79 protein-coding genes and 3 pseudogenes are annotated in these 82,044 nt (G+C 62.6%); 35 read left to right on the forward strand and 47 right to left on the reverse strand.

The features are described 5' to 3' along the window. The coding region (locus tag J7E82_RS02405) for a class I SAM-dependent methyltransferase (protein WP_214859994.1) at window positions 1-711 on the forward strand (711 nt) is incomplete at its 5' end. 64 nt (window positions 712-775) lie between these two features. Then, window positions 776-985 (forward strand): hypothetical protein, encoded by a 210-nt coding sequence (locus J7E82_RS02410; RefSeq protein WP_214859995.1) that lies wholly within the window; start codon window positions 776-778, stop codon window positions 983-985. Here J7E82_RS02410 and J7E82_RS02415 read toward each other — a convergent pair. After that, a complete protein-coding gene (locus J7E82_RS02415; RefSeq protein ID WP_214860143.1) occupies window positions 982-1,839 on the reverse strand; it encodes an ATP-dependent DNA ligase in 858 nt (285 codons plus the stop codon). The genes J7E82_RS02410 and J7E82_RS02415 overlap by 4 nt on opposite strands. A 157-nt stretch (window positions 1,840-1,996) precedes the next feature. On the opposite strand from J7E82_RS02415, the gene J7E82_RS02420 reads away from it, so the two are divergent. The 4 genes from J7E82_RS02420 (at window position 1,997) to J7E82_RS02435 (ending at window position 7,551) form a co-directional block, all read left to right on the forward strand. After that, the gene (locus tag J7E82_RS02420) at window positions 1,997-3,106 is read left to right on the forward strand and encodes a site-specific integrase (protein ID WP_251041352.1); all 1,110 of its coding nucleotides are present in this window, start codon (window positions 1,997-1,999) and stop codon (window positions 3,104-3,106) included. Window positions 3,107-3,753: 647 nt separating this feature from the next. Continuing rightward, complete coding sequence (locus J7E82_RS02425) at window positions 3,754-5,550, forward strand: site-specific integrase (RefSeq protein WP_214859997.1); 1,797 nt, start codon at window positions 3,754-3,756, stop codon at window positions 5,548-5,550. Then, window positions 5,547-6,143, forward strand: a complete 597-nt coding sequence (locus J7E82_RS02430; protein ID WP_214859998.1) for a DUF6262 family protein — start codon at window positions 5,547-5,549, stop codon at window positions 6,141-6,143. The genes J7E82_RS02425 and J7E82_RS02430 overlap by 4 nt, the downstream gene beginning before the upstream one ends. Window positions 6,144-6,891: 748 nt before the next feature. Continuing rightward, window positions 6,892-7,551 carry a hypothetical protein gene (locus J7E82_RS02435; RefSeq protein WP_214860000.1) on the forward strand — a complete coding sequence of 220 codons (660 nt, stop codon included), beginning with the start codon at window positions 6,892-6,894 and terminating at the stop codon, window positions 7,549-7,551. A 462-nt stretch (window positions 7,552-8,013) separates the two neighbouring features. Here the strand turns inward: J7E82_RS02435 and J7E82_RS02440 are convergent, their stop codons facing one another. The 3 genes from J7E82_RS02440 to J7E82_RS02450 all read right to left on the reverse strand — a co-directional run bounded on the left by J7E82_RS02440 (window position 8,014) and on the right by J7E82_RS02450 (window position 10,313). Then, a complete protein-coding gene (locus J7E82_RS02440) occupies window positions 8,014-9,063 on the reverse strand; it encodes an aldo/keto reductase (protein WP_214860002.1) in 1,050 nt (349 codons plus the stop codon). 144 nt (window positions 9,064-9,207) lie between these two features. Further along, window positions 9,208-9,840 (reverse strand): hypothetical protein, encoded by a 633-nt coding sequence (locus J7E82_RS02445; RefSeq protein WP_214860005.1) that lies wholly within the window; start codon window positions 9,838-9,840, stop codon window positions 9,208-9,210. 194 nt (window positions 9,841-10,034) lie between these two features. Next, entirely contained in the window at window positions 10,035-10,313 is a 279-nt protein-coding gene (locus J7E82_RS02450; RefSeq protein ID WP_214860006.1) for a hypothetical protein, read from the reverse strand. 163 nt (window positions 10,314-10,476) lie between these two features. Between J7E82_RS02450 and J7E82_RS02455 the strand changes: the two genes are divergently transcribed. Next, entirely contained in the window at window positions 10,477-10,872 is a 396-nt protein-coding gene (locus J7E82_RS02455; protein ID WP_214860007.1) for a DUF1801 domain-containing protein, read from the forward strand. 96 nt (window positions 10,873-10,968) lie between these two features. Here J7E82_RS02455 and J7E82_RS02460 read toward each other — a convergent pair whose 3' ends face one another. The 5 genes from J7E82_RS02460 to J7E82_RS02480 all read right to left on the reverse strand — a co-directional run bounded on the left by J7E82_RS02460 (window position 10,969) and on the right by J7E82_RS02480 (window position 16,021). Next, window positions 10,969-11,688, reverse strand: a complete 720-nt coding sequence (locus J7E82_RS02460; RefSeq protein WP_214860009.1) for a DUF624 domain-containing protein — start codon at window positions 11,686-11,688, stop codon at window positions 10,969-10,971. Continuing rightward, the gene (locus J7E82_RS02465; protein WP_214860011.1) at window positions 11,685-12,626 is read right to left on the reverse strand and encodes a carbohydrate ABC transporter permease; all 942 of its coding nucleotides are present in this window, start codon (window positions 12,624-12,626) and stop codon (window positions 11,685-11,687) included. The genes J7E82_RS02460 and J7E82_RS02465 overlap by 4 nt, the downstream gene beginning before the upstream one ends. Continuing rightward, window positions 12,626-13,552 (reverse strand): carbohydrate ABC transporter permease, encoded by a 927-nt coding sequence (locus J7E82_RS02470; RefSeq protein ID WP_214860013.1) that lies wholly within the window; start codon window positions 13,550-13,552, stop codon window positions 12,626-12,628. The genes J7E82_RS02465 and J7E82_RS02470 overlap by 1 nt, the downstream gene beginning before the upstream one ends. Window positions 13,553-13,658: 106 nt before the next feature. Beyond that, the gene (locus J7E82_RS02475) at window positions 13,659-14,939 is read right to left on the reverse strand and encodes an ABC transporter substrate-binding protein (protein ID WP_214860015.1); all 1,281 of its coding nucleotides are present in this window, start codon (window positions 14,937-14,939) and stop codon (window positions 13,659-13,661) included. A gap of 68 nt (window positions 14,940-15,007) precedes the next feature. Then, window positions 15,008-16,021 carry a hydroxyacid dehydrogenase gene (locus tag J7E82_RS02480; RefSeq protein ID WP_214860017.1) on the reverse strand — a complete coding sequence of 338 codons (1,014 nt, stop codon included), beginning with the start codon at window positions 16,019-16,021 and terminating at the stop codon, window positions 15,008-15,010. Window positions 16,022-16,196: 175 nt separating this feature from the next. On the opposite strand from J7E82_RS02480, the gene J7E82_RS02485 reads away from it, so the two are divergent. Genes J7E82_RS02485 through J7E82_RS02495 form a run of 3 tightly spaced genes read left to right on the forward strand, consistent with a single transcriptional unit; the run spans window position 16,197 to window position 20,058 of the window. Further along, window positions 16,197-18,164: a heparinase II/III family protein gene (locus J7E82_RS02485; protein ID WP_251041349.1), complete on the forward strand. Its 1,968-nt coding sequence runs from the start codon at window positions 16,197-16,199 to the stop codon at window positions 18,162-18,164. Beyond that, window positions 18,161-19,345 (forward strand): substrate-binding domain-containing protein, encoded by a 1,185-nt coding sequence (locus J7E82_RS02490; protein ID WP_308113563.1) that lies wholly within the window; start codon window positions 18,161-18,163, stop codon window positions 19,343-19,345. Before J7E82_RS02485 ends, J7E82_RS02490 begins: the two co-directional genes overlap by 4 nt. Then, window positions 19,342-20,058: a ThuA domain-containing protein gene (locus tag J7E82_RS02495; RefSeq protein WP_214860018.1), complete on the forward strand. Its 717-nt coding sequence runs from the start codon at window positions 19,342-19,344 to the stop codon at window positions 20,056-20,058. Before J7E82_RS02490 ends, J7E82_RS02495 begins: the two co-directional genes overlap by 4 nt. Before the next feature lie 58 nt (window positions 20,059-20,116). Here the strand turns inward: J7E82_RS02495 and catC are convergent, their stop codons facing one another. From catC to J7E82_RS02515, 4 genes are all read right to left on the reverse strand, one after another. After that, window positions 20,117-20,401, reverse strand: coding sequence for a muconolactone Delta-isomerase (catC, locus tag J7E82_RS02500; RefSeq protein WP_214860019.1), 285 nt, complete (start codon window positions 20,399-20,401; stop codon window positions 20,117-20,119). Between the two features lie 36 nt (window positions 20,402-20,437). Then, window positions 20,438-21,295, reverse strand: a complete 858-nt coding sequence (catA, locus tag J7E82_RS02505; RefSeq protein WP_214860020.1) for a catechol 1,2-dioxygenase — start codon at window positions 21,293-21,295, stop codon at window positions 20,438-20,440. 69 nt (window positions 21,296-21,364) lie between these two features. Continuing rightward, window positions 21,365-22,474, reverse strand: coding sequence for a mandelate racemase/muconate lactonizing enzyme family protein (locus tag J7E82_RS02510; RefSeq protein WP_214860026.1), 1,110 nt, complete (start codon window positions 22,472-22,474; stop codon window positions 21,365-21,367). Continuing rightward, on the reverse strand, window positions 22,471-23,385 hold the full coding sequence (locus J7E82_RS02515) for a LysR substrate-binding domain-containing protein (RefSeq protein WP_214860027.1): 915 nt from the start codon (window positions 23,383-23,385) through the stop codon (window positions 22,471-22,473). Before J7E82_RS02515 ends, J7E82_RS02510 begins: the two co-directional genes overlap by 4 nt. 303 nt (window positions 23,386-23,688) lie before the next feature. Between J7E82_RS02515 and benA the strand changes: the two genes are divergently transcribed. The 6 genes from benA (at window position 23,689) to J7E82_RS02545 (ending at window position 31,888) form a co-directional block, all read left to right on the forward strand. Further along, a complete protein-coding gene (benA, locus tag J7E82_RS02520) occupies window positions 23,689-25,077 on the forward strand; it encodes a benzoate 1,2-dioxygenase large subunit (RefSeq protein WP_214860028.1) in 1,389 nt (462 codons plus the stop codon). Window positions 25,078-25,101: 24 nt separating this feature from the next. Continuing rightward, complete coding sequence (gene benB, locus J7E82_RS02525) at window positions 25,102-25,638, forward strand: benzoate 1,2-dioxygenase small subunit (protein WP_214860029.1); 537 nt, start codon at window positions 25,102-25,104, stop codon at window positions 25,636-25,638. Between the two features lie 30 nt (window positions 25,639-25,668). After that, window positions 25,669-26,715, forward strand: coding sequence for a benzoate 1,2-dioxygenase electron transfer component BenC (gene benC / locus J7E82_RS02530; RefSeq protein ID WP_214860030.1), 1,047 nt, complete (start codon window positions 25,669-25,671; stop codon window positions 26,713-26,715). Next, window positions 26,712-27,518: a 1,6-dihydroxycyclohexa-2,4-diene-1-carboxylate dehydrogenase gene (locus J7E82_RS02535; protein ID WP_214860031.1), complete on the forward strand. Its 807-nt coding sequence runs from the start codon at window positions 26,712-26,714 to the stop codon at window positions 27,516-27,518. Before benC ends, J7E82_RS02535 begins: the two co-directional genes overlap by 4 nt. Before the next feature lie 103 nt (window positions 27,519-27,621). Then, window positions 27,622-29,046 carry an aromatic acid/H+ symport family MFS transporter gene (locus J7E82_RS02540; RefSeq protein WP_214860032.1) on the forward strand — a complete coding sequence of 475 codons (1,425 nt, stop codon included), beginning with the start codon at window positions 27,622-27,624 and terminating at the stop codon, window positions 29,044-29,046. Then, entirely contained in the window at window positions 29,039-31,888 is a 2,850-nt protein-coding gene (locus tag J7E82_RS02545; protein ID WP_214860033.1) for a LuxR family transcriptional regulator, read from the forward strand. The genes J7E82_RS02540 and J7E82_RS02545 overlap by 8 nt, the downstream gene beginning before the upstream one ends. Here the strand turns inward: J7E82_RS02545 and J7E82_RS02550 are convergent. From J7E82_RS02550 to J7E82_RS02565, 4 genes are all read right to left on the reverse strand, one after another. Further along, a complete protein-coding gene (locus J7E82_RS02550; protein WP_214860035.1) occupies window positions 31,862-32,881 on the reverse strand; it encodes a carbohydrate kinase in 1,020 nt (339 codons plus the stop codon). The two genes, J7E82_RS02545 and J7E82_RS02550, sit on opposite strands and share 27 nt — an antisense overlap. 105 nt (window positions 32,882-32,986) lie before the next feature. Next, on the reverse strand, window positions 32,987-33,781 hold the full coding sequence (locus tag J7E82_RS02555) for an ATP-binding cassette domain-containing protein (RefSeq protein WP_214860037.1): 795 nt from the start codon (window positions 33,779-33,781) through the stop codon (window positions 32,987-32,989). Next, on the reverse strand, window positions 33,778-34,824 hold the full coding sequence (locus J7E82_RS02560) for an ABC transporter permease (protein WP_214860039.1): 1,047 nt from the start codon (window positions 34,822-34,824) through the stop codon (window positions 33,778-33,780). Before J7E82_RS02560 ends, J7E82_RS02555 begins: the two co-directional genes overlap by 4 nt. Before the next feature lie 24 nt (window positions 34,825-34,848). Further along, the gene (locus J7E82_RS02565) at window positions 34,849-35,964 is read right to left on the reverse strand and encodes a substrate-binding domain-containing protein (RefSeq protein ID WP_214860040.1); all 1,116 of its coding nucleotides are present in this window, start codon (window positions 35,962-35,964) and stop codon (window positions 34,849-34,851) included. A 164-nt stretch (window positions 35,965-36,128) separates the two neighbouring features. On the opposite strand from J7E82_RS02565, the gene J7E82_RS02570 reads away from it, so the two are divergent. Both J7E82_RS02570 and J7E82_RS02575 read left to right on the forward strand, forming a co-directional pair. Beyond that, complete coding sequence (locus J7E82_RS02570) at window positions 36,129-37,127, forward strand: LacI family DNA-binding transcriptional regulator (protein WP_214860156.1); 999 nt, start codon at window positions 36,129-36,131, stop codon at window positions 37,125-37,127. A 76-nt stretch (window positions 37,128-37,203) separates the two neighbouring features. Beyond that, on the forward strand, window positions 37,204-37,497 hold the full coding sequence (locus tag J7E82_RS02575) for a putative quinol monooxygenase (RefSeq protein ID WP_214860042.1): 294 nt from the start codon (window positions 37,204-37,206) through the stop codon (window positions 37,495-37,497). A 90-nt stretch (window positions 37,498-37,587) separates the two neighbouring features. On the opposite strand, the gene J7E82_RS02580 is transcribed toward J7E82_RS02575, so the two are convergent. Further along, window positions 37,588-40,317 (reverse strand): GH32 C-terminal domain-containing protein, encoded by a 2,730-nt coding sequence (locus tag J7E82_RS02580; RefSeq protein ID WP_214860044.1) that lies wholly within the window; start codon window positions 40,315-40,317, stop codon window positions 37,588-37,590. Window positions 40,318-40,546: 229 nt separating this feature from the next. On the opposite strand from J7E82_RS02580, the gene J7E82_RS02585 reads away from it, so the two are divergent. The 4 genes from J7E82_RS02585 to J7E82_RS02595 all read left to right on the forward strand — a co-directional run bounded on the left by J7E82_RS02585 (window position 40,547) and on the right by J7E82_RS02595 (window position 43,341). Further along, on the forward strand, window positions 40,547-40,882 hold the full coding sequence (locus J7E82_RS02585) for a hypothetical protein (protein ID WP_214860045.1): 336 nt from the start codon (window positions 40,547-40,549) through the stop codon (window positions 40,880-40,882). Window positions 40,883-40,985: 103 nt separating this feature from the next. Then, window positions 40,986-41,735, forward strand: a complete 750-nt coding sequence (locus tag J7E82_RS20465) for a hypothetical protein (protein WP_251041350.1) — start codon at window positions 40,986-40,988, stop codon at window positions 41,733-41,735. Continuing rightward, window positions 41,713-42,714 (forward strand): AbfB domain-containing protein, encoded by a 1,002-nt coding sequence (locus tag J7E82_RS02590; RefSeq protein WP_251041357.1) that lies wholly within the window; start codon window positions 41,713-41,715, stop codon window positions 42,712-42,714. Before J7E82_RS20465 ends, J7E82_RS02590 begins: the two co-directional genes overlap by 23 nt. Before the next feature lie 150 nt (window positions 42,715-42,864). Further along, complete coding sequence (locus tag J7E82_RS02595) at window positions 42,865-43,341, forward strand: NUDIX domain-containing protein (RefSeq protein ID WP_214860049.1); 477 nt, start codon at window positions 42,865-42,867, stop codon at window positions 43,339-43,341. Window positions 43,342-43,415: 74 nt separating this feature from the next. Here the strand turns inward: J7E82_RS02595 and J7E82_RS02600 are convergent, their stop codons facing one another. The 3 genes from J7E82_RS02600 to J7E82_RS02610 form a co-directional block, all read right to left on the reverse strand. After that, window positions 43,416-44,552 carry a Vms1/Ankzf1 family peptidyl-tRNA hydrolase gene (locus J7E82_RS02600; protein ID WP_214860051.1) on the reverse strand — a complete coding sequence of 379 codons (1,137 nt, stop codon included), beginning with the start codon at window positions 44,550-44,552 and terminating at the stop codon, window positions 43,416-43,418. 2 nt (window positions 44,553-44,554) lie between these two features. Then, window positions 44,555-44,758 (reverse strand): hypothetical protein, encoded by a 204-nt coding sequence (locus J7E82_RS02605; protein WP_214860053.1) that lies wholly within the window; start codon window positions 44,756-44,758, stop codon window positions 44,555-44,557. A gap of 109 nt (window positions 44,759-44,867) precedes the next feature. Then, a complete protein-coding gene (locus J7E82_RS02610) occupies window positions 44,868-45,887 on the reverse strand; it encodes a PHP domain-containing protein (protein ID WP_214860055.1) in 1,020 nt (339 codons plus the stop codon). 224 nt (window positions 45,888-46,111) lie between these two features. On the opposite strand from J7E82_RS02610, the gene malQ reads away from it, so the two are divergent. Together malQ and J7E82_RS02620 are read left to right on the forward strand one after the other, a co-directional pair. Beyond that, window positions 46,112-48,286 carry a 4-alpha-glucanotransferase gene (gene malQ / locus J7E82_RS02615; RefSeq protein WP_214860057.1) on the forward strand — a complete coding sequence of 725 codons (2,175 nt, stop codon included), beginning with the start codon at window positions 46,112-46,114 and terminating at the stop codon, window positions 48,284-48,286. Between the two features lie 161 nt (window positions 48,287-48,447). Further along, entirely contained in the window at window positions 48,448-48,771 is a 324-nt protein-coding gene (locus J7E82_RS02620) for a hypothetical protein (RefSeq protein WP_214860065.1), read from the forward strand. Between the two features lie 35 nt (window positions 48,772-48,806). On the opposite strand, the gene J7E82_RS02625 is transcribed toward J7E82_RS02620, so the two are convergent. The 7 genes from J7E82_RS02625 to arsB all read right to left on the reverse strand — a co-directional run bounded on the left by J7E82_RS02625 (window position 48,807) and on the right by arsB (window position 56,527). Beyond that, window positions 48,807-51,572 carry an alpha-amylase family glycosyl hydrolase gene (locus J7E82_RS02625; RefSeq protein WP_214860073.1) on the reverse strand — a complete coding sequence of 922 codons (2,766 nt, stop codon included), beginning with the start codon at window positions 51,570-51,572 and terminating at the stop codon, window positions 48,807-48,809. Window positions 51,573-51,683: 111 nt separating this feature from the next. Further along, window positions 51,684-52,739 carry a beta-propeller fold lactonase family protein gene (locus J7E82_RS02630; RefSeq protein ID WP_214860075.1) on the reverse strand — a complete coding sequence of 352 codons (1,056 nt, stop codon included), beginning with the start codon at window positions 52,737-52,739 and terminating at the stop codon, window positions 51,684-51,686. A gap of 3 nt (window positions 52,740-52,742) precedes the next feature. Next, complete coding sequence (locus J7E82_RS02635) at window positions 52,743-53,012, reverse strand: GlsB/YeaQ/YmgE family stress response membrane protein (RefSeq protein ID WP_214860077.1); 270 nt, start codon at window positions 53,010-53,012, stop codon at window positions 52,743-52,745. A gap of 123 nt (window positions 53,013-53,135) precedes the next feature. After that, the gene (locus tag J7E82_RS02640) at window positions 53,136-53,966 is read right to left on the reverse strand and encodes an aldo/keto reductase (RefSeq protein ID WP_214860079.1); all 831 of its coding nucleotides are present in this window, start codon (window positions 53,964-53,966) and stop codon (window positions 53,136-53,138) included. A 48-nt stretch (window positions 53,967-54,014) separates the two neighbouring features. Beyond that, window positions 54,015-54,992, reverse strand: a complete 978-nt coding sequence (gene trxB / locus J7E82_RS02645; RefSeq protein ID WP_214860084.1) for a thioredoxin-disulfide reductase — start codon at window positions 54,990-54,992, stop codon at window positions 54,015-54,017. Window positions 54,993-55,028: 36 nt separating this feature from the next. Beyond that, the gene (locus tag J7E82_RS02650; protein WP_214860085.1) at window positions 55,029-55,463 is read right to left on the reverse strand and encodes an arsenate reductase ArsC; all 435 of its coding nucleotides are present in this window, start codon (window positions 55,461-55,463) and stop codon (window positions 55,029-55,031) included. Then, window positions 55,460-56,527 (reverse strand): ACR3 family arsenite efflux transporter, encoded by a 1,068-nt coding sequence (gene arsB / locus J7E82_RS02655; RefSeq protein ID WP_285289686.1) that lies wholly within the window; start codon window positions 56,525-56,527, stop codon window positions 55,460-55,462. Before arsB ends, J7E82_RS02650 begins: the two co-directional genes overlap by 4 nt. 172 nt (window positions 56,528-56,699) lie before the next feature. On the opposite strand from arsB, the pseudogene J7E82_RS02660 reads away from it, so the two are divergent. Continuing rightward, window positions 56,700-57,059, forward strand: a pseudogene (locus tag J7E82_RS02660) (ArsR/SmtB family transcription factor); the annotation flags it as partial. 27 nt (window positions 57,060-57,086) lie between these two features. Here the strand turns inward: J7E82_RS02660 and J7E82_RS02665 are convergent. From J7E82_RS02665 to J7E82_RS02675, 3 genes are read right to left on the reverse strand one after another with little or no spacing between them, the layout of a single operon-like run. Beyond that, complete coding sequence (locus J7E82_RS02665) at window positions 57,087-58,091, reverse strand: SDR family oxidoreductase (RefSeq protein WP_308113568.1); 1,005 nt, start codon at window positions 58,089-58,091, stop codon at window positions 57,087-57,089. Beyond that, on the reverse strand, window positions 58,088-59,059 hold the full coding sequence (locus J7E82_RS02670) for an aldo/keto reductase (RefSeq protein ID WP_214860086.1): 972 nt from the start codon (window positions 59,057-59,059) through the stop codon (window positions 58,088-58,090). The genes J7E82_RS02665 and J7E82_RS02670 overlap by 4 nt, the downstream gene beginning before the upstream one ends. 51 nt (window positions 59,060-59,110) lie before the next feature. Next, entirely contained in the window at window positions 59,111-59,956 is an 846-nt protein-coding gene (locus J7E82_RS02675; RefSeq protein ID WP_214860087.1) for an aldo/keto reductase, read from the reverse strand. Between the two features lie 319 nt (window positions 59,957-60,275). Here J7E82_RS02675 and J7E82_RS02680 point away from each other — a divergent pair, with 319 nt between their 5' ends. Both J7E82_RS02680 and J7E82_RS02685 read left to right on the forward strand, forming a co-directional pair. Then, complete coding sequence (locus J7E82_RS02680; protein WP_214860089.1) at window positions 60,276-60,473, forward strand: hypothetical protein; 198 nt, start codon at window positions 60,276-60,278, stop codon at window positions 60,471-60,473. Next, complete coding sequence (locus J7E82_RS02685; protein ID WP_308113570.1) at window positions 60,470-60,712, forward strand: hypothetical protein; 243 nt, start codon at window positions 60,470-60,472, stop codon at window positions 60,710-60,712. The genes J7E82_RS02680 and J7E82_RS02685 overlap by 4 nt, the downstream gene beginning before the upstream one ends. A gap of 67 nt (window positions 60,713-60,779) precedes the next feature. Here the strand turns inward: J7E82_RS02685 and J7E82_RS02690 are convergent, their stop codons facing one another. Beyond that, the gene (locus tag J7E82_RS02690) at window positions 60,780-60,989 is read right to left on the reverse strand and encodes a dodecin (RefSeq protein ID WP_214860091.1); all 210 of its coding nucleotides are present in this window, start codon (window positions 60,987-60,989) and stop codon (window positions 60,780-60,782) included. A gap of 178 nt (window positions 60,990-61,167) precedes the next feature. Between J7E82_RS02690 and J7E82_RS02695 the strand changes: the two genes are divergently transcribed. Beyond that, entirely contained in the window at window positions 61,168-62,058 is an 891-nt protein-coding gene (locus J7E82_RS02695; RefSeq protein ID WP_214860093.1) for a universal stress protein, read from the forward strand. Here J7E82_RS02695 and J7E82_RS02700 read toward each other — a convergent pair. The 3 genes and pseudogenes from J7E82_RS02700 to J7E82_RS02705 form a co-directional block, all read right to left on the reverse strand. Next, a complete protein-coding gene (locus J7E82_RS02700; RefSeq protein ID WP_214860095.1) occupies window positions 62,042-63,736 on the reverse strand; it encodes a SulP family inorganic anion transporter in 1,695 nt (564 codons plus the stop codon). The two genes, J7E82_RS02695 and J7E82_RS02700, sit on opposite strands and share 17 nt — an antisense overlap. Before the next feature lie 39 nt (window positions 63,737-63,775). After that, window positions 63,776-64,093: a universal stress protein gene (locus tag J7E82_RS21275; RefSeq protein ID WP_374223578.1), complete on the reverse strand. Its 318-nt coding sequence runs from the start codon at window positions 64,091-64,093 to the stop codon at window positions 63,776-63,778. 2 nt (window positions 64,094-64,095) lie between these two features. Next, window positions 64,096-64,647, reverse strand: a pseudogene (locus tag J7E82_RS02705) (universal stress protein); the annotation flags it as partial. A 217-nt stretch (window positions 64,648-64,864) separates the two neighbouring features. On the opposite strand from J7E82_RS02705, the gene J7E82_RS02710 reads away from it, so the two are divergent. Further along, window positions 64,865-65,548: a response regulator transcription factor gene (locus J7E82_RS02710; protein WP_214860097.1), complete on the forward strand. Its 684-nt coding sequence runs from the start codon at window positions 64,865-64,867 to the stop codon at window positions 65,546-65,548. Window positions 65,549-65,558: 10 nt separating this feature from the next. On the opposite strand, the gene J7E82_RS02715 is transcribed toward J7E82_RS02710, so the two are convergent. The 4 genes and pseudogenes from J7E82_RS02715 to J7E82_RS02730 all read right to left on the reverse strand — a co-directional run. Next, complete coding sequence (locus J7E82_RS02715; RefSeq protein WP_308113574.1) at window positions 65,559-67,277, reverse strand: GAF domain-containing protein; 1,719 nt, start codon at window positions 67,275-67,277, stop codon at window positions 65,559-65,561. A gap of 13 nt (window positions 67,278-67,290) precedes the next feature. Next, complete coding sequence (locus J7E82_RS02720; protein WP_214860099.1) at window positions 67,291-67,992, reverse strand: FadR/GntR family transcriptional regulator; 702 nt, start codon at window positions 67,990-67,992, stop codon at window positions 67,291-67,293. A gap of 58 nt (window positions 67,993-68,050) precedes the next feature. Then, window positions 68,051-68,902, reverse strand: a complete 852-nt coding sequence (locus tag J7E82_RS02725) for an alpha/beta fold hydrolase (protein WP_214860101.1) — start codon at window positions 68,900-68,902, stop codon at window positions 68,051-68,053. 100 nt (window positions 68,903-69,002) lie between these two features. After that, window positions 69,003-69,248, reverse strand: a pseudogene (locus J7E82_RS02730) (hydroxyquinol 1,2-dioxygenase); the annotation flags it as partial. Between J7E82_RS02730 and J7E82_RS02735 the strand changes: the two are divergent. Further along, window positions 69,198-69,437, forward strand: coding sequence for an IclR family transcriptional regulator C-terminal domain-containing protein (locus tag J7E82_RS02735; RefSeq protein WP_214860103.1), 240 nt, complete (start codon window positions 69,198-69,200; stop codon window positions 69,435-69,437). The pseudogene J7E82_RS02730 and the gene J7E82_RS02735 sit on opposite strands and share 51 nt — an antisense overlap. Window positions 69,438-69,468: 31 nt before the next feature. Here J7E82_RS02735 and J7E82_RS02740 read toward each other — a convergent pair whose 3' ends face one another. The 5 genes from J7E82_RS02740 to J7E82_RS02760 form a co-directional block, all read right to left on the reverse strand. Then, window positions 69,469-70,320: an alpha/beta fold hydrolase gene (locus J7E82_RS02740; protein ID WP_214860105.1), complete on the reverse strand. Its 852-nt coding sequence runs from the start codon at window positions 70,318-70,320 to the stop codon at window positions 69,469-69,471. Between the two features lie 99 nt (window positions 70,321-70,419). Beyond that, window positions 70,420-71,985, reverse strand: coding sequence for a DUF3502 domain-containing protein (locus J7E82_RS21135; protein WP_214860107.1), 1,566 nt, complete (start codon window positions 71,983-71,985; stop codon window positions 70,420-70,422). A gap of 142 nt (window positions 71,986-72,127) precedes the next feature. After that, window positions 72,128-73,174, reverse strand: coding sequence for a carbohydrate ABC transporter permease (locus J7E82_RS21140; protein WP_214860109.1), 1,047 nt, complete (start codon window positions 73,172-73,174; stop codon window positions 72,128-72,130). Next, window positions 73,171-74,175, reverse strand: coding sequence for a sugar ABC transporter permease (locus J7E82_RS20480; protein ID WP_214860111.1), 1,005 nt, complete (start codon window positions 74,173-74,175; stop codon window positions 73,171-73,173). The genes J7E82_RS21140 and J7E82_RS20480 overlap by 4 nt, the downstream gene beginning before the upstream one ends. Window positions 74,176-75,052: 877 nt before the next feature. Further along, complete coding sequence (locus tag J7E82_RS02760) at window positions 75,053-75,394, reverse strand: hypothetical protein (protein WP_214860113.1); 342 nt, start codon at window positions 75,392-75,394, stop codon at window positions 75,053-75,055. A gap of 52 nt (window positions 75,395-75,446) precedes the next feature. On the opposite strand from J7E82_RS02760, the gene J7E82_RS02765 reads away from it, so the two are divergent. The 3 genes from J7E82_RS02765 (at window position 75,447) to J7E82_RS02775 (ending at window position 79,247) form a co-directional block, all read left to right on the forward strand. Next, window positions 75,447-77,351 carry a L,D-transpeptidase family protein gene (locus J7E82_RS02765; RefSeq protein WP_214860115.1) on the forward strand — a complete coding sequence of 635 codons (1,905 nt, stop codon included), beginning with the start codon at window positions 75,447-75,449 and terminating at the stop codon, window positions 77,349-77,351. Continuing rightward, a complete protein-coding gene (locus J7E82_RS02770) occupies window positions 77,335-77,940 on the forward strand; it encodes a hypothetical protein (protein ID WP_214860117.1) in 606 nt (201 codons plus the stop codon). The genes J7E82_RS02765 and J7E82_RS02770 overlap by 17 nt, the downstream gene beginning before the upstream one ends. 224 nt (window positions 77,941-78,164) lie before the next feature. After that, window positions 78,165-79,247, forward strand: a complete 1,083-nt coding sequence (locus tag J7E82_RS02775) for an RNA polymerase sigma factor (RefSeq protein ID WP_214860125.1) — start codon at window positions 78,165-78,167, stop codon at window positions 79,245-79,247. 9 nt (window positions 79,248-79,256) lie between these two features. Here the strand turns inward: J7E82_RS02775 and J7E82_RS02780 are convergent, their stop codons facing one another. Further along, complete coding sequence (locus J7E82_RS02780; protein WP_214860127.1) at window positions 79,257-79,643, reverse strand: nuclear transport factor 2 family protein; 387 nt, start codon at window positions 79,641-79,643, stop codon at window positions 79,257-79,259. 723 nt (window positions 79,644-80,366) lie between these two features. On the opposite strand from J7E82_RS02780, the gene J7E82_RS02785 reads away from it, so the two are divergent. Next, complete coding sequence (locus J7E82_RS02785) at window positions 80,367-80,663, forward strand: hypothetical protein (RefSeq protein ID WP_214860129.1); 297 nt, start codon at window positions 80,367-80,369, stop codon at window positions 80,661-80,663. A gap of 33 nt (window positions 80,664-80,696) precedes the next feature. On the opposite strand, the gene J7E82_RS21280 is transcribed toward J7E82_RS02785, so the two are convergent. Together J7E82_RS21280 and J7E82_RS20485 are read right to left on the reverse strand one after the other, a co-directional pair. Further along, window positions 80,697-80,810, reverse strand: coding sequence for a hypothetical protein (locus J7E82_RS21280; protein ID WP_374223579.1), 114 nt, complete (start codon window positions 80,808-80,810; stop codon window positions 80,697-80,699). Then, window positions 80,758-81,090, reverse strand: a complete 333-nt coding sequence (locus tag J7E82_RS20485; RefSeq protein ID WP_251041351.1) for a hypothetical protein — start codon at window positions 81,088-81,090, stop codon at window positions 80,758-80,760. The genes J7E82_RS21280 and J7E82_RS20485 overlap by 53 nt, the downstream gene beginning before the upstream one ends. A 9-nt stretch (window positions 81,091-81,099) precedes the next feature. Here J7E82_RS20485 and J7E82_RS21145 point away from each other — a divergent pair, with 9 nt between their 5' ends. Further along, window positions 81,100-81,468 carry a fibronectin type III-like domain-contianing protein gene (locus J7E82_RS21145; RefSeq protein WP_214860133.1) on the forward strand — a complete coding sequence of 123 codons (369 nt, stop codon included), beginning with the start codon at window positions 81,100-81,102 and terminating at the stop codon, window positions 81,466-81,468. The last annotated feature ends 576 nt before the right edge of the window (window positions 81,469-82,044 follow it).

An 82,044-nucleotide genomic window follows, 5' to 3' on the forward strand; every position in this document is an offset into this window, starting at 1 on the left:
TACGACCATATGACTCCACCCAGCCTGCCTGGCAAGGAGCTGGTAGATGTGGGCTGCGGTACCGGAACTCTCGCGGCCCGCGCTTCAGCCATGGGTGCACGAGTAACCGCGGTTGATCCGGATCCCGGGATGCTGGAATTTACCCGGAAGGCAGCGTCGGGCGCCACCCTTTTGGCAGGGAGTGTCCCCGATCTTCCTTTTGCCGCCGGGACTTTTGAAGCAGTGGCGGCAAATTTCGTCGTCAACCATGTTGGCGATCCACGAGCAGCGGCAGCTGACCTCACTCGTGTCTGTGCTCCCGGCGGTGCAGTGGGAGTGACGATCTGGCCGTCAGGACCTTCCGCATTGAACTCGCTCTGGGCAGACGTAGTACGTGCAAGCGGCGCAGTCACACCCCCACCCAGCCATCTGCCTGTGGAAAAGGATTTCGAAAGGACGGCGGAGGGCCTCGCGCGGCTCCTCACGGAAGCACACCTGTCCGAAGTTCGAGCGACCACCTTGAAATGGGATTTTCGGATAGCCCCTGACGAGCTGTGGGCTGGACCGGCTGGAGGAGTCGCAGGGATCGGAAAGATTGTTGTCAGCCAAACGCCTTCCATGCAGGCCAGTATGAAACAGCACTATGACCGAATCACGGCGCGCATGATCCGCAACGGCGAAGTCGTCCTACATGCGGAAGCCGTGATGGCAGTCGGTCGAAAATACTCGTAGACGCGGCAGACTTGGCCGGATCCAGCCCAGGCCGGACACCTGGATCCGGGGTTATCGTGGAGCCATGGCGTACCTGAGAGGTCCTTTGTACCTGGACATCGCTGCAAAGGGACTGTGCTTCCTTGGAATCGCGTTGATGATTTTCGGGCAGGGCGGATGGTTTACTGCCGGAATCGTCGCCGTTTTCATTGGCGTGCTGTTTGGGCTGTGGTCCATGCTTGCTGTTCGCCGCATGCGGCGGCGAGGATGGAATGGTTTGAACCGCGTGCCCTAGCCCGGGAGTCCGGCGGGAAGCTGCACTTCATCAGGGTCCAACTCCGGCCGGACACGAAGGTAGCGAAGCGAGTGACGGAAGGAAGAGCCGGACCAAGCGGTATCGGCAGACACCTCCACGACAACCGGCTCTACGCGAGTCAGCGCCACCGGTGATCTGTCCCGATTGAACCGGTCCAGCGTCGTCCCTTTCACTGTAGCCGGCCAGGGATGGTGGTCCGCGGCCGGTCGCAGCCAACGGGCAAGGGCTCGGCTATCGGCCACGCGCAGAGGGGAAGATCGGCCAACTATACGCAACTCACCCTCCAACGGGAGGCCTGCAACTATTTCCTGTGGCCGGTCAATAGGTCCGATGACGGCCCCACACACGACGTCCAGAGTGGTCCGGGGTTTGAATTTCAACCACTGCCTCTGGCCCCCGGCATACAGTTGCCCACTCCACTTGATGACCAAGCCCTCAATTCCAGCTGATGCCTGTTCCTCCAGCCATTTCGCCGCTGTCTCGCGGTCTGAAGTCATTGGCGATAGGGACAGGGGAGGGGACCAGACGGTGGCTAGTTCCTCCAGCAGGCTGCGGCGATCCCGCAGCGGCAGATTCCTCGTATCCTGCCCCGCGACGCACAGGATATCGAAGCCAACAAAGCTTGCAGGGAAGTCCCGGACGAGGGACTGCAGGCCTTCCTTCCCTGAAACCAGCCGGCGCTGCAAAGCGTTGAAATTCAGTCGGTCTTCGGCCCACACGACGGCTTCCCCATCCACGACGCAGCCGGGTGGGATCATACTTACCGCGGCGGCGGAGAGCTCCGGGAAGTATCTCTTCTGTTGGGTCTTAAAAGGTTGTCGCGGACGTCGCATTTCTGTACTGCCATATGTGTCCGGGACAGCGACTGTCGGTGTGTCGGGCACGTCCTTCACGTCGCGAGTTCTACCATCCTTCGCATGAGCATCATCTCTGGGATGAGGTGCAGGGGGTGATCTGGCTGTGGCGACGTTCAGGTCCTTTCTCGTGAGGATGCCTTCTGAGCTGCGTTACTGGACCGTGCTCGATCCAGCCCATCGTGTAGTGGTGGAGGCAGATGATTTCCTGCTGCACCACCGGCTGGGCCGGGATGGTGCGGAGTCCACCAGCCAGTCCTATGCGGCGTCGCTTGCACTGTTCTTCGACTGGGCTGCATCGATTCGTAAGCCGTGGCGGGAGAGTGCTCCTTATCTTGGTCGCTTTGTCTACTGGCTCCAGCACTATCGCCCGGACCGAATAGCCGCCGGTCGCACCGAAGTGGTGCGTGGCCCACGGCGAGTGAATGCGATCATGGCTGCAGTGCGCAGCTTCTTCCGGCACACGGCCGCGGTGGGTCAGCTGGACCCGCAGGTGATGGGAGTGGTCTACGACTCCTTCGACAGCTATACCGTGAACGAGGCAGAACGGGGTGCCCATCGTCCCCGCGCACGCGCCCGGCATCGGTTGTCCGAGCCGCACTCTCCGATTGTGAATGCTGAAGGGGAGGACGTGGCGGGCCTGCTCAGAGCGGCACGTAACGCTCGTGACCGGTTCATCGTCATTGCCATGTGGCGCATGGGATTGCGCCGAGGCGAGCTGGCCGGGTTGCGCCGCTCAGACGTCCACTTCGTCCCTGATGCCTCCCGGCTGGGCTGCGGCTTCCGAGGTACGCACCTGCACGTGGTGCGAAGGACGAATCCGAACGGTGCGTGGGCAAAGTCCCGCCGCCAGCGTGTAGTACCGGCTGACTGGCTGACCGTTCAGGCCTATGACCAGTACATCTCGGAGCGGGCCCGCGTCGACCCCGGTGGGCGGTCCGACTTCCTGCTGGTGAACCTGTTTGCCGATCCTGTCGGGACCCCGATGCGGCCGGGCGGCATCAACGAACTTTTGGCCCGGCTATCGTCACGCGCCCACCTGAGGCGGCCGGTTCATCCGCACATGCTGCGCCACAGCTTTGCCACCAATATTGCGGAGCACGGCGGGACCGCCGACGTGCTCAAAGAACTCCTCGGCCACGCCTGGATCTCGTCCAGCGAGGTCTACCTGCACCCCTCACCTGAGAGGCTCCGTGCAGTCGTCAACCGGGTCCCCGCACCCAGAAAGGACGGAGAGAAACAGTGAGCTATATGAGCAGCGGCAGCCGTTTCCGCGTTGAGGCACTAGCGCCGAACGACGAGTTGGATGTGCTGCATGCGGCTCTGCGGCCAGATTTTCTGGCGGCGGCTGGCTGGAAGGCTGACGAGCAAGTCCTGGCGCCTCCGAGGAGTCATCCTTTGCTCGGCATTCGGCAGTGCGCACGCCAGGACTGCAGCACCAGCGTGGCCAGCCCCGGCCACGATCTATGCCCGGCCTGTGGTCGTGAATTCCGCAGCGGCCGCCTGTCGATCGAGGCGTTCTTGAGCACCACGAGCGGACGCCCGGTACGTGGCGAAAGGTTCTGCTGCGTCACTGGATGTCCTCGTCCGACCAATCAGCGCACTGGATTATGTTTGGGGCACAACTTCCGCTTCCAACAGCACACCTCAACAACCGTTGAGGACTGGCTGCAGGCCGCCCGGCCGGGTCCGTTGTCAACCTTTGGGCCATGCCGGGTGCCCTCGTGCTCCCGCGTCGCGGGCGTGCCGAACAGACTTTGCCATCCACATGCCCTGCGATGGAGCCGAGCCCGGCGGACAGATCCGCCACCGGAGCTGGCGGAATGGGCACGATCGCAGGAACCGCCCGCCGACAGCGGCCGGGTCGTGGCGTTCAAAGGACTACCCGACCAAGTGATCACGGAAATCCTCGCCGGGCTCCAATGGCGGACCGATGACCACACCAAGACCTCCATGCTTGCGTTGCGTGCCCTGGTGCGTCATGCCCGCCAGCTCCACGTGGCCAGTATCTTTGATCTCCTCGATCACCCAATATGCAGCGAGTCCAGGCACATGGCAGCGTTGATCCGGGCCCTGACACTCGCCGTGCAACGGAGCCTGACGTCTCCCGAACGCGAGCAACAGCGCGATCGCTGGGATCTCGCCATTTTCGGCGGCAAGGGGCAAATCAATTTCAAAATCCTGTCCCAGCCCTGGCTCCGTGAGGCAGCCAAGCACTGGGTGTCGGAGGATCTTCCGTTGCACCGCGGCCGACAAGCCACCGCAACCTCCAAAGAGACCGTCCGGGCCATCCGGTACCTCTCGTGGAGCCTGCAGCACGGCCGCCCGGACCATGGCCTCGTGCTCGACGAACTCGGCCGCAGCGACATCATCCGTTTCACCAACCGTCTGGCATACCTGGAGCGCACCGGCCAGATCACTACCAAAAAGCGCTACGTCATCAGCACACGCGTTCGCCGCTTCCTCGATGATGTCCGCGCCTTCGGACTCACCCGCCCGGCACGGCCCTTAGCCGGGCTGCCGGACGATTTCCGACTGCGCCACAGTGATGTCCCCAGGCCGCCAGAGAACCCGGCGCCGGGTCGCGATCTACCCATTCCCGTGCAGCGGACCATCAATGCCCACCTGGCAGACCTGGAAGCACGTGCAGGACTGGACGTGCGCCGCATCGTTGAAGTGCTGATCGATACGGGCCGACGCCCCGAGGAAGCATGCCAGCTCCCTTGGGACTGCCTGGACAGCACAGCGGACGGCCATCATGTGCTGATCTACACGGACAGCAAAAACAACCGACCAAACCGGCGCCTGCCGATCAGCATTGAAACAGCCGACCTCATTCGAGAACACCGCGAGAACGTCCATCAGCGCTTCCCCAAAACGCCGCTGGACCAGCTGTCGCTGTTCCCGCGAAACCAGATGAACCCTTACGGGACCTTCCACATCGGGGTCCCGCACATGAGCAAAGCCCACAGAGAATTCATCGACTCCATTGCCGAGCAGCTCGTCGACGACGCAGGCCAGCCCTTTCCCGCCGCAGTCGCGGTGCCATACTCCTACCGGCACAGCTACGCCCAACGTCACGCCGACAACGGCACGCCTCCGGACGTGCTGCGCGACCTCATGGGCCATGTCTCCATGGAAACCACGATGGGCTACTACAGGGTCACCGAAAAGCGGGTCCGCCAAGCAGTGAATCAAGTCGCCCAGCACCAGTTCGACAGTCAGGGCCGCCGTGTCTTCGCCGGCATCGCCGGGCTCGTCGCTGAAGAACACGCGCGGCTGCGCGTCGGCCAGATCGCGGTGCCGTTCGGCGTGTGCACCGAGCCCTCAAACGTCAAAGCCGGTGGCCACGCCTGCCCCTACAAGTACAGCTGCATCGGCTGCGGCCACTTCCGCAGCGACGCCTCCTACCTACCTGAATTGAAGTCTTATCTCCAACAGCTCCTCGCCGACCGCGAACGGATCCTCGCCGCGACCGACGTGCAGGAATGGGTACGAGCCAAGACGGCGCCCAGTTATGAAGAGATCGACCAGCTACGCGGGTTGATCCGCCGCGTCGAGGATGACCTCGGCCAATTGAGTCCCGCGGACCAGCAGCGAATCCAGGAAGCGATCGACGTGATCCGCAGCGCCCGCCAGAAGATCACACTCGGCATGCCCACAATCGGCCCCCAGGAGGGGCGGTCATGACGCCCGAAGTCGGGCCCAGCCCGCTGACCGTCGCCCGGCGGCGCGACGTCGATGCGCGCCGTGCCCGCGTGGCCCAGGCGCTGGACGCCATGCGAACCGAAGGTATCGAGATCACGATCTCCTCGGTCGCAGCCCGGGCCAGAGTGCACCGTTCCTTTATCCACCGCCATCTCGACCTCCGCGCAGACGTTTACGCGGCCGCCGACCAGCCATCGGCAGCAGGCACCGCCACCACGACTTCGCGCCAAAGCCTCGAAGCCGACAACCTGAACCTGCGGGCCACGGCACGCCGCCAGACTCAGCACATCGCCGACCTTGAAGCCCGGCTGTCGGAGCTCCTCGGCGAGCAGGCTTACTCCCGAACCGGACTAGGGGCCCCTCACAACCACGCCGCCCTCGAGGAGCAGAACAACACACTGCAGAACGAGATCCAAGAACTACAAGCCAAGCTGCAAGACCAAGAGGAAGAACTAGGTGCCGCCCGGGAGGCGAACCGCCAACTCATGGCTCAACTCAACAAGTCGGCGGCAAACAATGGCTTCGACGGCCAACCTCTACCGGGACGGGTACGTCCCGGTAGGACACAGCAGTGAATGGACGTGTATTTCACAGCGGTAATGGCCGCTATTTACGAGCACTATTTGGCACATCTCTGGCCCTTGCGGGGACTAGAAGGGCTATCAAAGTCGGTCACCGCGCCGTCTCTTCCGCTCCGTCAAGAGCAGAGCACCAAGAGCAACGACCAGCACAACAGGCATAGCGAATGTCAGTGGCCGGAGGAAGTCGGGAAAAGAGGCAGCAAGTATCCCCAAGATCAGAATGACCGCGACTGCAGGCAAAATGAAGGCGGCCCGCAGCTTCATGTCGATGCCTTTCTGATTACCCATGGTTGCGCTCTTTTCTTAGTTGTGCCGAGCCTACTATCAGGACATTCAGCAGTACATGGTGCCGACTTCTCGCAGTCTGTAGTCCGCAGGTAGGAACGACGAAATCGCAGATTCGGAAGGGCGGTTTCTCGCCCAAGGGTGCAACGAGTAGGCCTTCAAAAGGTAACGGCGTTCTCAGAGAGCGTTTGAGCTCAGCCGCGTTCTAGCGCTCCGGCCATAACCGCAGCCCGAACCCTGTACGGGACGCTCCGCCGGCGAATCATCGCTGCCCTGAGTGAGGGCTGCCGAATCCGCGACAAAACTGTCTCCTGAGCGGGACTCGTTGACTAGGAACGGGCTGGGACCATTGGTTTATTGGTGCTCATAGTTCAGGATTTGAGGATCTGCACAGGATGCTTCAGCAGGTTTTCACTGGCGTCTTTTCAGCGTTTGTGCTTCGGGGAAGAAGAAAACGATGAGCGGTATTGACGATCTCATGGCGGAGTCCAATGACCGTTGGGCAGACGCGATGAGAAGAGCCCAGGGCGTCGAGGACAACGGCCTGGGCGAGGCCGTGAAAACCTATTACACCCGCTATTTCCCTGCCGGATTCCTCATCCTGGTCGCGACCGGGACCATCGGCGGAACCCTTGCTTTCCCAGGCACACCGGAGAGGTGGCCGACCTTCCTGACCTTCGGGTTTCTCCTTGGATTTCTAGGCGCCCTGATTGTGGGCTTGGTCTACAACTCGAAGAAAGTGGTACCTGCAGCAAAATTGGGAAGGATCAATGTGCTGCTTTCCCTGGAAAACGAGGAAAAGAAGCAGGTCCGTCGTCAGATCGCAGGGAAGGCACCCATCGATCCGGAACATCTTTCGGTCACCCGGGCCGCCGCGGTGCAATTACGAAAGGGCCTCGCCACGCAACTGCTCCTGGCGCCGTTGTATCCGCTCATCTTCATTCCTCAAGTCATGAACTTGGCCCTACGCGGTGACAGTCTGTTCGCTTGGCTGATGGCAATTGGTGTGGGAGTAGTAGTGGCCGGGGTAGGGCTTCTCGCCCGTGACTTCCGGCGGGCGGGCCGGTTCCTCACAAGCACAGCGGAGCAAACAGCACCAGGCAACGCGCCGCTTTAAATGTTCCAAAAGCCGAGGGGCATCAGCGCAATTGCTCCGGGGGCCAGATAATCCAACCCGTGAACCTGTTGCCGTTGTGGTTGGTCCTGGATGAAGTCGACATACTTAGACAAGTGAGCGACATCTGTCGCGCACTGACAACCGCCCTCTCATCAGGCCAAAGGCCAGCGCGGCGGTCCTTCACCCCAACAGAATATCTCGTCAGGGCTTTGCCCTGCCGTGACCAGAGGCTTGTGCTGGTTCCCTCGCGGATGATCAGAGCGCGATAGCCATCCCATTTGGGCTCGTAGCAACAAAGCCCGGGCAACGCGTTCGACGGCGGCAGAACCTTGACGGGCTTGGCCAAGGCAACCTCCAGGGGAGGCCGAAGCCTGGCCGGAAGGAGCTCCTCCGCAGCTGGCATGGCCCCAGCTTAAGCCTGGCTGATGTGCTCCGCGAGAGGGCCCGAGCCAGGGTCAGGCCCTACCTTCTGCGAAGTTCCGCGTACTCCAGCGACGGCACCACGGCCCCGGAATCTCGCTCCACAAAATTCGTCCCGGGAGGCACCAGTTCGTCGATCGCGTCCAGCACCGATTCGCCCAACACAGTATGAGCGGCCTCGAGGTAGGCGTGGAGGTGCTTTTCACTGCGGGGCCCGATGATCACGCTGCTCACAGCGGGGTGGTTCAGGGCGAAGCCGACGGACAGCTCCACCAGGGACAACTCGAGCTTCTCCGCCAGCCGCGCCAGCGAATCCGCTGCCAGCAGCTTCCGCTCGCTTGCCGGTCCGGAGATGTCATAGCGCCCCGGGAGGGAATGCACCCGCGTCGGCGGCTTTCCGGCGTCGAGCGTAAAACTCCCGGACAGCCACCCGCCAGCCAGCGGCCCATAGGCGAGCACTCCAAGGCCGTACTGTTGGGCGATGGGAAGCACGTCGCGTTCATTTCCACGCACGAGCATTGAATAGGGGACCTGGTTGGCCACCGGCGGGATCAGATGATTCGTCGTGGCGAGCCACTGCGCTTCCACCAGCTGAGCCGGCGTGAACACCGAGGTGCCGTAGTAGAGAATCTTTCCCTGCCGGATCAGGTCGTTGAGCGCCGTGATGGTCTCCAGCACATCGGTGTTGTAGTCCGGCCGATGCGCCTGGTAAAGGTCGATCCGGTCCGTCTGCAGCCGACGGAGGCTGCCCTCCACGGCCTGCATAATCCAGCGGCGGGAGTTGCCTGAATGGGCTGGATTGGTGCCCATCTGCCCGTGGAACTTGGTGGCAAGGAAGACGTCGTCGCGGCGGCCGCGGAGGGCGCGCCCCACAACCTGCTCGGACTCACCTTGTGAGTAGACGTCGGCGGTATCGACGGCGGTAATCCCGGCATCCAGCGCGGCCTGGATAATGCGGATGCTCTCGTCCGCCCCCGTGGGAGCGCAGCCTGCCGCGCCGCCAGGCCCCTCGCCGAAGTTCATGGTGCCCAGGGTGAGAGGGCTGATGGGTGTGCCTGTCCGCCCGAACACCCGCAGTTCACTGAGGCTCATCCCCGAATTCCTCACAATAGATTGCCCACGCGGTTTGCTGTGGATCGTCACGAGGCTACACAGTTTCGCCCCGGCGCAGCAGGGCTTGCGCCTTAGTCCTTAGCTTTTCGTCTCGCGGGGTAACGCGAGGCTCAAATTGACGGTTTATGAAGCTCCCTGGGGCACCTCAGCTGAGGGGGATTCAAGGGTTTCCAGCACTGCTGCCAACAGGCGCCCGCTCCTGCCCCAGACAGGGTCGAACAGTTCCAGGTACCACGACTCGGCCAGCAGCAGGGCTAACGTTTCGTTGCTTTCCGCTGACCAGTCACTCAGCGCGTCCGTATCTGCCGGGCTTTCGCTGGTGCCCAGAACCGTAACCACCTCGTCGCCCTGAAGCGTGACGGGTATGGAAGCCCTGCCGGGTTCCCCGGGTGCATGCGCCACCGCTACCAGTTCAGTGCGGGCTGAAAGCTGCAGGAGTCTGGAAGCAGTGTCCGGCGCGCAAAAGCCCGTTACGTACTCACGCTGGGAATTGCCGGCGTCCTGGAGTTGCCCGGGTTGCGACTCCTTTGTGAAAAGGCCGGCACGGTTGATAGCTGCCAGCGTTGCGGCAATGGCTACGGTCTCCTCATCAAAAACCGGCGTCAAAGTCCCTGGCTGGTAACGGCTATGCCCTTCCAGCCAACGCGCCGTGAGTTCGCCCGCTGCCGCCAGGGTTGTTGCCTGGCGCCACACAGCCCGGTCGGCCAATGAGCGGCCGTACGAGTCGGTCTCGTTTCCATACTGTTCGCTGCCCATTGGTTCCTTGCTGAATTGCTGTCCCATGTCGGCCCTTTCTGCTGGAGGCGAGGTAATACAGCAGGCTAAATCGCCTTCACCCCTGTTGTGCATTATCGGGCCCAGCGGTGTCACGAATGGCAATGTGCGGTAGCAGTCCTCCTTGTGAGGTCATCCTGCGGCCCGCTTGTGGCCGCGGAAAGGACACGTCTGTGTCAGCCGGGGCTCCTCGCTGACGGGTGCTGGTGAAGAGTCTCCTGGTAGTTCTCGTCGTACCTTTCTTCACGGGGTTCATCGTAGGGAGAGCCACCGGGAAGTGATCCCTTGGCAAGGCCTCGGATAACCAGGTGACGCAGCGACGGCTGGCTGTCAGCCATGGCAGTTGACGCGATGACCGAAGTCGTACTGCGTGCTTTGACGTTTGCCATCTGGTCGACGCCGGACGCGCCGGCCGCGCTCAGGAAGATGACCGCCAGAGCTGCTATTCCAGGCACGAAGACCCTTCGCCAAAGCCTCATTGATTGATCATGGCCCGGGAACATGAAGACAGGGACGGAAAGCCCTCTGAAGAGACTGGGAGGGAGCCCGCGGCAGTCCCCGGAATTACACCACAGCACCTCAAGCAGCCCCGGCCCCTCATGTGCCAAGGTGTTAGGCATGGACTACAGCAAAGACCCGCGCGTGGACCACTACATCGAATCACTCCCGGCATGGCAACAAGCCATCTGCCAACAGGTCCGCGACCTCGTCCACGGGGCCGATCCCGACGTCGAGGAAACCATCAAACGGACAATCCAGCCCTACTTTGTGCTGGACGGCAACATCTGCGCCCTCCTCGCGGCGAAGGACCACGTCAACGTTTTCCTGTACGACGGCGGCATCGTCCCTGACCCGCACAACATCATCACTGCCGGACACGACAATAAAACAGCCCGCACTGTTGCCTTCCGCGAGGGCGAAACCATCAACGAGCAAGCACTCGGCGAAATGTTCAAAGCGATCATCGTCAACAACCGGGCTGGTGGCTGGCGGAAGATCAAGGGCGGGCAGTAGCCCGCGAGTTCGCCCGAAACGCTCATGGGCGCCGGAAATTTCCGGCGCCCATGAGCGTTTCCGGCGACCCCGGCGAAAGCGCCCGGTCAACACCGCTTACGCCTCCCGCAGCACCGCATGGAAGGCGTAGGCGGCATTGCTCCAGACGACGAACAGCAGCGGTGCCGGGGCAAAGGCAACGCCCAGCACCGGCTGGAGCAGCGCGGCAGCGGCGATGATCTCAAGCAGCACGAGCATCGCGAGGCTCAGGTACCAGCGCTGGACGCAGAGGTAGAGCGAAGCCTTCATCAGGCTCTTGAATCGGGCCTCGGGCAGGAGGACGACGCCGGCAACCGCCGTCACGGTGAGGCTCACGGCAACCGCCGCGGCCAGGACGATCAGCGGAACCAGGACGGCCGCCGCGGGCATCGCCTGCACAATCGCCAGGTCGACGCCAAGGAACAGGAGCACCGCCACGGCGCCCAGCCCAAGCAGTGCCGACCGGCGGAACGACCGCTTATACCCAACAAGGAAGGCCTTCACCGGCTTGACGGCGGAACCGTCGTCGTTGAGGGCCTGGAAGGCACCGAACAAACCAGCGAGCGACGGCGCAACCGTCACCGAAAGCGCCAGGAAGAACGGCCAGGCCGCTACAGGGTCCGGGACGAGGGCCAGGAAGAACACAAGCGGCGCGTTGGCAGCAGCGAGCAGGACGTTTCCAGCCAGGAACGTGTAAACGAACCCGAAAATGTTCCCGAAGGTTTCGAACCCCGGCCCGGATAGGCGCCTTGCCCACCGCCTCCGCTGAAGGGCAGAGTACCCCCGCACAGCTGTCATCCCTTCATGCCGCTCGTGGCGATGCCCTGGATGAAGTACCGCTGCCCGATCAGGAAGATGATCAGGATCGGCACTACGGAGATCACAGAGCCGGTCATGATCATTGCGTATTCGGCGTCGAACTGGCCCACGAAAGAGCGCAGGCCCAGCTGGACAGTCCACAGCCTGTTGCTGGTGAGGTAGATGAACGGGCCCATGTAGTCATTCCACGTGTTCACGAACGTCAGCAGCGCCAGGCTGGCCAGGGCCGGCTTGGACAGGGGCAGGATGACGCGCGCCCAGATGCCGTATTCACTCAGCCCATCGATCCGCGCGGCCTCGCACAGCTCATCGGGGATGGTCATGTAGTACTGCCGCATGAGGAACACACCAAAGGCGCCGAACGCCTGCAGCAGGATGAGGGCATTGAAGCTGTTCGTCAAGCCCAGCTGCTGCATCATGATGTACTGCGGCACCATGTAGGCCTGCCACGGAACCGCGATGGTGCCGATGTAGGCGAGGAAGAGCACATCGCGTCCGGGGAAGCGGACCTTGGAGAAACCGTAGGCCGCCAGGGAACCGGTGAGGACCTGCAGGCAGGTGATGATCACCGACAGATAAAGCGAGTTCTGCACGTAGCCCATCATCGGGATCCGCGTCCAGATGTCGGTGTAGTTGCTCCAGACGAATTCCGTGGGAATCCATTGGATGGGGACGGTCAGGACCTGGTTGTTCTCCTTCAGGGAGGAGGAGACCATCCAGATGAACGGCACCATGAGCCCGATCACGAGGACGGCCAGGACGCTGTACAGGATGAGGTCCAGGGTGCGGGCTTTGCGTTCCCGGGTTGAGCGCCGCGGGGCCTTTGAGCGCCGCGGAGTTTCCGACGGCGGTACTTCCAGGCGCGTGCCGGCCCTGAAAGGTGCCTCGGCCTTGAGGTCTTCGGCCATGTTGGTCATCAGCGTTCCCTCCGCTGCTGGATCTTGAATTGGAGAACGGTCACGGTCAGGACGATGAGGAACAGCACCAGGGAGATCGCTGAGGAGTAGCCGAACTTCCCTTCGCCGATACCCTCCTGGTAGATCAGCTGCGAGAGCACAGTGGTTGATCGCCCGGGTCCGCCGTTGGTCATGACCACGATGAGGTCGAAGACCTTGAAGCTGGAGACGGTCAGCATGACCACCACGAAGAAGGTGGTGGGGCGAAGCGATGGGATCGTGACGTTCCAGAAGCGTTGCCAGGCGCTGGCGCCGTCGACCTCGGCGGCTTCATACAGTTCACTCGGGATTGCCTGGAGGCCGGCCAGGTAAAGGACCATGTAGTAGCCCATGTCGCGCCAGACGCTGGTGATGATGACCGCCGGGAGTGCCCAGTCGGAGCTCGAGGTCCAGCCTGGCGCCTCTGCGATGCCGATGGAGTGCAGGAACTGGTTGATGGGTCCGCTGTCCGGGCTGAAGAGCATGTTCCAGACGACGGCGACCGCCACCAGCGAGGTGATGTAGGGGAAGAAGATGGCCACCCGGAAGAAGCCGATGCCCTTGAGCTTGCGGTTCAGGAGCATGGCCAGCAGCAGCGCCAGCGCCATGGTCAGGGGAACATGTCCCAGCGCGTAGACGACCGTGTTGCGCAGGGCGACCCAGAAGGTATCGCTTTCGAGCATGCGCTGGAAGTTTGCCAGGCCCACCCATTTCGGTGCACTGAAGGAAGTCCACTCCATGAAGGACAGTGCGAAGGCGGCCAGGACGGGGACGAGGGTGAAGGCCAGGAAGCCCAGGAAGTTCGGGAGGATGAAGGTCCAGCCGATCAGGGTGTTCCGCCGTGCCTGTTTGCGGTTGCCGCGGCCTTGCGTAACGGCTGGGGCCGGGTTGATTGTTTCAGTAGTCATGATGACCGCTCCCGGTGCACGGGGCGTTCCTCCATTTCAGGATCCGGAGTGTTCTGGTCCAGTTCCGGTGCCGCACCGCGGGGTGCGGCACCGGAGCCCTGGAGTGTCACTTGTTGAGGACTTCGCTCTTCACACGCTTGCCCATTTCGTTGATTCCGTCCTCGACGGAACGTTCGCCCACCATGATCAGGTCGTGTTCCTGGTTGAGGATCTTGTCCACGGCGGCGGACTTGTCGCTGACCGGCATTTCAAGGGCGGTCTTGTCCGGGGTGAAGGCTTTCTTGGACAGTTCGTCGACGGGGAGGCCCTCAAGCTTGAAGTATTCGTCCGTCACCGCCTGGTTCTGCAGCGCAGGGACGACGCCGATCTTAGAAATGGCCTTGGCGCCCTCTTCGCCCGCGGCCCACTCGATGAACTTCTTTGCTTCCTCCGAATGTGCCGCGTTCTTGTTCACAGCAAAGGCAGTGGGGGAGCCGAATGTGGTGACGTTGCCGTCGTCGGACTTCTGAGGCATGGGGGCCAGGCCCCAGTTCACGTTGGTCTTGCCGGCTTTCTTGGCGGCGGCGAAGCCGGAGATATACCAAGTGCCCATGGGCATCATGGCAGTCTGCCCGGTTTCGAACATCGTGCGGTAGCTGGTCTTCTGGCTCTTGGCCGTTCCGAAGTCCAAGGTGGCGCCGCTCTTTTGGAGATCAAGGGCGGTGTTGTACTGGTCCTTGAAGAAGCCGTAGTCTCCGCTGTTCTGGTCGCCGTCGTTCTGTGCAGCCGAAATGGCCTGGATTACCGAGCGCCAGATGTGGTGGTAGGTACCGTAGACAGTCTTGCCGTCGGCGGTGGTGGTGAGTTTCTTGGCCAGTGCCACATATTCATCCCAGGTGAGGTCCTTGGGCTCTTCCACTCCTGCGGCTTTGAAGAGGTCCTTGTTGTAGTAGAGCAGCCAGAAGTCCTGGCGGTACGGGGCGGCGAAGTATTTGCCGTTGAGGTCGAAAGCGTCCAGTCCGGCCAGATTGTCCTTATCCAGCTTGTCTACGACTCCGTTGATTTCCTGAAGCTGCCCGTTATTCGCGTAACGCGAGTAATCGATGACGTTCTTCATGGTCAGCACGTCGGTGGTGTCCCCGCCAGCCAGCATGGTGGTGACCTTTTGCGGGTAGTCCTCGGCCAGGATGTCCACGGGTTCAATGTCAATATTGGGATTCGCGGCCTCGTAAGCGTCGAACAGGGCCTTGAATTCAGGGGTGCCTTCGTAGTTCCAGACCGAGACGCTCAGGGTGGTCTTGCCTTCCTGTGCGGGTTTCTCAGCGGGGCCGGCTGCACCGGCGCATCCGGTCAGGCCAAGGCCGGCGGAGGCGGCGAGGGCAATCGCTGCCAGAGTAATGCGCTTCATTGCGGTTCTCCTTTAGGGGGATTGATGCGGGGACGGAATTCGCTGCGACAGCAGCGGGAGGTAGTAGTTCAGGCACTCAGGCCGAGGTCCGCGGGTACAACCTGTGCCACGGGTTCCTGGCCATTGAGGTAGCGTTCCAGTTCATCTAGTGCTGCGTCGGACATCCTGCGGGTTTCAGTGCCAAGGGACCCGGCGATGTGCGGAGTGATGACGACATTGGGGAGGTCATACAGCACCGAAGCCTCCGGTAGCGGTTCGGGTTCGGTGACGTCCAGGAGGGCCTGGATGCGTCCGGTGAGGCATTCCGCCTCGAGGGCCTTTGTGTCCACTAGTGAACCGCGGGCAGTGTTGATGAGTGTGGCATGGTCCTTCATCGCTCGAAGCTCCCGCTCACTGATCATGTGCCTGGTTTCCGCCAAAGCCGGCGCGTGAATGGTGACGACGTCGGAGACCGGCAGCAGTTGCTCAAGGCTAACCAGCCGGCCGCCGGCGGCCGCAACTTCCAGCGGGTCAGCATGGGGATCGCTGACCAGGCAAGTCACGTCTTCGAGCTGCTGGACCAGCTGCACCACCCTGCGGCCGATCCTGGAGAAGCCGACGACGCCGATGACGCGGCCGATGTTGCCGAGTTCACCCCGCGCCGCGGAATAGCTCCAGTCCATGCGGAATGCCCGGGCATCGTTGGCGAGGAACTGGGCTTTCTTCCCTGCCAGCACAATGGAAGCAAAGGTAAACTCCGCGACGGGAATTGCGTTGGCGTCCGCGCCATTGGTTACCAGGATGCCCCGGTCCCAGAGCTCGTCGCTGACGAAGCTACGAACTGTTCCGGCGCAATGAAAGACTGCACGCAATTTAGGCATCCGCTCCAGCGCCGGAGCATCCAAGCGAGGAACTCCCCAGCTGGTGAGCAGAATTTCCACCTCGTCCAAGCGCCGTGTCAGTTCCGGTGAGTCAAGGGAATCCGTCCAGGGCTGCTCGCCGAGGTCAACAAGTCCTCGCAAACGCTCAAGGCGGACGGCATCAAACTGATCGGCAAAGGTTCCGCCATTCATGACCAGCAGCGCCGTGGGCTTGGGTGACATTGAGTGATCCTCCCTTCCAAGTTCGTTGGGGAAACGGCCTGGCCACCCCGGTTTGTTGTCTTGCATCACATCTAACAATTAGTAGATACTCATGAACAAGACGAAACAATCAAAACGATCACGCTTGACCTGAATCGTTCACGTTCGAACATGTTGCTAAGCGGAGGAGTGAGCGATGACGCCCCTGATCGAGCCCATGGCATTGCGACAAGAGGCACGACCACTGTCCTCGGCTTGGGGAAGGGCGGCGAGCGCGACGCAGCTGATGTCCTCCCTGTCGGACGCCCGTCGTCGGCTAAGTGTGCGTCCGGCCGGTGATCCCGCTTGGGAAGCCGTGGATTCGGCAGCCCTCCAGGACCTGGCGGCGACCGCAAATGCGGAAAGAGGGACACCTTGGCCACAACCTCTGGTCTCCCACTACGCCCGCTACTTTCGGGATGGCAATCGAACTGAGTACGAGGACCGGGTAGCCGCGCGGCAGCAGCGCCTGACGCACGCCGTCGTCATGGCTGCGATTGCTGCCAGCCGCGAATCTTCCGGTGACGGGACCGGTCCTGACTGGCTGGACGAGGTGATTGACGGCGCCTACCTGCTGTGCGAGCAGAGCTCGTGGTGCTGGGCGGCGCACGACGACATTTTCAAAGTTACCGGTGCCGTGGTTCCCGACCCCGCCGTGCCATATCTGGACCTGGGCGCGGGGGAGGTGGCGGCCCAGCTTGCCTGGCTGGACCTGGTCCTCGGCGATCGGCTGGATGAGCGTGCGCCGGGATTACGCCAACGAATTCGAACAGAGACCCACGAACGGGTCTTCACTCCCTTCCTCGACCGCCTGGACTGGCATTGGCTGGGCCTCCACGGGGATGTCCACAACTGGAACCCGTGGATCCACTCGAACATCCTGGCGGCAGCGCTCTTCCTGCTCGAGGATTCGGCGCAACAGTCGCTGATCGTGGAGCGTGTCATTGAAGGGCTGGACCGTTTCCTGGCATCCATCCCGCCGGACGGGGCCATTGACGAAGGATTCGCCTACTGGTGGAACGGTGCTGGCAGGGCTTTGGAAGCGCTGGCTTTGCTGGACGAAGGGAGTGCAGGGGTCCTTGACGGCGATCTTCCGGTAGTGCGCGAACTCGTTGCCTTCCCGCATCGCATGCATCTGGGCCACAACTGGTTCCTCAATGTGGCAGACGGTCCGGCGCGTGCGTGGAGCGGAATGCCATGGGACATGCTGCACCGCTGGGCCGTGCGGCTGGACAACAAAGATGCCGTGCGGCATGCTGAGGCATTTCGCTCCAGGGTGCCGTGGGCGGCGGCGGGGCTCGGCAGGGTGCTTCATGCTTTGCTCACGTCCGTGCCAGCCAGCATGGAAACTGCGACCCCGCCCCTCACCGGCTTCACCTACCTGCCGTCGGTGCAGATCATGGTGGCACGTGAAACGCCGGGAAGCGTTAGGGGACTCGCGCTGGCCGCGAAGGGCGGCCATAACGGCGAGCATCACAACCATCGCGACGTCGGATCGGTGGTGGTCGCCGTCGACGGCGTTCCGCTGCTGGTGGACGCGGGCCAGCCGACTTACACGGCGCAAACCTTCGGGCCCGACCGGTACGGCATCCGGGCGATGCAGAGCAGCTGGCACAGCGTTCCCGCTCCATTCGGCCTGGAGCAGGGGACAGGCAAGGAATTCGGGGCAAGCGTCCTGCGTACGCCCACCGCGGAGGAACCCACCCTGGCGCTGGAACTTGCCGGCGCCTATGGACTTGCCAACACCTCCAGCTGGATCCGGGCAATGGAGCTGGACCGCGCGTCAGAGCGGTTGATTATCGAGGACCGCTGGACCGCCTTGCAGCCGGCGGTCTCCGGGTCCAGCGGAGAGATCGACATCCATTACCTCCTGGCAGGGAATGTCAACGTCACCAAGGATTCGGTGAGCGTCCGGCCGGACGGAATCCCCACTGTCGACGGCGGACGCGGCGCGGTGCTGCGCTGGGACCCGGCCTCCGCCGTCGTACGCGTTGATGAATGGCTGCTGGATGATCCCCTGCTGTCCGAGGTCTGGGGTACGAAGCTGACCAGGCTCCGGTTCCGCCTGCCGGCAGAACTACGCAATTCAGGCTCGTTCATCCTTACCGTGGAGGCTATCCAGTGACTAGCGAAAACACCCCCGAAGCAAGCGGCAGGCCGCTCTTTTCGCTCCAGAGGCGCGAGCGGCTTATGGACGAGCTGCGCGCCCACGGTTCCATCACCGTCAGCGGGATTGCCGCAAAATTTGGTGTCAGCGAGCTCACCATCCGGCGGGATGTGAACCAGTTGGCCGACGAGGGCCTGGTGTCCCGGGTCCACGGCGGCGCCACCCTGCCCAGTCCGCTGGATCGCAGCGCGTCCGGATCTCATCAGCAAGCGCACACCTACTCGATCGGCATGGTGGTTCCTTCGCTGGACTACTACTGGCCCCAGGTCATCAGTGGTGCTCGGGCTGAAGCTGAGGAACAGAACCTGCGGATTCTTGTCCGCGGCTCAGCCTACGATGCCGCGGACAATCGGAAACAGGTCCAGGCGCTCCTTGATCACCAGAACATCGACGGCCTGATCGTGGCGCCTGATATGACCGGCGCCGAGGGACAGGAGCTGCTGCGGTGGCTCAATGCCCTGCCGATTCCCGTGGTATTGGCCGAGCGGCGCTCGCCGGGCGAGATTCCGGCCCACCGCCTGGAATGGGTGGCAACGGATCATGCGTTCGGTGCCGGCGTGGCGGTGAGGCACCTTTGGCAGGAAGGACATCGCAAAATCGGCTGCCTGACGGATTCGTCCAGCCCCACCAGCCCTCATGTGGTGCGCGGCTGGAAGCAGGCGATGGCTGCGCTGAAGATTCCGCTTGAGGGCTCGGTTTCTGAGGATTCGGCCGGCCTGGGGAACGGAGACCGCTCGGAGCATTTCGACCGGATTCTTGAACTTTGCCGGGACACAGGCACCACGGCGATGCTGGTGCATTCGGATACCCAGGCGGTCGCCTTTGTCCAGCACTGCGTCGACCACGGGGTGGACGTGCCCGGAAGCATGTCCATCGTGGGGTACGACGACGAGGTGGCCTACTTGGCCGAGCCCGCGATTTCCGCGGTACGGCCCCCGAAACGGTATGTGGGCAGGGTGGCGGTGCAGCTGATGGCGGCGCGGCTCGCAGAGGGAAGGATGCGCCCTGTCCATCGGGTCGAATTGAATCCGGAGCTGGTCGTGCGGGATTCGTCCGTTGGCGGTCCGCGGAACGTCACCGCCGGTTCCTTGCAGGGTTCAGCGGCGCAGGATTCCCAGGAATTGGAGGGTTCGCTGTGAAGGCGCTCCTGCTCAGCGGCGTCGGCCGTTATGCGGACCCCTGGCACCCGTTTGCCGAGACGTCCGCTGCTTTGGCGACGCTCCTGCGCGAGGCGGGGTTCGACGTCGAGATCCCCGACGACGTCGACGCCGCGCTGGAGGGGCTGAACGCCGCGGTGCCCAACCAGACGGACTCGGTCCGGCCGGACCTTTTGGTGGTTAATGTCGGGCTGCCGCGGGACGGCAATCCCGCACCAAAAACGCCCGACGCCGCCCGCGGACTGCGGCGCTGGCTGGACGACGGCGGGCCGCTGCTCGCCTGCCATGTCAGCTCAACCAGCTTCCTTGACTTCCCCGAGTGGGAGGAGGCCGTGGGCGGACGCTGGATCAGGGGAACATCGATGCACCCGGACTACGGGTTGGCCGAGATCCAAGTGGACCGGGATTCCGCGCCCCTCGCGGCGGGTATCCCGGACTTCACAGTCATGGACGAACGCTACAGCTGGCTGCGTACCGTCCCCGGTATCACCGTGCACGCCACGCACCAGCATGACCGTGTCAGCCAACCTCTGATCTGGTCGCTGACTCGGCTGCGTCCCGAGGGAACGGAGGCGAGGAGCTTCTACGACGGCCTCGGCCACGACGCCGCGTCCTTTGAATCCCCTGAGCACCGGGAGCTGCTGCAGCGGGCGATTGCCTGGCTGGTTGACATCGACGCTGCCCCGCGAACATGACCCTCCCCGATGCACTCCGGCGATGGGTGGAGCCGTAGGGGCCACGATGCTCAGGGGTTCAGGCCAGGGCGATATCGGACGGGTGCGTCGCCAGGGGAGTAATCTCGATCCTCATATGGGGAAACAGCGGCAGCCCCCAGAGAATCTCATGCAGGCGTTCATTGCTGCCAACGTCGAAAATGCTGAGGTTGGCATACTCCCCGACGCAGCGCCAGATGCTCTGCCACTCGCCGCTTCGCTGGAGCGCTTGGGAGTACTCCTTTTCCCTGGCGAGTAGATCATTTTTCGCCTGTTCAGCCATCTCCTGCGGTATTGCCACGTCCATCCGGACCGCAAATTTCACGACTTTGCCCTTTCTGAGCCGGTGCTCACGCAGCCGTTACTCGGCATCCAGCACGAAGTCATAGGTGACCTCGTTGCCGACGCCTTCGAGACGGGCAGTGGGGTTGAGGACCAGTTCCGGCTTGACGGCTGAGGCGATGTCATCGGAGAGATGCTGGTCCCCTTCAAAGTAGAGCTGAGCGGTCAGCAGTTGGTACCCGGGAGCGGATACCTTCAGGTGGAGGTGCGCCGGCCGCCAGGCGTGCCATCCTGCCGCAGCGATCAATTTGCCGCAAGCGCCGTCGGTGGGGATCTGATAAGGGGCAGGCTGGATTGTGTTCAGCGCAAAGATTCCATTGGCGTCAGCCAGGACTGTGCCTCGAAGATTCCATTCCGGGAGGCCGGGAGCGAATTGCGAATAGAAGCCGTCGTCGTCCGCATGCCAGATTTCCACGTGAGCACCTGCTAGCGGCGTCCCGTCGACGGCACGGACCTGGCCTTGGAACAGCAAAGGAGTGCCGCCTTCGTCTTTGCGCATCGGCAAGGTGGCCGGCGAATCGAACTGAGGAGAGCCCGGGACGTAATACGGACCTTCAATGGTGCCCTTGTTGCCCTCGCGATGCTCCGTGGAGACTTCCTCGACCACATGCTCCACCCAGACGTCCAGGAACAGCGGCCATTCTCCATTTTCGCCAACGCTGATCAGCCAGGCTTTGAGCGCGTTGAACTCGTCGTAGCTCACCTTGTGTTTGCGAATGGTGTCGTAAACAGCGGCTAGAACCTCATTGGCAAGAAGCGAAACGCGTTCCTTGGGAACCTGGAGGGCCACCGTTTTTCCGCTGTCGCGGAAGCGTTCGGTGGCGCGGTTTCCGGAGTCTGCTGCCGTCGCGTCAAAATCCTTCAGTTCGGTTGTCATCGTTGACTCACTTTCTGTGGCAGGCCCTCGCCTGCGAATGGATAGATGGGGTTGGTTGGGGCAGTGACGTCAGTTGCCGTCGTCGAGCCTGTATTTGGCGAGCTTTTCCGGGTCGATCTGGATTCCGGTGCCCGGCGCCTGTCGGGTCGATAGCCGGCCATCTACGATTTCGAGGGGCTCGGTCAGGAGGTCGTCGCTCATGTCCAGGAAGTTTGAAAGCTCTCCTGCGCGCAGCGTTGTGGAACGAAAGGCTGCGCCGAAGGTCACCGTGCAGAGAGTGCCGATCTGCCCGTCGATTTGGTTGCCCATCACGACCTCAGCACCGAGTCCGTCGGACTGGAACAGTATCCGCTGGGAGTGCGAAAAGCCCGTGCGCGCTGTCTTGATGCTCACTGCATTCGCGGCTCCGCTCAGCAGTTCGCGAGTGACTTCACCAGGGGTAGTGGCGCTCTCATCCGCAACGAACGGGACGGGGCAGTTTTCAACCAGCCATTTACGTCCCAGGACGTCGTCGGCGGGGCACAGCTCTTCAGCGAGGGTGAGGTCAAGATCGGACATTGCGTTCAGCGCACGCAGGGATTCGGAGGGTGTCCAGCCTCGATTGCCATCTACGTACAATTCGATATCCGGGCCCAAGGCTTCCCGGAGGGCACGGCACACCTCCACATCAAGCCCGAACGGCTTTCTCCCCACCTTGACTTTGAACGTAGTGATTCCGAAGGTGTCACGCATCCGCTCCGCCTCGGCCACCATTTTTGCCGGTTCAGCAAATCCCAGCATGTGGCTCACCCTCATGCTGTCGGAATAACCGCCCAGGAGCGCAGTGACCTGCTGGCCCAGGGTTTGACCAATCAGGTCCCATACGGCCATGTCGAGTGCTGACTTTGCAGTCGGATTGGCAACTGTCCTGTCCAACGCGGCGTGAATGGCTTCGCGGTCCAGAATCGACATGCCGACAATCTGCGGCGCGAAAATTGTCTCGATGACGGCGACGATGGATTCCTGGGTCTCTCCGTAGGTGAAGGGCCGGGCAGGTGCCTCGGCAACCCCAATGAGACCGTCGTCACTGCGCACCCTGACCAGCACGTGCTTTGCCACGTCGACTTCGCCGCTGGCGAAGCGCAGGGGTTTGAGGTAGGGAATGGCGAAGGGAATCGCCTCGATGGAAGAGATTTTCACGACGGTCCTAAGAAGTAGCTCGAGTCCAGGAAAATCCTGTTGTCCTCGAGAGTTGAGAGGAACGAGTCCACCGGTGCTGACTCGTCGGTTCGTCGCCACGCGAGTGCAAGTTCGATTTCGTCTATCCCGGTGACGGAGCGGTACTGCGCGCCCGCGAGGGAGATGCCGCGGACGGAATCCGGCAGGACTGCCACTCCCAGGCCAGCAGCTACCAAGGACAATTGCGTGGAAGTTTCAGCCGCTTCGTGGGCAACACGGGGGTGATAGCCGGCTGCGCTGCAGGCGCGAATCACGGTGTCATTGACCACTGAACGCAACTCTGCGGGATACATGATGAAGTCCTCGCCTCGCAGTTCTCCGATGGTCAATGCATTGACTGCTGTAAAGCGATGACCTTCGGGCAACGCCACTACAAATCCTTCGCGGGCGATCGGCCGAGTCGCTAGGGACTTGTCCAGTACCGGTGGCCGCAGGACACCGACGTCGAGCTCCCCGGTGACCAGGCCGGATTCGATGGCGCGTGTGAGCATTTCCGTATGGATGTCCAGCGACAGCCCGGGAAGTTCTTCCTTGATGAGGCGGGCGAGGACCGGAAGGTGTGTGTACGAGGCTGTTCCGGTCAGTCCGATGCGAATCGTTCCGGCCTTCCCGTCCGCTATCCGCCTGGCCCTGCTGGCGGCGTCGTCAATGCTGCGAAAGATCCGCCGAACGTCTCCCAGGAAGGCCTCGCCGGCGGGGGTGAGGCTCACACTCCTTGTGGTCCGGGCAAACAGCGCGGCGCCTAGTTCGGTCTCCAATTGCCGGATCTGTTGGGACAAGGGTGGCTGCGCCATCTGTAGCCGCTCCGCGGCCTGTCCAAAGTGGCAGGTCTCCGCTACGGCCAGGAAATAGCGCAAGTGCCGTAGTTCCATAGCTGATGGGGCTCCTTCCCTGTTTGCTTCCCATTGGGCAGTGAGTGGCCAGTTAGTGCCTGGTTCAACAGCGTAGGGCCGAATTTAGTATTCAACAAATACCCAATTAGAAGCATTTGAGACCTCTGAGATCTCAATCGCTACCTAGGCATCCCTAGGTAAATACCTAGTGTGAGCTGCCCCACTGAGTTGAAAGAGTAGGGAGTCATTCACATCGGGACCGCCGGGTTCAACGGCGACCCGCTCGGGCAGCGCAGCCCGCAAAAATCCGGGCAACGCAGCCCGCCACTGAGAGGAGCCACCATGACAGAGACCTTGGCGGGCATCAAAGCCCACCTCGACCAGGCCCTTGTAGAGGATCACGAGAACGGCGTTTTCCGCGCGAACCGAAGTATCTTCACCGATGAAGATCTTTTTGAGCTCGAGATGAAGCACATTTTTGAAGGCAATTGGGTGTACCTGGCTCATGACAGCCAGATCCCCAATGTGGGTGATTACTTCACCACCTACATCGGACGCCAGCCGATCATTATTTCCCGGGACAAGCAGGGCGAGCTCAATGCCCTCATCAATGCCTGCAGCCATCGGGGAGCCATGCTGTGCCGGCGCAAGACGGACAACCGCACAACGTTCACGTGCCCTTTCCACGGCTGGACGTTCAACAACACTGGCAAGCTGCTTAAGGTCAAGGATCCTCGCGACGCCGGGTACCCGGAACAGTTCAATAAGGACGGGTCCCACGACCTGACGAAGGTCGCCCGGTTCGAAAGCTACCGCGGGTTCCTCTTCGGAAGCATCAACCCCGACGTGAAGCCGCTCGAAGAGCACCTGGGCGAATCCACGAAGATCATCGACATGATCGTCGACCAGTCGGATGAAGGCCTGGAAGTTCTCCGCGGCGCCTCCTCGTACACCTATGACGGAAACTGGAAACTCCAGGCCGAAAACGGTGCGGACGGCTATCACGTTTCCGCGACGCACTGGAACTATGCCGCAACCACGGCACGTCGGACCACCGGCGAGTCTGCGAACGACACCAAGAACATGGACGCTGGCGGCTGGGCAAAACAAAAGGGCGGCTACTACTCCTTTGATCACGGCCACCTGTTGCTCTGGACAGAATGGCTGGACCCGTCCAACCGACCCCTCTTCGACCGGCGGGATGAACTAGTCGAAAAATATGGAGAAGCCAAGGCGGACTGGATGATCAACATCTCCCGCAACCTGTGCCTCTACCCGAACGTCTACCTCATGGACCAGTTCGGTTCGCAGATCCGGCATTTCCGGCCTATCGCCGTCGACAAGACCGAGGTGACCATCTACTGCATCGCGCCAAAGGGCGAGAGCGCGGAGGCACGAGCCAACAGGATCCGGCAATACGAAGACTTCTTCAACGCTTCAGGCATGGCCACCCCGGACGACCTTGAGGAGTTCCGCTCCTGCCAGAAGACCTATCTGGCCACTGCAGCACCGTGGAACGACCTCAGCCGCGGCGTGAAGCACCAGATCACGGGGCCTGATGCCAACGCGGATGTCATTGGGCTCAAGCCGATATCAAGTGGCGCACGCACGGAAGACGAGGGTCTCTACCCCATTCAGCACGGCTACTGGGTTGAGACGATGCGCAAGGCAGCCGACACCGAGGCTGCGGACCAAAACAGAGCGAACCAAAACAACGCCGAGCAAAACTAGCCAGCCCTGAGCCGAGGAGAACCCATGACACAGACCGTAGACATTGCCGCCCAGGGTGAAGTCAACCCTGGCCGGGTCAGCCTGGAGGACATCAGCTCATTCCTCTACCGGGAAGCCCGTTTCCTTGATGACCGCGAGTTTGACCGCTGGCTGGACTGCTATCACCCGGAAGCGGAATTCTGGATGCCCGCCTGGGCCGACGACGACCAGCTCACCACTGATCCCCAGCGGGAAATCTCACTGATCTACTACCCCAATCGTGGCGGGCTGGAAGACCGCGTTTTCCGGATCAAGACTGACCGGTCCAGCGCAACAAGCCTGCCGGAACCCAGAACCGGCCACCACATCACCAACATCGAAGTTCTCGAATGGCGCGGCAGCACCGTGGACGTCCGGTTCAACTGGCACACGTTGTACTACCGCTACCAGAACATCGACCCGTACTTCGGGACCTCGTTCTACACCATCGATTACTCCGAAACCCAGCCCGTGATCACCCGGAAAAAAGTCGTCCTGAAAAACGACTACATCCACCATGTTGTGGACATCTACCACATCTAGACAATCCCAACGACTGAAATCGAGTCCCTTATGAGCTACCAGATTGCCCTCAGCTTCGAAGACGGCATCACCCGCTTCGTCACCGCGAACGCCTACGAAACCGTTGCCGACGCCGCCTATAAGTCCCGTATCAACATCCCTTTCGATTGCCGTGACGGCGCGTGCGGCACCTGCAAGGCCTTCTGTGAATCAGGAAAGTATGACGGCGGCGACTACATCGATGAGGCCCTCACCGAAGACGAAGCAGAGAAAGGTTTCTGCCTTCCTTGCCAAATGGTCCCGGAAAGCGACCTTGTGCTGCAGATTTCCGGCACCTCTGAGATGGCAAAGGCCGGAGCTACTACTTTCGAGGCCACCATCACGGAACTGTCCTGGTTCGCGGACAACACTGCGGCCCTGACGCTCGCCGTCGACAACCGGCCGGACCTAAAGTTCCTGCCAGGCCAGTACATGAACTTCGCGGTGCCCGGCACGGATACAGCGCGGTCCTACTCCTTCAGCAGCGGTCCGTCGGCGTCCGAGCTCCGCTTCCTGATCCGCACGGCACCTGACGGAGCCATGACCACCTACTTGAAGGAAAGGGCGGCAGTGGGAGACACACTCCCGCTGACCGGCCCTATGGGCAGCTTCTTCCTCCGGGACATCAAGCGGCCTTTGCTCATGCTGGCCGGCGGCACCGGAATCGCTCCATTGCTGTCCATGCTTGAAGCCATCGCTGACGGCGGTGAGCCGGTGTCGGCCCATCCGATTCACCTGATCTACGGCGTTACCTTCGACAAGGACCTTGTGGAACTGGACAAGCTGGAGCACTATGCCAGCGTCATCGACACCTTTACCTTCGACTACTGCGTGGCGGACCAGGAGAGCACAGCTGGCAACAAGGGTTACGTCACGCAATACATTCAGTCCGAACACCTCAACGACGGCGATGTCGACGCCTACCTCTGCGGTCCTCCCGCCATGGTGGACGCTGTCCGTAAGTATTGGGACGCCCAGGGCATCGCACCGACGAACTTCTACTACGAACGCTTCGCCGTAGGAAGCGCGGCTTCGGCCACAGCGAAGGCTGCGGCTTGAACAGCAGCCCGGCCGGGACAATCAGTCCGGGCCGCTTCTCAGGAAAGGTCGTTGTGGTCACTGGCGCCGCCCAAGGAATCGGTCATGCCGTCGCCTCAAGGGTTGCGGCCGAGGGGGCAGACACCGTACTGGTGGACCGCGCCGAGCTTGTGCTGCAGGCTGCAGCCGAACTCGCCGGTCAGGGGAGCGCCGCCGTCGGCGTCATCGCCGACCTGGAACAGTACGACGGCGCGAACAGCGCCATCGAGGAGGCGTTGACGCTCCGGGGCCGGATAGACGTCCTGATCAACAACGTGGGAGGCACCATTTGGGCCAAGCCGTTCGAACACTATGAACCCGAGCAGATCAGCAAAGAGATCCAACGGTCCTTGTTTCCCACTCTCTGGACCTGCCGCGCCGTCCTCCCGCACATGATCAGCCGGCAGAACGGCGTCATCGTCAACGTGGCTTCCGTGGCAACACGAGGCATCAACAGGGTTCCCTACGCCGCCGCGAAGGGCGGCGTGAAAGCCATTACAGCCGCACTTGCCCTGGAGGCTGCACCGCACGGAATCCGGGTGGTGGCCACGGCGCCCGGAGGCACGGAGGCGCCTCCTCGCCAAGTGGCCCGCGGCCCTCAACCGGCAGACGCCACGGAAAAGGCCTGGTATCAGCAGATCGTCGACCAGACCATTGATTCCTCGCTCATGAAGCGGTACGGAACGCTCGAAGAACAGGCTGGACCCATAGCCTTCCTGGCCTCGGACGAGGCCTCCTACATCACAGGCAGCGTCCTCGCTGTAGCCGGCGGCGACCTCGGCTGACCGGCCAACCTTGGCTGACCGGCTGACGTCGGCTATTCCTGAGCGGCGGACACCGTAGTACTCACTGGCCGCAATGACGCGGCCCACCCCAATGGAGTCCTCAATGAATGATTCATCCGCACCAAGTGCTGCCACCCGCAAGAAAACCCTGGCTTGGGTAATCGCCATCGCGGCCACCGCGCTGCTCTTTGACGGTTACGACCTGGTTGTTTATGGAACCGTCGTGTCCTCCCTGCTGCGCGATCCCAGCCACCTCGGACCCTTGGATGCGGCGCAGGCAGGCGTCCTTGGCAGCTATGCCCTCATGGGAGTGATGGTGGGCGCTCTCGCTGCCGGTGCCGTCGGTGATTTCCTCGGGCGCCGGAAGCTCATGCTCATCAACATTGTCTGGTTCTCCGTGGGAATGGCCTTAACGGCCATGGCCACGAGCACTGCAGCCTTCGGCATCCTGCGCTTCCTCACGGGGATGGGTGTTGGGGCCCTCGTGGCAACCGCCGGGGCGGTCGTCGCGGAATTCGCACCACCGGGCAAACGCAATTTCTTCAATGCAATCGTCTATTCCGGCGTTCCGGCCGGCGGCCTACTGGCTTCCCTCCTGGCCATAGTCCTGGCCGGGGTTACCGACTGGCGCGGCCTCTTCCTTATCGGGGCGCTCCCGCTCGTCATCCTGTTCCCCCTCGCCTACCTGAAACTTCCCGAGTCACCCAGATGGCTCCTCGCCCGTGGCCTGGCCGAACAGGCACAGCAGTTGTCGATACGCACCGGTATCCCTCTGCAGGACAACGAGCCCGACGCCGGCCCCTCGGTTCGTGCCAGGCGTACTTCCGCTCAACCGCCGTCGGCCGTTACCAAGGACGGACGCCTGGTGGCGGGATTCGCGGCGCTTGTCTCGGATAACTACCGGATACCTACCCTGCTGCTTGGCCTCATGAGTATTTCCGGGCTGCTGCTGACATACGGCCTGAACACCTGGCTCCCGGAGATCATGGGGCAGCACGGTTACGACAAAACCTATTCGCTGACCTTCCTGCTCGCCCTCAACGCCGGAGCGGTGATCGGCGGACTCGTTGCGTCCCGCTCAGCGGACCGCTTGGGGCCGAAAGCTATTGTTTCGACCACCTTCGTCATTGCCGCCGCCGCCTTGACGCTGCTGACCATGAGCTTCCCGTTGCCCGTGCTGCTGATTGCCGTCGCCTTCGCCGGGGTGGGCAGCCTGGGGACGCAGGTACTCGTCTACGGATTCGTCTCCAATTACTATCCGACGCCGGCAAGGGCCGCCGGAGTTGCATGGTGCGCCGGGTTCGGAAGACTAGGCGGCATCGTGGGGCCGCTGGTGGGCGGATTCCTGATCAGTGCCAAAGCGCCCAGCAATATGGCTTTCCTGGTATTCGCCGGAGTCGCGCTGATGGGCGGCCTCGTTACTGTCTTCGTACGTAAGCATGGTGAGGCCGCCATCCCTTCCGCTCCCGCCTGGGCCGGCACAGATGAAGACCCGCGCCACTCAGTTATCGTTAGGGAAGATGCCTAACAAAGACGCGGCTGTGTTTGAACGAACGCGGATCGTGCAGGCCCAGCAACTGCTGGGCCTGCTGCGGTCTGCCCGCTCAGGCACGCCCGCGCTGACGGTCATCTCCGCCGGTCCCGGAATGGGTGGAACCGAGCTCATAGAGTCCTTCCTCCAAGGAATCAGCGTTGGACGCCAGGACACCATCGTCCTTCATGCTGCCGGGGCGGGCAGCGAAAAAGACATCGCCTTTGGGGTTCTTCATCAACTTCTCGCAAGCTCCCCGGCCGAGGTGCGACATCCAGCTCAGGGCAGCCCAGGCGGTAGCTCAGGTGGAGCTGGAAGCCCTGGCGACATCGTCGGCAACGGCGAGATCCTGCTCAAGCTGATACAGGAAGTGACCGATCAGGGGAACACACTCATACTTTGCGTGGACAGTATCCAGCTGGCCGACCCGGAGTCACTGAGAAGTCTTTTGTACGCGCTGCGGCGGATGGGGCAGGTTCCGGTCCTGACCATCTTGGGCCTGAATACGGAAATCGCCGCACAGTCCCCATCAACCGCGCAGTCCCCATCAACCGGTCTGGATGACCTACTGGCGTTCCCGGACGCAACAACCATCGAGCTGGGTCCCTTGACCCCCTCGGAAGTCCAAGAACTACGGCGGGGATATTCGGGCCCGGAGCTGACTCTTCCCGCTGCCCGTGCCCTTGTGGAACATACAGGCGGTTCGCCGCGCCTTATCGGGGCCTTGCTCAATGAGTTTCCGGTATCCGTATGGTCCACGAGGCAAGAGACGTGGCCGGCCCCCTCGGAGTGTGTTGCCCACACCGCTGCCGCGCTCACCAGGTTGCCGGCGGAAGGGGCTGCACTGGTCCAGGCGGCCGCTGTGCTGGGAGTACGTTCGCAGCTCGCTGTGGCCACCCAATTGGCGGGCATTAGTGATGCGGTGGCGGCCGTTGAGTCCGCCAGTTGCTCAGGATTGCTCTTTGTCAGCGCCACAGGGGCGGAAACCCGCCTGGAATTTACCCGGCCCGTCTTCCGCGCGGCGGTTTACCAGCATCTCGGACCGGCCCGTCGCGCCGCCCTCCATGCGGCGGCAGCTGCCATCATGACCGCCCCTGGCCAGCGTCTGAAACACCGCGCAGCCGCCGCGCTCCTGCCCGATGCCGGCCTGGCTGCCGAACTCGAGGCCGCAGCCGAGGGCTTCGCCTCCTCTGGCGCCTGGAGTTCCGCGGCACAGGCCTACACACAATCCGCTCGATTGAATCCGGAACCTTCTGTCCGCGAAACGCTCCTGGTCAAGGCCCTGGATGCTATGGTGGGCGCCGGTGAACTGCCCCTCGCCCTGGCATCGCTCGATGCCTTGGATTCCTTTGCGCCGGGTCCCAGGAGCGATGCCGTCCGGGGTCACCTTGCCATCCTCCGTGGACGCCCGGCCCAGGCCGACGCCTTCCTGCAGAAGGCCTGGAACGGCGTCGATCCTGCCACCGATCCAGGAACGGCCAGCGCAATCTGCCAACGGCAGGTGCTGCATGCGCTGGCACGGTTCAACGGAAGGGACCTGGTGATGTGGGCGGAGCGAGTGAAGGGACTGGCTCCTCCGGGAAGTCCGGCAGCGGTGGAGGCGCAAGCTATTGAAGGCCTCGGGCTGGGTTTCAGCGGCCGCTATGCCGAATCCGAGCGGAGCTACCGGCACGCGGACAAGATGCCGCAACACGAAGCCCAGCACCAGCGGATCGAGATGGGCAAAGGGTGGCTCCACCTTGCGATGGACCGAGTGGACGAAGCCCGCTCCGAACTTGCCGGAGCCGTTCCCACCGAGTTCGCACACGGCTCCCAGCGAATTTCCCTGTGGGCCCAGGGATGGTTGGCCAGGGCGGACTTCGCCATTGGCGCCTGGGATGACGCCCTCCGCACTGTGGATGCAGCAGCGCTCATGCAGGAGGAATCCGGAATTGAACTGCTCCGGCCCTTGATTCACTGGACCGGAGCCCAGATCCAGGCTCTCCGGGGCAATTGGAAAGCGGCAGCCGGATACGTGGAACGGGGGGCTGCGGCAACCGACAGCTATCCGGCCATGCTGTTGCCGTATTGCCTGGCGATGGCCCAAGTGGCGGAAGCAAAGGTTGATTACGACGGCGTCATCCGCGCTTTACTGCCCGTTCTCCGGATGCAGCGCGGTGCCGGCATCGACGAGCCCGGTTTCTGGCCCTGGCAGGACCATTACGCAAACGCCTTGGTGATGACGGGCCGGATAGACGAAGCCGATGCCTTCCTGGTGCCGCATGAAGAACTTGCCATGCAGCGCGGCCACCGCTCTACACGAGCCCGCTTGGCGTATGTCCGTGGACGAATCCTGGCTGCCCGGGGCGATGTTGGCGCCGCCAGGAGCACCTTCCTGGAGGGACTCGCCCAGCTGGACGGGCTTCCCTTGCCGTATGCGCGGGCCCGCGTGAAGTTCGCCTATGGCCAGTCTTTCCGTCGCGCGGGTAAGCGGAGGGAGGCTGCGGCGGTATTGGCTGAAGCCCGTGATTTGTTTGCCGGACTGGGCGCCAAGGCGTACGTTGACCGGTGCTCGCGTGAAATGCGGGCCGCCGGCGTCAGCCCGGACGACGCACCAGGCAGCGCCGCCGGTCGCGAAGCAAGTGCGCCCACTGGTATGCAGTCAGAGCTGACGGAACAGGAGAAGGCGGTGGCTGCCCTCGTTGCTTCCGGGCTGAGCAATAAGGATGCAGCCGCCGAGCTCTACGTATCGGTCAAGACCGTCCAGTACCACTTGACCCGCATCTACGCCAAGCTCAGTGTGACGTCACGTTCCGGGCTGGCAGCCGTATATTCAGGATCCCGGAGGGGCGCTGAGTAGCTCCGGTGAGGCGACGGCGGTCGGAACTGATGCCGCCGTCGGAACCCTTTCCACAACCGGCAGCTGCGCCGCAAACTCCGCTGTTAGCTCCTCCACCGTGGGAGGGTTGGCGCCGGGGCGGCTGACCGTGATGGCTGCCGCCTTGGACGCCGTCCTCCCCAGCGTTTCCAGCACGGAGGGGGCCAGGCCATCAGTGCTGCGGCACAGCAGCCCATAAATAAGGGCGGCCATGTAGGAATCGCCCGCGCCGATCGTGTCCGCCACCGTGGTCCTCACGGAGGGGACATGCAGCTGGGTGGCCGGGGTGGCCAGCAGGGAACCTTCGGATCCCAGCGTGATCACTGCCAGCCCTGCACCCAGTCCCAGGATCCGCGCGGCCGCTTCCTTCGGCTGCTGCCCCGGGTACAGCCATTGGGCGTCCTCATCGCTGAGCTTAACGACGTCGGTGAGGGGGACGAGCTCCTCGAAGATGGCCAGGGCTTCGGCGTGGCTGCCGAGGAGCGCCGGCCGGATATTCGGGTCGTAGGTCACCAGGCACTCGCGATGAGCCTGCTCAAGCAGCCCCTTGACGACGGCGGCGCCGGGGGCCAGGAAGCTGGCAATGGAGCCGGTGTGCAGCACCTTGGGAAGGTAGGCGGGCGTTACGGGCTTCAGGTCCCAGGCGATGTCGAAATCGTAGTGGGCCGAGCCGTCCGCGGCGAGGGTCGCCGTCGCCGATGCCGTCCTTCCCTGTGTGCGGGAGCCCGGAAGGAGCGCGACGCCGGCGGTGCTGAGGTGCCGCTCAATCGCCGCGCCGCGTTCGTCGTCGCCAATCGACGTGAGGAGTGCGGTGCTGACTTCCAGCCGTCCCAGCCCGTAAGCAACATTGGCGGGTGACCCGCCAGGATGCTCGATTGTGCCTTTGGACGTGGTGACGACGTCGACGAGAGCCTCGCCGATAACAATGACGTCGGGGTTTTCCGCATGCGAAACGGCGGCGTGTGTCTGGGGCATTGGGGTGTCTTTCGTCAAGCCGTCCGCGGACCCGCTGGCCAAAGCGGCGGGTCCGCGGACGGAAGGAGGATGGAAAGGCTAGTAGGGGCGTGGGAGATTCCGCGGCTAGGCCGTGGCGGCGCCAGTCATGATCGCGACGGCGTCAGTCATGGTGTGCGACTGCGGGGTAATCGTGGCGGCGCACTTGCCGAGACGCTGGACGTGGATCCGGTCGGCGACGTCGAACACGTGCGGCATGTTGTGGCTGATCAGGATCACCGGAAGGCCACGGTCCCGCAGGTCCCTGACCAGCTGCAGGACCTGGTTCGATTCCCGCACGCCGAGTGCCGCCGTCGGCTCATCCAGCACCACGACCTTGGAGCCGAACGCCGCGGCGCGGGCCACGGCTACGGCCTGGCGCTGCCCGCCGGAGAGGTTCTCCACCGGAACGGTGACGTCCTGCAGCGTGGAGATGCCGAGGCGGGTGAGCTCATCCTTGGCCTTGCGGCGCATGCCCTTGGTGTCCAGGACGCGGAAGATCTTTCCGAGGGGTCCGGCGAGCCGCTCTTCCCGCCCGAGAAACAGGTTGGACGCGACGTCCAGGGCAGGTGAGACCGCGAGGTTCTGGTAGACGGTCTCGATGCCGTGGGCGCGGGCATCCTGCGGTCGCTTGAAGTGCACGGACTGGCCGGAAACCTTCAGCTCGCCCGAATCCGGCACCTCTGCCCCGGTCAGGCACTTGATGAGCGTGGACTTTCCGGCGCCGTTGTCGCCAATGATGGCCAGCACTTCGCCGGGGTAGAGGTCCAGGCTGACTCCGTCCAGGCCCACCACCTTGCCGAAGGTCTTCACGAGGTTTCGGGCCTGCAGGATCGGCTGGCGGAGCTCTGTCTTGGGGGTGTGAACGTCGGTGGAGGTCATGACTTCACCTTTCGGATCCACTGGTCGATCGACACAGCGACAATGATGAGCACGCCGACGGCGAGGGTCTGGAAGAGCACGTCCAGCCCGGCCAGTGACAGCCCGTTGCGGAAGACGCCCACGATAAGTGCGCCCAGGAGCGAACCCCAGACGGAACCACGACCGCCGAAGAGGCTGGTGCCGCCAATCACGACGGCGGTGATGGAGTCCAGGTTCAGGTCCACGCCGGCGTTGGGGCTGGCGGCGTTGGTGCGGCCGATCTGGATCCAGGCGCCGATCGCCAGGACGGCGCCCGCTGCGAGATAAACGCTCATCAGGACGCGGTTGACGGGGATGCCGGCCAGGCGGGCGGCTTCCTTGTCATCACCGACGGCGTACACGTGCCGGCCCCAGGCCGTCTTGCCGAGGATGAAGGCAACGGCGACGTAGAGCAGGAGCATCATGACCACGCCGGTGGAGATCCTGACCGGGCCCACCGGGAAGGTGCTTCCCATCCAGGTCAGCAGGTCCGGCATGCTGGAGCCGCGGACCGTCGACCCGCCCGAATAGAGCAGCGTCAGGGCGATGAAGATGTTCAGGGTTCCCAGCGTCACGATGAACGGAGGGAGCCTGAACCGGGTTACCAGGAAGCCGTTGAGGACTCCGGCGCCGAGTCCGACGACGAGTCCCGCCAGCAGTGCCAGCGGTGCCGGCATGCCGCTTCCTACCGACAGCTGCGCCACCACCATCGAGGCCAGGATCATGACCGCCCCCACGGACAGGTCGATGCCCGCCGTGAGGATGATCAGGGTCTGGGCGATGGCCAGGGTCCCCACAACGGAGACCTGCTGGGTGATGAGGGACAGGTTCTCGACCCGAAGGAAGCGGTCGTTGAGGAGTCCGAACACCACCACGGCGATCAGCAGTACGATCGCCGGACTCAGGGCCGGGTAGCGGTGCAGGATATTGCGGATGCGGCTGAGCGGCGTCTGCCGGTCGAGGAATTCCTCGGCGAGGTCGGTGTGCCCGGTGTCCGGCGGGCCTGCGGTCTGTTGCTGGGTCACGTTTGCTCCTGTCACGATAAGGGCTTACTTGCCCCAGCAGATCTGGGTGGCGTCCGTCGTCGTAATGCTCTTGACGCCGTCGGCTGCCTTGTCGGTTACCAGCTCGACGCCGGTGTTGTAGAAGTCAAGGCCCGGCGAGTTCTCGGGCTTATTGCCGGTCTTGGCCAGGTCCACGATGGCCTTGACGCCTAGTTCGGCCATCTTGACCGGGTACTGCTGGGCGGTGGCGCCGATGACGCCGGACTTGACGTTGTTCACGCCGGCGCAGCCGCCGTCTACCGAGACCACCAGGACGTCCTTTTCCTTGCCGGCCGACTTCAGGGCTTCGAAGGCGCCTGCTGCGGCGGGTTCGTTGATCGTGTAGACCACATTGATGTTCGGGTTCTTGGCGAGCAGGGTCTCCATGGCCGTGCGGCCGCCGTCCTCGGCGCCCTGGGAGGCCTGGTTTCCGACGATTTCGTAGTCGCCGCCCTTGCCTCCGGTGTACTTGCCGGTCTTGGCTTCGTCGCCGTTCTTCTTCTTGTCAGCGGTGTCGATGCCCAGGCCCGTGAGGAAGCCCTGGTCGCGGTTGTAGTCCACGGACACAACCTTGTCGTCGAAGAGGTCAATGAGCGCGATAGTGGCCTTCTTGCCGCCGAGCTGCGCCGCCGTCCACTTGCCGATCAGCTCGCCGGCGGCGAAGTTGTCGGTCGCGAAGGTGATGTCCGCGGCGTCGGCGGGGTCCGGCGGGGTGTCGAGGGCGATGACGAAGAGGCCGGCGTCCTTGGCCTTCTTCAGGGCGTCGACGACGGAGGGGCCGTTCGGGGTGATCAGGATGCCCTTGTCGCCCTTGGAGATGGCGTTTTCGATGGCCTGGATCTGGGTGTCTTCGTCGCCGTCGGCCTTGCCTGCTGCAAGCTTGAGGTCGACGCCGTCTGCCTCGGCAGCCTTCTTGGCGCCGTCCTGCATGGAGACGAAGAATGGGTTGCTGGTGGTTTTGACAATCAGCGAGACGCCGATTTTTTCGGAGGCCCCGGTCGTGGACCCAGTGGCGGACGAATTCCCGCCGCAGGCGGCGAGGCTGAGGGTGCCGAATGTCAGGACCGCGCCGATGGCGAGGGAGCGTACTGCGGTGGTTCGCTGGGATTTGGAACTCAACATTGAATCTCCTGGTTTCAGGGCACTTTGTGTACCTGACAACGATGTCATCACTGATGTAACCAAGCTCACAAGGTAGAGTCAAGTGATAACCAGTAATGAAGAGCGAGGAATTGACAACGATGTCTAATCGTTACCAGGCCGAGATCAGCAAGAACCGGCCCACTATGCGCCATGTTGCGGCATTGGCCGGGGTGGGCATCAAGACTGTTTCCCGAGTGATGAACGACGAACCCGGCGTTTCCGAAGCTACGCGGGAAAGAGTCCTCGGGGCGTCGCGGCAGTTGAACTACCAGCTGGACATGGCCGCCGGAAGCCTCCGCCGTGCCGGACGGCAGACCCTGTCCATTGGCCTGCTGCTGCCCAGCGTGGCAAACCCTTTCAGCAGCGAAATTCACCGGGCCCTCGAAGATTCGCTGACGGAACGTGGGATTGCGGTCTTCGCCGCAAGCAACGATGACGATCCGGAACGTGAAAAGGCACTCGTTGCGGCGTTCCTGGGGCGGCGCGTAGACGGACTGGTACTCACTCCGATTGCCAAGAGCCAGGCGTATGTCATCCCGGAGCATTCCCGCGACCTGCCCCTGGTCTTCATTGACCGCGAGCCAGTGGGAATCGACGCTGATGCGGTGGTCACCGACAATGCGGCGGGCTCTGCGCGGGCCGCCGCCCATCTCCTGGCCCACGGCCACCGCAAGCTGGCCTACCTCGGCGACAGGCCCGACATTCAGACAGCGCGGGAGCGGCGCCGCGGCTTTATCGAGGAACTGGGCAGGGCCGGCGTCGCGACTTCCACCGTTCCCGTCCGGGAGGGCCTGCACGATGAGGAGCTGGCGCGGCTCGCCGCCATCGAGCTCCTGACCTCCGACGACCCGCCCACGGCAATTTTTTCCGCCCAGAACCTGGTGACCTTCGGGGCCATGCGGGCCCTCCGGGAGCTGGGGGCCAACCACCGCGTGGCGCTGGTGGGCTTCGACGATTTCACCCTGGCAGACATGATGGAACCCGGGATCACGGTCATCGCTCAGCACCCGGAGCGGATCGGGAAGCTCGCCGCGGAGCGCCTGCTCGCTCGGATAGACGGCGACGACGCCGCTCCACAGACTTACGTTGTTCCCTCGGAACTGATCCAGCGCGGCTCAGGGGAGCTGCCGCCGTCGAACTGACGGCCACAGATTTACCCGTAACCACACCACCAAATCACCAACGACGCAATCACATCACTAAAGACAGGGGACATCCATGACCAAGACTCTTTATGCCGAATTCACCGTCAAGCCGGGCAGCGAGGAACGGGTTGCCGAAATGATGAGGGAACTCACCGAACAGGTCCGCCGGGAGCCGGGCAATCAGCTCTTCCTGCCCTACACGCGCGAAACGAACCCCCGGGAGTACTTCGTGTTTGAGGTCTATGCCGACAGCAATGCCTTCCAGGAGCACATCACGGCCGACTACGGTGCCACGTTCAATGCCGAACTTGCTGAGCACATCGAAGAGGACGGCTCAGTCCTGACCTGGCTCAACCCGCTCAACTGATCGCGCCTCGCTCCCACCCGGCTAGCTCGCATTTGTTGTCGCGAAAAGCCGTTTTAACGACAACAAATGCGAGTCACTTGGCAGGTTGGCTTATTTCCCGCTCTTGCTCTTCCCTCCGGCGTTGAGTGCCTTGAGCGATTCCAGGAACATCGACTGCCGCAGCGGAGTCACTGTGAGCGACTTGAGCTGCGCCGTGCCACCGTCGGCAAAGAGCGCAACCTGGCGCGCTCCTGCCTCCGGGAACACCTGGTCGGTGATGGTCCGCAGCCCGTCTTGCGCGAAGACTTCCACGGAGGACCTATCCACGTAGATCCGCAAGGTCACGTTGCCCTGGGCATCCACGGTTACCGGTGCCGAATCCACCGAGGTGAACAGTGGGTGGAAGGCTGTATTTCCGGAGTTTCCACGGTCGACATAGAGCTCCTTGGTGACCGCGTCATAGCCGATGACTGTTGAGGAATCGCCGTTGCCGAGAACCGTAATGCCCGACTTCGTGGCAGTTCCCGGGGCGAAGGTGACGTCGATCCGCTGGACCTGGCCGGACGCCGCAGACGGCAGGACGTGCGTTCCGGGAACGATCGTCCCGCCCACGCCGTCCTGGTAGCTCGGGGCGTAGGCCAGCCCATCCACCTGCTTCACTGCTTGCTGCGTGAGCCGCGGACCATCAGGAGTCTGCGTCAACCCGACCTCCCGCGGCAGCGACATCGCGCTCCTCCATGGCGAGGTGGGAATGCTGTTGGCATAGTCCCAGTTGTTCATCCATCCCAGCATGACCCGCTTGTCCTCGGGCATATTCCCGAACGAAACAGAGGCATAGTAGTCCCGCCCGTAGTCGAGCCAATCGTAGGTGTTGATGCGCGGGCTGGCCGGCTGGGCAGAGGCAATGAACTCATCAGCCAGGATGTGGCCCCAGCCGAAACGGTTGTTGTCGATGACCTTGATGCTGGCCTGCCGCCCCTTGAATTCGGCCACATTCCAGGACGCCCAGTCCAACACTTCGCTGTTGGCGCCAGTAGCTGAGCGGACCACCTGGCCGTCAACTACGAGGTTCACCGTGGTTTCGTCGGAACGTGGCACGGCGGCCTGATCCGTCAGTATGACATGATCCAGGGTGAGATGACCCCAGCCGCCGGTAGCCTGATCCACAATCCTCAGTTGCGCCGAGCCTCCCACGAATTCGGAGACGTCCCAGCCCTTCCAGTTGAGCTGCCCGGCGTCGTCCCCTGCCAGTGACCGGACCACATTGCCGTCAACCAGCAGTTGGGCTTCCAGCACCTGTCCGGTTTCGGGACTGCGGTGTCCGCCGCCCACGAGCATGCTCATGAAGTTGCGGGAGATCGTGAATGCTGGCGACGTCAGCGTGCCCTGCCGCTCATCGCCCGGGGCGCCTCCCGTTTCGAAGGTGTTGATGCGCTTGGCGCCGATGTAATAGTCGCCGCCGGCCGTGGCGGGCTGGAACGACGGCGCGAGGTCACCGGTGCCTGTCCAGCCGGCGTCCGCAAGGCTGCTGCCGTCAGGAACTTCGAACCCGTCGAACAGCAGGTCACCGGGCGGGGGAGTGTTGTCCAGCTTGTCTGAGACCCGCGGGTGCTGCCCCCCGCCCACCAGGAAATTGATGTAATCGCTGCCCACTGTGAACTGCGGTGACGTCATGGAGCCCAGCGGCCAGTCGAAATCGTTGAAGGAATTGATCAGTCCTGCCCCGGCAAAGCCGCCCACGATGTTCTGCCCGGGGAGCGTCCCCGCGGCGGGAGTGTCGGTGAACGGTCCGTTCTTCCAGTTGCCGGGCTCGTTGTTCACGGTCCAGCCGTTGTACGTGCCGTCATTGAACCCGGCCAGGACAGTGCCTGCGGGCAGGGCCTCCGCGGGCTTGGTGCTTTCTGAAGTGAAGGTGGTGCCGTCGAAGCTGCCCACAAAGTACTGTCCCGCCGAGCCGCCGGCCACTCCGCCGGGGTTGATGTTGACCACCATGACCCACTTGACGTTGTTCGGGTCGCCGTCAACGGCAAGGGGGAAGAGATCCGGGCACTCCCAGAGCCCGCCTGTGGCGTTGGCCGGCCCGAATTCGCTGAGGGCAGTCCAGTCTTTAAGGTTGCTGGACTTGTAAAGATGCACCTTGTGGTCCAGGGCCTCGACGGCGGTCATCACCCAGTAGCCGCCGCCGGATGGCGAGTTGTACCAGAACACTTTGGGATCGCGGAAGTTCGCGGAGTTCCTGTTCAATACAGGATTCGCGTCGTACTTGGTCCAGGTCTGGCCGTCGTCCAGGCTGTAGGCCAGCGACTGCGCCTGGAGGCCACGGTAGGGCGACGCCTCCTTATAGGCACTGGTGTAGATCGCCACGAGGGGCGGATTCTCCGCGGTGCCGAAACCCGAGGAGTTGTCCTTGTCCACCACCACGCTGCCGGAGAACACATCCTCCTGGTCATCCGTGGAGATGGCCAGCGGCTGCTCCTTCCAATGGACAAGGTCCGTGGAGGTGGCATGCCCCCAGGACATGTTTCCCCAAGTGTTTCCCGATGGATTGTGCTGGTAGTACAGGTGGTAGACACCCTTGTGATAGACCATCCCGTTGGGGTCGTTCATCCAGTTCTTTTCCGGCGAGAAGTGGAACGCCGGCCGATAGGGCTCCTGGCCCAAGGTGCTGCCGGAAGCGGCGCTAGAACCGCCTGCGGGACTCCCGACGTCGGACTCTCCCGCCGTCGCCGGTCCGGCTCCGGCCAGCGTTCCCGCCAACGTCAAACCCGCTAGCGTCAAAGTCGAAAAGGCCTGCAGTTTTCCTGTTCGTTTCCTGTGCATACTTCTGAAGTCGCCCTTCATCGCGCGTGTCTCCCCATGTAGACAACGTTGTCAGTGTGAGGAACGCTAAGTTAAGTCCAGAAGACAAGTCAACGGATTTTCCCCTTTCAAACTGTTTGCATGGAGTGATTGCTCTACTAAAGGCATTCGTCGATTGCTGTAGACACCGTTGTCGGGCGCGCGCAGTCACGTCGAGAGTAGGCCAGGCACCCGCTGAACCCCGGCAGTTCATGCTTGTTAGGCTGGAAAAATGAAACGACGCCTTATTGCCCTGTCCGTAGTACCCGCACTGCTGCTCCTGGTGGGCTGTGGAGAGGTGGAACAGGCCGCAAAGGATGCTGCCGGCTCAGCCGCGTCTGGTGTCGCCAATGCCGCTGCTGAACAGGTCAAGGGCCAGATCTGCAAGCTGGTAGAGGATGGGCTCGTATCACTGGAGGACAAGAATGTGCTCACGGGCCTAGTGTCTGCTGCCGATACAGCCGGCCTTCCTGACAACATCACCAAGCCGCTGAAGGAAATCGCACAGGCGGGTGACCAGGCGCCGGAGGCTTCCGTCGTAGAACTGAAGAAGGCCTGCGAAGCGTAACCCCCTTCCCTCTTGAACGTCCGTCTTTGGCATGTGAGTATTGGCCCTAGATGGGATAACGATTTCCCATTTGCGCGCCCTCGACTCGATCGAATGGAAGTCAATGACGACGAATAAATCTGAACGCCATTACCCTTCTCAGCCAGGCACCGCAATCTCACGCAGGTCACTCATCACAGCAGCCTCCCTCTCTGTACCACTGGCGGCGTTCGGCGCCTCCAGTGCCTTTGCGGCCAAGGACCCGTCAACCAGGCCCATTCGCAAAGCTCCCGCCACCGCTGCCACGGTGGCGTCCACGTATGCACACCCCGGCCTGGCTCACACCTTGTCCGACATCGAGCATGTGTCGGCGAAGGTGGCCGCGGGCATCAACCCCTGGACAGGAGGCTGGAACCGTCTAGTGGCCAACGGCCGTTCCAGTGCCGGATGGCAGCCACGTCCCCTTGCAACAGTCATTCGGGGCGGGACGGGTGAGAACTACGTGCAGATGTACCTCGACATCCATGCCGCCCACCAAAACGCCCTGCGGTGGCACATCTCAGGCGACCCGGCGCATGGGGCGGCCGCCGTGCGGATCCTCAACGCCTGGTCGGGGATGTTGACGACGGTCACCGGCAACGCAGACCGGTACCTGGCTGCAGGCATTTACGGTTACCAGTGGGCCAACGCGGGCGAACTCATGCGAGACCACCCCGACTTCGCGTTTGAGCGTTCCGCGAATGCTGCTCACGATCTTCTACCCCATGAACGAGGATTTCCTCACGAACCACAACAACGCGGTCATCACCAACTATTGGGCCAACTGGGACCTCTGCAGCATGGCCTCGATCATGGCCATCGGCATCTTCGCTGACCGCGATGACCTGGTGGGCCGGGCCGTCGAGTACTTCCTCAACGGTGCCGGGAATGGCTCCCTGATGCACGCCATACCCTTCGTCTACGAAGACGAGGGCCTTGCTCAGTGGCAGGAGAGCGGCCGCGACCAGGGGCACACCATCATGGGCATTGGGCTTATGGGAGTTTTTTGTGAGATGGCCTGGAACCAAGGTATCGACTGCTACGGACAGGACAACAATCGGTTCCTCAAAGCTGCAGAATACGTTGCGAAGTACAACCTCGGGTATGACGTGCCGTTCACTCCGTACACCTGGCAGTCGGGTCCCTCGAGCACAGCTCCCCATGTGGGCTGGCAGACGCAGACAGTTCCAGGTGCTGGCTCTCGCGGGCAGGCCCGTCCGGTCTGGGACCAGGTTCTGGGACACTACGCCGGGCGCCGGGGGCTCGACGCTCCGTGGGTCCGGCAGATGGCAGAGAGCCTGCGCCCCGATGGTGGAGGGGGCGATTACGGAATGACCTCCGGTGGTTTCGATGCACTGGGATTCGGCACACTCATGCAGTATTCGGCCCAGACAGGCCGACGCATCGCCCGCCTGCAGTCCTTCAACTTCCCGGATCGCTATGTGCGGCACTCGGGTTCGACGGTACGCCTCGAGCCGACCGCCTTGCCGCTTGGGGACTCCCAGTTCCGCGTGGTTCCTGGACTGGCCGGGCCAGCTGACGGTCGCATCTCGTTCGAGTCCGTGGATATGCCCGGCTATTTCCTGCGCCACGCGAACTACCAGTTCGGCCTCGTCGCGAATGACGGGTCGGCGCAGTTCATGGCCGATTCAACCTTCCTTCCGGTTGCGGGGCTGGCCCACTCCAGGCTCACATCGTTCCGCTCGCACAACTTCCCCGATCGATACGTGCGCCACAGCAATTACGGTCTCAGGCTGGATCCAGTGGTGACCGACCTCGACCGGGCCGAGGCTACGTATCGGATGGTCGACTGAGCGACCCGACGGCGTCGTAAATAGAGAGCCGTAAAAGAGTCTGCTCCAACTCCCGACGGCGGGTGCGCTACACGCGCGCCCGCCCTCCGGAGGGAGCAGCTGACTGAAAAAGCCTGACGTTCACCGATAGCCTTTGGGGTAGGAGGGCATATGACAGTTCGAAGCGCAGGCATACTGCTGTACCGGCTGAACGCTACAGCTCAAGTGGAGTTTTGGATAGCCCATATGGGCGGACCCTTCTGGGCCCATAAGGACGATCGCGCCTGGTCTATTCCAAAAGGCAAATATCTCGACGACGAGGATCCGTTGGTGGCCGCCCGGCGTGAATTCGCCGAGGAAATGGGCACTCCAGCGCCCTCCGCCGACTACGAACTGCTAGGCAATTTCCGGCAACCCTCAGGCAAGATCATCACTGTGTTCACCGCCGAAACAGACTTCCAGCCGGAACGGATCGTGAGCAACACATTTCCCCTGGAATGGCCGAAAGGATCCGGCGTCGTCGGTGACTTTCCGGAGATCGACGACGCCGGATGGTTCAGCGAGGCTGAGGCTCGGACCAAGCTGGTAAAAGGCCAACAGCCGATCCTCGACGCGCTCATCAAGCAGCTTGGAAACCGCGACACCTGACGTGGAAGGATTCCGGCCCCTCAGGACCAGGTTTCCGGCCAGGATCCGGTTCAGCCTCAGGATCCGGTTCAGCCTCAGGATCCAGGAACAGCGGGTCCTGTCGGCCAGCGGAGCAGCGCGGCGACGTTGACGCCGTCGGGCAGGGCGGCTTGCGGAACCAGCAGGATCCGGGCATCGGTCAGGGCCGCTGCCCGCAGCAGGACCGCAGGCGCCGGCACCCGGCCGAGGACGTTGGCATTCAGGCTTTCCCCTTCGTCGGTGGCGAGCCATGGTTCGGCGTCCAGTGCGAGGAGCTCATGGTCAGAAAGCCCGTCATCCGTGAGGAGCAGCAGCTCCACCTGGGCTTGCTGGAGCGCATGCACGACGGCGCCTATGCCCGTTGCCGATTCGGGATTGGCCTGGCCTTCCTGCTCGGCAAGGCGTCCGATGACGTCCTCGTGCTCGGCTGCCCATAGTCGGGCAATGCTTTGCTCGATCTCCTCATTAAGGAGCTCCGGGTCAGCCCCTCCCGTATGCGTGTGGGAATCCACCACGGACAGGAGCGCTTTGCTCGGTTCGGAGAGCTGATCCGCAACGAGGCCACGGGCCCTGATGTCGCCGGCAAGCACGAGCAGCCGAGCATTGTTTTGGGCGATGACCCTGTCGATCTCTCCAGCAACCTCATCGGCGTTCCGGCGCCAGATTTCCTCCGTCCGGTGCTGGAACCTGCCTTGGGACCAGCCGCCGCCCGGGACCTTCTTCAGGTTCTCGCTGGTTCCCTCGACTTCGCGGACGTCTGCGGGCTGGCGGCGGCCGGCGAAGTGCAGGCGGATTTCGGCGTCGTCGCGACCCACTTCCGCCACCACATAGGGGAACTCCTCCAGCCCATGCTTGACGAGCGGCAGGAGATCCGGGACCGGGTCAATCGAAATCCTTTCGGGAGTGACAAGGGGTCCGGGAAGGATCTTGTTGAGCTCAGTATTTCCGTCCCGGACGAGGACGAATCGACTGACAGGGTTCGCTTCCCCCACGGCAGGCTTGAGCGCCTGTTCAATCGCTTCCAGGTCCTTCTTGCCCGCGCCCTTCGCCTCCAAGGCATCGTGGACATTGTCGGGCGTCACGTCCGTGGCCTCGAGGGTGTCAACTGTTCCGGTTCCGGCATCCACATAGACCAGGCACCACGGACCTTGTTTACGGTATAGATCTGCATATTCCTTGAGGCTGACACTCATGGTCATTCCTCTTCGCCTGTGGTCGTTTCAGCGTTAGGATCCGCGGCGTCCTGAACTTCCTGCGGATCCGTATCATCCGGGAAAGGCTCTGTTTCCCTGAATTCTTCAACATGGGCTGGCTGATTGCCCTTGACCATCCCTTGGGTTTCCTGCTTCATCTTGTCATCCAGATGAGGCCCGTGGGTGGTGTTGCCTCGCTCGGCCATTTCGATCTCCCTTCAATGCGATTCACTGCACATCTTCGATCAATCTATTGCCCACCTTAACACCGCAGGATGGCGGCTTGAAGGCCCCGCTGGAACCCGTATTTCAGTCCTACCTCCCGGCGCGGGACCACTCCAGCAGCTTCTCCACAGTCCAGGTCGTGACGATGCGCTCGGCGGGAACGCCGTTCCGCGCGGCCCGTTCGGCACCATACTGGAGGAAGTCCAACTGGCCGGGAGCGTGGGCGTCGCTGTCGATGCTGAAGAGGCAGCCGGCGTCGAGGGCCAGCTGGATGAGGTCGTCCGGCGGGTCCTGCCGCTCAGGACGTGAATTGATTTCGACGGCGACCCCGTTCTCGGCGCAGGCGGCGAACACCTTCCCGGCGTCGAACTCCGATTGGGGACGTGTGCCGCGGCCCCCCGTCACGAGCCTCCCGGTGCAGTGTCCCAATACGTTCGTGTTGGGGTCCTGGATGGCACCTAGCATTCTCCGCGTCATCACGTGCTTGTCCGAGCGAAGCTTGGAATGCACGCTCGCGACCACCACATCCAGCCTTTCCAGCATCTCCGGGGACTGATCCAGCGTCCCGTTCTCGAGGATGTCCACCTCGCTCCCGGCCAGGAGCCGGAAGTCCGCATGGGCGCTGTTGATCTCGTCGACGACGTCGAGCTGCTTTTCGAGGCGCTCACGGCTGAGGCCGTTGGCAATGGTGAGGTTGGGGGAGTGGTCAGTCAGTGCCAGGTACTGCCGGCCCAGGAGCCGGGCGGCATCCACCATCACCTCAATCGGCGAGCCGCCGTCGGACCAGTTGCTGTGGCTGTGCAGGTCTCCGCGCAAAATTTCCCGCAACTCGACGCCGCCGTCGGCCAGGGGTTCGGCGCCCCGTTCCCTCAGCTTTTCCAGGTAGCCTGGCACTTCGCCGTCGACAGCCTGGCGGATGACCTCGAAGGTCCTGTCTCCGATCCCCTTTGTCCGTTTGAGTCGCCCGTCCCGTACGCGCACGGCCAGCTCCTCCGGGTCAATGCCGGCGATGGTGTCGGCTGCTTTCCGGAACGCCTGCACTTTGAAGCTGGGGGCCAGTTCGCGTTCAAGCCAGAAGGCAATCTCGTTGAGGGCGGCAACGGCATCCATTGGTCCATCTTGCCCTAAAGGACACGCCAAAGGGCTGGTCCGAAAGGCTTCACACTCCGCGCCCCGCTGGACGGTCCCGTCACGCAGCCTGCAATAATCGGAACCAGCCGCTGTGCGGGGCTGGAAGGTCAGCGCCACAGAGCGGGCAGTTGCAGCGTAAGTTCGGACGGATCACCCTAGACGAGGCGGACATGGCCAACACTCCTACCCAGCAGGATGCATTGATGCCGGAAACAGCGATTTCGGCAGCTCCCGAAATTGCCGACATCAATCCCGAGCTTCTCCACAGGCTTGCTGACCGGCATGGAGTCAGGACCGTGTACCAGGGCTGGAGCGGAGAGCCGCACGACGTCGCCCCCGAAACCCTTGTCAAAGTCCTTGCTGCCCTCGGCGTAGCGGCACACAACAACAGCCTCATCGAACAGGCCCTGATCGAGGCGGAGCTCGCACCATGGCGGCGGATGTTGCCTCCCGCCGTCGTCATCCCGGCAGGATCCCCGACGGCGGTCCCGGTCCACGTTCCAGACGGCGCCCCAGTGCGCCTGACGATCGTTACTGAAGACGGCCGCGAGCTGGAGGCCCGGCAGCAGGAGGTGTGGGTTGAGCCGCGGGAAGTGGACGGTGTGCTCATCGGCCAGGCCACGTTCGAGGTCCCGGAGGTCCTGGAGCTTGGCTGGCACACCCTGCGGGCAGAGTCCGACGACGCCATCGCCGAGGCAGCGCTGGTTGTGGTGCCCGCCAGGCTTGAAACCGCCGCGGACCTGGAGTCGCGGCGTGGCTGGGGCCTGGCGACCCAGTTGTACTCGGTGCGCTCCCGCCGCTCGTGGGGGATCGGTGACTTCGCCGACCTTGCGGAGCTGGCAGCGATCGCCGGAGCCCTGGGAGCGGACTACGTGCTGGTGAATCCCCTCCATGCCGCCGAACCGGTCCCGCCCGTGGAACCGTCTCCGTATTCGCCTTCCACCCGGCGCTTCTTCAATCCGCTGTACATCAGGGTGGAGGCCGTTCCGGAACTGGCCTACCTGAGGCCGAAGAAGAGGGCGCAGATCGACCAGTTGGCCGAGCAAGCCCGGGAGCTCAACAAGGATGGCGAGCGGCTTCACCGTGACCAGGTCTACGCCGAGAAGCTGGCAGCTCTGGAGATGCTCTACCACGTTCCGCGCACTCCGTCCCGACAGCAGGCTTTCGAGGAGTTCTGCCGTTCGGCCGGGAGGGGCCTGGATGACTTCGCCCTGTGGTGCGCCCTTCGCGAGGACCGTACCCCTGACGACCCGCTATGGCATGATCCCGCCTCCGCCCTCGGAACTCCACTCGCTGAAGGGCTGCGGCAGCAGCTGGCAGCCCGGATTGATTTCCACCGCTGGCTCCAATGGATCTGCGACGAGCAGCTCGAGGCGGCCCAGGAGGCGGCAAAGCGGGCGGGCATGCGCCTGGGCGTCGTGCACGACCTCGCCGTGGGTGCCGACCTGAGCAGCGCGGACGCCTGGACCCTCCAGGGCGTGCTGGCGCCCGGCATAAGCGTGGGTGCGCCGCCGGACATGTACAACCAGCTTGGGCAGGACTGGCACCAGCCGCCATGGCATCCGACGCGGCTCGCCGAAGCCGGCTACCAGCCTTTCCGGGAAATGCTCTCCACAGTGCTGCGCCATGCGGGCGGCGTGCGCGTGGACCACATCCTGGGGATGTTCCGGCTGTGGTGGGTGCCGGAGGGAAACTCACCCCGCGACGGCGCGTACGTCCGGTACGACCATGACGCCCTGATTGGAATCCTGGCGCTCGAGGCACACCGCGCAGGCGCTGTCATTATTGGGGAGGACCTGGGCGTCTTCGAACCGTGGGTCCGCGACTACCTGGCGGAGCGCGGCATCCTGGGCACTTCGATCCTGTGGTTCGAATATGACGAAGCCGACGGCGAGTCGCCGCTGCCGCCCGAACGTTACCGGTTACAGGCGTTGTCCAGCGTCAACACCCACGACCTCCCGCCGACGGCCGGCTACCTGGCCGGTGACCATGTTGACCTGCGCGCGCGCCTTGGCCTGCTGGAACGTCCTGTGGAGGAGGAACGCGCCGAGCACGAGGCCAGCCTGGAGAAAATGTTCGTCCTGCTTCGGGAACGCGGCCTGCTGCCCGGGGACGGCCCAGTCAGCGAGGAGCAGCAGGTAGAAGCGCTCCACAGGCTGCTTGCCATGTCGCCGTCCTGCCTCCTGGGCGTCGCCCTCGTGGATGCCGTGGGGGAGCGGCGGGTGCAGAACCAGCCGGGAACGACGTCGGCCCTGTACCCCAACTGGCAGGTCCCGCTGGGGGATCCGCATGGCCGACCCGTCCTGATCGACCAGCTTGAAGGGAACGCCAGGTTCAACTCGCTCCTGGCCGCAGTGGATGAATCGGTGCGGGAGTAAGGGCGTCCGGGAAGTAGTTCTTCTCCTCCCGGGACTTCTTCTGCTCCCTGCGACAACGCACTAAAGTAGTAGCTGAACTCTTTCGCTTATGCAGTCCGGCGGTCCCAGCACACGGTCTTCCCAGTACTTATCACTCCAGTACTTATCGCCAGGAGAGAGCTATGAATTCGCCTCAGATCAGACTGTTCCTCCGTGACTGCATCGTGCGCGACGAAACCACTGATGACGCCCTGGACCTGGATGCTGCTTATGGCCTTTACGTCAGCTGGTGCGTCCTGAACCGGAAGATTCCCGTCCCCGACCATACCTTCCGTACGGCCCTGCATCTGGAAGGCATCCGGCCCAGGAAGCAGGGACGAACGCACATTCTGCCCGGATTGCGCATGACCGGACCCGCCGCCACAGACTACATCCTGAACAGTTCCCCCAACTGGGCGGAAGGCGATCCGATTGACGGTCAGCCTTTCGCTCCGGCAGCGGGGTAAGCGACCCCGCTGCCCGCCTTACCTTCCAGCCCTGACTACCCTGAGGTGATGACGTGCGTCCTGTGGTCGTAGGTGAAGGTCACGGATCCACCGGGGTGCTCAAGCACAATATTCGAGCCGTTGGGCGCACCATCCTGCCCGTAGTTCTCGTCCCAGGATCCGTTGATGGCTGCCTTGTATTCATAGGTTCCCGGTGGCAAATCGGCGGTCAGGCGCCACACCCGCTCTGCCTCATCCAAAACCATGAACGCGGCTTCGCATGACGGCTGCCAGTCCGCCGGGCAGCCCATTTCCGAGTTGAGGCTGCCTGCGACGGTTACGGAATCAGGTTCAGGTGCGGGTCCCACGGTCACCGTCCGGACATCGCTGACGACGTCGAACCCGGACACGCTCATGGTGGCCCTGTACTGCACCTGGGTACCGTCCGCCAGGCCTAAAGTGTCGAGGTCATCGAACGCGCTGTACACAGGGGAGGAAGAGTCTGTGCCGAGCGGCGCCCATGGTCCGCCCGAAATACTTCGTTCCAGGCTGACCACGTAACTGGCCTTTTCCGGGTCTGCTGTGGCGCTGACCTGGATCCGACCCTCCACATTGGTCCCCTCGGCCGGCAGCTGCATCGCCAGCATTGGCGCCGGGACTGTGGCGTTCACAGCTGGGCTTACCGAAGTATGGCCACCGTTGTCCAGGACCACAGCGCGGTACTCCACCGTCGTACCGGAGTGGAGCGCCGCGGCGTCGTGGAACACCTGGTACGGAGCGTTGTCGTCAGTGCCGATCGACTCCCACGTACCGCCCGCCGTCCTGGCCTGGAAGGTGACCTCGTAGAACGAGGTCCCGTCGACGTCGGCCGTCACCTTCAGTTTGCCGTTGTCTCCCTGCGCCGCCACAGGGTGCTGGAGCGCGACGGCGGGTGCCTCCTTGGAATGCGGAATCCGGCCCGCAGACTCATACACCACTGCCGAGAGCGGGGGAACAGTGACGCTGAGGGTGCCGTCCTCAGCAGTCTTGGACTCTGCCGCTGCATCCCCATAGACGCGGGTGAAGGTGCGCTTGGAGACGTAGGTGGGAATGGAAGCGGTCTGCGGTGACTCACTGTTGTTCAGCGCCACCACGTATTCGCGCTGGTCCCGGCTGTCGATCCGTGAGAAGGCGTAGATCCCCGGGCCCTCGGAGGCGTAGCGATGCTGGTGTGCGCCATTGCGCAGGGCCGGATGCTCCTTGGCCAGGGCGGCAAGTTCGCCGATCTTGGCGTAGAGCGGATGGGTGGTGTCGAAGTTGTCCTTGGCATGGGTGGCGTCCGTGCCCAGCAGGTCGTCGTCGAGGTACTCCGGCACCTGGCTTGCGAACAGGGTCTGCCGGGCGTCCTGGTCCCCGCCGGGTCCGGTGAAGCCCTGCTCGTCCCCGTAGTAGATCACCGGATTGCCGCGGGAGAAGTACATAAGTTCATGGGCCAGCCGGTCCCTGGCAAGCTTCTCATCGTCGCCGGCGTCCGGGTTGTCAGCCCCCACGAATCCGCCGATCCTGCCCATGTCGTGGTTCCCCAGGAAAGTGGGCAGCTGGTACACGTTGGAGTCCGCGTCCGTGTACCAGTCATCCCCCGCGAAGAATGACTCCAGCCGGCGGGCATCCTGGCCGCGCGAGGCGAAGTTCCTCGCCGCATCCTGGAACGGGAAGTCCAGCACGGCCTGCATCTTGTCGCGCGTGGTGAAGCGGGAGGTGAAGGCCTTGGAGGTGTCGAAGACCTCGCCAAACATGAAGAACTCGTCCTTGCCCTGCTGCCAGGCATAATCCAGGACATCCGGGCCAAACTTCTGCCAGAACTCGTCATTCACATGCTTCATGGTGTCGATCCGGAAACCGTCCACCCCGAAGTCCCCGATCCAGGTCTTGTACACGTCGATCATGCCCTGGACCACGCGCGGGTTCTCGGTGAAAAGGTCATCCAGGCCGAAGAAGTCGCCGTAGTAAGCGTCCTCACCGGCGAACGTAGTGTCTCCGCGGTTGTGATACAGGGTCGTGTCGTTAAGCCAGGCCGGCACCTTGAGGTTCGATTCGGCGGGTTCCAGGACTGGCGTGTACGGGAACGATACGGCGGGATCCAGCGCCGGGAACTCCGCGGTTCCCGCATAGTCCCGGTCGTCGAAGGGGTCCCCGGCTGCGTTCCGGTACGGCTCTTCGTCCTTCGCGACGTAAGCCTTGCGGGCGCCGCCTTCATAGCCGATGACGTCGGCGGTGTGGTTGGTGATGATGTCGAAATAGACCTTCATACCCCGCGAATGTGCGGCGTCGATGAGGGACTTGAGCTCGGCATTGGTGCCCAGGTGCGGGTCGATCTGGGTGAAGTCCGTGATCCAGTAGCCGTGGTAGCCAGCCGAGTTGTCCTCGGGCTGCACCGCCTTGTTCTTGAAGCTCGGAGTGAGCCAAATGGACGTGGTGCCCAGGCCCTGGATGTAGTCGATCTTGTCCAGCAGTCCCTTGAGGTCACCCCCGTTGTAGAAGCCCTTGCGGGTGGGATCGAAGCCCGACACCATCGGGTCGGAACCCAGCCCGCCGTCGTCGTTAACGGCACTGCCGTTATTGAAGCGGTCAGCCATGACGAAGTAGAAGTTCTCGTCCGTCACGGGTGCGCGGAGCGAATGCTGGGCCTCAGGAGTTGTTGGATCCGGCGTGCCGGGGGCGGCAGCGGCTGGAAAAGCCACAAATCCAGAAACCAGGGCAGCGGCAAGCAGGGCGGCTGAGGATCGGATCGCCAGGATTCGACGACGGTGGGCGGGTCGGGTGAGGCTGCTGGACGGAGACATAACGGGAGACCTTCCGCTAAGCGACGCTGCTTTGTCCGGGATGAAGGATGGCTGGTGCGGGACTGTTCGGGGGCAGAAAGCTGGATCGGGAGCTAGTAGGGGCGGTGCCGCCTAGCCTGCCATAATCAAAACGGTAGGGGAACCCATGCGGATGCGGCTGTGGGGAACTCCCGGCAGGCCCGTGGCGGGGTCCAGCGGGAGGGTCACAAGATCATGCGAGCGTTCGTGTGCCACGTGCAGCCAGCCGTCCCGGACCAGATGATGGCGGGGATGGTTGCCGCCGCTGGGCACGTCCCCTACTGGAATCAGTCTGGTGCCATCGGCCTCCACTTTGAGGGTGGAGATGCGGTTGGAGCCGCGGATGCCGGTATAGACGAAACGTGCGTCAGGGGAGAGGGCAATCTCGGCGGCGGAATCGCCTTCACGGGCACCGCCATGGGTCGCGGGGCCAACGCTGAGGAGACTAAACCTCCCTGCTTGATCGGCTTGCAGCACTGCGATCTCGACGGAGTATTCCGTCACAACAAATACGGTCCCGGAGGGGTGCTGAACGAGGTGCCTTGGGCCGCTGCGGTAGGGGAGGGCAACGTCATGATCAGAGACCAGCCCTTCGCCAGGGGAATGGTGCCAGACCCGAACGACGTCGAAGCCGAGGTCCGTGGTCATAATCCGGCCACCGGAAAGCATCAGGCTTGCGTGCGCCCGGCTGGTCCGGTCGGTGCTGGTACTGGAATGGGGGTCCTTGGCAGGGGCGGCCGGCAGGCGGCGGACGATCCCGCCGTCGTCGTCTAGTTCGTACAGAATGACGGCACCGTCACCCCAGCAGGTGACCACGAGGAATCGAGCTGCCCTATCGACGGCAACGTGGCAGGCAGCCTCTCCAGCCGGCCACGGCTCCCCGGCCGGTTCCAGCCGGAAGTCCCCGAGGCGGCGGTAGGCCTGGACAGTACGCGTGAATTCGCCGACGACATAGACGAGAGGGAGGTTCGGGTGGACGGCAAGGAAGGAAGGCGACGCGGCTTCGGCTGCCGTGCCGAGGGGGACGAGACGGCCGTCGGCCTTTGCTACGACTGCACCAATACCCTCACCCTGGCCGCCACTATCGGAAGTGTAGGATCCGGTCCAGAGGAGGGTATCGGTGTTGATTCTGCTATTGGGCGCGGTCACGGCTTAGCGTGAGCGCGTCCGGTTCCTGGTGATGAGTCCCCAGATCAGCAGCACGATCAGGGCGCCGCCGATGGCGAGCAGCCAGGTCTGGAGGGAGAAGAATTCCTGGAGCGGTGCATTGAACAGAACGCTGCCCAGCCAGCCGCCGAGAAAAGCACCGACGACACCCAGAAGCAGTGTTACGAAGAATCCGCCGCCCTGGCGGCCCGGAAGTATGAGTTTGGCGATGGCACCAGCTATCAGTCCCAGGATCAGAAATGCGAAGAAACCCATGATGTTGCTCTCCTTGTTCGTCAATCCAGATGTATGCGCATTTTGTACGCCATGAATAATAGTAATCATGCTTATCAATTTGAAGCCAGTGAGGCCTGCCCGACTTCCGCAGGCGCAGGCGCTTCAATGGCCCTGGATGTCTGAATCCACTCCGGCGTCCTGACCCGCATCCAACGTTGCGAGCGCCTGCATGTCCTCGGTGTCGAGCTCGAAATCGAAGATGCTGATGTTCTCCTTCATGCGTTGCGGATTGGCCGACTTGGGAATGGGCACCAGCTCCTCCTGGAGATGCCAGCGGAGCACTACCTGGCCCGGCGTCTTTCCATGTTTCCGGGCGATGCGGTCCAGCACGGGAGCGTTGAGCAGGTCCTTTCCAGCGCCGAGTGGACTGTACGACACCGAAACGATGCCGTAATGGTCGTTGAACGCGCGGGAGTCGATGCGGGTGATCGAAGGGGTGACTTGGATCTGGTTCACCGCGGGCACTACCGAGGTCTCTTCGAGCAGGCGTTCCAGGTGGGATGGCTTGAAATTGGAGACGCCTATCGAACGGACTTTGCCTTCGGACTGGAGACGCTCGAAGGTCTTCCAGGTGGAGACGTATTCGTCGCGCTGCGGCAGGGGCCAGTGGATGAGGAGCAGGTCCACGTAGTCCAGGCCCATGCGCTTTAGGGATCCGTCAAGGCCTTCAATGGCGCGGTCCTGGCCCTGGTACGCGCCATCAAGCTTGGTTGTGACGAACACTTCGCCTCGATCGATGCCGCTGGCGCGGATTCCTTCTCCCACTCCAGCCTCGTTGCCGTACTTCACGGCCGTGTCGAAGTGGCGGTACCCAAGCTCAATAGCCTGGACAACGGCCCGGGCCACCTCGCCGTCATTCAAAGGCCATGTGCCCAAGCCGATTTGGGGGATGCTGTAGCCGTCGTTGAGGCGTATCCGTGGTGCCGTTTCCATACAGGAAGTCTTTCCTATCGCCCTTGGTTTGCACAGCCCCTTCTCCTCCTACGCGTGCGTCGGTTCCTCCACCAGGGCGGTTGCGATGCTGTCGGCGTCGTCCAGGGCGGCGAGGTAGCGTTCGGCGTCCAGGGCCGCGGAGCAACCCGTACCGGCGGCGGTAATCGCCTGGCGGTAGCGGTGGTCAACGGCGTCACCGCAGGCGAAGACGCCGGAGATGTTAGTGACGGTGGTGGGGGAGTCCACCTTGATGTAGCCCTCGGCGTCCAGATCCACCTGGCCTTGAACGAGTTCAGTCCGAGGAACGTGGCCAATCGCCACGAATATTCCTGTTGTTGCATGTTCACGGGTTTTGCCCGTTCGAGTGTCAGTCAGGGTCACGCCGGTGACCTTGGAATCGCCATGGATCGCGGTCACGGCGGAGTGCCACTGGAAGCTGATCTTCGGATTGTCCTTGGCGCGTTGGGCCATGATTCGGGAGGCTCGCAGTTCGCCTTTGCGGACCACGACGGTTACGGAGCGGGCGAAACGGGTCAGGAATGTTGCTTCCTCCATAGCGGAATCGCCGCCGCCCACCACGATGATGTCCTGCTCGCGGAAGAAGAAGCCGTCGCAGGTGGCGCACCAGGACAAGCCATGGCCGCTCAGCTTCTTCTCCTCCGGCAAACCCAGTTCCTTGTAGGCCGAGCCTGTGGCCAGGATGACGGCGAGCGCTTCATGGGTCTCACCCGCCCCGGTGACCACGCGCTTCAGGTGGCCCTTCAGCTGCACGTGCGTGGCGTCGTCGAACACCACTTGGGCATCAAAGCGCTCCGCCTGTTCCTGCAGGCCCTCCATGAGCTCCGGGCCTTGGATACCGGACGGGAAACCCGGGAAGTTCTCAACGTCAGTCGTGTTCATGAGGGCCCCGCCGGCGGTGACGGAACCTGCCAGGACCAAGGGTTTAAGGCCGGCACGGGCGGCATAGATGGCTGCGGTGTAGCCGGCAGGGCCGGATCCGATGATAATCAGCTGCTCTGTGCTCACGTCAGGACTCCTTCTTCGTCAGGTGATTCGGGCGAACTACTGGGCATCGGGATGCTGGGCGGGCAGCAGTTCGCTGATGAGGCCCTGCACCCGGCTCTTGACTTCGTCGCGGATGGGACGGACGGCATCCAGACCCTGTCCGGCTGGGTCCTCGAGCACCCAGTCCTCGTAGCGCTTGCCAGGGAAGTAGGGACATTCATCGCCGCAGCCCATGGTGATTACGACGTCGGATTCCTTGACGGCCTCAGTGGTGAGGACCTTGGGGATCTCGGCGGACATGTCGATTCCAAGTTCGGCCATCGCTTGGACGGCGGCCGGGTTTACCTTGTCCGCCGGCTGCGATCCTGCGGAGCGGACCTCGATCTGGCCCTTGGCCAGGGTGGTAAGGAAGGCCGCGGCCATCTGTGAACGACCGGCGTTGTGCACGCAGACGAACAAGACGGAGGGCTTCTTGCTGGCTTCGGTGGTCATCGGGTCTCCAGGGTTTCCAGGGCGCGTTCGGTTGGGGTGGAAGCGGAAGTGCCTTCGAAGAAGCGCCGGCGCACCCACAGGGCTACATAGACAAGTGCAACAAGCACGGGCACTTCGATCAAGGGACCCACTATTCCGGCCAAGGCCTGGCCGGAGGAAACGCCGAACGTTCCGATGGCCACAGCGATAGCAAGTTCGAAATTGTTCCCCGCAGCGGTAAAGGCCAGGGTGCTTGATTTGGCATAGGCGAGGTTCAGCCAGCGTCCAATCGCCAGGCCGGCACCGAACACCACCAGGAAGTACGCCAGGAGCGGCAGTGCTATCCGGGCGACGTCGAGCGGACGTGAGGTGATGGTGCCGCCCTGAAGGGCAAAAAGGAGTGTGATGGTGAACAACAGCCCGTAGAGGGCCCACGGGCCAAGCCTGGGCAGGAGGTTGGATTCGTACCATTCGCGGCCTTTGGCGCGCTCGCCGAGAGTGCGGGTAAGGAACCCTGCCACCAGCGGAATGCCGAGGAAGATCAGGACTGAAACTGTGATGGCCCAGAAGGAGAAGTCCGCGCTGGTAGTGGGGAGCCCAAGCCAGGAGGGCAGGAGTTGTAGGTAGAACCAGCCCAGGGCACCAAAGGCAAGGACCTGGAAGACCAAGTTGAGAGCCACCAGGACAGCGGCGGCTTCCCGGTCACCGCAGGCGAGGTCGTTCCAGATCATCACCATGGCGATGCAGCGGGCCAGGCCGACAATAATCAGGCCCGTGCGGTACTCGGGGAGGTCCGGGAGGAAGATCCAGGCCAGCGCGAACATGAACGCTGGAGCCAGCAGCCAGTTGATTATCAGCGACGTCACGAGAAGTTTCCGGTCACCGAGCACCCTATGGGCCTGGTCGTAACGGACTTTCGCCAGCACCGGATACATCATGACCAGCAGTCCGAGGGCGATCGGCAGCGAAACCTCGCCGACCTTCACAGCCTCCAGGCCGGAGCCCAGCCCCGGAACGAACCGGCCCAGCAGCAGTCCCACCAGCATGGCGGCGACGATCCACACCGGGAGGAAGCGGTCCAGCATGGAGGGCCTGCCCAAGACGGCAGCTTCTTCCTGCCGGGCAGGTTGTGTTTGGGTCTGGATATTCACGGCGCTCCTGTTCCACCAAGACGCTCGGCGGAAGATTGATCAATGTCGATCTTCGAAGTATCACGAGCTATATCGATGGTTGTCAATCTATGTGCATAATGGGTCCATGAACGCGCTGCACGTCCTTGAACCCTCGCCGGGGCAGGCGTTGGACGATGCATGCTGCACACCGTCTTCTCAGCCCGTCCTGGACGCCGAGGAGGCCCAGCAGAGAGCCGTGGTCTTCAAGGCGCTTGCGGATCCGAACCGGCTGCGGCTGCTGTCCATCGTCAAAGGAGGTGGCGACGGCGGAACCTGCGTCTGTGATCTCACGGCGCCGCTTGATCTTGCCCAGCCGACGGTGTCGCATCACCTGAAGATCCTTGTCGACGCCGGCCTGCTGCACCGGGAAAAGCGCGGCACCTGGGCCTACTACTCCCTGGTGCCCGGCGCACTTGAAAACGCCGCCGGCCTGCTCGGCACGCTGTGGGCGGCCGTTGAGGCCAAATGGGAATCAGATCGGCCCCCGCGCCCACTCGATGAGGGTGTCGCTGAGCTTCATGAAGTCGGCGTTCACACGCTTGGCCTCAGGATGTTCGTCGTGCCAGCGCACAATCTCCCGCGCGCCGTCGGAAAATGGAATGCCTGCCCTGTAGTCGGGAACCAGTGACTTGATCTTGGAGTTGTCAAAGACCACGGAATGGGACCTGTCCCCGAGCAGTCCCGCCCCCAGTTCCGGGTCATGGGCGGCGATCGTTTCGGACGCAACATGCACCAGTTCGGGCTCGGACACCCCTGCCGCCCGTGCAAAGAGGCGGTAGACCTGGTCCCATGGGAGGTATTCGTCTGAAGTGATCGTGTAGCTTTCGCCCACAGCCTGTGGCCGTCCCAGGATTCCGACGAACGCCTTGGCAAAGTCTTCTGTATGGGTGAGTGTCCAGAGAGACGTACCGTCACCGTGCACCAGGACGGGAAGCCCCTCCCGCATGCGGTGGATGTCTGTCCACCCGCCGAGCAGGGCAATCCTGGTGCGATCGTACGTGTGGGAAGGCCGCACCACCGTGACGGGGAAGGCATCCTCGCGATAGGCCCTGAATAGCAGCTCCTCGCAGGCGATCTTGTCCTGGGAGTATTTCCAGTAGGGGTTCCGCAGGGGAGTGGATTCCAGGATTGGCAGGCGCGCCGGCGGTTTCTGGTAGGCCGAGGCGGAACTGATGAAGACATACTGGCCTGTCCGGCCGCTGAACTGCTCCACCGCCGCGGCTACATGGTCCGGGGTGAAGGAGATGAAGTCCGCGACGGCGTCGAACTCCCTGCCGCGCAGGACCTCCCGAACCTCAGTCGGGTTTCGCACGTCGGCCTGCAGGACCTCGACGCCGGCCGGTATCTGCCTTTCGGAGGAGACACCGCGATTCAGGACGGTCAGCCGGTGTCCCAGCTCGACGGCGCGCTCCGCCGCGGCGGCACTGATCACGCCGGTGCCGCCGATGAAGAGGAGACTGGATCCGACGCCGCTCACCAGGCGTAGTCTTCGGGAGCGGTCCGGTGGCCCGGGAAGATGTCGTCCAGTCGCTTGAGGGTGTCAGCGTCCAGGTGAACTTCGAGGGCCCGGAGCGCGGCGTCAAGCTGCTCCTGGGTTCTCGGGCCAACAATGGGTGCGGTGACGGCGGGCTGATGGAGGAGCCATGCCAGTGCCACGTCTCCGGGTTCCTGGCCGAGCTCGTCCACGAAGTCCTCATACTGCCGGATCTGTTCTTCGTGCTTCTTCAGCGTGTCCGCGGCCCGGCCCTGGGTGCGGCGGACGCCGTCGCGCTCTTTTTTGAGCACGCCGCCGAGGAGGCCGCCCTGCAGGGGCGACCACGGGATCAGCCCGAGGCCGTACTGCTGCGCGGCCGGAATGACCTCCAGCTCAACGCTTCGGGCCAGCAGGTTGTAGAGGGATTGCTCGCTGACCAGGCCGGTGTAGTTGCGTCGGGCCGCCGCTTCCTGTGCCTGGACAATGTGCCAGCCTGCGAAGTTGCTGCTCCCCGCGTAAAGGATTTTGCCTTGCTGGACTGCCACTTCCATGGCCTGCCAGATCTCGTCCCACGGCGTGTTCCGGTCGATGTGGTGGAACTGGTAGAGATCGATGTAGTCGGTCTGCAGCCGCTTCAGGCTGGCATCCAGGGCGCGGCGGATATTGAGCGCCGAGAGCTTGGATTCATTGGGCCGCTCTGTCATGGTGCCGTAGACCTTGGTGGCAAGGACGGTGCGCTCACGGCGTTCTCCGCCCTTCGCGAACCAGCGGCCAATGATTTCCTCGGTCCAGCCTCGATGGCCGGAGCCTCCGTAGACGTTGGCTGTGTCGAAGAAGTTGATGCCCGCGTCCAGCGCGGAGTCCATAATGGCGTGCGCGGCGGACTCCTCTGTCTGTGGTCCGAAGTTCATAGTGCCGAGGCACAGGCGGGAGACGCTCAGGCCCGAGCGGCCCAGATGGGTGTACTGCATGGGGTAATTTCCTTACTGGCTGGTGATCGGGACTGGCTGGTGATCGGGCGGTCAGAATTGGCTGAAAGCGGCGACAGCGGGGTCGGCGCCAATGCGGTAACCGGCCTCCAGCTTGCTGATGGCGGCGAGTTCATCGTCGGTCAGTTGGATGGCAGCGGCGGCGAGGTTCTCCCGGATCCGTTCCGAATGGGCGGACTTGGGAATAACGATGTTGCCGGAGCCAAGGTGCCAGGCAAGCACAATCCGGGCGGGCGTCGCGTCGTATTTTGAGGCCAGGGAGATCACCGTCTCCGAGCCCAGATCCGCGCCCTGGCCCAGCGGACTGTACGCCTCAACTGCGATGCCATGCGAGCGGCATTTCGCAGCGAGGTCCTGCTGCTGGAAAGTTGGGTGGAGCTCAAACTGGTTGACGGCCGGAACCACGTCCGCAGCAGCAAGCAGGGTGTCAAGATGCTCGGGCAGGAAGTTGGAGACACCGATCGCCCTGATCCGGCCGTCACCATAAAGCTTCTCCATGTCCTTCCAGGCCTGGACGTACTGGTTCTGCGACGGTACCGGCCAATGGATGAGGTAGAGGTCAACGGCGTCGACGCCGAGTGCCCGACTGCTTTTTTCGAAGGCCTCGAGTGCCTTGGACTGCTCGCCGTTGCGCAGCTTCGTGGTGATAAAGATCTCCTCCCGCGGAATTCCCGAAGCCTTGATGGCAGCACCGACGCCAGCCTCGTTCCGATAGGCGGCAGCCGTGTCGATGTGGCGATAGCCGGCCTCCAGAGCGTCCTCCACGATCCGCTGGGTCTCTTCAGGCGGGACCTGGAAGACGCCGAAGCCGAGCTGCGGGATGGTGACGGAGTTGTTCAGGGTCAGTTCGGGGACGGAAATGTTCTGGACGCTGGACATGCCGGGTCCTTCCTTGCGTTGGGCCTTGTCTGGCTACTGGGACGACGGTTTCTGGTTGATGGGTTCGAGCCTATGGATTTTTTGCGGGCAGATACAGCCCTTTTGGCCCTCCCGGTTCTTCTTGGGACTGCGAGGACTACTTTGTTGTAGAAACCCCCGCGGGCCGTGCCATTGAATTGGGGGCTGAAAGAGGCGCCGCTGTTCAAGTGCATAGTTAGCCTGGGGGATTCTGTCGGAACGCCCATTGGGGACACATCTGGTCCTCCCTAGGCTTGTGCGTAGACATCCTGCACACCAAGACCAATGATGAGGTTCAACGATGAAACGCATCGCTTTGCTCCGCGAGCGGTCCCTCCCCGCCGCCACTACAGGTTCCCACGTTCCTGCTTCCGGGCTGTGGAGCCCTGAGGGTGAAGAGCACATTGTCCGTGCCTTTTCAGAAGGTCACGTCTTCCCGGCCCACAACGGCTCAGCCACTATCTGGCGGCGCCGTGCGACCGCCGAAACCTCCCGGTGAGTGCCGAGTCCAAGCTGCAGTTCAAGCCTGAAACGGCGTCCGAGCGGCTGCTTCCCGAGCAATGGGCGGATCTGAGCCGCGGCGATGCTGTATGGATTCACGAAGAGGGCTGGGGTTACGACGCCGGCAAAGTAGACGAAGTGTCCAGGCATCATGAACTGCTGTGGATTGAGCTTGTCGGACGTGGCAGGCGCCTGATTTGTGGCGGTGACCCCGTCCAGGTCTGGGCCCGTGGATGAGTCCAGACAAGCAACCGGAAACGGCCGTGCCTACAGGCACGGCCGTTCGCCGTTAAAGACCCGGTATTTACCGCTCCAGGCGGAAACCTAGCTTGATAGTGACCTGCCAGTCCGCGATCTCGCCATTATTCAAGTGGCCGCGAATCTCCTTGACTTCGAACCAGTCAAGATGCCGCAGGGTCTGGGACGCCGCTGCAATACCGTTCCTGATGGCAGAGTCGACGCCGTCGGAAGAACTTCCTACGATTTCGGAAATGCTGTATGTGTGGTCAGCCATTGGTGCTCCTCATGATCGTCCGTGATATTGAATTGCAGGCCGGTACGGCAGGCCGTGAATGCAGACTAACCGACGTATGTGACGGGGACTAGGAATTGGTGACTTAAGACCCTAATCCGATTCGCCGTCGGAGAGTGGACTGGACGTAGCTTTGCAACCATGAAAGGAAGCGACTGCCATGACGGAGCCAGACGTCGAACCCGAGGCCGAAGTCCAAAGCGAAGCAGGACCCAGTCCGGACGCCGCACCCTGGATAGTGGTGGGTTACGACGGCTCGGATCCTGCCAAGGTGGCCCTGACATGGGCCGCGGAATATGCCGCGAAAGCCGAGCGGAGGCTCCAGATCGTCCATGCCTGGATGTGGCCGCTTTTCACCCACAACCTTGGCCCGGTCCAAGGGATTGAGGGCAGTGGACTGCGGCATGCAGCCGAGGAGATCCTCACCGAGGGCGTGGCGCTGGCCCATGAAACCTCCCCGGAACTGAAGGTCGAGACGGACCTCAAGGCCGGGCTGCCTGCCGAGGTGCTCCTGGAGGAGTCGGAGGGAGCAGACCTCCTGGTGGTTGGGAATCGCGGAATCGGTGGCCTGCTCGGTCAGTTGGTCGGTTCGGTTTCCCTTGACCTTTCCGGCTCCAGTAAACGGCCTCTGCTGGTGGTGCGATATTCGCGGAGGGACGATCGCCCTGTCATGGCCTGCATCGAGGGCGGCACCGACGGGCAGGCCAGCTCTCCTTCGGTCCTTTCCGAGGCCACCAAGATGGCTGGCTTCCTCGGGGAAGCCTTGCACATTGTCCATGCGGTGCCTCCAGAGAAGCGTCATCAACATGAATCGCCGGAGGAAGGAAGGGCAATCCTTGACAGGGCAGCTGAGGCGGCTGCGCGACTGGCTCCGGACCTGACAGTCACCACGGCGCTGCTCCAGGGGCGTGCAGTGGCCAAGGACCTTCTATCCGAAGCAGGCGGGGCCGAAGTGATGGTACTGGGCGGCCACCGGCCCGGCGGCTCTCCGGGTGCTGTGGCAACGGCGGTGTTGAAGCACGCTCCCTGCAACATCATGATTGCCCGCTGAAGTGCTCCACGGCGCTCTCGACCGTGGAGAAGTGGTGGCCTCGATCGAAGCGGTCGGCCAGTCCGAATTTAGCCAGCCTGTCCTTCACGGGCCCTTTGAGTTCGGCAAAGACCAGGCTGATTCCCTTCTTCTCGAGGTATTCGTCCAGTTGGACCAAGTGCTCGACGGCGGTGCTGTCCACGCCGGTGATGCCCTCGGCGGCGACGATGACACAGCGGACCGGCTGCGGAGAGGCGTCCACAATATCGCGCACGTGGTCCACGAAGACCTGGCCATTGGCGAAGAACAGCGGCGAATCGAACCGGACGAGGGCCAGCCCTGGAATCCGTCGGCCCTCGGGATGGCGGGTTATGTCATGGAAACCGGGCCTTCCGGCGACCTTCACCAGTTCGGTCCTGTAGGGGGAGAATGTGGCCTGGACGAACACGGCGAGCGACAACACCACGGCAAGGACCACCCCCGGCAGGACGCCCAGCACCAGTACGCCCACGAACGTCCCGGCCATCAGGGCCGTTTCGATCCGGCTGCTCCTGATTAGTCCTTTGATGCCGTCGATATCCACCATCGAGGCTGCCGCGACTATGACCACCCCGGACAGGACGCTGGATGGCAGGTGTGCGGTGACACCGGGCAGCGTCAGCATGAACACCAGGAGCCAGAGGCCTGCGGCCAGGCCGGCCAGCCTGGAGCGTGCGCCGGCGTTCAGGGCCACGGGGGTGCGGGAGGTACTGGCTGAGATGGGAAACCCGCCCAGGACACCGGAAGCGGCGTTGGCACTGCCGAGCGCCAGCATTTCCTTGCCCCCATCTACCCTCACGCCGTTGCGTTGGGCGAGGCTTCGGGACAGAACGGCCGTGTCGGCGAAGGCGAGCAGGGCGATGCCGGCGGCAGGCCCTGCCGTGGCGATAACGTCGCCCCAACTGAATCCGCTGAGCGCAGGAGCAGGGAGGCCGCTTGGGAGCGCGCCGACCACTGGCAGCATCTCATTCAGTCCAAAGACGGCGGAAGCCACCATGGATCCTCCTACAGTGACGAGGATTCCCAGGAGGCGCAGGTTTGTGGGAAGTCGGGTCGCCACGAGCAGAATCACGATTGTTATTCCGCCGATCAGTGCGGCAATCATATTGAAGTCGCCCCGCGCGACCCTGCCGATGGCGGAGGTGAGCTGATTCCAAGGCTCGGTGACGCCGTCGGAACTCCTTCCCAGGAGACCCGCCAACTGACTGAGCCCGACGACGACGGCGAGTCCGGCCAGGTAGCCTGTCCGAATCGGTTTGGAGAGCAGATTGCTCAGGAAACCCAGTTTCAGGAAATAGCCCAGGACCAGGTAGACGCCAACAAAGATGGCCAAAAGCCCGGCCAGGGCAAGGGCGCGGTGCGGATCGCCTCCGGACAGCGGGACCACGGCCGCGGCGATCAGGGGAGCCAGCGCTGAATCCGGGCCCAGGATCAGCACCCTCGACGGGCCGAGCAGCCCGTAGATGATGAGGGAGACGATCGAGGCGTAGAGGCCGGCGACCGGGGGCAGGCCGGAGGCAGTGGAATACGCCATGCCGGCAGGAACCAGGAAAGCGCACAACAAGAGTCCTGCCCCTACATCGGGCAGCAGATTTTTCCACCGGTGCCAATTGTTCGGATTGGTCTTCAGCGCAGCTTCGGAACCGTCCTTGGTGGCCATGCGTCCCTTCCCGGTCTCTTCGGGCGTCAGGACAGCAGCCTACTTCTTGTGCTTGACCGGCTGTAGGCGGGTGATGACGGTGGGGCACGGCAGGTGCGCGAGCACTCCATGGGCTGTGGAACCCATCAGCAGGCGTTTGAAGGCGACCCGTCCCCGGCTTCCCACCACCAGGAGCTTCGCCTTTGAAGCCGCCTCCACCAGCGCGGCAGCCGGTTCCTTTTCGGTTTCCAGGACCTTGTGGACCACCAGTCCCGGGTACTCCTCACGAGGCCGGCAACGCTTTCGGACAGCACGATCTGCTCTTCTTCGACAATCAATTCTGCGAGCCCACTGGAGGGGAGCTCCGCCTTGATCCAGCGGTTTGGTCCGCGGAACGCGTAGAGGACGGTCAGTTTCTGGCGTTCCCTGTCCGCTTCCGCGGCGGCAAAGGCCACGGCCTGGGTGGCTTCTTCGGAGCCGTCGACCCCCACCACCACGCCTTGCCGGCCTTCCATCTCATGCTCGCCAACCACCCCCACCGGGCATTTGGCGGCGGCAGCCACCTGCAGGGCACGGTCGGTCAGCGGGCCGCCCGGCTTGGGTGAGCCATCGTAGCCGATCACCAGCATCGAGGCATTCCCCGAGTACTTGCGCAGCGCTGCATCGGTGCCTCCCTCCAGGAGTACTGTGCTGATGTCCAGTGAGAGCTCGGCCTCCCGCGCCCGTTCCCCTGCATCGCGCAGCAGGTCGTGGCCTGTCTTGCGCATAATGTCGGTGTAGGGAAAGGCCTCCGTCAGCCAGCGCTCGTCCACGACATGGAGGATCACCAGGGGCAGCTTCAGGTCCGCGGCCCGGTGTGCGGCCCATAGGGGCGCGGGGCGGCTCGCAACCGAGTCATCGATCCCGACGGCGATCGGCTTGGTCATCGTCATGGCTGGACTTCCCTTGGTCGCACGGATCCTGCTGCAAGCCTGCTGCGGAACCTGCGTACTATGTAGGGCCGAAAGTCACTGCGCCCGGGCGCACGGGAGGGGTGCTGGCGCTCACTGGGTGCTGGCGCCGGGCCTTTGGACCCTTGCCCGCTCCGGAGCGTTCGGCAAAACTGACAGCACTCCAGCAGCCGGCATTCAAGCAAGAAACGGGAGCACGGTGAACCATCCAGCTGTACGGAACCAGAACCGGGCGTCAGAGTCCGAACGCCTCATTAGGGTTTTCATCCTCGACGACCACGAGTTGGTGCGACGCGGCCTGCAGGAACTCCTGGAAGGCGAGGGCTTTGAGGTTGTGGGCTCGTCGGGTTCCGCTGAAGAAGCGGCCAGGCGCATCCCGGCCCTCCATCCGGATGTGTCCGTGCTCGATGCCCGGCTTCCCGACGGAACCGGGATTGAGGTGTGCAGGGAGGTGAGGTCCGTGGATCCGGACCTCAACTGCCTCATCCTTACGAGCTACGACGACGAGCAGGCCCTTCGGGGGGCCGTCTTGGCAGGCGCTGCCGGATATGTGCTCAAGGAAATTGGCGGCACGGACCTCATCGGGGCTTTGCGCCGGGCGGCCCGAGGCGAGTCCCTGTTCGACGCCGGCCTGAAGACCAGGATCGTCGAGGGCCTCATGGAGCCCAAGGTAGCGGACCCCCGCGTGTCCTCGCTGACTCCCCAGGAGCTCCGCGTCCTTGAATTGGTAGGAGAGGGACTCACCAATCGCCAGATCGGAGAATCGCTCGCCCTGGCGGAAAAAACAGTGAAGAACTATGTGTCGTCGATGCTGGCCAAGCTCGGGTTCGAAAGGCGGACACAGGCGGCGGTGTACATCGCTAACAGGGATAGTTCGTCTTAGGGCATGCGACTTAGGGCAGCGGAACAGTCCACTCCAGGACACTGCCTAAACCGACGGCACTCCGGATGCTGAAGGTCCCGCCGAGGTCGGCCGCGCGGCGGGACATGTTGTCCAGGCCGTTGCCTTGTCCGGACCGTTCGGCGGGGTCGAAGCCGCTGCCATCATCCTCGATACGCACCGTGAGCGAGTGGTCGACAACAGCCACGTCGACGTCGATGGCGCTTGGTCCTGCATGCCTGATCGCGTTGCTCAGGCCTTCGGACAGGACGGCGAGGACATTCATGATCAGGTCGATGGACTGGACGCCGTCGATATTTCCGGACAGGCGGACGTGGGGTGTAAAAGGCAGGGACCTCGAGGCGATGCGGACTACCTGAACGATCCGGGAGCTCAAAAGCTCACTTTCGCCGGAGCTGGCCCTGAGTGAGTAGATAGTGTCGCGCAGCTCGCGGATGGTCTCGTCCAGTTCCCGCGTGATGGTCCTGATTCTGTCCCGGGCCAGCTCGTCGTTCGTGAAGCGGCCGAGGCTCTGCACGCTGAGGCCGGCTGCGAAGAGGCGCTGGATGACGACGTCGTGAAGGTCTTTCGCGATCCGGTCCCGGTCCGTGAAGACAAGGAGCTGTTCGCGCAGGCGATGGACGCGAGCCAGTTCCAGGGTCAGGGCCACATGGGAGCCGAAAACCGAACCCATGTCGGCGTCGATCTGGCTGTAAGGGGTCGCCTTGGGACTTCGTAGCAGGAACAGTACTCCCGCCGTGGGGGTTTCGGTTCCCAGCGCGATGGCCAGCATCGGTCCCGAATCCCTGCCTGTCAGTTCGGCGACGGCGGGTATCGGGGTTTCAGAGACGATAGTGCCCTTAAGGACCACCTCGTCGAGCATCTGTGGGTCCAGGGCAACTACCTTCCCTGAATACTCGGCCGAAGCACCGCCGTCGGCACCTCCCACCACATAGGCGCGGCTGTCGGCGTCGGGCATCACCATTAGGGCCAGATCGGCAGCAGCCTCCCGGCGGGCACGGCCGGCGATCAGGTCGAGTCCTTCCGCTTCAAAGCGTTGCTCATTTCCCATCATGCGGGCGGAGACGTCGGTGCAGGCTTCCAGCCAGCTGGCCCGGCGCCGCGCTTCCTCATAAAGGCGGGCGTTTTCGATCGCGACGCCGGCCGCTGCGGCAAGCGCGACGGCAAGCTCCTCATCCTCCGGCGTGAAGTCGGCGCCGCCCTCCTTTTCAGTCAGGTACAGGTTGCCAAAAACGCGACCCCGCACCCGGACGGGGACCCCGAGGAAGGAGACCATGGGCGGATGGTTCCCGGGAAAGCCGTAGGACTCCGGGTGCTGGCGCAGGTCAGGCAGCCGCAACGGCTTGGGATCGCTGATGAGCAGGCCCAGCACTCCGTGGCCTGTTGGGAGCGGCCCGATCTTCTTGGCCAGGTCGTCCTCGATTCCGATCGTGATGAAGGTGCTCAGGGCGCCATCGTGGCCAATCACCCCCAGGGCGCCGTACCTGGCATGAAGGAGGCGGCAGGCGGATTCCACCACACGCTCAAGCACAGCTTCCAGGCTGAGGTCTTCTGCAACGGCCACAACAGCTTCCAGCAGCCCTCGCATCCGTTCCTGCGCATGCAGCAACTCTCCGGCCCTCGAAACGAATTCCCGGAGCAGTTCCTCAACGCGGAGGCCAGTGCCGGCTGAGGACTCAGGATCAAGGAATCCTTCCTGAGCTTCGTTCAAGACGCTCGCCTCCTTAGACCTTCAGTACGTAGGTCTTCAGGTCATCAAGGGTCTGCTGCATATGCTCGTCCATGGCCAGGCGCGCCCGCGACGGATCGCGCGATTCAAGGGCATCGACGATCTTGCCGTGGAAGCCGATGGCGTGTTCCTGGATTTCCGGAACCTTGGACGTTTGCGCGCGCCGCTTTTCGAGGACCCGGTGCAGCGGTTCAAAAAGTACGCCTACAAAGACGTTGCCTGAAGCGTGCAGGATGACGTCGTGGAAAGCCAGGTCCGCCTCGACAAAAGCACCCAGGTCGTTCACCTCATGAGCCGCCGACATGGCTGAGACATACTTGCGGAGCACAGCGAGGTCTTCGTCGGAAATCCTGGTCGCCGCGAGTTCGCACGCCCCCGTCTCCAGCATGCGTCGCAGTTCGATTAGTTGGACTGCCGCGGCTGCATCATTGGTACCTTCCGAGGCAGCGCGCAGGACGGCCTCCAGCGAAGCCCAGCGGCTCAAGGGATTGACGAATGTGCCGCGCCCGCGTTCGACGCTCAGGATCCGCTGCGCTTCGAGGGTCTTCATAGCCTCGCGGACAGTCATACGGCTGACCTCGTGCTTGGCGCTCAGCTCCAGCTCGCCCGGCACAACGGTCCCGGGCGGGAATTCGCCGGCGACGATGCGGTCCAGCAGTTCGTCCGCGACGACGCCGACCAGCGACTTGCGTGCCATGGTGCTCCATTCCGTTACTCTGGTCCCCCTCCACATTGTCCTGGCGGACAGCGGCGGCCTAGATGTCTGACATTTTACGCCGTGGTGCCGCAGGTTTCGCAGTAGGCCGGGCCTGCCAAAACTTCTCCATAGCTTTGGCGCAGGCGGCGGGCTGCTCCCAATGCACGCTGTGGCCGGCATTCGGAATGGCGGCCAGCCGTCGCTCTGGGCTCCCGGCCACGAATTGCTGCACTTGGGCCGGGGTCCGCAGCCTGTCGTCGGTTCCGATGATCACCAGGGTGGGCGCGGTGACAAGTGCCGGATCACGTGAATCAACGCCTTGGAGCCCGGCTTCGCCGCTGGCTCCAAGCACTCCAAAGGGGACGGAGAAGCCCCGCCCAAGGATCTCGCGTTCGGCCGCCTCAAGGGGCCCGAACCAGGCCTTCATCAACTTTTCCCGGGTTCCGGCGTCGATAAAGCCTTGCCTGAGCTGGGAGGACAGCATGGAGCGGAAACCCTCATTGAGCGGAGCGGGAACCATGCCGACGAGGGTGAGAGTGGCGACGCATTCGGGGTGGCGGGCCGCCAGGGTCAGCGCGACGCTTCCGCCGAGGGAATGCCCGACGACGTGCACGGCACCCGCCGCGGGGAGGCCGGGTTCCTGCCGGGAGCTGATTTCCTCGGCAACGGCAGCGGCTACCGAATCGAGTGTCCAGTCAAAATTCTCAGGAAGCGACTCCCCGGGGTGGTATCCGGGAAGGTCCACAATCCACACCGCATGTCCGGCGTCGAGCAGTTTATCCACGAGCGGTTCCCAGTACGCCGAGGTGGAAGCCCAGCCGTGCAGCAGCATCACGGGAGGTCCCTCCACAACCCGTGGCGGGTTTCGGATTTCCACGAACAAGGACGAACCTGTTGCGCCTTCGGGCATGGGGCCAGCTTATACAGTCTTCCGGGGGTTGAGCTTTGGGCGCCCCAACTGGGTGGCAGTTGTGGTCGCTATGAGCGCCAATAACGACCACAACTGCGACTTACTTGGGCGCCAACAGATCCGCGGGGGCCAGGACGATGTCGAAGCGGGTTCGGGCCCAGGTTTTCCCGCCCAGGTTGCGGCCGTCGGGGCCAGGGGTGCCAGCCGGTTGTTCCTCGAAGCGCTTGATCAGTGAGTCCTTGACTCCGAAGACTGAATCGCCGATCTCGATCTGTGCATCGCCCTCCACGAAGATTTGCGTGATGAGTGTGCGGCAATTGGGGGCGGTGACCATGATCCGGGCGTATCCTCGGTCGCGGCGCCTGTCTTCTCCTCTGTTGATTCGTTGCCCCTGACGATCTCGGTGGTCTTTCCCACAGAGGTAGTGCATGAGGACGAGCTCTCCCTTGTCACAACCCAGCTGCTCAGAGTCACCCGTACTATCTCGGGCGAACTGGGCATCTCTGTCGACGACAACTCCGGAAGGTCTGCCTGAGTTTGGTCGGACGCCCCCGCCGCTCCAGGAATCAAAGGCTGGGGTGGTGCACGGACAGACACTCCTCCAGGAAGGCTGTGGCGGATTCCATGAAGAGCTGTGTGGCGTCCCGCCGCACAAAGTGGGAGGCGCCGTCGAACACTTCCACCCGCGCTCCCTGGGACTCGGCGATCCACTGATGGCTGGGGGTGATACCAATCCTGTCGGTTCCTGTGATGATGAGGACCGGAACGCCTGCGGCCCCAAGATCCCTCAGGATTTCCGGCCAGGGCTGCGAGGGTATGACGTTGCCGTTGCGAACAACCTGGGGGTCCACATTTAGTTGCGCCTCACAGGCACGCTGAATCTCATCGTCATCCCAGCCCGACCACTCGCTCTTCTTTAGGAGGAAGCGCTGCTCGGGAGCCAGGGCCTGGGCCGCGAGCAAGTCCATGTAGGCCTGTTCGGCGACCGCCCGGTCCTGCAGGGGAGTCACAGGCAGCCGCCAAAAAGGGTCTTCCAGGAGGACGCCGCCGACCTCGCCGTACGCACTATCGCCAGCTCCATCGACGAAGTGGAAGGCAACCGCGGCCGCCACAGCACCACCCGCTGAATGACCGTAAAAGAACGTGGGGAGCTCCGCGAGACCATGCAGGGTGAGGATCTCCATTACCTGGAGGACGTCGTCGACCATAACGTCCCCAGGATGCTGTTCCAGCAGCTCGGGTGTCCATCGGGGTGACGCGCCATGACCCCGCAGGTCGACGGCCAGAACCGCGAAGCCATGTGCCGTCCACGACGGAAACGCTGCCTCGAGGCAGGCAGCCGATTCCATCAACCCGTGGATGGCCACGATGATGGCCCGAGGCTTGCTCGCCGGAAGTTCCAGCCGATAATTCAACAATGACGTTTCCTTCGCTCTGCCCGAGCAACGCGGGGTCATTTAGCGCCCATTGAGGTGCCTGGGATGGGCCGTATGTGACCCCGCGTTGCTTCAGAAACCTTAGGCCTTCTTGAGGTGGGCGTTGGCTTGCTTTTCCATTTCGGCCTGCAGCTGGGAAAGCCCCGCGCCGTCGGCGGCCTTCTTGAGCTTGTCCAGCTGGGAATCGACGTCAACGACGCCGTAGAACAGCGGGTTGGCGAACTGGGTGATGACGTTGGCCATCGCCGCTATCTGCTGCTTGACCGGCGTGGCATCCGGGATGAAGGACGCGAAGGGATCGACGGTGAAGTTGTCGAAGTTCTGGGCCCAATCGAAGATCTTCTCCTCAGAGGCGGACATGTTCGCGGACTTTCGTTCCAGGCTGCCTCGCCAGGACAGCGCGTAGCCGGGGAAGGCGTAGTCGCTGATCTGCTTGAACTTGTTCCCGTCGGCCGGTTCCCAGTCGGTGCCTTCTATACCGTAGGTGACGAGGTCGTGGTTTTCCTTGACGGACAGCCAGTCCTGGAGCTTCAAGGCACGTTCCAGGTTGCCTCCCTTGCTGTTCACCACCACGAAGTTGTCTGCCTGGAAGGTTTGGTTAGGCTTGGCGGAGAGTCCGCCCTTGAGCGGCATTACGTTGGCCAGAGCGGCTCCCGGGACAGCCTTTGTGAGGGCGGGAAGCGTGTTGCTGGAGATGCCGTCCGTCATGGCCCAGGCCGCCGCGAACTTGCCCGCACTGAACTGGCTCTTGATGGTGGCGTTGTCGGAATTGAGGGCGTCGGCGTTGATGATTCCGTCCTCCTGGTACTTGCGGATCCGCCGGAGGGCATCGATGACGCCGTCGTTTTCCCAGAAGGGAATGGGGCGGGACGAGCCGGACTTCTGTGCGTCCTTATCCAAGATGAAGAACAGGCCCTTGCCGCTGAAGGCGCGGGCGATCGTGTCCGGGCTGTCCCAGCTGGCGGTATTGAACATGCCCGTCGGCACCGGAACGGCATGCAGGTAGCCGCTGTTGGACGCCGCGCCGTAGGCAACGGTCCCGTCGTTCTTCTGCTTGACTGCGTAGAAGAACCGTTCCAGCTGCTCGTAGTCAGTGATCTCGGCAAAGCCCAGCTTCTCGGCGATGTCCTGCCGAATGCTGAAATGCTGGAGGCGGGCGGCGCTGTTGACCTGGGGGATGCCCCAGAGATGCCCGTCCCAACTGTTCGATTCGATGAGCTTCGCCGGAAGGGTGGCTTTGAGGTTCGGGTAGTTAGCGATTTCGTTTGTGAGGTCGGCCAGCGATCCGCTTTGCTGCAGTTGGGCCATGTTCAGCCACTGGGCCTGAAGGGCGGTGTCGAAAGATTCCCCTGCCGTGAACTTGAGCAGGGACTGCTGCTGGTAGTTGGACCAGATGATGAACTGCGCATCCAGTTCGAAGCCGGCGTCGGCCTTGAGCTTGCTGTTGACTTTAGACAGGACGGCGTTCCAGCTGGTCGGGGCAGTGCTTGGCAGGATGACAGTGGAAGTGCCCGTGGCACCGCCACCGGCGCTGGCGCTGGTGCCCGTGCCGCAGCTGGAGAGAGCGAGGGCGGCGCCGAGGCCGCCGGCCAGGCCGAGGAAACCGCGGCGGCTGAACGGGCTGTTGGCGATGTTGCTAGGGATCACTGTGGTGCACTCCTTTGTACTTCGGCACGGGCCTTTGCAGGGCCACGTCCAAGGGATTGATGCGTGGTTGATGCCAGGTGGTTGATGCGAGGCGGGAAAGGGATGGAGAAACGCGGGCGTTGCCCTTGGGCTGCCGGGTTGGTCACCCCTTGGTGGCGCCGAGGGTCAGGCCCTTGACGAAATATCGCTGGGCGAACGGGTAGGCCAGCAGGATCGGGCCGATGGTAACCACTGTCAGTGCGAGCCGGAGCTGGTAGACGGGTGCCACGTTAGCTGACGAGCCAGGCAGCTCGGCGGCGTTGGTGACGTTGGCGATCAGGTTCTGCAGCATGAGCTGGAGCGGATACTTGTCCGGGTCGGAGATGAAAAGCATGGCCGTGAACCATTCATTCCAGTAGCTCACTGCATAGAACAGCGCGATGACGGCGAGGATCGGCTTGGACAGCGGAAGCACGATCTGGAAGAAGATGCGCAGCTCGCCGGCACCATCCACCTTCGCGGAGTCGAGGATTTCCTCTGGCAGTTGGCGGAAGAAGCTCACGGCGACGAAGATCAGGAACGGCGCCATCATGTGGGGCAGGATCACCGAGAACCAGCTGTTCTTCAGATGAAGCACCTGGGTGACCAGCAGGTACAGCGGCACGAGCCCGCCCGTGAACAGCATCGGAATGTACGCGAAGATGGCCAGTGGCTTGCTGATCCGCGGCATCCTTCGCGCGATGACCCAGGAGAGGGAAGCCGTGGCCGAAAGCGACAGCACCGTTCCAATGACCGTGATGAAAAGGGTGGCTGCGTAGCCTTCGAACACCGCCGCCCCTGTGAAGATCGAGGCGTAGGCATCCAAGGAGAACGGTTCCGGGAACAGGCTGTAGCCGGATTTAGCCAGCGTGGACTCGGCCGTGAAGGATCCGGCGATGATCATCCACAGGGGGATCAGGGCAAACAGCCCGAAGGTGCCGACGCCGATATAGCTGACCACCGTGAAAGGCTCGATATTCCGCTTTCCCCGGCCGGGAGAGCCCTGTTTCGGCGACCGGCGCAGTTTGCCGGCGGTGAGGGCCGACGTCGGGCTTCCCGCCGACGTCGGAAATGCCGTGGCAGCGCCTGCTGTAGTTTGATCCGCCACAACCGTGTCAAGACTGCTCTTTGCTGTTGCCGAGGCACTCATGCCCGATGCCGAGGTGCTCACAGGATGCTGCTTTCTTTTGAGTAGCGACGCTGGACCAGCACGGCTGCCGTCACCAGGATGAAGCCGACTACGGACTGGAAGAGTCCGATGGCCGCCGTCGTGCCGAAGTCCCCGATGGTCCGGAGCGAGCGGAAGACGTAGGTATCGATCACATCGGTGGTGGAGAAAAGGGTCCCGTTGTCGCCGATGATCGCAAAAATGGTTCCGAAGTCCCCGTAGAAGATGCGGCCGACGCCGAGGACCAGGAGGATTGCCGCAGTCGGCTTGAGCAGTGGCAGCGTGATGGACATAGCCATGCGTGCCCGGCTGGCGCCGTCGAGCATTCCAGCCTCATAGACTTCCTCGGGAATGGCTGTGATGGCTGCCAGGAAGATCACCGACATGTAGCCGCCCATCTGCCAGACCTTCACAATCGTCAGGATCCATGGCCAGGGACCGGGCTCGGTGTACCAGCTGACCTCCGGGAGATTGAAAATGCCCAGGACGTCGTTCGCGGCGCCGCCGTGTCCGCCGGCACCTGCCAGGAGGACCTGCAGGATGATGCTGACGACGATGGGGGACACGAAGTAAGGGAAGAAGATGGCGGACTGCATGAACTTCTTGAAGACGCGTGCACGAAGTTCGTTGAGCATGATGGCCAGTGCCAGGCCCGCTCCGAGGGTTGCCGCAAGGAACAGTACGTTGAGGACAAGGGTGTTCATCACGATGTGCGGTGCGTCACCGCTGGCGATGAAGTACTTGAAGTTGTCCAGGCCATTCCAGGGGCTTTCGAAAATCCCTTTGCTGACGTCGAAGCTCTTGAACGCAACCACTAGTCCGGCCATGGGGGCGTAGCAGAAGACGAGGAACCAGACAATGCCCGGGGCCGCCAGGAGCAAGAGTAGCCCGCCGTCCCTGCCGCTTCGCCTGCTCGGCCGCTTGCGGGATGCCGTGCCCGCGGCCTTCCCGGCGGGCGTAGTCTTGCGCCCGATATCTCGTGACGCCGTCGTCGTTTTTGACACTTTCAGTCTCCTTGAAAGCTGCTGGTGCGGAGTCCGAGGGACACCGCTTTCCGATGGATGCCTGGCGTAATGCCGCCATGAACTGGTGATCGGGGGAAAACGTTATCCCATATTGTGGGGTGAGTCACCCGCATGTCAAGGGAAAGAATGTGGAACGGATAAATAGAACGATTGGAGCACCGCTGAGATGAGGAGGAACCTGTCTTGTACTTTATTGACCGGGCTGGCCATTATTCGTGACGGTGGGCGCTCCTAGGACGAGGCTTGGGCTCAAGCCGCGTCACGATTCCTGCCCCGGACGGTCTTAAAAGCTGTCTGTGGTATCCGGCGGCCTATTGATGCTGACCCCTAGTAGGTAGAAGTAGCCGGATCCCGCAGTGTCCGCCCCTAAACGCCTCCTCGCGTGGGTGGCCACATGTCCGCACCCCAATTGCGGACAGCGCGTCCGGCGCGTCAGGCAGTCGGCGGCCGGACGCGCACCTCACTTCCGCCACTCCCCACCAGTTGGCAGCCATCAAATCCTCGAACTCACGCAGATATCCTCGCCGCGCAGGGAAGAATGCGGCCAGGATTTTTGAAGTAGATCGCCGGCCAACGGAATTTCGGAGTCTTTTCAACGATGGCTAAAGAGGAACCAGCGAATCCGGTTGATTAATAGTGCGCCATGAAGCCACCACAGCCTTTGCCGCTTTTACAGCAGCCTGCCTGCCTGTCGCATATGAAAAATACTCCCCAAATTGAGTCCACCGCATGGCGTTCTATACCTTTACGGATTTTTCTGATGGAATTCGCCATAACAACTGAGCGTCTGGCCGGTGAAAAAGGGGGAAGCACTGTCATGGACTCGGCCAGGTTGGTGATTTGACTTCTGGTCCGACTAGTTCATGGAGCAAAACGTGATTTCCTTTCCTGCGCGGAAAATCAGTGTGGCGACCCGCCTGGGGGCCGCCTCCTTGTGCACAGCCCTATGCGCCGTCCTGGTCCCGTCGGGGGTAGCCTCAGCTACGCCGACGCCCACTCCGACGCCGACTTCCGAACCGTCAGCGACGTCTTCGACACTGCCTGCAGCGACACCGGCACCCTCACCCAAAGATGGGGGAACCGCAACACCTTCACTGGAGGCACCTTCGACAGCGGCGACCGCCACTGTCGAAACGACAGCCCCAGCCACCCCTGCTGCTCCTGAACCGACGGCAACGGTGCCCTCGACTGGGACCACTGCCGCAGCCGGATTCCCTGTTCCGGGCCCCATCGGCGTCGAGCATGAACGTTTGGGCGGAGATACAGGCATCCTTGGTCCCGCCACGGCAGCCCAACAGTGCGGGCTGGCGCAAGATGGATGTCTTCAGGAGTTTGTAACCGGAACCATCGCTTGGACATTGGCCACCGGCGCGCACGCGATCCGTGGGACAATCAACACGGCATGGAAGTCAAGTGGCGGAGTAAGCAGCAACCTCGGATACCCCGTCGGCAGTGAAGAATGTGGCTTCGCCGAGGGCGTCTGCCGCCAGCAGTTCCGTCGTGGCTATATGTACAGCACGCGAGTTGGTACTTTCCCGATAATTGGCGCCATCAATGGAAAGTATGAGTCCCTTGGTGGTGCTAACGGCGTCCTCGGATATCCCAAGATTGCAGAGCAGTGCGGCTTTGTTGCCGGTGTCTGTCAGCAGCACTTCCAGCGAGGCAAAATCTACTACGTGCCTAATGTCGGTACCTTTCGGACCAGCGGCGCCATCAATGGCCTATATGAACAATTCAGTGGCATTAACGGCTATTTCGCTTACCCCACGGGTGATGAGGAATGCGGGCTGCCCAACGAGGTTTGCAGGCAGCGGTTCCGCTCAGGCTCTATCTACTTTGTGCCCGGGTATGGCACTTTCCCAACAATCGGCGCGATCAATGGAATGTACGAACAATATGGCGGCATCACGGGATACCTCGGCTCCCCGATAACTACGGAGCAGTGTGGACTGTCAAACGGTGCATGCCTGCAGAAATTCCGCCATGGAGGCATCTACTATGTTCCGGGGCACGGGACATTTACCACCATCGGTGCGATCAATGGCAAGTATGAGTCCCTCGGCGGCATCAACGGCGCACTCGGTTCCCCGATGGGTGGAGAAGATTGCCGGCTCAGGGAGGGCGCCTGCTTGCAGCGCTTCCAGCGGGGCAATATCTACTTCGTCCCCGGATATGGGACCTTCAAGGTCAACGGCGCGATCAATGGCAGGTGGGAGCAGTTCGGCGGCATCTTCGGCTACATGGGCGCCCCTAGAAGTGATGAGGAGTGTGGGCTCCGTTTTGGCGGATGCGTGCAGACGTTCAGGAGCGGCAAGATGTACTACGCGCCAGGCATTGGCACCCAGCCGGTCTGGGCTGGCCTCGGCAGCTACTACAATTCCCGGATGGCCCAGAACGGGGCCATCGGCTATCCGACCACCCCGGAGAGTTGTGACAGCGCCGGTAATTGCGTCCAGGGTTTCCAATGGGGCCATTTGCAATGGCTCAATGGCCAGGGCGTCCGTTGGGTCCTTGGGTCAGATGGGTATTGTCCGGCCTTAAACTCAGGCGCCGTGAAATACACCACCGCCGACGCCGGTCGCGTCACCTTGGTGATTGCCGACGAATACCGAGCGACGCAGGTGAAATTCGTGACCTGTGTCAGGCGGGCAGACGGTCAGTATGTTCCTGAATGGGGTGCCATCGGCTCGGCCGGCGAATCAGGTTTCGCTCGACCCGGCGTCGCCACCGGCCCGACCTGGCAGGCGTACTCTCCGACGGGCTCGTACACCGTGACGGAAGCCTTTGGCCTTGGCAACCCTGGAACAGCCCTCTCCTACCGAACCCTGAACCCCTTCTCCCGCTGGGGCGGCCAACTGAATGCGAACTACAACAAGTACTTTGAATCCAGCGCTGATATCTTCCCCGATGAGAACATGTGGTACTTCGCCACACGACCGACCAACGACTACCGACAGGGAGTTGTCATTAACTACAACAGGCCGCCGGATTCGCCGATCATCATGAATGCCGGTTTTGCCATATTCGTCCACGGCAACAACAAACCGACGTGGGGATGCATCGCTTTGAACGATCGCGATCTTCTCCAGTTCATGCGCACAGCGAACCCGGGCGACCGCATAGTGATGGGAGTAGGGTATGACATCTTCAACTAGATTGACGTGGGCCGCCGCAGCGCTGACTGGGGCTGCCCTGCTAGTCTCCTGCGAAGCCACGGGTGACCCGGCTCCGACTAGTTCACCTACGAAGACCGAATCCCTGACCCACGATGGGCAGACCATACAGCCTGCAGCTGCCGAAGACTGCTCCACCCCTTCGAGGGAAGAGTTGCGTAGCTTCCTGGGTGAGACCGCGAAGCAGATACAGGCACCGGCGGCCAAGTCTTCGGTAAAGGACGGGGTGACTGCATTAAGCTGCACCTACTCCCTGGTGCCCGTCGCTGAGGGGCAAGCCGCAGATCCCGGCAACGCCGTCATCATCGCCACTACTACCGTGCCAGACCAGGCGAGATTGGATTCTCTGGGCATTCCTCGCCTGATGATGTCCGCGGGACCAGTCGCCGGTATGGATAAGACGTGGTTCTCAATTAATAAGCTGTCGGAAACCACTGAATACGTACTGGAAACGGTGCAGGGGATGACTGTCATCCGGGCCCAGCTTAACCTGCCGGCAGCTGGCCCCGAGGTCAGCCAGGCGCAGGAGAAGCTCCTCCAAATCACCGGAAACCGGAACAAGAACAGATGATCAGCTAGATCCGCTGCAGGATGAATCGGCAAAGGCACTCCCTGGGGGAGTGCCTTTTGCCGTTCGACTACTGGTTGGAAGTCCCGAATATGACGTTGTGGCGTAATAGTCGTGTTCTTTATGAACAAAACTCCGCTTGCTTGTTTGGTTGTGTTCGAATCCTCCGTATGTAGTGGATTGTTAGCGTTCCCCAATGCGGAAAAACCGCGCCAAAGAAGGCACTAATGAATCAGCCAGGTTTTGCTCTGGAAGTGGGGACTCCAGAGGCACCAAGTAATGACACGTCCTACGGACGGTTGCAGCTTCTCGCGCGTTCGACGCCGGAAGACGCCACAGATCCGGGCCAAGTCAGCCGGAACTCGATGGCGCCCGACGACGAGTCCGAGGAAGGCTTGCTCAGGAGGGGCGGCGACGGCAGCCTCGGCGCTATGACGCGGCTGTACGCAGATCATTGGGATGCGGGCGTGGCCTTTGCCTACAGTCTCACACGAGACCTGAACGACGCGGAGGACATAGCTTCACTTGCCTTCCTGAAGGTTTTTTCGGCGGCTCAGAACGGAAAGGGCCCAAGCGGACCATTGCGTCCCTACTTGTACCGGGCTATCCGAACCTGCCTTGCCGATCACTGGCGGCGACGCAGCTACGAATACACCACTGATCAATTGCCGGATAGTGGTGTGGAGGACCGAGCGCTTGAACTTGTCGAGAGCGCAAAGGATCACGCCCTGGCGTCAAAGGCGCTGTCATCACTGCCCCCGCGCTGGCAGCAGGTTATTTGGCACACGGACGTGGTGGGGCTGCGCCCGCGCCAGATCGCACCCCTGCTGGAGATTGAGGCAAACGCTGTTTCCGCCCTGCTTCGGCGGGCCCGGCGCGGTCTTCGCGAGGCTTACCTCGTGGAGTACATCCGATCGACATCTCCGGATGAATGCCACGATTTGCTTCCCCTGCTGGCCCGGGCGGTCATGGACAGCGCATCTGCCCGAGACTCGCTCACCATCAGGAGGCACACCCGCACCTGCCAGGACTGTCGGAAGGCACTCGGCCGCCTGCACCATATACATTCGTCCATGCGGGCGGCTGCGGTCCCGCTTAGCGTGGGAACGCTGATTTCCACCCACCTTTCCAACTGCTCGGAAGTGGGCTGCCAAGTCTTTCACGATTTCATGCAGTCACCCCTCATCGTCGGGATCATCGAAAAAGTCGATGCAGGCCTGGCCCACAAATCCTCGATAGCGAAGGCCGTAATATCGTCGATGACAGCCATTATTAAGTTCTGGGGCATAAAAATCGGCACCCACGCCTGAAATCCGGTGTCAGTAGATCTCAGTGATTTGGGACCAAACAACCTGCCAGGCCCCATTGCTCTGTTCATAGGCGTCTGTGTGCCAGTATCGGGCAGGCGGCAGCGGGCACCCGCCGAACACGATTTCCCGCCGCGCCTCGCAGCGCAGGACGGCGGCATTCCCATGAAGTCGAACCGCTATTTCCCCTGGTTCCCAGGAAACGTAGTTGATTTCTCCGGTCTCGACGGCGGTAAGATACTCGTCCCGGGACATGGATTGGCCGACAGCAGTAACCAGACGGAACTCCGGGCTGTGTAGCAGCCGCGCAAGGGCGATATCGCCCTCCACGAGTGCCTGGATCCGTGCCTTTTCGATGGAGCGCAGCTGCTCCACCGGGTTCGTCATCAGATCAAGCATGCGGTCCTTTCGTTCGCACGGGGCTAAGCCTGCTGGACAATTTTCACACGGTCGATGCGAGATTGGGAATGCGCCACGATGGCGCAGGGTTGCATGGCGCTTTTTCGTAATGTTCAGGCTTGAGAAGCGCCGGTGATTGGATCGCCATGTTCCGGGCAGTCGCTTGAGGTCGGTCTTGGATGTGCAGGGTGATAGCGCCAGCGTGGGCAGGTACAGCCGGGATACCTGTTCGTGGGCCGCGACCAGGACGATTCCGCGCCTGTTCCTACGACGGGATCGTGCATGGGGCACACTCCCGCAGTGACCCCTTTGGACGAGACAAGCTCCCGTGGCGAGGCCCAGGCGGGCACCACACACAATGGCTGGATAACACATGCATTGGCCTGGAGGACACTTCTTCGGATTCCTTCTATTAGCAGTAACACCCAAACAAAGTGGGAACGCTCACATCGAGTATTGGCTTTGACTCCGATCACCGGCGCTCGGAGAGTCTAGGCGTTATGCCTATTAAGACCGGGCTTCAACGGAATCGTGACGGGATTCACTCCGGCCTGCCTGGACGGATGAAGCGGGTGTGCGCGCGGGAGGCGAGTATCGCCGTCGTAATGTGTTCCGCGTCACGAAACTGGTCAAAGCCCGTCTTATAAGTAGCGGGGCTCTTCCCGCAATCCTGATGCGGCCACTGAGGGAAGGCCGGAACGACACCAAGGGAAAGACCCAACTATGCGCACAGCACGCTCCGCCGAATTGCCGCCACTCGACCGGCAGGCTTTGAAGGTACTCACCGCCATATCGAGGGCACCGAGCATGGCCATACTCAGGACCCTCGACGGCGGGTCATGGCACACCCATGGCGAGATCTCCGAAGCGTTGTCGTTGTCTGCCGAAGACGTGCTGCCCCACCTTCTCGCGCTACAGGGCATGGGAGTGATCCAGGAAGAGCACGGACGATTCGGATTGGACAAGGGAATCCTCAAGGTCATGCTGGGCCAGACGTATGTGAGCGCTGTCAGTGCTTAGCGCGGTCCTTATGCCGCTCCGCTGCTGCGTTGTCTAGGCGGAAGAGCAGCCACAGCTTTCGCGTACCGCCAACTGGACAGGCAAGTGTCGGTTCTCAGGGGGCTTCTCCGGGTTGGTGGACTTGTCTGTGAGGATTCTTGCCGCCAAACGGCCTACCTGCTCCATTGGCTGACTCACTGTGGTCAGTGACGGTCGTATCGGAAGAAACGGTGAAGTCACCAGGGCCGGGGAATTGCAGCCGGGTCAGTTTGTGGTCGTGCAGCAGGTGTTGGGTGAGTTCCCGCATCCCTCCCGCGTTATCGACTGTGATGTGGTTCAGGGCGTCGCCGTGAGGAGGCTCGGCTATCTCCACCACTGGGATGCGCCGGGCGATGAGTTTCAGGACATAGGCCGGTACTGACTTGGAGAAGATTGCCAGGCCGTCCACCCGTCCACGGTGACCGCTACGCCGACCTCCCGCAGGACCCCCTCTTCGCCTTCGGCCAGGGACTCAGCTACACCACCGTCGACTATAAAAACCTCCCGCGTCCTGTCGGAAAACGTCGCCGCCGACGGGCGGATAGGCACCAAGCTGACCCTCACCGACACGGGAAACCGCCCTGCCCTGGAGACAGTTCAGGTGTACGTGGCCGATCTCATCACGAGCGTGACATGGGCTGAACGCGAACTGAAATCCTTCACCAAAGTCCACATCATGCCCGGACAGACCGTGGACGTCGAATTGTCCCTTCCCGCAGAATCCTGCTCGCTGGTAGACCAGAACGGCCACGCATCGTCGAACCGGGAACCTTCGAACTGCTCGTAGGCCGGCACTCCCGGGACCCAGACATGCTCTCAGCGAGCTTCCGAATCGGCGTCTAGTAGAGGGCCATTGACGCTGGAACTCCCCGGCTTTGACGGCTCGACGCCGCTGCCGCCCTGGCATTTGCAAGGCAATATGCTGCAGCCGGGATCAAAGACGGGGAGTTCCAGAAAGGAATTGCCCGGAGCCAGCCATAGGAGGCCGGGCCGGCGTCGAGCACCAGCTGGCGTGCCTGCCTGTTGGCACCCAAATCGACCTGCAGCCACTTTTCGGCTCTTCAGGAGTGAATTTGGCTCGGCCGCTTTAACCGCGAAGTCCGGCTCTGCAAGGGGCAGAGCCGGACTTCGGCTATTGGATGCGGAGCTAGTCGGTTTGTCTCTTGTGGGACGCCCGTTCGGGTTTGAAAATGTCCTTGTGGTCGCCTGCCGACGCCGTCCATCTATGGTTCGTTGAGGCCGTGAGCTAGCCGGGCGTTGGGGATCACGCCGTGGGCCCTTCACTGTTTCTTTTGCCGAGAACGAGGACTAGATTCCTTTTTCCCCGGTGATCTCCACGGGCGGCCGCGCATGCATTTACAGC

This window comes from Arthrobacter sp. ISL-30, assembly GCF_018613855.1.
GTDB lineage: Bacteria > Actinomycetota > Actinomycetes > Actinomycetales > Micrococcaceae > Arthrobacter.

Coding starts and splice junctions, on each gene's coding strand:
- J7E82_RS02410 (WP_214859995.1), top strand. CDS start 776: ATGGCGTACCTGAGAGGTCCTTTGTACCTGGACATCGCTGCAAAGGGA.
- J7E82_RS02415 (WP_214860143.1), bottom strand. CDS start 1,839: ATGCGACGTCCGCGACAACCTTTTAAGACCCAACAGAAGAGATACTTC.
- J7E82_RS02420 (WP_251041352.1), top strand. CDS start 1,997: ATGCCTTCTGAGCTGCGTTACTGGACCGTGCTCGATCCAGCCCATCGT.
- J7E82_RS02430 (WP_214859998.1), top strand. CDS start 5,547: ATGACGCCCGAAGTCGGGCCCAGCCCGCTGACCGTCGCCCGGCGGCGC.
- J7E82_RS02435 (WP_214860000.1), top strand. CDS start 6,892: ATGAGCGGTATTGACGATCTCATGGCGGAGTCCAATGACCGTTGGGCA.
- J7E82_RS02440 (WP_214860002.1), bottom strand. CDS start 9,063: ATGAGCCTCAGTGAACTGCGGGTGTTCGGGCGGACAGGCACACCCATC.
- J7E82_RS02445 (WP_214860005.1), bottom strand. CDS start 9,840: ATGGGCAGCGAACAGTATGGAAACGAGACCGACTCGTACGGCCGCTCA.
- J7E82_RS02455 (WP_214860007.1), top strand. CDS start 10,477: ATGGACTACAGCAAAGACCCGCGCGTGGACCACTACATCGAATCACTC.
- J7E82_RS02460 (WP_214860009.1), bottom strand. CDS start 11,688: ATGACAGCTGTGCGGGGGTACTCTGCCCTTCAGCGGAGGCGGTGGGCA.
- J7E82_RS02465 (WP_214860011.1), bottom strand. CDS start 12,626: ATGACCAACATGGCCGAAGACCTCAAGGCCGAGGCACCTTTCAGGGCC.
- J7E82_RS02470 (WP_214860013.1), bottom strand. CDS start 13,552: ATGACTACTGAAACAATCAACCCGGCCCCAGCCGTTACGCAAGGCCGC.
- J7E82_RS02475 (WP_214860015.1), bottom strand. CDS start 14,939: ATGAAGCGCATTACTCTGGCAGCGATTGCCCTCGCCGCCTCCGCCGGC.
- J7E82_RS02480 (WP_214860017.1), bottom strand. CDS start 16,021: ATGTCACCCAAGCCCACGGCGCTGCTGGTCATGAATGGCGGAACCTTT.
- J7E82_RS02485 (WP_251041349.1), top strand. CDS start 16,197: ATGACGCCCCTGATCGAGCCCATGGCATTGCGACAAGAGGCACGACCA.
- catA (WP_214860020.1), bottom strand. CDS start 21,295: ATGACAACCGAACTGAAGGATTTTGACGCGACGGCAGCAGACTCCGGA.
- J7E82_RS02515 (WP_214860027.1), bottom strand. CDS start 23,385: ATGGAACTACGGCACTTGCGCTATTTCCTGGCCGTAGCGGAGACCTGC.
- benA (WP_214860028.1), top strand. CDS start 23,689: ATGACAGAGACCTTGGCGGGCATCAAAGCCCACCTCGACCAGGCCCTT.
- benB (WP_214860029.1), top strand. CDS start 25,102: ATGACACAGACCGTAGACATTGCCGCCCAGGGTGAAGTCAACCCTGGC.
- benC (WP_214860030.1), top strand. CDS start 25,669: ATGAGCTACCAGATTGCCCTCAGCTTCGAAGACGGCATCACCCGCTTC.
- J7E82_RS02540 (WP_214860032.1), top strand. CDS start 27,622: ATGAATGATTCATCCGCACCAAGTGCTGCCACCCGCAAGAAAACCCTG.
- J7E82_RS02545 (WP_214860033.1), top strand. CDS start 29,039: ATGCCTAACAAAGACGCGGCTGTGTTTGAACGAACGCGGATCGTGCAG.
- J7E82_RS02550 (WP_214860035.1), bottom strand. CDS start 32,881: ATGCCCCAGACACACGCCGCCGTTTCGCATGCGGAAAACCCCGACGTC.
- J7E82_RS02555 (WP_214860037.1), bottom strand. CDS start 33,781: ATGACCTCCACCGACGTTCACACCCCCAAGACAGAGCTCCGCCAGCCG.
- J7E82_RS02565 (WP_214860040.1), bottom strand. CDS start 35,964: ATGTTGAGTTCCAAATCCCAGCGAACCACCGCAGTACGCTCCCTCGCC.
- J7E82_RS02570 (WP_214860156.1), top strand. CDS start 36,129: ATGCGCCATGTTGCGGCATTGGCCGGGGTGGGCATCAAGACTGTTTCC.
- J7E82_RS02575 (WP_214860042.1), top strand. CDS start 37,204: ATGACCAAGACTCTTTATGCCGAATTCACCGTCAAGCCGGGCAGCGAG.
- J7E82_RS02580 (WP_214860044.1), bottom strand. CDS start 40,317: ATGAAGGGCGACTTCAGAAGTATGCACAGGAAACGAACAGGAAAACTG.
- J7E82_RS02585 (WP_214860045.1), top strand. CDS start 40,547: ATGAAACGACGCCTTATTGCCCTGTCCGTAGTACCCGCACTGCTGCTC.
- J7E82_RS20465 (WP_251041350.1), top strand. CDS start 40,986: ATGACGACGAATAAATCTGAACGCCATTACCCTTCTCAGCCAGGCACC.
- J7E82_RS02590 (WP_251041357.1), top strand. CDS start 41,713: ATGGCCATCGGCATCTTCGCTGACCGCGATGACCTGGTGGGCCGGGCC.
- J7E82_RS02595 (WP_214860049.1), top strand. CDS start 42,865: ATGACAGTTCGAAGCGCAGGCATACTGCTGTACCGGCTGAACGCTACA.
- J7E82_RS02600 (WP_214860051.1), bottom strand. CDS start 44,552: ATGAGTGTCAGCCTCAAGGAATATGCAGATCTATACCGTAAACAAGGT.
- J7E82_RS02605 (WP_214860053.1), bottom strand. CDS start 44,758: ATGGCCGAGCGAGGCAACACCACCCACGGGCCTCATCTGGATGACAAG.
- J7E82_RS02610 (WP_214860055.1), bottom strand. CDS start 45,887: ATGGATGCCGTTGCCGCCCTCAACGAGATTGCCTTCTGGCTTGAACGC.
- malQ (WP_214860057.1), top strand. CDS start 46,112: ATGCCGGAAACAGCGATTTCGGCAGCTCCCGAAATTGCCGACATCAAT.
- J7E82_RS02620 (WP_214860065.1), top strand. CDS start 48,448: ATGAATTCGCCTCAGATCAGACTGTTCCTCCGTGACTGCATCGTGCGC.
- J7E82_RS02625 (WP_214860073.1), bottom strand. CDS start 51,572: ATGTCTCCGTCCAGCAGCCTCACCCGACCCGCCCACCGTCGTCGAATC.
- J7E82_RS02635 (WP_214860077.1), bottom strand. CDS start 53,012: ATGGGTTTCTTCGCATTTCTGATCCTGGGACTGATAGCTGGTGCCATC.
- J7E82_RS02640 (WP_214860079.1), bottom strand. CDS start 53,966: ATGGAAACGGCACCACGGATACGCCTCAACGACGGCTACAGCATCCCC.
- J7E82_RS02650 (WP_214860085.1), bottom strand. CDS start 55,463: ATGACCACCGAAGCCAGCAAGAAGCCCTCCGTCTTGTTCGTCTGCGTG.
- arsB (WP_285289686.1), bottom strand. CDS start 56,527: ATGCTGGACCGCTTCCTCCCGGTGTGGATCGTCGCCGCCATGCTGGTG.
- J7E82_RS02670 (WP_214860086.1), bottom strand. CDS start 59,059: ATGCAGTACACCCATCTGGGCCGCTCGGGCCTGAGCGTCTCCCGCCTG.
- J7E82_RS02675 (WP_214860087.1), bottom strand. CDS start 59,956: ATGTCCAGCGTCCAGAACATTTCCGTCCCCGAACTGACCCTGAACAAC.
- J7E82_RS02680 (WP_214860089.1), top strand. CDS start 60,276: ATGAAACGCATCGCTTTGCTCCGCGAGCGGTCCCTCCCCGCCGCCACT.
- J7E82_RS02690 (WP_214860091.1), bottom strand. CDS start 60,989: ATGGCTGACCACACATACAGCATTTCCGAAATCGTAGGAAGTTCTTCC.
- J7E82_RS02695 (WP_214860093.1), top strand. CDS start 61,168: ATGACGGAGCCAGACGTCGAACCCGAGGCCGAAGTCCAAAGCGAAGCA.
- J7E82_RS02700 (WP_214860095.1), bottom strand. CDS start 63,736: ATGGCCACCAAGGACGGTTCCGAAGCTGCGCTGAAGACCAATCCGAAC.
- J7E82_RS02720 (WP_214860099.1), bottom strand. CDS start 67,992: ATGGCACGCAAGTCGCTGGTCGGCGTCGTCGCGGACGAACTGCTGGAC.
- J7E82_RS02725 (WP_214860101.1), bottom strand. CDS start 68,902: ATGCCCGAAGGCGCAACAGGTTCGTCCTTGTTCGTGGAAATCCGAAAC.
- J7E82_RS02770 (WP_214860117.1), top strand. CDS start 77,335: ATGACATCTTCAACTAGATTGACGTGGGCCGCCGCAGCGCTGACTGGG.
- J7E82_RS02775 (WP_214860125.1), top strand. CDS start 78,165: ATGAATCAGCCAGGTTTTGCTCTGGAAGTGGGGACTCCAGAGGCACCA.
- J7E82_RS02780 (WP_214860127.1), bottom strand. CDS start 79,643: ATGCTTGATCTGATGACGAACCCGGTGGAGCAGCTGCGCTCCATCGAA.
- J7E82_RS02785 (WP_214860129.1), top strand. CDS start 80,367: ATGCGCACAGCACGCTCCGCCGAATTGCCGCCACTCGACCGGCAGGCT.